Here is a 115,343-nt window from a genome sequence, read left to right on the forward strand (position 1 = left end):
TGCTGTGGAGGGGGCTCCAAGTGTTTCGCAACGTCTTGGATACGTATCGATTCTTACTGTAAATTTCCGGAAACGTTGTGGGGCAAGCTTAGACTGCGGTGACCATTAGCGCACATGTTACCCTCGCCGATATGAAAAAAGCTATGACAAGTACCGGGCCGCTATCAAGCTGGCATTTTCGTAGCATTTAACCGCCATCGAATGTTAGCTTGACTGTCAAGCACTGATTATTAGGTTGAGCCTGATTTATGGTCACATTTTAACCGTGAAAAGGTTGCTTTCATTCAAGCTCGTTTAGTTCAGATAATGAGCTAAAGCGCATATATATGGGAATAAAGAAATTTGTGGGTTTGGGTACATCCATTTAATCAACATTTGCCTATGTCCTGCATACACTTGTAATGAATGATTGTATGGAGGAGGTTGAAAGGATGTCAATAGATAAGGATTTGCAATGCAGAGAGATTATTACCAAGGCTGTCTGCGGCAAAGGGCGTAAATTTTCGCATGTGAGCCATAATGTCACTCCACCCTTTTCTCCGACCAGTATTTTGGGCGCTTGGATTATTAACAATCAATACGAAGCAGTCCAATCCGGAGATGGCGTGGAGGTAATGGGTACTTACGATATCAACATTTGGTATTCACATGACCGCAACACGAAGACAGAGGTCGCAAAAGAAACAGTATCCTATGTAGAACTCATTCCACTAACGTACCTGGACAAAAAACATAAGACCGCTACCGCCGAGGTATCTGCCGCTGCTACTCAGGAGCCAAACTGTGTAGAAGCAAGTATTTCTTCTAGCGGCGATAGCGTGTTGATCCGGGTGGAACGTGAGTTTCAGGTAGAAATGATTGCAGAAACCAAGGTCTGCATTCTTATCTGTAATCACGGTTGTGACGATTTCGGCGATAAGCACGTCGATTTCGACGAAAGTGTGGATAATGATTTTGAAGATTTGGATGCTGAGCTGCTTGATGATGAAATCATTTAATCGAATCTTTACACCACTATATGCAGCATTGTAGATTCGGTAGAGGGCTATTGCCCTCTTTTTTGTTTCTTTTTGAGAAAATAGGCAGACGTCTAACATAATTTGAACTCGTATTCCGGAAGGGGGAGCCTTGTGCAAACTTTTTTGCTGCATTCGCAGGAGGAGGATGCCATCAAACTAACAGAGGGGCTTGCAGTCCCGAGCGGTTCTCAGCTTCCAACTGACTGGAAGGGGACGGCAGTCGTGAACTGGGGGGCCTATCTACAGGAGCAAACTCGTCAAGACTTGTTAACCCTACAGCCAGTAAAGGCAATCATAAGGGCTCAGCAGGTTAAAAAAAGAGAAGAGATATTAGAGCTGCATGGGATTAAGACAGCCGGGTCACATGTGCTCCAAAAGCAGAATCCCTATTTTCCTTTTAAATATAAGGTTGCTGTTTTTCACCTGCAAGCGCTTGCCATCTATGAGAAAAAAGAAAGCATGTGGGTTTCTGCCACTGGACCTGGGACAAAGAACTCTCAAGGTGCCGTTTCCACTGGCACTGGCATTGGCAGGGATTCGAGCTATAAGGAAGTTACTTACTCGCAGGCGACTTTTCATATGCGCAGAGCAGCGCGTGAGGCGATCAAAGCCATTTACGCCTTAGGCCTCGATTATGGGATTGTTACGATAGGCATTCTCTCCAGCGGTCATACGCTTGTGTTGAATGCTGATCCGGTTCCGAAGCTGAATCGCCGCCTGACGGAGCTGTTCGCGCGAGCTATCGAGCGCTATGATGCGGAGCTGACAAGTGAGCTTGCGCGCAGCGAGAGAGCGATGCTTGGAAGCGACCCCGAGTTCCTTCTGCTCAGCAAGCAGGGGAAGGTCGTTTCCGCTTCCCGCTTCCTGGAGCGGGAAGGGCCTGTCGGCTGCGATGCCATCGTGCTCAGCGGGCATCGCGTGATCCTGCCGCTGGCCGAGCTGCGCCCGCAGCCCAGCGTGGACCCGCGCCAGCTGGCGAGGAATCTGCATCGGACGATGCAGCTCGCCGCGCGCGCAATCCCAGACGAGAGCCTGGCGTGGCTCTCGGGCGGCATGCCGCTGAGGGGCTTTGCCCTCGGCGGACATATCCATTTCAGCCGCATATGGCTGAATGCGCATCTGCTGCGCGCGCTCGATAATTATCTCGCGCTGCCGCTGATGCAGATCGAAGGCGCGACGACGGCGCAGCGGCGCCCCCGCTATGGCTTCCTCGGCGACTTCCGGAGGCAGTCGCACGGCGGCTTTGAATACCGGACGCTGCCAAGCTGGCTGGTATCTCCGGCTGTGGCCCGCGGCGTATTTGCGCTTGCAGCCATAATTGCCGAGCATTATTTGTCGCTGCCGCGCCGCCCGCTTATGGAGCCGGATGTGCAGTCTTTTTATTACAGCGGGAAAAAAGAGAGCGTGCAGGAAGTCATTCAGCAGCTGTGGAATGACCTGGAGCAGCTGGAGAACTATGCTGAATATGCCGATTGCCTGGACCCGTTAAAAGCGATGATCATAAAAAGGGCACCATGGAACGAGCTGGCTGATTTTCGCAAGACTTGGAAAATCGCTGCCTATCGCTCTGAAAGAAGCTACCCTCTATGAATTCATGCTATAATAGACAAGTATGGGGTTTCCTGATAATAGAACATATACAGAATAATTTGTGATTTGGTTGGAGGAGAATATGGCTCAGTATACGCCGATGATTCAGCAGTACCTGGCCGTAAAGGCACAGGCACCGGATGCTTTTTTGTTTTTTCGTTTAGGAGATTTTTATGAGCTGTTTTTCGAGGATGCTGTAAATGCCTCAAGAGAATTGGAAATTACGCTTACGGGCCGCGGCGGCGGGATGGAGGAGCGCATTCCCATGTGCGGGGTTCCTTATCATGCAGCTGAGGGTTACGTGGCTAAGCTTATTGAAAAGGGCTTTAAAGTGGCTATCTGCGAGCAGGTGGAAGACCCGGCTGAGGCCAAAGGCGTGGTGCGGCGGGAGATTGTAAGAATTGTCACTCCAGGAACCGTGATGGAGAATAAGCTGCTCGGCGAAAAGAGTAACAACTACATAGTTTCTATTGTGTTCAAGGATGATTTATACGGGTTTACTGCTTGCGATATTTCAACGGGAGAGCTGTACACGACTTGGCTCGATAATTCTCTGGAGCTTGTGATCGATGAGCTGAATGTATATAATCCGGCAGAAATTATATCATCCGCTGCGCTTTTGGGAGACATTGGGAAGTTCACTTTAAGCTGGAGTAAGACGACCGTTTTGACAGAGTGGACAGATGTGGATGAGCAGCTGCTCGATGAACATTTCATAGCGGATGCTGCACTTTCCTCGCTGCTCCCAGTGAATCGTCACGGAATCGCCCTGCTGCTCACTTATCTTAGAGAAACTCAAAAAAGAGCGCTCACGCACGTCAAGCATATCCGCGTCTATGAGCATGATCAATATATGACGATGGATCCATTTACACGAAGAAATCTGGAGCTTGTCGAAACCGTCAGAGAGCGGACAAAGAAGGGCTCCTTGCTGTGGCTGCTGGACAAAACGGTAACCGCCATGGGAGCGCGGATGCTGCGCAGATGGATTGAGAAGCCGTTAATGAGCGTTTCACGTATTGAGGAACGGCTGGAGGCTGTTGATACTTTGTATCATCAGCTGATGATCCGCGAGGATTTAAAGCTTGCCCTGAAGGAAGTTTATGATTTGGAGCGTTTGGTGGCGCGTATATCCTACGGTAATGCCAATGCCCGTGATATGAATGCCCTCAAGCATTCATTGAAGCAGGTGCCTGCACTTAAGGAAGTGTGCGCATCCTCTGGATCTGAGACATTGCGCAAACTTGTTGACAATATGGATATGTGCGAAGACGTAATGTTGTGGATTACAGATGCGATTGAGGATGAGCCGCCAGTGTCGGTTCGTGATGGAGGGATCATCCGCGAGGGGTATCACTGCCATCTGGACCAGTTGAAAGAAGCGAGCAAAAATGGCAAGCAGTGGATTGCCGAGCTGGAGCGTAAAGAACGGGAAGCAACAGGCATCAAATCGCTGAAAATCGGCTACAACAAAATTTTTGGCTATTTTATCGAGATTACAAAAGCAAATATGGCTTCACTGCCTGAAGGCCGCTATGAGCGCAAGCAAACGCTGGCTAATGCTGAACGCTATGTAACCCCAGAGCTTAAGGAGAAGGAAGCGCTCATTCTGGAAGCACAGGATAAGATGGTAGACCTTGAATACGGGCTCTTCACAGAGCTGCGTGACCGCATTTCGGGTCATGTATCCCGCTTGCAGCTGCTGGCTGAACGAATCGCGGCCGCGGATGTGTATCAATCTCTTGCCGCCGTTAGTGCGGCGCAGCATTACTGCCGGCCGGAAATTGCCGAAGGCTATGACCTCCTGATTACTGAAGGCCGCCATCCTGTAGTGGAAGCTGTTCTGCAGGAAGGCTCTTTTATCGCCAATGAAACAAAGCTCAAGCAGGAAGAGGGACGCATTCTACTTATTACAGGCCCCAATATGGCAGGTAAAAGCACGTACATGCGGCAGGTGGCTGTTATTAGTGTAATGGCCCAGATCGGCTGCTTCGTACCCGCTGCATCGGCTAAAGTCGCGCTTACGGACCGGATCTTCACAAGAATTGGCGCTGCCGACGATCTGATCGGTGGACAGAGTACGTTCATGGTCGAGATGATGGACATTCAGGTTATGACGGAGAAAGCTACAGAGCGGAGCCTCGTTGTCATTGATGAATTAGGACGCGGCACCTCAACAGGTGAGGGAATGGCCATTGCGCAGGCTGTCATAGAGTTTCTGCATGATAAAGTCGGCTGCAAAACGCTGGTTTCGACACATTTCCACGAGCTGGCGCATCTGGAGGAAAGTCTGGTCTATCTGACGAATCACTGTATGGCTGTGAAGGAAAGCGGAGACCAGGTCACTTTCCTGCGCAAGCTGATTAAGGGAGCAGCGAGCACGAGCTATGGTATTTATTGTGCTGAAATTGCCGGTCTGCCGCAGACCATCATTGAGCGCTCTTATGAGCTGCTTAACGTTTTTACAGCGAGGGCGGAGCTGTTTGAGGCTGAAGCCGCTGCAGCTTTATCGACAGAACAGATCGCTGATGGACAAGCTGTGTACGCTGCGGCATCCAAGAAGGTCTCCGTAGAGGTTGAATCACCAAATACTTTGGCAAAAGGGCCCATAGTGCAGCTCTCTCTCTTTGAAGCGGACAGCGCTGCGCTGGACAAGCAGAAAAAGAAGCTGACACCCAAATATCAGCAGGTTATTGACCAGCTCAAGAGTTTGGATCTTATCAATATGACCCCGCTCCAGGCGCTCAACATGATTCACGACATGAGAAGCAGGCTGCAGGATACAGGCAGCACTGCTCTCAACGAAGAAGGAAGAGGGTAGACTATCATGATCAAGCAGTGGACGCAGTGGACGCAGTGGACGAAATTGAAATGGATGGTAGCGGTGACCGCCGCTATAGTCATGGCATTCCCTTTACTTGCGACAGCGAAGGGAAGCGATTCGGACACCCAGCAGGTGAGGGATATATTGTCACAAGTGCATGTCAGCGGCGTTAGCGAAAGTGCCCTGGCGGGTAAAAGTATTGATGAAATGCTCAAGCTCCTGGATGATCCGTACACGGATTATTTCAGCCCTGAGGAATTAGAGCAGTTCTCTAATATTCTGGAAAATAATTATGTGGGGATGGGCGCACGTGTCGGGTTTGATGAGAACGGCGTGTTTATCGTAGAGGTTTTCGCAGGCTCTCCAGCGGAAAAAGCAGGTATTCAGCGCGATGATTATATCAAGGCTGTTGATGGTGCTCCGACAGATGGCTTGGCCTTAGACGTTGTTGTTAATAAGATTAAAGGGGAAGCTGGAACTTCCGTTGAAGTAACGGTTGAGCGTGATGGAAAATTTATCAAATTTCCGCTTATCCGAGATGCTGTCAATATTCCAGAAGTGTACAGCAAACATTTTGAAGGCAATGTAGGGTATATGCAAATCACCGATTTCTCAAGCGACGCAGAGTTAGAATTTGACCAGCAGCTTAAAGAATTGCAAGTCAAGGGGCTTGATGCACTTATTATTGATCTTCGTAATGATCCCGGTGGACTTTTATCGACGGCATTAAATATCTCAAAACATTTTATTCAAGAAGGTACTCTTATTTATATGAAAGACCGCAATGACAACAGCACACCGTTGAAGATAACAGGCGGCTCCAAGCTGGGTGTTCCTGTTCATATCCTGCTCAACGAATATAGCGCAAGTGCTTCCGAGGTTTTGGCCGGTGCGCTTCAGGACTATGGCATTGCCAAGGTTATCGGTATGCAAAGCTATGGGAAAGGCAGTGTTCAGCGGCTTTATGGGCTGGAAGAAGGCGGAGCTCTCAAAGTTACGGTTGAAGAATATTTGACGCCTAACAAGCATGAAGTGAACCATGTAGGTATTACTCCTGATCTGAAGGTCGACGGGAGTGCTGCTCAAATGATAACCGCTCTGCGTAAATCGGGGATAACCGATATTAAGGTTCAAGTAAGCAAGCACAAAGTTCTTTTTAATGGTGTTGAGGTGATCGACTCCTTTAATCTTGTTCGTGAAAATGGCAAGCTTTTCGCACCAACCCGAGCACTAGCTGCTCTCATTAATGCTGAAATTTCCTGGAACGATAAGCTAAGAACGATTGATATTGCTTTTCAAGGTGGGAATCATTCTTTTTCCGCTGCTTCCAGCGATATCTTGATTGAGAATGGCACCAGCTATGTGAATGTAGAGCATTTCAGGAAGTTCTTTCCTCAGCTTGTAGTTGAAGACCAGGGGGAACAGCTAACTACTCTGACAGCAAGGGGGAATTAGCATATGGGCAAAATTCAACTGCTGAGCGAGCAAATCGCCAACCAAATAGCAGCTGGTGAAGTGGTGGAACGTCCATCGTCTGTGGTGAAGGAGCTTGTGGAAAATGCTATTGATGCAGGCAGCACACGGATTGATATTTCCATCGAAGAAGGAGGGCTTCAGCTCATTCGGGTAACTGACAACGGCTCAGGCATGGAAGCTGAGGACTCTGAAGTGGCCTTCCAGCGGCATGCAACTAGTAAAATCTCAACAAACAAGGATTTATTCTCGATCCGTACCTTGGGGTTCCGCGGTGAGGCGCTTCCGAGTATTGCCTCGGTTTCACGTCTGGAATGTGTTACAAGTGCAGAGAGCACAGGCTTAGGCCGCAAAATGGTGATGGAGGGCGGTACGATCCGCCTTGTGGAAGAAACAGCTGCGCCGCGGGGGACGGAAGTTACGGTCAGAGATTTATTCTTTAATACACCCGCACGCCTGAAGTATATGAAAACGATCCAAACTGAGCTTGGACATGTCTCAGATTTCATTTATCGCCTTGCCCTGGCTCATCCCAATGTTGCTTTTTCGCTCAAGCATAATGGCAATCTCCTGCTCCAAACGCTGGGAAAAGGGGATTTGCTGCAGGTGATCGCTGCTATTTATGGTTCTGCTGTCGGGAAGCAGATGCTGCCGCTGGAAGCGGAAAGCCTGGATTATCAAATATCCGGCTACATCGCGAAGCCAGAAATGACCCGGGCGAACCGCGGTGGCATCTCGACTATTGTGAACGGCCGCTATGTGCGCAATTTCGCACTCAATCAGGCGCTGCTGCAGGGCTATCACACCTTGCTGCCGATTCATCGTTATCCGATAGTTGTTTTGCAGATCAATATGGATCCGGAGCTTGTTGATGTCAACGTTCATCCTGCGAAGCTGGAAGTAAGATTCAGTAAGGAAGCAGAGCTCACAGCCTTGATTACTGCGGAAGTGAGGCGTGTCTTGGGTAAGCAGGTCTTAATCCCTCAGGGGAACAAGCAAAGTGCTCCGAAGGGCGTTTACATTCAAGAGCAGTTTGAATTGATTCGCAGGGCTGATCCTGAAGAGGCAGGCACTAACGAAGCAGCAGATGCAGAAGCGACTGCTGACAAACAATCGGCTTTAGAACCGCAATCGCAACCGCAATCGCAACCGCTGCCTGGAGATAAATTGCCTGAGGAGAATTTGCCGGAAGAAGGATTGCCTAAAAAAGAATGGACTAAACAAGAAATAGTTAAAGAAGAAGCTCCAATAGATGTGCCACACTCCAATACACTTCAGGCAAAACCATTACAAGTGGATCAGTTGCAAACGAATCAGTCACAGCAGCGGCAGCAGTCGCAATCGAATCAGTCACAGCAGCGGCAGCAGTCGCAATCGAATCAGTCGCAGCAGGTGAAGGAGTCATTGTCAGCCTACCCGGATGGGACATTTGCTTCTAGTACAGTTAGCTCAAATCGGCAGCAGACGACGCGCCAGCAATCAACACAAACATCATCACAATCATACGATTCAGGCAGGCCTAAGCCAACCTTCCAACAGCAGCGGCAGATAGCCGGGAACTTTATGGAGACGCTGCCTCATTCTACAAGTGCTGAGACTCAGGGCCTTCCTTCTTTTCCGAGTCTAACGCCGATTGGCCAAATGCATGGCACCTATTTGATTGCACAGAACAATGAGGGTCTGTTTTTGATTGATCAGCATGCAGCGCATGAGCGGATTCATTATGAATATTACTATGAGCGTTTCGGCAATCCGGTTGAAGCGAGTCAAGAGCTGCTAGTTCCCATCACTTTGGAATTTACGCCTTCCGAGGCTTTGGCCATTCGTGAGAGGTTTGCCCTGTTTGAGCAAGCTGGCGTTTATTTGGAGGCGTTTGGCGGCAATACCTTTTTGGTAAGAGCTCATCCGCATTGGTTTCCTGATGGTGAAGAAAAACAAATTATTGAAGAAATGTGTGATTGGATTCTTAGTGAGAGGAAGGCAGTGGATATTGCCAAGCTCCGCGAGAAATCCGCAATTCTATGTTCCTGTAAAGCTTCTATAAAAGCGAATCAAAGTCTGGGCATTCAGGAGATGGAGACGCTGCTTGACCGGCTTGCTGCCTGCCGGAATCCGTATACCTGTCCGCATGGAAGACCTATTGTCATTAGTTTTTCCACATATGAGCTCGAAAAAATGTTTAAGCGGGTGATGTAACCTAGTGTTAGTAACGACATCTTACGATCCAACCCAGGAGCTTCTTGATAAAGCGTGTAAGCTATCTGAAGCTTGGGGAGGATTTTATGTACCAAGACATAAGCTTTCGATTGAACAGCTAAGGCTGCGAAACGGGGATCAGGCGGTCCTGCTTGTTACCAAAGAAGAGATCAGGTACTATGGAGAAGGAAGGCCAGCGTTTTTTTTTCATCCAAGTATGGCCGCTATTCGAGTGAAACGTCTGTTACGCGGGGAGAAAGACCCGCTTCTGGAGGCTTCCGGCGTAGTGGAGCGGGATCATGTACTCGATTGTACAGCCGGCCTGGCGTCCGATTCGATCCTTTTTTCATTTGCAGCCGGAGAACATGGGGTAGTGACTGCGATCGAGAGTGAGAGGGTTCCGGCGTTATTGATTATGGAAGGGCTGCAAGGCTATCATTCGGATATCCCCGGGCTGAATGAAGCGATGAGGAGAATTCAGGTTAAGCATACGGATCACCTGGCCTATTTACGAACGCTGGAGCCTCAAAGCGTGGATACGATTTATTTTGACCCGATGTTTCGCAGTCCACTTGAGCAGTCTAACTCGATCTCTCCGCTTAGGGATGTTGCCAATGGAGAGGCGATAACGCTGGAAACGATCCTTCAGGCGAGAAGAGTGGCGAGGAAAAGCATCGTGCTTAAGGAAAGTAAGGACAGCCTGGAATTTGCGCGTCTTGGCTTTGACAGTGTGGCGCGATCAAGCACCAAAACAACGTATGGAGTGATTCGACTGTGATTGAAGGAGCAGCAAAGCCGCGTCTTTTAGTATTGATTGGCCCGACAGCGGTCGGGAAGACAAAGCTTAGTATGGAGATTAGCAAGCAATATCACTGTGAGATAATTTCCGGTGATTCTATGCAGGTGTACCGGGGTATGGATATAGGGACGGCAAAAGCGAGTGATGAAGAGCGCCGCCTGTTTCCTCATCACCTGATCGATATTCATGATCCGCAGGATCCCTTTTCCGCGGCTGAGTTCCAGGAACTTGTGCGGGATTTGATTCCGCAAATTAATGAGCGGGGTAAGCTGCCTTTTATAGTAGGAGGGACAGGGCTTTACATTGAATCAGTCTGTTATGATTTTCGGTTTACAAAGGTCGGATCAGACGAGGAATTTCGTAAAGAACAGGACGCTTTTGCGGATCTGCATGGTGAAGAAGCACTTCATCACAAGCTGCAACTGGTTGATCCAGAGTCTGCAGAGAGGCTTCATTATAATGACAGAAGGCGGGTTATTCGCGCCCTGGAAATTGCTCACTTGTCGGGGACCCCGCTATCCAAGCATCTGGAGGATCAAACGAAGGAATCTCCCTACGAGCTTTGCATCATTGGTCTGACTATGGACAGGGCTATGCTCTACAAAAGAATAGAAGCCCGGGTTGATGAGATGCTGGAAGCGGGTCTTGTGGAAGAGGTAAGAAGCTTGCTTGCTTCCGGCTGTCCGAAAGATGCGATTTCCATGCAGGGTCTTGGATACAAGGAAATAGCTGCTTATCTGGAGGGCGAGCTTACTCTGGAAGATGCGACAGTGCTGTTGAAAAGGAACACAAGACGCTATGCAAAGCGTCAATTGTCCTGGTTTCGTCATATGAAACAAATAAATTGGGTGGATTTAACGGATCAAACAAATTTTTCTGTCCATTTGAAAAAAATTAATGATATAATAACAGGAAAGTTCGTACAAGAAATTGAATATAATCAACAACCATTACTATAGAAATAGTGCCATAGGCAAATTAGTGCCGAGGGAGAACGTTTCGATTCCATTGAGGGGGACTTTACTGATGAACAAATCCATTAACATCCAAGACAATTTTCTTAATCAGCTGCGCAAAGAAAGCATTCCCGTAACCGTGTATTTGACTAATGGGTTTCAAATCAGAGGGGTTATCCGCGCTTTTGATAATTTCACAATTGTCATTGACAGCGAAGGTCGCCAGCAAATGGTTTACAAGCATGCCATCTCTACCTTCACTCCGCAAAGAGCTGTCTCTTTAATGACACCTGAAGCGTCTGAGTGATACGCAACTTTTTATTTTAGTCGTACGTCTAATCAAATAGGAACCAAATGGAGCAACCTTACATTCTGGGTTGTTCTTTTATTGAAAGAGAGAGAAACAGGAGAGGGAGTCGGTGGAATGGCATCTGCAAAAGATCCGAAAAAAGTTTCGAAGCCGCCGCAAAAAAAGCGTATCAAGAAAAAGTTCAGCTATAAAAAATTGCTTGTAGGCATGATTATTGCTGTTATTCTTGCTATCATTTGCGCACTTGGCGTGTACATCCTGATTATGTTGAATGGGTCTAAAATCATGAAGGAGAACATCGATAAGCTAGACCCGCCGGAAGCGACGATCATCTTTGATGTCGATGATAATGAGGTAGCCAGATTATCCCGTGAGAACCGCGAAAGTGTCAAAATTAAGGACGTGCCCAAGCTGCTGCAGGATGCCTTTATTGCCACTGAGGACCGCCGCTTTGAGTCACATTCGGGAATCGACTTGTGGGCGATTGGCAGAGCTCTTGTCACTGACGTTATGCATCTCAGCGCAGTAGAAGGCGGAAGCACCATTACTCAGCAATTGGCCAAAAATCTGTACCTGAGCTCGGAAAAAACTGCATTCCGTAAAGCTTCCGAGGTATCAATTGCGATAGAATTGGAAAGAAGATATGAGAAGGAAGAAATATTAGAGAGATATTTAAACCGTATTTTTTTCGGCAGCCGTGCTTATGGCATTAAAGCGGCGGCGCAAGTGTATTTTAATGAACCAAATTTGAATAACCTTGATCTTTGGGAAATGGCTACCTTGGCTGCATTGCCGAAGGCGCCGTCACGCTATTCGCCAATCGCGAATCCAGATAAGTCCAAGGAGCGCAGGGCAGTTGTGCTTAGACTTATGGCAGATCAAGGCTATATCACAGAAGCGCAAAGAGCAGAAGCGGCAGCTGTGGATTACGTAGCGCCAGTAACTACTAAGGGCAATACGGATTATGAAAGCTTTCTTGATTACGTAGTTAAAGAAGCAGAGGATGTCTATGGTATTGAGGAAGATGAACTGCTTACCAAGGGCTACCGTATCTACACAACGATGGTTGCCAAAACGCAACAAATTATCGAGCAAACCTATGCGGATCCGAAGTTTTTTCAAAAGGATGCTGTAGATGGAGAAAAAATTCAGAGTTCTATGGTCATTATTAATCATCAGGATGGTGGTATCGTCGGGATGATCGGCGGCCGGGATTACCAGCGCAAGGGATTGAATCGTGCCCTTAGCTTAAGGCAGCCTGGATCTTCTTTCAAGCCAATCACTGTCTACGCTCCCGCATTGGAAAGCGGCGATTACAATCCGTACTCCATTCTTCAAGATAAGACTCAAACGTATGGAAAGGGCAGCAGTGCATATACACCGCGCAACTATGATCGTCAGCAGCATGGAGAAGTCACGATGATGGAGGCTGTCAGGAAATCTTACAATTTATCGGCTGTATGGCTGCTGAATGAAATGGGTGCCAGCAAAGGTTATAAATTTGCCGAGAAATTGGGTTTGAAGCTGGATAGCGCCAAGGATACTAATCTTGCGATAGCTCTTGGGGGATTGACCCACGGTGTATCGACGCTGAATATGGCTTCGGCCTATAGCGCTTTTGCCAATGAAGGTATCCAGCATACATCGCATGCTATTAAATCTATCAAAAAAAGCAGCGGTCAGGAAATAGCCGTATTTAAATCAGACCCTCAAAAGGTCATGTCACAAAAGACCGCTTATTATATGACCCTCATGCTGCGTGGGGCAGTTGAAAGCGGAACGGGTGTAAAAGCGAAGTTTGACCGGCCAGTTGCTGGTAAGACGGGATCAACGGGACTTGATATCAAGGGCATTGAGAAATATGACCGGGATGTCTGGTTCGTTGGCTATACACCTGAGTGGACAGCGGCTGTGTGGGAAGGCTTTGATAAAACGGATTCGAAGCATTATGTGACTGTCGGCAGCGGGAACACCGCAGCTATTTTCAAGGAGGTTATGTCGAAGGCGTTAGATGGAAAACCGATTGCTGACTTTAAAAAGCCAAGTGGCGTTGATGAGCCGGTTAAGACTGAGCCTCCGAAGGGAATTGCCGATTTATCCGCTGTATATGTAACGGAGAACAGGTCAGTCAAGCTTAGCTGGACCCCATTGGATGAGAGTGCCATCTATCAAGTGTTCCGTATGGATTCTTCACAGCAAGAAGCACAGATGCTGGTTCAATCCTCGAATCCAGTAGTTAACGACACAACAGTGGAGCCAGGTAAGGTTTATCAGTATTATATTGTTCCTTTAAATGCGGAAACTTCAGATGCCGGCGAAAAATCAAATATAGCAAGCGTCGAGATTCCTGAGGATGAATCGAGTGTAGATCCATTGGATCCTTCCACTTCTCCGTCACCTTCCCCGGATGGTGAAAATGGAGAAGGGAATGAAGGGGAGAATGGGAACGGTAATGGTAATGGTAATGGTAATGGTAATGGTAATGGTAATGGCAACGGCAATGGAAACGGAAACGGAAACGGTAATGGCAATGGCAATGGCAACGGAAATGGCAATGGAAGCCCATCCCCAGAACCGAGTAACTCACCAGATCCATCTCCAGGTGATGGAGGTGGTGAGACCTTGGGAGGGACAGCAAGCCCGTCTCCCACTCCTTCTCCCAGCCCGAGCCCTAGTCCCACCCCTGCCGAATAAGGCAGGGTGGGGTTATCACACATATTCAGGAGGAAAGTTAACCAATGAAAATCAGAAGATCCAGATTAGTTCTATTAACCATGCTTGCTCTACTCGTTATGATCGTATCGGCTTGCGCCAATTCTAATGGCGATAAAGAAGGTTCCGGCTCAAGTGCATCTCCTAATCCGTCTGCTTCTCCTTCACCGGAGGTAAAAGAGCCTAAGCAGTGGAGTAAAGCTCCTGATATGGCTATCGATCCAGACAAATCATATGAGGCGGAGTTTGACACATCCAAGGGCAAGTTTACAGTTCAGCTTTTTGCCAAAGAAGCTCCGAAGACGGTCAATAACTTTGTTTTTCTTTCGAAAGAAGGCTTTTATGATGATGTGATTTTCCACCGCATTGTGAAAACATTTATGATTCAAACAGGAGATCCATTAGGAAACGGAATGGGTGGTCCAGGGTACAAAATTGAGGATGAGCTTAATTCTCCATACAAATATGACCCAGGAATTGTAGCAATGGCTAAAACGAGAGAGCCTAATTCTGGTGGAAGTCAATTCTTTATTTGTACGGGTGACGATTGTGGACGTAACTTGAATTCGAACCCAAATTACACCATTTTCGGAAAAATAATTGAAGGCATGGATAATGTTCAGAAAATTGCTGAAATTCCAGTGACTATGAACCCAAACAGTGGGGAGTCTAGTCTTCCTACAGAAGAAGTGAAAATTAATACGATTACGATTAAGGAAAAATAACTCACACATCAAGCAGGCAACGAAGGAGGCTGACTCTTTTGTCTATTGAACCATCTCAGAAGCTGCCGTGTTTATTGCTTCACGGTTTTACGGGAGGACCGTTCGAGCTGCAGCCGCTGGCCGATTATTTGCGAAGCTCAGGGAGGTCTTGTGAAGTGCCCAGACTGCCTTGGCACGGAGAAGATCTAGCTCAGCTAAAAACGGGGCACTGGACGAAATGGATTCAATCTGCAGAGTGGTATGCGGAGCGCATGAGTGCAGCCTATGGAAGCTTTGATATCATTGGATTTTCCATGGGCGGCTTGCTCGCAGCTTACATAGCAGCTCGCTACCCGGTGAGGAAGCTGATCCTTCTTAATGCCTCTGTTGTATACATAAGCCCCTCAAGGCTGCTTAAAGTGATCCATGAGAGATGGAAGCATCGTGACGTACAGGACCTGGACAAGGTGAAATCGACGCCGATTCGCGCTACTTGGCAATTTACCCGTATTGTCAGGCATCTACGGCCTGAGCTAACGAAAGTAAGAGTACCTACCTTTATTGCGCAAAGTGAACAGGATCATGTGATCCATCCGCTGAGTGCGCGTTACATTTATAACAAACTTGGCGGCTATCGCGAACTTAGCTGGTTTCCTAAATCAAGGCATTTAATATGTCTTAGTGATGAGTCTGTGCGATTATTCCATGAGGTTGATGTTTTTTTGGAGAAAGAATGCGGGGGTGAGAATGATGAGAAGGACAAAGCCCCATTCTGAGATTACACGTGGAGCGGGAGTCGTATCAATACATAAAGCATCATCTGTGCGAACCCTTCGCTTTTGGTTGAGAGGCCTGTTGATTCTCCTGCTAGCAGGTATCATATGGGTCGTTTTTATACAATGGAAAATACAAAGTGTTCCACACTATAAGCTTCCCGCGGCTGCAGATGTTGGCATTGTGCTTGGCGCATCTCTCTGGAATGATACTCCAAGCCCGGGACTTAGAGAACGCTTGGATCTGGCAGTAAAGCTTTATCATGAGGGAAAGTTTAAGCAAATTATCGTTTCAGGCGGGCTTGATCATAACGGATCGCGGTTAACTGAAGCTGAGGGCATGAGGAATTATTTAGTTATGCAGGACATTCCGGAGGCAGATATTTGGTTGGAGCCTGAAGCTACCAGCACTTATGAGAATCTGTTATTCAGTAAGCGGATTATGGATGCGGAAGGTTTTGTTACAACGATTATTATGACACATGAGTATCACGGAGCACGTTCCTTGGATATTGCGCAAACGATCGGGTTAAAGCAACCTGCTGTTGCTACAACGGCCTCCAAAGTCATGTACATGCCTTATCATGAAGCGCGCGAAACATTAGCATTCAGCAAGTGGTATTGGACGAAGCTAATGCTTAAAAGCGGTCTGATGGCAAACTAGCAAAAAAAATGACTGTCTAGAAGAAAACGCCTAAATTCCTCTGTAATTACTCGGAAATGAGTTAGAACTGTGCTTTTGTGGGACATAACTCTATTTGCATAATTATTTAGTATGATGTATGATTCGTTGTGTAGATTGAAACTTGACAATTGAAAATGTGGAAATAGGTGCTTTAGCTTTTTGTATGCTAGAGCTTAAAAGGGAAGTCCGGTGTAAAACCGGCGCGGTCCCGCCACTGTAACAGAGGAGTCGTTTGCGCATAAGCCACTGGTCTTAGGACTGGGAAGGTTGCAAACAAGACGGAGATTCTGGAGCCAGGAGACCTGCCTATTTTGACAGCACTGATTTACCTACGGGAGATAGGAGGGTGTTAAAGATGGTCACAGCCGCACATATATTGGGCATCTTTACCCTTTTTTAGAAACAGGGTAAGGATGTCTTTTTTGCGTTGTTAGGTTCTATTGAAATCAGAAGTTAACAAAAATAGAAGCTGGGAGGCACAATATGAGCTTGTTGAAGAGCAGTAACTTAGGATATCCGCGAATTGGTGTTAATAGGGAATGGAAAAAAACACTTGAGGCTTTTTGGGCTGGCAAGCTGAGTGATTCAGATCTGATTCTGCAGCTGGAAGCTATTAGATTGGGACATTTAAAGGTTCAAAAAGAGAAGGGAATCGATATCATTCCCGTGAACGATTTCTCTTTATATGACCATATGCTGGATACAGCAACGATGTTTGGGCTTGTACCGAAACGCTTCGCCTATGAAGGCGGTAAAGTCCCTGTTTCTACTTATTATGCGATGGCAAGAGGAGACAAGGGTGCAACGGCTTGTGAAATGACCAAATGGTTTAATACAAATTATCACTATATTGTGCCTGAGTTCAATGAAACTGAACCCGTGTTAACCGAAAACCGGCCGCTGCAAGCTTACCAGGAAGCTAAAGATAAGCTGGGCATAGAAGGTAAACCGGTACTGATCGGACTCTATACATTCTTGAAGCTTTCCAAAGGATACAAACAGGACCAAATTGAAGAGCTTGTTCAGAAGCTGATTCCTTTATACAGTCAAATCCTGGTCGAGCTGGAGCAAGCAGGTGCGAAATGGGTGCAAATTGATGAGCCTATTCTAGTAACTTCACTAACAGAAGTGGAAATCAAGCTGGTTCAGGCTATTTATGCCGAGCTGAATGAAGCTGCTCCCGGACTGAAAATTATGCTACAAACTTACTTTGAGAGTGTCGAGCATTATCAGGAAATTGTTTCATTGCCAGTTCAAGGAATTGGACTTGATTTCGTGCATGGCTTTACCTCCAATCTACAAGCTATTGAAGCTCATGGTTTCCCGGAAGATAAAGTGCTGGGAGTAGGCCTTATTGACGGTCGTGGCATTTGGCGTGCGGATTTCCCGTCTAAACTGGGTCTGCTGGAGAAAGTGTCAGCAATTGTTCCATACGAAAGGCTAATTGTTCAGCCTTCCTGCAGCTTGCTTCATGTTCCGGTTACAACAAAGCCAGAAACTAAGTTGGAAGCTGTTCTAAAGAATGCATTGGCGTTCGCAGATGAAAAGCTTGATGAAATCGTACTGTTGGCACAAGCTGTCTCCACAGGGCTTGATTCAGTTTCTGCTAAACTGGAAGAGAACCAGCGTGCACTGAAAGCATTGGATGAAGATCCATCCAGAAACAAGAAGAGTGTGCAGGCTGCTGTAAAAGAAATCTATGAAAAGCAATCAACAAGAAACAATGGCTTTGCAGAGCGGAGAGTGGTTCAGCAAGAGAAATGGCAGCTTCCATTTCTGCCGACTACTACGATCGGGAGCTTTCCACAATCTGCCGAAATCAGACAAGCGAGACAAAAATGGAGAAAGTCCGAATGGACAAACGAGCAGTATGAGAAGTTTGTACAAGAGCAAATCAAAGCTTGGATAGAGCTTCAAGAGCAAATTGGCTTGGATGTACTGGTTCATGGTGAGTTTGAACGTACCGATATGGTAGAGTTTTTCGGTGAAAAACTGGATGGTTTTGCTTTCACACTGAATGGCTGGGTCCAATCTTACGGCTCCCGCTGCGTGAAGCCGCCTATTATTTTCGGCGATGTTCAATTTACAGATACTATGACCGTTGCGGAAAGTGTATATGCGCAATCCTTGACTAGCAAACCGGTTAAGGGCATGTTAACAGGACCTATTACTATTCTTAACTGGTCTTTCGTCCGTGATGATATGACTAGAGAGCAAGTTTCCTATCAAATCGCTCTAGCATTGCGTGAAGAAGTAGAATCGCTTGAGCGTGCTGGAATTGAAATGATCCAAGTAGATGAGCCTGCACTGCGTGAAGGTCTTCCACTCAAGAGAGCTGATTGGGAGCATTACCTGAATTGGGCAGTTCTTGCCTTCCGGGTTGCTACTTCTACTGTTAAAGATACTACTCAAATTCATACCCATATGTGCTATTGCGAGTTTCATGACATTATCGATTCCATACGTGCCCTGGATGCTGATGTTATTTCCATTGAGACTTCGCGCAGCCATGGTGAGCTCATTCATAGCTTTGAAGAATACACCTATGACAAAGGAATTGGACTTGGAGTTTACGATATTCATAGCCCGAGGGTTCCTTCAGAAGAAGAAATGGTAAGCATGATTGATCGTGCTCTGAAGGTGCTTGATCCTGCATTATTCTGGATCAACCCGGATTGTGGCTTAAAGACACGGGGGATGGAAGAAACAGTCGCTTCACTGCGCGTAATGGTTCAAGCTACTGAAGCAGTCAGAGAGCGGAGACTTGCAGCGAAATAGGAAGTGGATGATTGAAATAAGCTTGAATTTCCTTGATATTAAAGGGATTCAAGCTTATTTTATTTGGGGGTAATAAACTGACAGCTTATCCCTCTTTTGGCTTCACATAAAGATGTTTTCATAAAATGTCTGGACGGATAATAACTATGAAGGAAGAGTAATGGATTGTGGAAAGCTGCAGAATGGGAATAGTGTGAACTATTTGAATTATGTGAACTATTTGAACTATGGGGAGTATAAGAGAGAACTAAAAATTGGGCTCCTGCGAGCAAAATAAACACTAAACACCTAGACAAAGAGGTGATATCGATGAGTGGCCGTGTTATTACCAAAGAGCAGAAAACGAATACCATCCCGTCGCGGCAAATCAACATAGTACTGCGAAATGCAGAAGTGCAGCCGGCTATGGAAGCAGAAGCTCAGATCAACAGCAGCAAAAGAACCCCGATGGAAGGGCCATTATCCGATATTTTTAAAGAATTGAACCAAATGGTTGGCCTTGATCATGTCAAAGAGCTAGTTCACGAAATCTATGCGCTTATTCAGGTTAGCCAATTTCGAATAGAAGCTGGTCTGCTTAGCAACTCACATGTTTATCATATGATTTTTAGAGGGAATCCGGGTACTGGAAAAACTACGGTAGCCCGTTTGTTAGGTCGAATGTTTCATGCTATGGGCGTGCTGAGCAAAGGTCATTTTATCGAAGTGGAGCGGGCTGATCTGGTTGGTGAATACATTGGCCACACAGCTCTGAAGACGCGTGATTTGATGAAGAAAGCTATGGGAGGCATCCTGTTTATTGATGAAGCCTATAGTCTGGCCCGCGGCGGCGATAAAGATTTTGGAAAAGAAGCGATCGACTGTCTGGTGAAAGGAATGGAAGATAAGAAAAATGATTTTATTCTTATTCTCGCTGGATATCCGGAAGAGATGGAGCTGTTTCTGTCGACAAATCCCGGACTCCCTTCGCGTTTTCCGATCCAGGTTGATTTTGAAGATTACCATATCGATCATTTAATTCAGATTTCCGAGCTGATGGTGAAGGAACGGGAATATGTGCTGCTGCCGCAAGCTATTGTTAAGCTTAGACAGCATTTGAATGAAGAGAAGTCAGCGAGCTGGAGAACCTTCAGTAATGCCAGGTATGTGAGGAATTTGCTGGAGAAGTCGATTCGCCATCAAGCGGTAAGGCTGCTAAATCAATATACGACTGTTCCGTCCAAACAAGAGTTAATGTCCATACGCCCAGAGGATTTAAAGATCAAAACCAAATAACTGTGTGCTTGTTCAAATCACTTCGTTTCAGCACCCTTTAAGAGCTAAGTCGTTTGACTTTCCGGTCATATTGATTCAGAATATTGATGATACGTACCGGACACGGATGTTAGCCATCCGAATAAAAGGAGACTTGGCATGAAACCTACCTCACATACAGTAACAGGCGAATTATTGGACCGCGCCGTTCTTGTCAGCTTGATTACCCAAAAGCAAAAGAAAAATGAAGATTTAGCAGAGCAATCTCTCCAAGAGCTTGTGCAGCTTGCGGAGACGGCTGGCGTAGAAGTTCTGGAGACAATGACGCAAAATAAGGAATCCGCTGATTCCAAATGGTTTATTGGTAAGGGAAAGGTAGAGGAGCTCAGATTACGTCTAGAGGCATTGGATGCCAATACAGCGATCTTCGATCAGGAGCTGTCCGGGGCCCAGGTACGCAACCTGGAAGCGAGTCTGGACGTGAAAATTATCGATCGGACGCAGCTGATCCTGGATATTTTTGCTCAACGCGCCAAGACGCGGGAAGGTATTATTCAAGTTGAGCTCGCTCAGCTTAGTTATTTGCTGCCAAGACTGTCCGGCCAGGGGAAGAACTTGTCTAGGCTGGGAGGCGGGATAGGAACGAGGGGTCCCGGTGAGTCGAAGCTGGAAACAGACCGCAGACACATACGTGGAAGAATCGACGAGCTGAAGGCGCAGCTGCATGAGGTGGTGAAGCACCGGACGCTGCATCGTGAGCGCAGAAAGAAGGCCGGGGTTTATCAAGTTGCCTTGGTAGGTTACACGAATGCAGGAAAGTCCACACTACTTAAGCAGCTTACAGATGCGGATGTATTTATTGAGAACCAGTTATTCGCCACGCTGGATCCGACATCAAGGTCGATGGAGCTGCCAAGTGGTAAAGAAATTGTTATCACAGATACAGTTGGTTTTATCCAAAACTTGCCGCATGATCTGGTTGCTTCATTTCGCGCAACTTTGGAAGAAGCGAATGAGGCTGATCTGATTCTCCATGTGGTTGACAGCTCATCCGAAATGCGGGAAGAGCAAATGAGGGTAGTCGCTCAGGTGCTGCAGGAGCTGGGCGCACACAAGCAGGAGCAGCTTACTGTTTTCAATAAAATTGATCTTTGTTCCCAGCAGGAGCTTGAATTGCTTTCGACAGAAGGGGCTTTTCTGAAAATTTCCGCTTATTCGGAGGAAGACCTGGGCCGGCTTCGTGATGCTATTCAAGACAAGCTGATGGGTGAGACGAAAAGATTCCGTATTCCTGCGGAAAAAGGGGATTTAATCTCACTTGTTTACAGGATAGGGGATGTACTGGATAATGAGATGGATGGCGAAGAAATGCTTTTTCAGGTACTTGTCAACAAAGATGACTATGAAAAGTCAGGCTATTTACTAGCTGCTTATGATCAGGATGCTGCTTTACAGGAACAAAGTGGGGAAGAGGGAGAGAATCAATAATTATGCAGTTCGATGATAAGCTCTTACATCAAATGGAACGTGCGGAACAGCAGGTTGAGGGAGTCTTTAAGCAAATTGAGAAAACCATCGATGCGAATCAATGGAAGGTGATCCAGGCTTTTCAGAAACATCGGGTCAGTGACTATCACTTTGCTTCCTCCACTGGCTACGGGTATAATGACCGCGGAAGAGAAGTGCTTGATTTAGTGTATGCTGATGCATTTGGTGCGGAGTCAGCTTTGGTCCGGCCGCATTTTGTTTCGGGTACCCATACAATTGGTACTGCGTTATTTGGAGTTTTAAGGCAAGGCGACCATCTGCTCTACATAACAGGCAAGCCTTATGATACGCTGCACAAAATTATCGGCAAGCCGGGAGACGGTTTGGGATCCCTGCAGGACTGGGGGGTCGAATATGGCGAAGTAGCACTGCTGGAACAGGGGACACCGGATTGGCAGGGAATTGAGAGAGCTATGCAGACAAATACGAAAGTAATTGGCATCCAGCGCTCTCGCGGCTATGATTGGCGACCTTCCTTTACCGTGCAGCAAATCGCGGAAATGGTCCGCTTTGTCAAAGAAATCAATCCGGAAGTTATTGTATTTGTCGATAATTGCTATGGTGAGTTCACTGAGGTGCTGGAGCCGACTGAGGTTGGTGTAGACTTGATGGCGGGCTCGCTGATCAAGAATCCTGGCGGCGGAATTGCTCCGACCGGAGGTTACATTGCTGGGCGCAGCTCGCTTGTAGAGCTTGCCGCCTACAGGCTTACAGCGCCAGGTATTGGTGGTGAGGTCGGAGCGATGCTTGGGGCGACGAGAGCTATGTTTCAGGGGCTCTTCCTTGCTCCTCATCTTGTTGGACAAGCGATCAAGGGCTCGACCTTGGCAGCTGCTGTATTTGAAGATTTGGGCTATCAAACGTCTCCGAGCTGGAAAGAGCAGCGAACGGATCTGATCCAGGCGATACGTTTCACCTCTGCGGAGCATCTTATTACTTTCGTCCAAGGAATTCAGAAAGCATCCGCTGTAGACGCTCATGTCGTACCTGAACCTTGGGAAATGCCGGGCTATCAACACCCCGTGATTATGGCAGCTGGAACCTTTATTCAAGGCGGGAGCCTTGAGCTGTCGGCTGACGCGCCTATTAGAGAACCCTATATCGCCTACATGCAGGGGGGGCTTACCTATTCCCACTGCAAATTAGGGATATTAACCGTGTTAGATTATATGACGAAAAAAAATCTCCTGTAGTCTTGTGAATAAAGCTAACACAACTTGACAGATTATTGTTAGCCAGTTACAATTAGTTGTAGGTAGAACCTGCACAGGAGTGATGTTAACATGACCGATGATATTCGCAGAAACATGGCATTGTTCCCCATTGGGATTGTCATGAAGCTGACCGATTTGACGGCAAGGCAAATCCGTTATTATGAGCAGCATGAGCTTATTATTCCCGCCAGAACTTCGGGCAACCAAAGATTGTATTCTTTCAATGACGTCGAGAGACTATTGGAAATTAAAGACCTCATCGAAAAAGGCGTTAACATCGCAGGTATCAAGCAGGTGCTTCTCCCTGTCTCCAAAGATTCAGAAGAGGCAACGGTTCTTAATGAGCATTCCGAAGTAAAGCGCAAGGAGATGACGGAGTCCCAACTTCACAAAATGCTCAAGCAGCAATTATTCGGCGGCGGGAATCGTCCTGGACAGGTATCACTCATACAAGGTGAGCTTTCCCGATTTTATCAATAATTCATAGCTTTTTACTTTGAAAGGAGAAACTGACATGGGCTACAAAAATTACACTAAAGAGGACATCCTGGCAATCGCCAAGGACCAAAATGTGAGGTTTATCCGTTTGCAATTTACGGATTTGTTAGGTTCTATCAAAAACGTGGAAATTCCACTCAGCCAGCTGGAAAAAGCGCTTGATAACAAAATGATGTTTGACGGTTCATCCATTGAAGGTTATGTGAGAATCGAAGAATCCGATATGTATTTATATCCTGATCTTAGCACTTGGGTTATTTTCCCTTGGGTAACTGAAAATAAAGTAGCTCGTCTTATTTGTGACATTTACCTTCCGGATGGCAGCCCCTTTTCTGGAGATCCGCGCGGCATCTTGAAGAATGCGTTGAAAGAAGCGGAGGAAATGGGTTATACAGCGATGAATGTTGGACCAGAGCCGGAATTCTTCCTTTTCAAAACGGATGAGAAAGGCAACCCAACCCTGGAGCTTAATGACCAAGGCGGATATTTTGACCTTGCTCCTACCGATCTTGGGGAGAACTGCCGCCGCGAGATCGTGCTTACACTTGAAGAGATGGGCTTTGAAATCGAAGCTTCTCACCATGAAGTAGCACCTGGACAGCATGAAATTGATTTTAAATATGCCGATGCCATTAAAGCTGCCGATCAAATTCAAACGTTTAAGCTTGTAGTTAAAACGATTGCCAGACAGCATGGCTTGCACGCGACATTTATGCCTAAGCCTTTATTCGGTGTTAATGGCTCAGGGATGCACTGTCATCAATCGCTATTTAAAGGCAACGAGAACGTATTCTATGATGAGAGCGATAAGCTTGGACTAAGCGTTGTTGCCCGTCAGTATATGGCTGGAGTTCTCAAGCATGCTCGTTCTTTCGCAGCTATTACGAATCCAACCGTAAATTCTTACAAACGTCTGGTTCCAGGCTACGAAGCTCCTTGTTACGTAGCATGGTCTGCAAGCAACCGCAGCCCGATGATTCGTATCCCGGCTTCCCGCGGATTAAGCACCCGTGTTGAAGTGAGAAATCCGGATCCGGCTGCTAACCCATACCTGGCACTGGCTGTGATGCTCGCTGCAGGCCTTGACGGTATTAAGAACAAGATGCAGCTTCCTCCTCCAACCGATCGTAACATTTATGTGATGACCGAAGAAGAGAGAATCGAAGAGGGCATTCCAAGTTTGCCGGTTAACCTGAAATCGGCACTGGATGAACTTATCCGCGATGAAATTATGTGTAACGCCCTCGGCGAACATGCCCTGGCTCATTTCTATGAGCTAAAGGAAATTGAATGGGATATGTATCGCACTCAAGTTCACGCTTGGGAACGGGATCAGTATTTGACTCTTTACTAAAATGTGGAACCCTTGGCGCTCTAGGCGTCGGGGGTTTTTCTTTGTGGGGGCAGTTCGAAATATTTGAGAGGTGAGATAGGGTTGCCCCCATAATGCCCCCAAATTTTTTGACTATTTGAGGATGTTCCTATTTGTCGAATAATGACGAAGAATTGGTTTAATGATTTGATTTTTAGCTGCTGGAGAAAGACTAACAAAAATTATTCACAACAAAAAGCCCTCTGTCCATTGAGGATTGAGGTTTTTTTGTTTTGGGTCTATTTAATTTTGCCTAAAGATTTCTTCGTTAGATCTTCGTTCGACTAGAGTAACGCCCGGCTGAGTTTATGTGAGCTTGATATAGCTGCTTTAGTGGTATAAGCAAAAGTCCTCTTCAAAATGGATTACTAGGCTACTAGGGGCCGATTGCCTGCTATCGGTAGCTTGGGAATCCTTGTATCTTAATCTACGTACTTCTTGAAGCCTAATAAAGCAGCTTGTGCTTTCTCTTCTTGGCTGAATATTTTATCCGTATCAATAAAGGATTTAGCTTCTGATTCTATTCCTAAACTTTCATCCTTTTTCGCCACAGCATGCAAAGCCTTTGCTTGAACGGTACCAACAACATAAACACTATGATCAAATAACAAGTCGCCTATACTGTAACAAACTTCACAAGCTTCTGCATCTCTGAAATATCTTGTTATTTCTCCAGACCACGTACTAAGTTCCTTCTCTAAATCGGTTATTTCAACCGAGTCAAAAGCAGTTTTCTGGAACTGCACAGCTGCCTCTAAGTAACTCATCAACTCCATAGCTTGGTCTCTATTTAGAACACTTGAGTAGTCGGCTTTCATTTTATACTTAAAACTAATATCGTCATTAGAGCATGCTGACATAAAAATACAAACCAAAGAAATTACAATAAACTTGCTGATGTATCGTTTAATGATAAACTCCCCTTTGAATTAATAGCACTTTTCCATTGTGGAATAAAGGCAACTTTGTTTAATGCATGGATGGTAAGCGTATAAAGTAATTTCTCTGGACAATAATTTAAAAATCTATCAAAATCCAGAGGTGGCCATTTCAAGATAAATCTTATCAGCTTCTGATATAGAAATATTAAAATGTTCACTGGCTCTTTTTAAAACTTGCAAGTCATGGATTTCAGGATCGTAATTATCTCCATAATTTGTGATTTGATCAAATTCATCCATCATATATTTATATATGGTGGAAATGCTAGCTGAGGTACTGCTACTGGTACTGGTTGTATTATCGGCCCTTACCTCAGATTGAGGCGTAGACTTCAGTAATTCTGAATGATTTTCTTCTATTTTTGTTACAGTTTTTCTAGCATTTTTTCCGTTGTAATCATCATCGAAAATTACGAAAGCTATCACTACAGTCACGGACACGAACAACAATATTAAGGGAACTCTACTGCGAGTTTTAATGCAATCAACCCCTTTTCTTTATTTATCCTAAATGGGAGTATTTTCAACAAAATCTAGTGTAACAAATATAGGTATATTTTACCACAAAAAAGAAAAAATATTATGAATTGAATGAGTATACATTGAAGTATTAATGCAGTATGGATCCTCTTTCTGTCATCACAGAGAGAAAAGGAACTGGCGAAATTAAGATTCTATAATTAGGTATTAAGAACTGCTAAAAGTAATGAAATTATAATATGATGTAAAAATATGCTATAAATGAACTATGAAAGGAAGCAATCAATGGCTAGAAGAAAGAGTAAGGCTAAGCAAGAAGAAGAATTTTTAAAAGCTTTATTTGGTTTTGTGATGTTCATATCGTTTTTTGGTACATACTATTTCACTAAGTCAATGTCCATATCTATCGGTGTATCCGTTGTTGCTTTTGCTGTATTAATATCAGTTATGATTATTCAATATATGAACCGAATGGAAAGGCTAAGGAAATCCGGAATCGCTGATATCGATAAAATGGATGGAAGACAGTTTGAAATATACCTGGGAGGGCTTTTTAAGAATAGAGGTTATGATGTTAGGGTAACTCGTTCGGCTGGTGATTACGGAGCAGACCTTGTTATTTCAAAGCAAGGAAAGAAGATAGTAGTCCAAGCAAAGCGATATAGCAAGAATGTAAGAATAGAAGCAGTACAGCAGGTTCAAGGATCTATTCGGCATTACGGAGCAAATGAAGGTTGGGTGGTCTCTAATCAGAATTATACGGAAGCTGCCAATGATATTACGTAAAAGCACTAAAGGTGAGTTTTTAGGTTGCAGTACATATCCAAAATGCAGGCATATGCAAATGATTTAGAGATCTGTGAATAACTACGGGATTGCCAAATATCAAAACCCTCTTTCCATTGCGGACTGAGGTTTTTTTATTATAAATTTCGAGAAATAATGATGCTTATGGGAATATCGTTGATCCCAGTTATTGTCTTATGATGTTTGATTAACAATAAAAAGATTCATACAAAAGTAGGTCCTATATAAATTAGAACTACCCAAGTAGAATTAGCTGGAATAGAATGGTGTTATCGGCAGCTATATACTTAAAATCGAAATTTGTTTCATTAAGGTGGTTCTGCATTTGAAGATAATAATCGGAGTGAGTCTAATCATTTTAGGTCTCATGATTTCTCTAGCTACATTTGACCCTCTGTATGTAATGTACAAAGAGAAGCAAATATCTAAAACATTACAAAAAAAATACTTCATTAATGAACCAGATTATAATACAAACCACTTTGAGATAAATGGAAATAGTATTGAAATTAACGAGATCCCTAAAGGAGAAAATGTAGCAAATATCCAAGTTTTATTAAACGGAAAAGTACTTTTCGAACCTATGGATGTACCTGTCTTAGAAGACGAAAAAAGACGATTATGGGTAAACATTTATAGTATTCACAACAGAAAAGAGACAAGTCACCAGAACGATCTAACAGCTATTGTACAATCAATGCCACCGAACGCAAAGAGCTGGAATCTTTATTTAATTAATAATCAAAAGAAATTGGAGACTAAACATATAACCAATGAAGACCGTTTTAACAATGAGAATATTTCAGATGATTACCTAGATATACATTTAATAAAAATAACCACTTCTGCAATGATTGGGTATAAGTCTGATATTAATTATGCTTCGATTAATCCTCTCGCTTATGTTATTCCCAGGGTTATTTTTATTTTCGGAATTGTCCTCATTGTAGTAGGAATCTTGTTTTTCTTGAGCGCACGTAAATTGAAAAAGGAAATTAAATGAATAGCTGATAAAAGTGAATTTTATTCTTTTTGAGTTGAAGTACCGAAAGTGCTTGCTGAACTAACGAGAGATTTAAGTTAACAAGAAACGCGGGACAGAACGGAAATTTTATGGTAATGTATTGACTGCTTGGTGAAATAATCGATGGCTAAGTACAGAAAAATGTCAGGAGGTATATAGTGTCCAGAAGATTGTTTATTTTTACATTGTTTTTATCCCTATTGATTACTCTGTCAGCATGTGGAACGAATAAATCAGATATTTTGAAAGAACTAACAAGTAATGAGAATGGTAAGTTGTCGATGCCCCTCTTTTCTAGTTCAGCGGATTATGAATATCAAGTTCTCGAAGTCATAAATTCGGAACCTAAATTACTTGAGCAAGTTGAAAAAAGCCAAATATATAGAACAAAGGATGAGCATAAGTGGTTAAAAAGGTTAGGAGTAGAATCTAAGTATCCAGATAATCTCGTTCTTATCTTTGATGATAAAGAACTTCTATTCCAAACCCACAATCCAGAAGAATTACGAGAATTTGCAAAAAAACTTAAATGAAACGAAAAGTGAATAATTTATTGCCTCATTTCTGAAAATGGAATGAGGTTTTTTATTATGAAAGGACAAAAATAATATCAATCTCTGCAATCGTTACAGCCTATGTTGGTGTGTTTAAGAGACTAGGGATTTTACCAAGTAAGTATCTTCCTTTTGTTGCTGTGGACATAGCTTTTCTTTTTGTAATAACACCTGTATTATTACAGGATAAATTTATTAAGATCGTCCATCGGACTAGGAGCTACAGGTGTTTATACTCTCTCAAAAAGTAAGCAGATGACATTGAAGGTAATAAATAAATTATATTTTTTTCATCTGACTATTTATAAAATTAGTTTACTTAAATACATGAACAAGTACGAGTACACCGTACTACTTACGGAACTAACTGGGAGTTATACCTAATAAGATTATTATTTACATGCGAACAAATGTACGGTATAATTACTGGGTAAATATGGTATTAAGGAGGAAGAAAATCAAATGAGTGAGTCAGTAGAAGAGGTAACCACAGAACAGCGGAGAGGGAAATTCGGAGGAACATTTCCAGTCCGTTTAGTGTCAGACTTTAAGAAATCTCAAGAATATTATCGTGATGTACTTGGTTTTCAAGAAATTAGTGTTTGGGGACACGTAACACGTGACGAGATGACAGTTATTTTGCAACAGGCGGTTTCATCTGCTGATGTGCGACCTAACGCTGTATCAAAAAAGCGTCAAATTGGTGAATTCGAAGGTCCTGATCAATCATGGGACTCGTTTGTACATGTTGAATGGGACGATTTAGATCTCATAGTGGAAGAAGTACGTAGTAAAGGTGGAATAATTGCAGTAGAACCATTTTTTAAAGCACACAATGGATGGGAGTTTAGGAACGCAATCCTACAAGATCTTGACGGATATAACATTGTACTAGGCGGGATGCGTAAGCCTGCTCAGGGTTGAGATCTGACAAAAATAGGAAACGATCCACTGCGACCTGCTATCTTATATGGGAAAACAATACTATATAGTGGGAGAGGATTATTATTGTTAATGAGGTAAAGAAGGTACTACTGAATTGGGATGAGCTACAGTCTAAACCGCTTTCTACACCAATATTGAAACGTATATCATGCCTTTATGTGCCAGCAACAGACCCAGTAAAGACGGAAGCTTGGTTCGCACAGCATTTTGGTTTGGTCAAGGGAGGATGGCCGTGGATTACACTTCAAAATGGGATGGAAATCATGTTTGTAAAGGCGGAAAAGGGTCAGTTAATGAATTTTCAAACCGATGAATGGGGAGCAGGTCCTGGACATCAAATGAATATGCTGGCCTTTGAAGTAATCGATATTAACGAGGTGTATCACTCCTTGAAAGATGGTGGTGTGGAGGTAGGTAATTTAGTTGATAATGGGGGCTGTGGAATAGGCTTCGATTTCTTTGATCCGGATGGTAACAAATTTGTCGCTTGGGAGCTGCAGACGATAGTAAGGCGAAATCCTGCAGGAGCGAATAGCCTGTCATGGAAAGAACGATTAAAGGTAGACAATTGTTATTTTGATTCAAACGTAGATTCATTTTTAACGATGGTTACCAGTGGCTCTCTTGGAGCTTCGCGACGCATACTTATCCCAGAGTACAACAGTCTGCTTGAATCCGAAGGAATATATCTGAAAGAGCTCCTAGATGCATTAGTTCAGTTTAGCAAACAGAATCCTGAACATGCGTTTCGGATTTTTTTTCGGGAAGAATTTGTTTAAGAAATATTAATTCCGAAGGGGGACGAGAACTTTGTCCTTCCTTTTCATATCAGCAACTAAAATTTAAGAGAGATTGAAACATCGTTAAAGTTAATAAAGGTAGCATCAAATCCTCTCAGGTCTTCATTTGCAAGATAGGAAATCTCCTCCAACCAAGAGAAAAACCCTTGCAGGCTATCCATATTAGATTGTTGTTCGTACGATTGAAATTGAGAAGAGGGAAGGGGGTGGAAGAGCGTTAGCGCCCCGCCTTTAAAGATTGGTTCAAACCTCCACATCCATGCCACTCAAGGGAACAATTCTTTAACAGCGGATGGAACCCACAGCCACTCCCTGCATGCACCATACGTCACGAACATGCACATCAAAGGCCACAGCAAGGCGTTTTGCTTATGTGGGGCAGATTTGTTCTATCAAAATCCAGGGTCTCGATATTATTCTTATTGGGATTGAGGGCTCTATATTTCTTCTCTGATCATATCTCTATCTGCCAGGAGGTAGTAAACTTCACCAGTAACCCCATAAACGACTATACGGCCAGTGTCGTCGTAGTCCATGTCATTGATATCCTCATGGGTGATAGTTAGCAGCTTGTTAGTCTCTTTATGAATCACTTGGTATTCCATAATCAACCTCCTCATTTCATATCACAAAATCGTCAACCGCGGCGTGACTACCAGTTCTATTACCCAACAAGATTGCATGCTTCCATTATCTGAAGACACTGAAGTGAACCATCCGCAGTCATTCTTCCGCTAGCCTTTAATATTATCATCAGCATAAGTCCGGTTGATAATCTTTTGCCAGGCATTCGATTTGCCGCTTACATACACGCTATTTTTTCGTTTGGCAATAATACCCTCCATGTTTTTATCACAAATTGTTTTGTATAGATCGTTTCCATGCTCCTCAACGTATGTTACATCTGAATACCTAGGGCTTGATGTAAATACCGACTCTAAAATGGATTTTCGTTTGATAAGCGGAAGGCCTCTCAGATCTCGGTTGTTATATCGCAAAATATCAAAACAAAAGAATGTTACAGGCTGATGCACCATAGCGGCTTTGATACGTGCTTTTTTGGTTATCTTTGATCTCTCCTGCATGTGCTCAGAATTAATGTCACCTGTCTCCGGATCTATAACGGTACCTTCTCCATCAAGGATTACATCCCCATCAATCGGAACATTCCATAGTTCTGGATATAACCTTGTAACTTCATTGCCATGACGTGTGAAAATGCGGGTTTCTCTATTGTTCTTGAATATTAAGAGCCTTCGTCCATCTATCTTTGGTTCGTATATGTATTCGACGGAATCGAAAGGTTCTTTCGTTGTTTCAAGCAACATTGGTGAAATAAGTAACATAGTTATACACCTCTATGCCAATTATAACGTGAGAAGCTGCATTTAGAATCCGGAAAGTATTACCGCTTGACAGGACGATGTTGACAGAAAATGTGATGGTACATGATAGATTGTTCGATATTTTGCCGCTTTGGAACAAAGTTTGCCCCACTAGCAAGAGCTAGTGGGGTGCTGTGAATTTACGGCTTGGGTATAACCTACAGTGCAGGATAACCTACAGTATTACCAGCAAAGCGTGCAAGCGATGATAACTAGGAGGATGAAGAGGACCAGAATTTCTGCGGTGTTTGTGCGACGGTGAAGAATCTCCTCTGACATATTCGCCACCCCTTTCAAGGAAAATGTGATTACTCCATCAATATACGCAGATTCTACAATATTGATTGGACATGTAAACAGGAAAGGGATAATTTTATTAATTAATTAGCATGGGTGACCGAATGTACCTCATTACAAGTATGAATAAATTTTTTGGGTGAAAATTACCAGGATCTTTCATATTGCATGTTCGTGTTTTGTTCGTATATAATGAGGTATGCAAACAAATGTTTGGGGGTTGGCCAAAATGCAGAAATATATAGGTCAAGTAATGGAAATCATATATCTGGACCATTATGGCAAGTTATCACAACGAAAAATAGAAATCCGGACTGTTCGTGGTAGTATGGTGTTCGCGTTTTGTTTGGAGAAGCGAAAAATGCGCACGTTCCGTGTAGAAATATATTAGCAATACAGAAGTTAAAGCAATCTGTTGGATGATGTCTCCCCGGTAATCGATGCTGTGGTTAAGTTTTTACTAATAAAATAAAACAATTTAAGCCCGTCGGCATGGAGGTGATAGTCCTCAGCCGACGGGCTCTATTTGTCATGAATGTGGATTGCTTGATTTCAATAAATATCACGGAAAAGACCGATTACTCTCCCTAGAATGGAAACTTGTTTTAGTAAAATAGGTTCCAGGGCGGCATTCTCAGGCTGAAGCCTGATATGATCCTTTTCTTTAAAGAAGCGTTTGACGGTTGCCTCATCTTCTTCAGTCATGGCTACAACGATATCTCCATTGTCAGCTGTCTGTTGTTGTCGGACGATTACATAGTCTCCGTTATGAATGCCTGCATCTATCATGCTGTCGCCTACAACGCTTAACATAAATACGTTGTAATCCCCGACATAGTGGGAGGGAAGTGGGAAATAATCCTCTATATTCTCGGCAGCCGTAATCGGCACACCTGCAGTGACTTTACCGATAAGAGGAACTTTGGCTACAGTATTTGCAAAATTAGAGGAACCGTCTTCCAAGCCTAAAATTTCGATTGCTCTCGGTTTGGTAGGATCCCGGCGGATCATGCCTTTCTTTTCGAGCCGCTCCAGATGGCCGTGTACGGTAGAACTGGAAGCCAGCCCAACTGCTTCGCCAATTTCTCTAACGGAGGGCGGATACCCCTTATCCTTAACCTCTGTTTTAATAAATTGTAATATAGCTTGTTGACGTTGTGAGATTTTGTTCAAAGGTTATCACTCCAATCTATGGGAATCTTTACAGAGAGTATAACATAGAACCGGAGTTCGTACAAACGTTAGTTCTAACTTTTTGTTGACACAAACGTTTGTTCTTGTTATTCTGTGATTAGAACAAAATAGAACAAACGTTTGGGAGATGAATTATATGTATATTGCTTATTCCAATGGCATTAATAATGAAGTGCCTTGCAAATCTTCGTCAGATCGCACAACAACCTCTTATGTTTCCAAGAAGGTGCTTCGTTTTGTAACTACCGTTGTTCTCTTATCGATTTTCTTTTCATTTATAGCTTTTGTTCATGTTTTTGCGGGAAATAATGTTTCGGCTCACGATAACTCTTCATATGGTTCTGCTGCCAATGCTAATACTGCATCAACCACTAGCCCGGTGGTTCAACCGAAAACCCAAGTTGTGGTTAGTCCAGGGGAAACTTTATGGAGCATTGCATCGGAACGAATTTCCAAGAAGCAGAGCATACGTTCATATATTGCTAAGATAAAGAGCTTGAACGGACTTGCTTCCAGCGAGATTCATGAAGGTGATGTTCTGATTCTTCCTTAATAGTAAGGAGTGCTTGAAGCTATTTCTCATCATCGATTTTTAACAACTACTTTATAATGAGTTGAGCTATCAGAAGGTCCCTGTGTGCATGTCTGGGATCTTTTTTCTTTTTTCTATCCCTTCCAGCATCACAACTACCCTTGACAATCGTTGACGGGGATGGCAAAGTAAATAATCATAGGCAATAAGGCAAGGGGGAACGAGCATGAGCGAATCGATGGATCAAAGGATTGCACGCATAAATGAGCTTGCGCACAAGGCGAAGACCGTTGGTCTTTCCGATGAAGAAATTGACGAACGCAATTTGCTTAGAAAAGAATATATTGAAGCATTTCGGAGTTCGCTGAAGGTACAATTGGATTCCATTAAATTTACGGATGAAGAGAAATAGCATGACGTTGTTTAAGAGCTGAGAATGAAGAAGGAGATATGCAGAGTGACGATTAAAGCGATCTTGTTTGATTTGGATGATACTTTATTATGGGATGAAAGAAGTGTACAAGAGGCCTTTAAGGCTACCTGTGAGGAAGCTGCTAAGCATGTTTCAGTGGATCCTGAAGCCTTGGAAGCAGCTGTTCGTAAGGAAGCTAGGCAGCTCTACGAGTCTTATGAAACATTTCCCTTTACGAAGAGAATAGGCATTAATCCTTTTGAGGGCTTGTGGGCTAATTTCAGTAATGGTAATAATGAACATTTCCAAAAGTTGGAGCTGCTGGCACCAGAATACAGAACGGCTTCCTGGACAAAAGGTTTACAAGCGCTAGGTATAGAGGATAAGGAACTGGGTCGTAAGCTGGGAGAGCAATTTCCAGCCGAACGCCGTGCGAGACCTTTGATTTATGAGGAAACCTTTGAAGTTTTGGATCAGCTTAAACATAAATACAAATTGCTGCTGCTAACGAACGGAGCTGTCGATCTGCAAAGTGAGAAGCTTGCAGGTGTTCCTGAACTTGCCGGATACTTCGAGCATATTATTATTTCAGGTGAATTTGGGGAAGGGAAACCTTCATTAGCGATTTTTGAGCATGCCCTACGCTTGTTGAATATAGAACCTGCTGAAGGAATCATGATAGGGGATAAGCTTACGACAGATATTCTTGGTTCAGGTGGAGCAGGCCTTTCCAACATTTGGATCAATTATCATAATGTAAAGCGCAATGATGACATTATTCCTAAACATGAGGTTTCCCGTTTACGCGATATATTGCCCATTATAGAGGGATTGTAATCAGACAAAAAGCCCGATCATTTTATCAGGAGATGACCTGATGGAAGGATCGGGCTTTTATAACACTGCTTGTTTATTAAGCTTTTGTGAAATTAGGATCATCTACATTATAAGCTACCCAGCCGTCTTTCTCGATGAAAAGGCGAACGGCGACAATTTGGCGATTTTCCATCAGCGTAAAGAAATGATTAACATTCTCAGGTACCGAGATGACATCACCAGCTTCGAGTTCCACATCGAAATAGCCAATTTCACCTTCCGCTTTAATAATGAAGATGCCTTGACCGGAAACGATTGCCCGTATTTCATCCTCAGTATGAGTGTGAACCTGTTCGAATTTTTTCAGTAGTTCCTCAATATTAGGTGTAGAGTCGGACAAAGAGATTACATCCCAGATTTCATAACCGCGTCTGCCTGCAAGGTCGCGTATTTCTGCATCATAGGTTTCAAGAATTTGTGCTTTCTCCTCATCGCTAAGAATGTATTTCTCGCGCAGAGGGTCTGCCAGTTTATTGATGTCCCAGTGCTCATAGACAACATTTTGTTTATCCAAGAAGGCCTTTACTTCAGCCTCATCTGAAATGCGCTCATTTGTATTACGAATGCGAATTTGTGCCATGTTTATCCCTCTTTCTTATCATTCGATACTTTGAATTCCTGATATACTTTGTATTATAGTGCATATCATTCCGGATGTCGATGGATTCTGATAAGAAAAACCAAGAGAACCTATAGGAAATATTGATATTTTAAATTCTTCCCTTACTGACGTGATTCTGATAGACTAAATGGTATCAAATTGATCGTTCTTCATTATGATACAGTTAGAAGCAGCTAGGATAATTTGAAAGGAAGAAGAACATGAATAAAGCAACAATAGAAGAGCAGTTAAAGAAGAAAATATTAATTCTGGACGGTGCAATGGGCACGATGATCCAGCAGGAGAATTTGACTGCGGATGACTTTGGCAGTGACGATTTGGACGGCTGCAATGAAATTCTTGTTCTTACACGACCTGACGTTATATTGAAAATACATGAAGATTATTTTGCCGCTGGGGCAGATATTATTGAAACGAATACATTCGGCGCAACAAGCGTTGTACTGGCAGAGTATGATCTTCAAGACAAAGCCCGGGAGATTAATATAGCTGCAGCTCAATTGGCTGTTCAGGCGGCAAATAAATATTCTACACCGGAATGGCCGCGGTATGTAGCTGGCGCACTGGGACCCACAACAAAAACCTTATCAGTCACTGGTGGAGTGACCTTTGACGAGCTTGAGGAAAGCTACTATGAGCAGACATATGCTTTGGTAGAATGTGGTGTGGATGCTATATTAATTGAGACTTCTCAAGATACACTTAATGTGAAGGCGGCAAGCATCGGCGTTCGAAGAGCTTTCGAAGAGCTGGGTGTGAAGCTTCCTATTATGATATCGGGAACCATTGAGCCAATGGGGACCACCCTGGCGGGGCAAAATATTGAATCCTTCTATATATCACTTGAACATCTGAAGCCTATTTCCATTGGGCTGAACTGTGCCACGGGTCCTGAATTTATGCGTGATCATATTCGGACACTTTCGCAAATTGCGGAGTCGGCAATCAGTTGTTATCCGAATGCTGGTTTGCCTGATGAGAACGGGCATTATCATGAATCTCCAGAATCGCTTGCCAAGAAAATGGCGGGCTTTGCTGAGCAGGGCTGGTTGAACATCGCTGGTGGCTGCTGCGGTACTACACCTGAGCATATCCGGGCCATGGCCGAAACACTGGCTAATTACAAGCCAAGGGCTGAATTAGGGATTCATCCTCCCGCTGTATCAGGGATCGAGACTGTATATATAGAACCAGAAAACCGGCCTATTATGATTGGAGAGCGCACGAACATTTCTGGCTCCAGAAAGTTTAAAAGGCTGATCAAAGAAGAGAAATTCGATGAGGCTTCAGAAATAGCACGTGCCCAAGTTAAGAATGGAGCTCACGTCATCGATGTTAACTTGCAGGATACCGATATTGATGAAGCTTTTGCTATTCATCATTTTCTTCCGGAGGTAGTTAAGAAGATCAAGGCTCCTTTGATGCTGGATTCTACTTATGATCATATTATTGAGCTGGGCTTGAAATATTCCCAAGGTAAAGCCATTATTAACTCGATAAATCTCGAAGACGGTGAGGTCAAATTCCAAGGGATCGTCCCGCTGATTCATCGTTACGGCGCTTCTGTCGTTGTAATCTTAATTGATGAAAGAGGGCAGGCCGTTACCCGGCAAGCGAAAATGGAAGTAGCGAAACGTTCCTACGATCTGCTCGTCCAAAAATATAAGATAAACCCAGAGGATATCATTTTTGACCCTAATATGTTTCCGGTCGGTTCAGGAGATCCTCAATATATCGGCTCGGCAGTGGAAACAATTGAAGGCATTCGCTTAATTAAAGAAGCATATCCAGAAACCAAGACGATTCTTGGACTCAGCAACATCTCCTTTGGATTACCCGATGCGGGAAGAGAGGTTCTGAACTCAGTTTATTTGTACCACTGCACCAAAGCCGGCCTGGATTATGCCATAGTCAACACGGAAAAGCTCGAAAGATATGCCTCAATACCAGAAGAAGAACGCCGCCTGGCGGAAAATTTAATTTATAACACAAATGATGACACATTAGCAGAGTTTGTCGCCCATTTTCGGGTGAAGAAGGTAGAGAAAAAAGAAAAACTTTCGACTTTATCTCTTGAGGAACGCTTAGGCTCTTACGTAGTTGAAGGAACTAAAGAGGGATTGATTCCTGATCTGCAGGAAGCCTTGAATAAATACTCTCCTTTACAGGTAATCAACGGACCTCTTATGCGTGGTATGGAACAGGTAGGGAAGCTGTTTAATAATAATGAGCTGATTGTAGCAGAGGTGCTGCAAAGTGCAGAAGTTATGAAGGCGTCTGTCAATTATCTGGAGCCTTTTATGGAGAAATCGGAAACTTCTGTGAAAGGTAAAATCATCCTTGCCACGGTCAAGGGCGATGTTCATGATATTGGAAAAAATTTGGTGGAAATCATTCTTTCGAACAATGGCTACAAGATTGTAAATTTGGGGATCAAGGTACCACCTGAGCAACTAATTGAAGCCTTCAAAAGAGAACAGCCTGATGCCATTGGGCTATCCGGTCTTCTGGTGAAATCGGCCCAGCAAATGGTTATTACTGCACAGGATTTACGGAGCGCAGGGGTTGATGTACCGATTCTGGTCGGCGGCGCGGCGCTTACCCGTAAATTTACCAAAACAAGAATTGCTCCCGAATACGATGGCGTGGTTCTGTACGCGAAGGATGCTATGGATGGCCTCGATATCGCTAACAAGCTAAGTGATCCGGAGCAGCGTAAAAAATTGATCCAGGAGCTTAGAGAGAGCAAGGATTCCGATGTGATGGATGCTGGCAAAAAAGAAGATCTTATGCCAAAGCTTACCCGGGTTACCAGTTCGGCCATTTCCAAAGACGTACCTGTTCATGTGCCACCAGATTTGGAACGTCATATTCTTCGTGACTATCCCATCGGGCATATTATGCCATATGTAAACATGCAGATGCTGCTTGGCCATCACCTGGGCTTGAAAGGCAAAGTGGAGCGATTGCTTGGTGACAAGGATGCCAAAGCGCTGCAGTTGAAGGAAACGGTCGATTCGATCTTTCAGGACGCGCAGAGAAAAGGTATCATTCAAGCGCATGGCATGTATCGATTCTTTCCTGCACAATCCAGCGGGGACGATGTTCTTGTCTATGATCCAGAAGATCACACAAAGCTGCTGCAAAAGTTTACTTTCCCGAGACAGGATAAAGCGCCCCATTTCTGTTTAGCCGATTATCTGAGATCAGTGGACAGCAATGAAATGGATTATGTTGGATTCTTGTTGGTTACCGCGGGGCATGGAATTAATGAACTCGCTAAAATATGGAGGGATAACGGAGAGTACCTGAAGTCTCATGCTTTGCAAGCTTCGGCGTTGGAAGTCGCAGAGGGCTTTGCTGAGAGAATCCACCATATTATGCGTGATGTATGGGGCATTCAGGATCCGCCGCAAATGACTATGCAGGAGCGTTTCGGTGCGAAATATACGGGACAGCGGTTCTCCTTTGGTTACCCTGCTTGTCCAAACCTGGAAGATCAGGCGCAGCTTTTCGCTTTGCTTAAGCCTGAGGACATGGGCGTTGAGCTTACTGAATCCTTTATGATGGAGCCGGAAGCTTCCGTTTCCGCCATTGTCTTCGCACATCCGGAAGCACGCTACTTTAACGTTGATAAGGCTTGATTAAAAAAAAAGGCGAATGGCACTACCAAACCTCATAAGGAATGGAGGCCTTCGCCTTTATGTATTTCATGCATCATAACGGTGTCCACTTAAACGCATGTAGATCATGCTCTTATGGGAATGATAGGGAAAATTGCGTAATCGATATTAATTAAGAATGGGGTAGGCTTCAGTGGAATTATATTTTCTGGGGACAGGAGCAGGCATGCCTTCCAGGCAGCGTAATGTCACTTCAATTGCGCTTAATCTGCTTTCAGAACGAGGCGTTTATTGGCTGTTTGACTGTGGTGAGGGTACGCAGCAGCAAATTCTGCGTTCACATGTTAAGCTGGGGCGGACGGAGAAGCTGTTTATTACCCATTTACATGGCGATCACATTTATGGATTACCGGGTCTTTTGACCAGTCGTGCTTATTTAGGTGGGGAAACCCCATTGACTTTATATGGCCCAAAAGGGCTCAAAAGCTTTGTGGAGCATTCTCTGGCGATTAGTCAAGCTCATTTAAGTTATTCCTTGAAGATCGTTGAAATTGAAAACGAGGGCTTATTGTTTGAGGATGCAGGCTTTATAGTCGAAACTTCAAGACTAGAGCACCGGATAGAGAGCATAGGCTATAGAATAGTTGAAAAGGATCAGCCAGGAAAGCTGCAGCACGAAAAGCTGGCAGCCATGGGCGTAGCATCGGGTCCCATATATGGGCAGTTAAAGCAGGGTAAATCCGTAGTGCTGGAGGATGGCCGTATCTTAAACGGCGCTGACTTTGTCGGGCCTCCATTGAAAGGCCGGAAGGTTGTTATATTGGGGGATACGAAATACTGCCGCGGCGCTGTGCATTTGGCTAGAGGAGCAGATATATTGGTTCATGAGGCGACTTTTGCTAAAGACCGTCAAGAACTGGCAGAAGCATATGCACATGCTACAACTACGGATGCGGCTCGAACAGCTAAAGAAGCGGGTGCAGCCGTTCTAATCATGACACATATCAGTTCCCGCTATCAGATCGATGATGAGGAGCAGCTTCTGGAAGAGGCAAGAAGTGTACATCTGCAAAGCTATGTGGCTAAAGATTTTTGGAGTATGGAGATCGAGAGGGCATAAGATAGAAGGATAAACAGCCTCTCCCGAAAAGGAGGGGCTGAATAGAAATTTTACATTTGAATCTACTGCTGTGATTCGTCTTTTTTTTCCTCAATAAAAGCTTGTATACTTTTTTCGCGACGCTCATTTTTAGCTTGAATGGACTGCTTTTCACCTTCACTGATTTCATCAGCATGTTCATCCAGATAGTCTTCTGCTTCTTGCAGGTTTGCTTCGGTATGATCAATATGCTCTTGCAGATGAACTTCGTTGTCTTCTCGGTTATCAGGCTTTGCCATTTAAAAACCTCCACATATTTCTTAGTAATCAGACAAACCTTACGATTTACTAAAAGTGGGGAATTTATTCAAAATAGCACCTTAACTTTACATTCATTTCAGGTTTAAAGGAGAAATCATGCTGGGATTTGCAATATTGCTAGGCTTTAATCTCGTAGGTAATTGGATTCAATGGAGTCTACATGTACCTTTGCCTGGAAATGTTATTGGCCTTATTTTATTTACCGCGGCACTTTTTCTTAAGATCATCAAACTTAAATGGGTAGATGTAACAGCATCCTGGCTAACGGGTCATATGCTGCTTTTCTTTATTCCCTATGTGGTAGGAACAATCGTATTTTTTCCGCTTATCGGAGCGAACTGGATTTCAATAGGTGTTGGGCTTGTGGGGAGCACGATAGGTGTATTGGTGGTAACGGGGTTCATTACTTCAAAAATACAAGTGAAAGTGCGTGAAGGCGATGCATAAATGACGGGGCCAGAATGGATGTATCATCCGTTGTTTGGTGTTTCTCTTAGTGTGATCACGTATGCTGCAGCGCAATTGCTGCATGCCAGGTGGAGATGGCTTCATCCTTTATTTGTTTGCTCAGGCTTCATTATTGTTATTTTACTAGGCTTTCAAATTCCATATGAGGCTTTTAAGGTAGGTGGTGACATTCTCACCCTGCTGCTTGGGCCGGCAACAGTTGCGCTCGGTGTGCCGCTCTATAAAAACTTCAGCTTGATCAAAAAGCATATGGCCGGAATTCTGACTGCTGTAACTGTCGGGTCCATGGCGGGTATCGCAGGAGTGGCTGTGCTTGTTGGATTATTAGGAGGCAGCCGCGAGATTCTGCTCAGTATGCTGCCCAAAACGGTGAGCTCGCCTATAGCAATTGAAATATCGCGTCATCTGGCCGGGATCCCTGAGCTAACTGCTGTACTTACCGTATTGACAGGGCTTTTCGGAAGTATGTTTGGCACGAGCATCTTAAAATGGTTAGGTATTAAAAGTGACCTTTCCATTGGAATAGCCATAGGTACTGCGGCTCACGGCATTGGTACGGCAAGACTGATTAAGGATAATGAGGTTCAGGGAGGCGTCGCAGGTTTCGCGATGGGTGCAGCCGGGATCATAACTTCCTTATTGTTTGTCCCGATTTATCTTTGGCTGATCTAAAACAAACAGGACTTCTGCTGAGAAGTCCTGTTTGTTTATTATAGCTAAAGTTGTTTGCCAAATCCACCTTCGAAACAGGATTCTTCGACTGAACGGCGGTTGGAAGGAATTTCGCGTTCTTGGAGCTTTTCAGGAAGATCCAATTTGGAGCCCCTGTAACCAATTGCAATAACAGCGTAAATTTCATAATCCTCAGGCACTTCCAGAGCGGTACGGGCGGCATCAGGATTGAAACCAGCCATGGCGTGGGTGATCAGACCTTGATTAGAAGCTTCTAGAGCAAGATAACCCCAGGATGTCCCGGCATCAAAAGCATGTGTGCGAATGGTATCCCCTTGTGCATTTTTTGATTGCGAAGCAACCACAACGAGTACAGGCGCTTTGTCACACCAAACTAAATTAGACGGGTTGATGAAGGAGTGGAATTTCGCCCGGTCCTCTGCATTTCTGGCGATGATGAAGCGCCATGGTTGGGAGTTACCGCTCGAAGGAGCCCATCTTGCCGCTTCAAATAGGCTAAGCAGGACATCGTTAGGTACCTCCTGATTAGAAAAAGCACGTGGTGACCAGCGCGTTAGAAATTGTGGGTGAATTTCATGGTCAGGCTGTCTGTGTTCTTCTATTTCAGGTGTTATTTCAGAACTCATGATCATACCTCCTTTGATGCTTTTATAAGCCATTGTAACTGATGTCCGTGCCATAGACAAGTTGACTATAACTCATATGGTAATACTATTGTCATCCCTGGTTAATTGATTTGTATGCAACACTGTTCTATGGGATATAATAGCTTCTAGCAAGTATACATAGGAAAAAAGAGATGAGGTGTGAAGAGAATGAAATTTACTAGCCATGATATTACAATTATTGAGAGAGCTTTGAGAATTGCTATGAAAAGTGAGAAGATCGGGCACCGGAAAGATGATTACCACGAAGTGCTGCTGAAGCTTCAGGAAAGTGCAAAGCAGGTTATCGAACGGGAACGCGATGCTGAAAGTAATGAAGGAAAAGTACAGGATGGCATTCGCTATGACTATGATGACTCATCGGATCTTATTTAGCAGCTGAATTCAATTTTTACGATCTTCTAGAGCGTTCTGGAAGTTTTTTTTGCGTTCTTCAGTTCATGGTCAGTGTATTATTTTACTTAGTTGTGGAAGAAAGTTAAAAAACATTTGCCATACGAACGTATATTCTGTAAAATAAAAGAAACAAACACGGAAGGAGATTCACCTAATGAATCCTTTAACCGGCAAAGCTTCTTCCATTACCGAAATGATAGATTGGATTCGTCAGTCACCGGAAATTATGTCTCAGGTTACTTACTGGCATACGATACCGCCGCGTGAACCTCAGCTGGTTGATTTTCCAGAGGGGTTGCACGAGGGTATTCGCGCTGCTCTTCATCATAAGATGATACATAACATATATACGCATCAGGCTGAGTCTTTCCGCCAGGTTGTGGGCGGTAATCATGTAGTGACGGTAACGCCAACAGCATCCGGAAAGACGTTGTGCTACAACCTTCCTGTCCTGCAGAAGATTTTGGAGAACGATAGTGCCCGGGCGCTCTATTTATTCCCTACTAAGGCGCTGGCACAAGATCAGGTTGCTGAGCTTCAGGAAATGGTTAATTTCATGGAAGTTGATATTAAGACGCATACATACGACGGGGATACTCCGCCCACTGTCCGTCAATCCATTCGTAATGCCGGTCATATTGTCGTAACAAATCCGGACATGCTTCACTCCGCGATTTTGCCGCATCATACGAAATGGGTGAAGCTGTTTGAGAATTTAAGCTATATTGTCATTGATGAGGTGCATTCCTACCGTGGTGTATTCGGAAGCCATGTAGCTAATGTGATTCGCAGACTCAAACGAATTTGCCGGTTTTACGGCTCGAATCCGCTTTTCATCTGCGCTTCGGCTACGATCGATAATCCTAAAGAGCATACGGAACGCTTGATCGGCGAACAGGTAGCACTTGTTAACAATAATGGAGCTCCCGCGGGAGAGAAACATTTTGTTTTCTATAACCCGCCAGTTGTCAATCAACAATTGGGTATTCGTAAGAGTTCCGTGCTGGAAACCCGCAAGCTGGCAGGAACGCTGCTTCGCAGCGGCATCCAGACGATTGTGTTTGCGCGAAGCCGTGTGCGAGTTGAAATTCTGCTGACCTACCTGCAGGATCTTGTCCAGAATGAGCTGGGGAGCAAATCAATCCGCGGCTACCGCGGGGGTTATCTTCCCAAGCTGCGTCGGGAGATTGAGTCCGGGCTGCGCAGCGGACAAATCCGTGGCGTTGTAAGCACAAATGCATTGGAGCTTGGCATAGATATAGGCCAGCTCCAGGCATGTGTGCTAAATGGTTATCCAGGCACGATAGCCAGTACTTGGCAGCAGTCTGGGCGTGCAGGCAGGCGGCAGGAGAGCTCTCTGACAATTCTTGTGGCAAGCAGTAATCCGCTCGATCAATATTTGATCCAGAATCCGCGTTATTTCTTTGAGCGTCCACCGGAGCAGGCGCGCATTCATCCCGACAATCTGATTATTCTTGTAGATCATGTGAAATGTGCTGCTTATGAGCTTCCTTTTGAAGCGGGAGAACAATTCGGCGGGGAATCCTTAAAGGATATTCTTGAGTTTCTGACAGAGGAGCAGGTGCTCCATAGGGTCAAGGAGCGGTGGTATTGGATGGAGCAGTCATTTCCTGCCCATACGATATCTTTGCGTTCCGCAGCTCAGGAGAATTTTGTGATTATTGATATTACGAATGCCCTCAACCGTGTAATTGGGGAAGTCGACCGCTTCAGCGCGCCGACAATAATTCACGAGGAAGCTATTTATATCCACGAAGGCATTCAATTCCAGGTCGAGAAGCTGGATTATGAAGAGAAGAAGGCTTTCGTCCGCCAGGTAGATGTCGATTATTTCACGGATGCGAGCATGGCGGTGCAGCTAAAGGTGCTTCATGTGAACCGCACGGCCAGGAGTGGGGGGCTTTTGCGAGAACTGGGAGAAGTAACAGTAAATGCTAAACCAACCATTTTTAAGAAAATTCGTTTGAGGACACACGAGAACGTAGGTTCTGGTCCCATACATTTACCTGAGGAAGAGCTGCATACGAGCTCGTATTGGTTCACCCTCGACGAAACGCTGACAGCTGGGAGAACAACGAATGATATGCAGTACGCATTGCTGGGCATTGCTAATGTGCTCGTTCATATCGCCCCCTTATACCTGATGTGTGACCCCATGGATATTCGTGTCGTGGCGCAGGTTAAAGCTGTGCATAGCAAGCTGCCCACCGTCTTCATCTACGACCGTTATCCTGGCGGCGTTGGCTTGAGTGAACGACTTTATGAAGTTCATGGGCAGTTGATGGCTCAAGCAGGGAGTCTTATCGCGGCTTGTGGATGTCTTGGTGGTTGTCCGGCTTGCGTGGGACCTATCGAAGAGGTTGGTCTGCTTGGCAAGCAATTGGCTATGGAACTGCTTGAACAGCTCGAAGGCGGCAGCTTATGAGCAGCATGCGGGATAGATTGAATCGGCTTAAGAAACCTGAAGCCGCAAAGGCCCCTGTGTTGGCAGCATTCAATGATGATGACTGGACGATGCTCGATGCACATCTGGAGTCGAATGAGCATGGTTCCTTCATCCTGAGACGCCGCTCATACAGCTTGGATAGCTGTCACGGCAAATATCGGCTTGGAGAGCTCGCAGATCATGTGTATGAGCTTTCATGCTTCCATAATTCTGCTGCGGTTCAGCTTGATGAATTATTATTTTTTGATACGGAGACGACTGGACTTGGTGTAGGCGCTGGCAATGTGCCGTTTATGGTTGGTATCGGTTATTACTGCGTAGGGCAATTCATTATAGAGCAATTGTTTATGCGAAACCCAAGTGAAGAGCTGGCCATGCTTCTATACTTGCAAGAAAAGCTAGAGAGGTATACGCATATCGTTTCGTACAATGGCCGCACATTTGACTGGCCTATTCTAAAGAATCGTTATGTGCTGAACCGCCTTGCGTTAGACGACTCATCTTTGCGGCATTTGGACTTACTGTACCCATCTAGAAGCCTTTGGCGAAATTCTTTGCCTTCTTGCCGACTAAGCATGGTGGAAGAAGAAAGGCTTGGTTTTACGAGGCATAATGATGTTCCAGGATCTCTGGCACCCACACTTTATTTTCAGTATTTGGCTGAGAAGAATGCGAGTGTGCTTAGTGGCTTATTTGTGCACAATGAACACGATATTGTTAGTTTAGCTGCACTTTCAATCCATTTTGCCAAGCTGCTAAGTGGAGAGTGTTCGCAATGCAACCTTTCGGATACTCTTAGTGACACAGAATGGACGTCAAGTGAAGAAGAATATCGTACGGCAGTATGGCTGGAGAAGATGGGTCGCTTAGAACTTTCTTCTACAGTTTTTGATCGTTTAAGGACCGCATTACTGGAAAACCAATTGCTTAATGAACGTAACGCGGAAGTATTGCTTTTGCTTGCCGCTTATTATAAAAAGAAGGGGATGTACCAGCATTCCGTTAAACTATGGTCGCGTCATATCGAACTAAAAAGCAACGGTATAGCTCTTAATATTGAGCCCTTGATTGAGCTGGCTATGTATTATGAACACCATGAGAAAAATATACATCAAGCGCTTGTTTATACGGAAGAGGCCTGGGAGAAGCTGCGATTAAGAAGAACTTTATCCAGGGTTGAAAGAAAGCAATCTGACATTGAGCATGCGATCACCCGGCGTATGGATCGGCTAAAGCTGAAAATGCTCTTGAAGGAGCAAAAGTTAATGTACGCGGCGGAAGCTGAGGCTGCGACGGTTTCCCATACTAGCGCTCATTATAGAGAAACGCCTGTCAAAGTCCGCGGTCATCATACATCACCTAAGCGTTCAGGCAAGCCTCGGCGCAGCAAGCCGGTTTATGTGATGGAAAGTCTGATATAAACGATAAATTGTTAGCCCTTTAATGCACAGGTGCGTTTAACTTACTTGGCGAATGGAAATACCAAGAAGAAAAACGATCGGAGTGAAATCCTATGCCTGAACTTCCGGAAATGGAAAACTACCGGAGGCTGCTGATTCCGTTAATCTGTCAAAAACAAATCTCGGACGTAGAAATCACAAGGACTAAATCGATAAACGTTGACCCGGAAGTCTTTCGTGAGCAGCTTGTGGGTACTTATATTGTCAGCATAGAGAGAAGAGCGAAGCATTTGCTTTTTCACTTGTCTACAGACCATGTGCTGGTGCTTCATTTGATGCTGGGAGGCTGGATATTTTTTGGGAATGAAGAGCAAAAGCCAGATCGGACAACACAAGTAGTCATTCATTTCGGAACGATGAAACTATATTTTATCGGTCTGCGACTAGGTTATTTACATCTATTCACACGCAGTCAAGTGCCAAAGTTGCTTGCAAAACTGGGCCCGGAGCCCTCGGAACCTTCGTTGACTCCCACAGATTTTCAAAGGCTCATCAAGTCTAGAAAATCAAATCTTAAAGTCACTTTGGTAGATCAGAGCTTTTTATCCGGTATTGGTAATTGTTACTCTGATGAAATCTGCTTTTATGCAGGTATATTGCCTGCCAGAAAAGCTAACGCTCTCAGCCTAGAGGAAGAAAGGCGCCTATACGAAGCTATTCATAGTGTTCTGAATGAAGCCACGCGATATGGCGGATATATGGAATCACCTTTATTTGTGGGTGATCAGCTAACAGGACAATTTGATTCTATGTGCCGGGTCTATGATCGCGAAGGTGAGCCATGCTTTCGCTGCGGCAGCAAAATAATTAAGGATGAGATATCCTCGAAAAAATGCTTTTACTGCAGTAACTGCCAATCTTAAACACAAGAAGAAATAAAGGAGGCATGAATGATGTATATCGGCTCCCATGTGAGCATTTCCAAAGGCGGTTATGCAGCCGCGGCTAAAACGGCATATGGGATCGGTGGTACTGCCTTCCAATATTTCCCCAAAAATCCTAGAAGCCTAGTGACTAAACCTTTATGGAACCATCAGGATACTGAAGCATGTGCTCGTTTCAGCAAAGAGAATGGTCTTTTATCGATCGCGCATGCACCTTATCCATTAAATCTTGCTGCCGATCAGCCTCAGCAAAGGATCATGCTGGATGCCTTAATTAATGCGCTTGAAATCACTGAAGCTTGCGGCTCTGTAGGTCTTGTGGTACATTTCGGTAAGTATCGTGGAAAAGACTCGTTACAAGGCTACAAAAATATTATACAATTAATAAATGAAGCACTGCGGCACTGGAAGGGTAAATCACTGCTTCTTTTGGAGAACCAGGCGGGAGAAGGTTCTGTAATGGGAACGACGATGGAAGAGCTCGTGCAGGTACGTTCATTATGCGAAACCCCTGACAAGATTGGATTTTGCCTCGATACTTGTCATGCTTTTGCCAGTGGAATTTGGAAAGGGGCCGATTGGCAGCGTTTTGAGGAAACCGGAGTGAAGCTGGGTTATTTTCAACAGCTCAAAGCTGTTCATCTGAATGACTCGCTTTATCCGTCAGGCTCCAGGCGTGATCGTCATGCTAATATTGGCCAAGGGCAAATCGGAACGGATGCGATCAAGCAGTTGCTCGCTTCCTACTATTTGAAGGAAATACCCGTTGTGTTGGAAACGGGAGCTGCTAGAGATGGAACTCATAGAATTGAAATTGCCCTTGTCCGTAAACTTGCGGAGAATCCTTAGGAAGGTGGCATCGAATGTGATTCACGTTTATTTGGACGATATGCGACCTTGCCCAAAAGGCTTTATTCCTGCTCACAATGCCGATGAATGTATGATATTATTAGAGGATTGTGATGTGAACATTTTATCGCTCGATCATGATTTGGGCTGGAATCAGAAAAATGGCTCCGATGTAGTCAATTGGATGATTGAAAAGAAGCGTTTCCCCAAAGAGATATATTTACATTCTTCAAGCCTTCCAGCAAGAAAACAGATGTATGAAAGACTATATATGGCTAAGCCTGAAGAGGTCCTTCTTTATCAGATTCCAATTCCCGAAGCAAAACTTTATCAAATTGCAACAGAAATACGTACATAGCGCAAAGCATAAAGGCGCTTAAGAGAGGAATATCGTACATCATGATTCAATTAAAAGATATTGCATACATCCGCGACAACAGAAACATTTTGCAAGATGTAAACCTTCATATCAAGGAAGGCGAACATTGGGTCATTCTTGGAAAGAACGGTTCTGGAAAAACTACGTTGCTAGAGCTGATGAACGGCTATGAATTTCCAACTGCAGGAAAAGTGCAAGTGCTTGGGAATTTATATGGACAATGTGACGTGAGAGAGGTGCGTAAAAGCATCGGCTATATTAGCCAATCCTTGTTTGAAAAGATGAATCTCGCTGATCCGGTGTGGGAGATTGTTGCCACTGGTGAATATGCCTTCCTCCGTTTTTATCAGGATATACCTGAGGAAGTCATTGAAAAAGCGGTTCGCATGCTGGAGAGCGTCAGGCTTGGGCATCTCAAGGACCAACTGCTAGGGACACTTTCGCAGGGAGAACGTAAGAAAGTGATGCTGGCACGAGCGCTGATGATGAATCCGACTATTTTAATAATGGATGAACCTGCGTCAGGCCTGGATTTATATGAGAGAGAGCGCTTGCTTCTTGACATCAATGAACTTAGTAAGCAGCAAATCACTGTCGTCTATGTTACCCATCATATTGAAGAAATTATTCCACTCTTTACCCATGTTGCATTAATCGATGAAGGCAAGCTTATCGCAGCGGGTCCTAAGCATGAGGTGCTCCATGCGGAAAATCTTTATAAAGCTTTCGATGTCCGGGTTGAACTGGAATGGTTTCAGGAACGGCCTTGGATCAAGGTACTTCCAGAATGACCAGTACAACCACACCCAGTACTGGTTCCAGATTTATTGGAACTTCTAATCATGGCTATTGTCAGCATGCGCAGGAAGAACTAAAACGTCTGTTTCCGGAAATCCGGTATACACTATTAATTCCGACTGAGGTTTTTTTGTTTGAGGTTCCGGTTTCTGCTCAAGAGGCTGTTGAGTTGATAAAGCAGAAGGAGCCTATGTTTCTAAGGCATATACAACCTGTAGATTTTGCGTGGGAAGGTTCCCGTTCTGATACAGACCTAGATAATTTGGTCCAATGGTTACAACAAAATGTTAATTTCAGCGCGGGTGAGAAAATCGCTGTTCAAGTACGTAAAGAAGAGCGATCTCAGGCAGCATACACACCTTTTTCAGTAAAACAAGCTATTGATGGATTGTTGACCTCTGTGTATGGGGCAGAGCCTGTTGTTAAAGAAGCAGAGCGAATCATTTCTGTATATGTTACTGCTACAAAATTTTATGCGGGCATATCACGTCCTAAGGACAATCTTTCCGATTGGGCTGGCGGAGCGATCCGCTTTCATAAGAATGAAGAGCAAATATCACGTGCGCAGTTTAAACTGCTGGAAGCAGAGCAGCGTTTTGAACTCGATTTCAGCTCCTACCATTTGGCTCTAGACATTGGCGCAGCACCTGGTGGTTGGACGTCTTTACTGCTCGAAAGAGGGCTCAGGGTAACAGCGATTGATCCTGCCAATATGCACCCAACGTTGATCCAGCACCCGCGGCTTACATTTCTAAAGAAAAATGCGGGCGACGTTAAGTTAAAGAAGGATGAATTTGACCTGCTAGTCTGTGATATGAGCTGGGATCCTAAACAGATGGCCAGGCTAGTGAGCGACCTGCTCTATGCGGTAAAAAGCGGTGGAACGTTAATCATAACGGTTAAACTGATGCATAAAAAGCCATTTCAAACAGTCAGGGAGCTTCTGCATATGTTTGGATCTGAACTTCTTTTGGTCAAAGCGAAACAATTGTTTCACAATCGCGAGGAATTAACACTTTACATGCTTAAACAAACAGATTTATAAATAAGATTGCAGAAACATATGGATTTTTATAGTTCGCCCCCTTATAATCAAGGTAATTCTTACCTATTAAGGGGGCGATTGGTTTATTGTGAAAAACAAAAAGTTAAAAGTTGGAGATACGTTAGGAGGAAGATATCGGATTGAAGGGTTGTTAGGCGAAGGTGGAATGAGCCATGTATATCTCGCCGAGGATTTAAAGTTAAAAGGGAAAAAATGGGCTGTCAAGGAATGTTACTCAATCGGCACAGACGCCCAGACCTTTCTAGACGAAGCGGAAATGCTGGCTCAACTGCAGCACCCTCAGCTTCCGCAATTAATTGATTATTTCATAACTGAAACGGATGAAATTGCTTATTTGGTTATGGATTACATTCAAGGTCCTACGCTGCATGATGTATTTGAGCGTAATGGTAGAGTGCTATCCGTAGAGTCTATCATTCGCTATGCGCTTCAGTTATGCGATTTGTTCCATTATCTGCATTCGTTTCGCCCAAGGGCAATTATTTTTCGTGACTTGAAGCCTGGTAACGTGATGATTAATGAGCATGATCAAGTAAGATTGATCGATTTTGGTGTAGCCAGGCATTTTACTGCAGGTAAACATGCGGATACGCTTCAACTGGGAACAATAGGCTTCGCCTCGCCCGAGCAATTGAATGCCACGCAGACTGATCCGCGATCTGATCTGTACACATTAGGTGCCATGATGTTCTACTTGCTATCTGGAGGGAAGTATCCTTATTTGACTCAGACTCCTCTTGCTGAGTTATTTCCTGATCTACCCAAAGGTCTCACGGATACGGTACAAATGCTGCTTCAAGAAAATCCCCAGAATCGCTGTCAGTCTGCTGCAGAAGTTAAACAGAGATTGAATGGGCTGCAGCCTCCTACTACAAACTCAAAACATAAATGGGCCCTTAACAAACAGCGGAATGAAAGTGCATTAGTTACAAATAAATTGATCGTAGTTGGAGGCTTGTATGCTGGTGTAGGAGCAACTTTTACAGCTGTTTCATTAGCTCGAGTGCTAAATGCTAGTGGTATTCCTCAAGCGTTGGTGGAACAACCAACCAATGAACCGGATTTATATATGCTTCTTTTTGGAGATAGCAAGGCCCCTGAGGCATATAAGTTTGCTTCCGATATGACTGATTCTATAATAAAGCCTGCTCATGGGCTGCAATGGGAGAACGGTCTGACTACATGGGTCCCCACAAATCCACTAGGTTTATCGAATCAAGCTGGCTGGACAGGCTCTGATTCTTTGAAGCTGCTGTATGCCATTAAAAAGCCGGTTGTCATTTGGGACATTTCAGCGAACTGGGAAGAGGCATCCGTGCAAGAGCTGTGTCGCAGTGCAGATGAAATACTGGTGGTTGTTGATGCCTCTCCTGGAAAGCTTAACCGTTCCAGCTCACGTGCCCATATGGATAGGCTCATGGGGTACCGCACACATGGCAAATCAGTGAGATTCATCGCTAACCGCAAAATACCTGCGGGCATTCGCCGTGAATGGCTTGATTCCCTGTCCCACGATTTATTGTGTATGCTGCCAGAGATCCCCTATGACCAGGTGATGAAGGCCATATGGAGAGGGGATTGCATACAAGATCAGCCGCTGATTATGGATAAATTAAAGTCTGCTTTCCAACCTCTAATAAGCGAAATGTTTTCAGTGGGAATGCGGACTGCTTCAACCTCAAAGTCAAAATCGTTGTTCTCTGTACTGAAGATGTTTTCTGAGAAAAAACTATAAATGTAAAATTGCAACGGTCGATTTCTTGTATGGTCTACTTTCTCAGCTCTAACTTGTTTGGCTGGAGAAGGTTTCTTAGCTCTGATTTTATGTTACAATCTATATCATATTGTTGAGAGTGTTGCTATAAATTAAAAAGACTCGGAGGCTTACCAATGAAACATGAAATCTTATACCAGGGTGCATTTCCTCTTGTTAAGGTGCTGCTGGATTCCGGAGAAACTGTAAAAGCTGAAGCAGGTGCTATGGTTTCAATGTCACCTAATATTGAGCTTAAAGGAACAGTAGATGGTGGATTAATGAGAGGTCTTGGGAGAATGCTTAGCGGCGAGAAATTCTTTTTTCAAGAACTTACTGCCAGCAAAGGACAAGGGGAGGTGCTTCTGGCACCATCCGCAATAGGGGATATTCAGTCTATTGAATTAGATGGTTCCTATAAGCTATATGTGCAAAAGGATGGGTTTCTTGCTGGAACTAGCGGAATTGAAGTCAACACAAAGATGCAAAATCTGATGAAGGGATTTTTGTCGGGTGAAGGTTTCTTTATCGTTGAAATCAGCGGCAGAGGTACTGTGTTCTTGTCCTCGTACGGAGCTATTCACGCGATTAATCTCGGACCCGGAGAAGAGGTTGTCATTGACAATGGGCATTTGGTTGCTTGGCCTGATTATATGCAGTACAAAATTGAAAAAGCTGCCAAGGGCTGGTTATCGAGTGTGACGAGTGGTGAAGGTGTTGTCTGCAGATTCCGCGGAGAAGGTGTCGTGCTTATCCAAACTAGAAATCCCGCCAGCTTTGGCGGATGGATTAAGCAGTTTATTCCGGGGGGCAGATAATTAAAAAAAGATTGTAATTTAACCGTAATATGGTATAATTTGTTCTATATCAAATTTGTGAAGCAGAAGCACTGCTGATCTCAGAGAATCTCTGGATCAGTGAGTGCTTTTTTTGTGTTTCGAGGAGGGTGATCATGGAAAGAAAACAAAAAGTTCGTTTGGCCATTATGCTTGCCATTATGGGGGTTTTTCTGGTGCTATGCGGGCTTTACCAGCTTACTTTACATTAGAACAGGAGGCTTGTATGGGAAAACTTCAACTGTTACTTCTTGACGAAGACTCGCATTATGCGGAAAGATTTGCCGCTTTTGTACGGACATCAGAATACGGCGATAAGCTGCAAATCAAGCTGTTTACGAAATGTGAGTATGTGTACAACCAACTTGAAACAGCAGTTACTCCGAGTATTCTTCTTGTTTCAGACCATTTTAAAAATGATTTTTTGTCAGTAAAAGATAACGTTTTTGTGATTTCGCTCAGCAGTTCTCTCTCAGGGGGGCAGGGACTAGTTACAACTGATGTTCCCAGAGTGTACCGGTATCAACCTTTGCAGCAACTGCTATCTTTAATGCTTGCTTTTTACAAAGAAAGGAATGACGCATTTCAAGCTTACTCCAATAAAGGGACAAAGGTTCTTTCCTTGTATTCTGCTCTGGGCAATAGTGGAAAGACGGTATCTGCCATCCATTTGGCGAAGGAGTTGGCGTTTCGTGGTAAGAGGGTGTTTTATCTGAGTCTGGAATCACCGAGCTCGGTATCACAGGTGTTAAGAGGGACTGATCCCCAGCATTTTTCTCAAATTTTATATTATACGAAAAGTGCGCCTGCTCTCCTTGAAGCTAAGCTGGAGCTGATAAAGAAAAATGACCCGCGGCTGGGTTTCGATTTTCTATCGCCCTGCCATCATCCACGTGAAGCACTGGAAATGAAGGCCGATCATATACAGCTTCTTATTGAAGCTTTGATAGAGCTGAACAGCTATGATTATATTGTGCTGGATTTGGAAGCTTCTCTGCATGCTCGAATATTGAGAGCTTTAGCTTTATGTGATCATATATTTTGGATTGTTCTTGATGATTTGAACTGTCTGTACAAGACAACAGAAATAAGGAAAGCACTTGGATTGTCAAATAAAGTGCATTATATCCTGAATAAATATACAGGCAGTGCTTACAATGATTTTCAGTCAGCGGACATTATATTCAAAGGATTCCTCCCTTATATCCCAGTATGGAAAACTGTACATTCCGCAGAGCAGATTTTATCAGCTTCCATTTTTTCCGAGCAAGTGTATGGGATATTTGAATCTGCTGTGTTATCCAGTCAGGAAGGAACTATTGCTTGATGAGTCAAGATCTCATGCTTAAATTGAAAGAGAAAATAAAAGAGCAGGTCGATTTATCGAGCTTCACATCCGATACCCAATTAAAGGAACTAATTGAAGAGGTCGTGTTCAATTGCTCAAGTGAGCAAGATTGGACTTCTGCTGATATGTTAGTGTGGGTGCAACGTCTCTTTCACTCATTTCGAGGATTGGATGTTTTGCAGCCGCTTATGGACGATCCGACTGTTACTGAAGTTATGGTAAATGGACCTGATCATATTTTTGTAGAACGGCAGGGTGGAGTTTACAGGCATCAGGCCTGCTTCGAAAGTGAAGAGAAGCTGGAGGATATTATCCAGACAATCGTTGCGAAGGTTAATCGGATCGTTAACCAAGGTACGCCTATTGTTGATGCTAGACTACCAGATGGCTCAAGAGTCCATATTGTACTGCCTCCAGTATCGCTCAATGGTCCGACGGTCACCATTCGTAAGTTTCCAGAACGACCGATGTCTATGCAGGATTTGATTGGAATGGGGAGTTTGACATCAGAGACAGCTGAGTTATTACAAAGCTTAGTTTCATGTGGCTACAATTTGTTTATAGGAGGAGGAACTGGCTCAGGGAAAACGACATTTCTGAATGCCTTAGCGGCTTCGATTCCTGCTGATGAGCGCATCATTACAATTGAAGACTCAGCAGAATTGCAAATCTGCAATGTGCCAAATCTGGTGCGAATGGAAACCCGGAATGCGAACACGGAAGGAAAAGGCGAAATCACGATTCGTGACTTAATACGAGCCTCACTGCGAATGAGACCCAATCGGATTATAGTCGGTGAAGTGCGCGGCGCGGAAGCTTTAGATATGCTGCAAGCAATGAATACTGGCCACGATGGATCTTTATCTACGGGTCACGCTAACTCTTCGGCCGATATGTTGAATCGACTGGAGACTATGGTTTTGAGCGGAGCTTCTCTTCCTATCGAGGTTATCCGCAAGCAGATTAGCTCTGCTATTGATATTATTGTTCATCTGAGCCGTATACGTGATCGGACTCGTAAGGTAACAGAAATTCATGAAGTGATGGAAGTGAGTGGAGGTAAAATTATATTGAATCCATTGTTTATTTTTAAAGAGACGGGAGAGACAGAGGAGCGCAAAGTTATCGGACAATTGGCATATACCGGAAATCATTTGCACAATGCATACAAGCTGCAAATGGCTGGTAAAGAGCTTCCAGATTGGTTTAATCGGGGAGGAGAGGAGAAGCTGTGTACTTAATGCTAGCTGCGTTGCTAACTGGGGCTGTTAGCTGGGTTATTCTACTTTGGAATGATCGGAGAAAGAGGCTGGTTAAGGAAGGTTCGACCTCTATGAGGTCTGTAAAGCTTCCTGCAGAAGAAAGCAGTTCAACTTCTTTGATTGATTATGAGTTCTATGAACTTTCGATTAAGGAAAAGTGGATATCCGTTTTCATGATTGCAATGCCCGCATTTATGATTGGTTATGTATTTTACAAAAATGTAGCACTAGCACTACTTTTTTCGGCAGTTGGTCTTATGTATCCAAAAGTTCGTAAAAAACAGTTGATCCAGAGCCGAAAAGGCAAACTAAATGTTCAATTCAAGCAGGCATTAAGCTGCCTTTCCTCTTCCTTATCTGCAGGGAAATCGATTGAAACAGCGTTTCGTGAAGCCTTGGAGGATCTTCGTATACTTTACCCCGGCCCCACATGCTTAATCGTGAATGAGTTCGGGATCATATGTAGAAGACTTGAAAATGGGGAACCAATTGAAGCTGCAGTACTGGACTTTGCAAAAAGATCCAACATTGAAGACGCCACCAGCTTTGCTGATGTATTCGTCACATGCAAACGGACAGGAGGGAACTTAGTAGAAGTTATGAAGCATACGTCGGAAATGATTGGAGAGAAGCTAGAAATTAAACAGGATATCTCTGTTATGATCGCGCAAAAAAAGTTTGAATCAAGGGTTCTCTTATTCGCTCCAATTCTGATTGTAGCAGTACTAAGCTTCAGTTCGCCTGAATATATGGAGCCTTTATACAAGGGGATTGGATTTGTAATTATGACTTTTTGTCTCATTGTATTAGGGGCTTGCTTTTGGCTAACTCAAAAAATTATGAATATTAAAGTATGAAAATGTTCACATGGATAGTGCTGTGTATAGAAATAATACCGCTTCTTATGTACTTATGGATAGGGAAAAAGAGATACAAGCATTTTATGGCAGAAAATGTGTATCCATTTAAGCTTACTTTCCTGCATCCCGCTGGATTACTGCTGCTGGATCAAACAAATCTGATGGAAAAATTGCCTGATTTTACACTACGTGTCCACCACAAGCTGATTGTATTATATGGAAGAACCAACATGTTGAATCGCTGCAAATTGTTTGTTGCCGAACAAATAACTGCAGGCTACCTTTGCTTGTTATTATTTAGCCTTTTTGGGGTTTTGGCCGATGGTGATGTAACGTTTATCGGTCTAGGTCTGCTTGGAGCTCTGGCTACACCCTTTCTGTTAATTAAAGAGCTTGAAGCTCAAATTCGCAGAAAGCAGCGGTTAATGATTATGGAGCTTCCTGAGGTATTAAATACGATTATTTTACTTGTTAATGCTGGTGAAACTGTCAATAGATCATGGATTCGTTGTATGGACGCCAAGCGGGGTGAGGAGCTTTCACCTCTATTCAAGGAACTGGATATCGCGGTGCATGAACTGGAAATGAACATTTCATTTGCCAAGGTGATGGAGGATTTCAATAAGCGCTGTGCGCTGCATGAGGTTTCTCTTTTCACATCCTCGCTCATGCTAAATTACAAGAGAGGCGGCAAGGATTTCGTACTTGCTTTGCAAAACTTATCCCAAGAACTTTGGCAGCGGCGCAAATCGGTTTCCAGAACGTTGGGGGAAGAGGCATCCTCCAAGCTGGTTTTTCCGATGGTACTTATATTTGCAGTGGTCATGATCATTGTGGGTGCACCCGCTTTATTAATGATGAATCAATAAGCATATGAGGGAGCGATAAGGATGAACAAATTGAAATCATGGTTACAAACGTTTTGGCGCGAGGAAGATGGACTTGGAACTTTAGAAATTTTACTTATTGTTGCTGTGCTTGTAGCAATTGCAATCATTTTTCGAAAGTGGATCGTCCATTGGTTTAACCAGCTCATAGGAAATGCCAATACAGATTTGAAAGACAGTTCAGTGATTCCCTGCAATCCTGCAAGTGGAGCAAATTGTGCGCAATAAGCTGCTTTTACAAATATTCAAAAAGGAAGAGGGGAACTTCACTATGGAGGCCTCTCTTGTGTTTCCCCTTATCCTCCTATTAACGATTGTATTATTGTTTCTTGGGTTGTACATGTATCAATATGTGTACGTTCAGCAAACAGCTCGAGTAGCCGCCGAAAGAACAGCGTACAATTGGGATAACAGCCATAAAAACCTGTATACAGGAAATTACTATTTGAATGAGCATGACGGCTTATATTGGAGACTTTCCAGCGATAGTATTTCGGATGTGTTCGGCTTCATTGTAACCAATGCACCTACCTCAGTTTCTTTACCACAAACAGTAGGACAGCGGATGAATACGACTGAACGAAAGCTTGCTCAAGCATCTGTAACGCTCCCTGCAGGAATTTCAGGCATTGCAACCTACACAAACCATTTGGTAGATCGCAAAGTGACTTTTAAGCTGCAATCATTTTTCAAAGCGCCATTTAGGTACTTTAAGGTATTTGGCTCTGAAATGGTGCATGGGCAAGCGTCCTCACGTGTAGTAGAACCTGTAGAGATGATCCGATTAACAGACATGACACGCACCTATATAAAGACGATAAAAGAGAGGATCTCACCAAAGGCAGCGAAAGCACTATTAGTTGAACCACAAAATTCCTCCGGGGCAAAAGTTGCAATCACCTCTGAAAAAGAAGCGGCAGCCTATTTGCGATCATTGGTAAACGGTACTTTAATTAATATGCAAACTCCAACAGGAAAAAATAGAACGATTGATGCGTTGGATGCAAATGGTGTAGCACATATTGCGTTTTATACGTTTACGGAAAATCAGTTAAGAACTGTACAACTGCCTAAAGATATTGAACTATTAAAGCAAGGGACGCAATTAAAGGGAGTTGTGTGGCATTTTTTCAAAAAAAATGCTTCAGGTATTCAGGGGCCTTCTGAAAAACTGCGAAAGGAGCTGGAGGATCAAGGAATTGTAGTTGTAATTCATAATTAAAGGGGGAAGCTATTGAAATATTTGTGGAATTCGGAGGATGGTGCTGTATCGATTTATTTGATTTTGATAATTGTTCCGATTTTTTTCTTCCAAGCGGTACTGATTGATTTTGCCAGAATAAAGCTTGCTGAGAAGGAAACAGAGTCAGCCGTGAGAGCGGCGGTGAGGTCCTCATTATCTGCTTTTGATCAGAAATTGCAAGCGACGGGCCTGTACGGACTTGGTATTTCTGGAGAAGAAGGGTTAAACATTTTTCGTGAGGTATTCCGCCAAAATTTATCGGGCAGTCTGATTTCAGACCGGTTTCAATTTGTGGATACGTCTCCTGTTGAGGATCACTCACGGTTAACTCCTATTTACACGTTAGCGAGTCATGAAGTGCTTCAACGGCAAATTTTAGAAGATATGAAGCTAAAGGCGCCTATAGAGTTTGCTTTGGAAATTACCGATAAGTTCAAAAAAAGCGGTGCTTCTGCTCCATTCAAAATAGGAGCCCAGTATGCCAAGGAAGCCGAAGCATTGGAAAAGCTGCTAGAGAAAAGAGAGGAAGCGTTGAATCAAGCTTGGGATCGAGCGAAAGCTTTACAAAAGAAAACGAACGACGCCCATTCTTACTACGGAAAGAAAATTGAGGAGTTAGCATCAATGGCTGAACAAATAGGCGTTCATTCTGTGGAGGATATACAAAGTTCTTTGCAAAATATTAAAAATCAGATCCAATCGATCCAGACGTCTATTCAAGCTCTTGATGGTACTTTAGCTTCATTACTGGCCGCTGTTGAAAAAGATGTAGAAAGCATTGCATCGATTAAAGCGTCTCAACAGTCGCTGCGGGAAGAATCTCAGGTACTCTTATCTAAGCAAAGTGAGCTTGAGAAGGTGCTTGCCATACTTTTGAAATATGCTGACTTGTTAATGGCTGTAAAATTACGGGCTGAAGCAGATAGCAGCATGATTGCTGCTTACAAGAGCGATATCGAGCCTTTGCTGCTTGTTGCCAAACAAATGAACAATGAAATAAGGATCGAGCTGCAGCGAATTGTAGGCGGGGAGCAAGGAAATGAGGAAATCTTTGCCTCCTTCAAAGGTATTCATGTATGGGAAGACAGTTTTTTTGACCAGTATTCAGCTTCTATTGGCGCTATTATAGCTTTATTCAATGGATTTCATGGAGCGGTTTCGACGATCAACTTATATACAATGGCCAATATATCGCGAGTGAACTCAGCAAATAATGCTTATTTTAATTCGGCTAATGATTTTTTTACTAAACAAGGCCAAAAAGAAACCGACCGGGTGGCAAAAAGCAATCAGTCAGAAGCCGGAAAAAGAGAACAGAAAAATAAAATTCAAACTATCCTAGATGAAGCCCGAAAAGCTATAAACAGCTGCAGCGCTAATTCGGAAACCTATTATCAAAAGCTGCAAAATTCACAGAAATCAGGAGAAAAGGGACTCTATCAAAAATACAGAGATATAAATAGCCAAAGCGCCGAAATAGGAAGCGGTGTTACGTATGATCTGGAGAAAGCGGAGAAAGTAAGCATAAAAGCAATGGATATTCTTGGTGCCTTTAGTGGAATCGCAGAGGGTATTAGAAATGAGCTTTTTGTCAATGAATTCGCTTTAACAAAGTTTAATTACCGGACTTATGGTTTGGAAAAAGATATCCAAGGCCAGCCGAAAACAGCAAACGAGCTTTCAGATCCCAAGACACATATGCTCAGCAATCAGGAGGTTGAATACATACTTTATGGTTTTTCATCCTGCTTAGCAAATATCAGCTCTGCGTATGCGGAGATGTTTTCCTTTAGGCTAGCCATCAGAACTTTGGAGGCATTAATGGATACAAAAAAAGGAGTTTTAAATGTCGGTTCTCCTTTACTTGTTTTGTTAACGGCAGCTGCAGAGGGAGCGGTAAAAGCTTTATATGATATGAATGAGTTAATCAAAGGAAATCAAGTGCAATTGACTGCGAAGCTAGCTTCACCTGCTATATCGCTTACTTACAAAGATTATTTGCGTATATTCTTATTGTTGCACAGTAATGATACGAAACAAATGGCAAGAATGCAGGCGTTGATTGAGTTAAATACACATGTAAACTTGCTTGATGCAAGTACTTATGTTCAGGGATATGCGACAAGTGATATTCGTTTGTGGTTTATACCAGGAATTATGAAGCTATTGAATGGAACTGAACTGCTTGGATGTAAAGTCAAGGGGAAACGTTGTGAAATTACAAGAACGACAGCCATATCTTATTAAAGATTTCGAGGTGAACCCCATAATGCCGCTGCAGCTGATGAAACGAGAAGAAGGCGGTATAGCTCTGGAGGCAGCATTGCTGTTACCACTCTTTTTAGCATTTGTCGTTTCGCTTATTATGTTTATTCAAATTTCAATGGCTGAAATGGCCTTGCAATCAGCGGTATCTGAAACGACCAAGTCGATTTCAACGCAGATCTATCCTGTCAAACTGCTAGTTCAGGAAGCCAAATCGAAATATGATCAAAGTGATATAGCGAAAACCATTCAGTCCGTATTGAACCATATTCAAACAGCTCGCAGCAAAGTTATAGGTGCAGAGGAATTTGTGGATGATTATGCCTTTTTTATCCCTGATGCGTTCAAAGAGATGCTTACTTTCGAAAAGAAAAAGCGTGAGCTGTTTGAAGCAGCGGCCCAATCTGAATATGAGGGTCTGATCGAAAGGGAGATCATGCCGCAAGTTTATGCCGCTTTTACTACTATCGTTTACGCCTATTCGGACAGCCCATTTATTCACCGTGATAAACTGAAAGTAACTTCAGTGATACTGCCGAATTTGCTTGCGAATGGATCCTCATATTTCGGTGTGGAAGCTCAGCTAGAATTCAAGCTTATAGCACCATTTTTTAGCCGGACTCTGATCTTGAAAAAGAAAGCATATGAGCGTACTTGGCTTGGGGCATGAATAAAAGATTTCAGGCATGAAGGAGGACTTTGTAATTGGTGTTGTTACTATTCATTTTTATTTTGCTAGCCTTTATTTCTGATGTCAAACGTTCGTTAATTCCAAACGTACTTACGGGAAGCGCGGCAGCGGCGGGGGTGGTATATCACTCCGTCTTTGACAGATGGGACGGCTTTCTCTATTCCATGATTGGACTGATTGCTGGCTTTCTCCTGCTCTTGATATTATATCTTTTTAGAGCAATAGGAGCTGGCGATGTTAAGCTTTTTGCTGCCGTTGGCGCAATGATGGGGGCTGGCTTCGTTTGGCAAAGCATGATGTATTCTTTGGTATACGCAGGTCTGATAGGCTTCTTACTCCTAATCTTTCGAAAGAAGGTGTCAGAAACGGTAGGAAAAATGGCCGGTTGGCTGTTTTCAATTATAGCTTTGAAGAGCTTTTCAATGATAAAGAACGCAAAGGAACAGGAGCTGATGCAATTCCCCTTCATGTATGCTGTTGCTCCCGGCATTATGACGGCATGGTACTATTCTCTACTGTAGGAGGAACGGAGGAGGGCAAATGGATGTGACCCAGGAAATTTATGGTATGCGTTATGAGTTTGTTCATCGTCGCGGAATCACTATGAAGCTTTACCGGGAAGCGGGAATTACTGCAAATGAGCTGTCAAGTCATCAATTGCGGATGTTGGAATCGAACGCCATACCGAAGCTTTTGCCGCTAGAGATTGAAGAGGCCGATCTTCGTATTACTTTTCTGTACAATCTTCAAGCTGCCAGGATGCTGTCACACGTAATTAAAACCGAAGGCTTAAGCAGGGTGCAGGCTCTAAAGCTACTATATACGATTATATGTGCGGTACATAGCAGTGATAATTATATGTTAAATGAAACCCAATATTTACTTGATAGTAACTTTATTTTTGTAGGCAGTGAATGGACTGACATCTATTTAACTTATTTGCCATTCCAGCTACTAGTTGGAGAAATTCCTTTGCATAATCAAATCGCTAAACTGATAGAAGAGCTTGTTGAAAAGGTGGATATGGATGAGCGAGGAGGGCTGGAGAATCTGTTGAGCGCTTGTGACGAAGTTTTTAGCTTATCTGGCTTTAAACAGCAGCTCCTGGAGTTAATGGGGGACTATGTAGGAAAGTCTGCAAAGAGTCCAGAACCTGTAGTCTCTTCGGAGATCGCTGGAGTATTGACGCCTAACTCGAAAAATTTGAATCAAACTGACAGGATCACATTTCCTTCAATGCCCAGACCTCTGTTCGAGGGGAACGATGGGCACAAGGAACCGTTGAACAGTAGCACTGGATCCCAGCCCCAGTCTCCAACACAGATACAACCTCAACCCCAGGCTCCAACCCAAGTACAGCCACAGCCAAAATCAAAATTAAAATTAAAATCCCAATCCGAGGCTCAGCTTCGCACCCAAACACTAATAATACCACAGAGATTCAAAACTTATATTCTATTAGGCCTGGTTATTTTATTAGCATTTGTGTGGAACAGTTACTTCGAACAGCAGCAAGATGCATATTTTTACACAATTAGCGGAGTTTCCATACTACTAATCGATGCTTGGTTTGTTTTTAGTTTTATTGGCGTATCTTTGCCGTGGCTTAACCGGGAAGCAGATTCTGATAGCTTGCCCAAGCTTATGGGAGACTGGTCTACACAAACACAACAACGCAAAGAAAAAGAAGAGAGTCTGAGCGAACAAGCAGATATACAGAGCTACTATCGGGATTTGCACCAACATACCACCTTATTAACCAGCGAGCCGTCCAATGCTACAGTTTTTTTAGGAGCTCAGGGAGGAGACATAAAACCTAATGAAGCTACCTGTGTTATTGTTGAGGTATGCAAGCAAGGAAGCAAGCAGCAGTTTCCCTTAAAAGGAGACAGCTTTCTTATCGGAAGAGGGGAAGCTGCGGTAGATTATGCAGAAGATGAAGTAGGCGTTTCCAGGCAGCATGCAGAGATCTTCAATTCTATCGAAGGTTATGGTGTGAAGGATCTTGGCTCCAAAAACGGAACTTTTCTAAATGAAGAACAATTGGTCCCCTATCAGTCTTATTGCTTGAACGAAGGCGATACTATTCGTATTGTACGAACGGAATTCAGGTTAAGAAAAGCGCCTTGTGGTGTCCTTTGAGGAGCGTTAGTGACAATGGTGCATGGAGGGGAGGGAATGGCTGTGGGCTCCAGCCGCTGTTAAAGATTTGTTCCCTGAATGGAATCGATGAGGAGGTAGGAACAAATCTTTAAAGGCGGACGCTATCGCTCTTCCACCCACAGCCATTCCCTCTCCTTAGCTACAATCGCACTAATCACACGAACACCAAGCTCAAACGGACTGCCAACAAGGGTTTTTCTTTGGATCGGAGGGGATTTCCCAGCGGCCCGCTGGCCAAGCCGCTGGGACTGAAGAACGGTCCCGCCAGCGCTCACAACCGAGAGGATCTGCTGCTTTAACGATGTTTTTCATGTTTTTCATCGTTAAAAGCACCAGGTCGTCTCCTCATCCTTACTTTAACGATGAAAAACATCGCTGAGTGAAACTCACACACAAACCCCATGCCCGGACTGCCAATAGAGGATGATTTTCTGAGGTTGCGGGAAACGGGTGATAAGGAAAACTGCGCGTCCTTTCTGATTTCCTTAGCATATTAATTGTCTCAACTATTTGAGGAGCATGTTTGAAACTTGAGTGCTTTACGGAAGGGAATGGATGGACTCCTGACGCTGTTTAGTATAGGTTACCTTGATGCCGGTGACATCTCAAGCATCCTTCCCAGTAAGTTCATAAAAAAGCCGAGCGCTAACCAGCGCCGGCTTTTCAATAATATTATGTACGATAAGTTTAATTCAAATAGGTATAATTTATCTTAAGGAAGGAATTACCTTAATTTGCTTGTTCATATTTAAAAGCATAATAAAATTGCTATTAAAAGTGAAAATACGCGTTGTATGATAAGTAGCCATGACGATCGCTGTTAATGCTTCACTGAGCGAAAACTCCAGCTCCGGCCGTTCCATAAGCAGACGCCGCGCGTCTTTTTCAAATTCAGTATCTCCGGCAATTACTGCAAGTTTTCCTTTGCTGACTGCTTTATCCATAACATTCAAGAAAAACTCTGCCTTCGTATAACCATACTCATTACGGAGCCAATCGTGAACATCAAAAATGATAGAATTAGTTGTCATAAAGTTTCGCTCAAGATCATGAAGGTCCAGAAATAAGGAGCGGGCTTTTGTGTAACGGGGGTCCTCAGGATTCATAAAAGCTATTAAAGCCGTCTCATCTACAAACACAGCGTGCTGATAGTCCCAGTCTTGGTGGTTTATCATAATTACAGAAACTCTCCTTAATCTTCAAATTTACAAATAGCGTCTAGATATAGAAGTGGATTTTCTTCCTTTTGATCTACCGTAATAGGCACGGATTGAACCGAAGCAGTTACCATATGATCGTCAATAATCCGGTTTACTAACACTTGAACAGAAATACCTTGCTGGTCTGCTATTTCGCTCAGCTCGTTGAAAGTATGAGGCTCTAGCTCAACTAGCTCTTTCTCTTCACTGCGTGAGGAGATTAAATCGGAGGCAGTTGATTTGACCTTGTCGAATTGGTTTTGGATGAAGCGTCTATATTCTCCCACTTAATGATCACCACTTTCACAAAGATTATTATAGCTTTCGTACGACGTCCGGATTTTGAGGGTGTCCAAATGAAATTCTTTTTTTATTCGCTTTGAACTTTGCAGCCAGCTCATTATCCAACGTAATCCGACATAATCCATTATATTTCATTTTTTTTCATTTGCCTATTTCCTGTATCTGCTTGGAAGTGGTATAATAAGAAGTCGCCGCCATATGGCGGGTATCTTTAAATAGATGGGAGTTTGTGTCAGGGTTATGAGTCTTTTGACTGTTGAGGATCTAAGCCACAGCTTTGGGGATCGATTGTTGTTTAAAAATGTATCGTTTCGCTTGCTGGCTGGAGACAGAGTAGGATTAGTTGGAGCTAATGGGGTGGGGAAATCCACCATGATGAATATATTGACAGGACAACTGCTGAAAGATTCGGGTAAGGTTGAATGGACACCTAAGGTTAATTATGGGTATTTGGATCAACATACGAAGCTGACGCCTGGGAAGACAATGCGCGATATTTTAAGAGATGCTTTCCTTCCTCTTTATGAGCAAGAGAAAGAAATGATGGCGATCACGGAAAAGATGGCAGATGCCACGCCTGAGGAGCTTGAAACTCTTCTTGAGGAAATGGGCGAGATTCAGGATCGTCTCGAATCAAGCGGATTTTACTTGTTGGACGTTAAGGTTGAGGAGATGGCTAATGGACTCGGTCTCAGTGCGATTGGGCTGGATCGTGATGTTGCTTCTTTAAGCGGCGGACAGCGGACGAAAGTTTTGCTGGCTAAGCTGCTGCTCGAGAAACCTACCGTTCTACTGCTCGATGAGCCTACGAACTATTTGGACGTTGAGCACATCGATTGGCTAAAAACATATTTAAAGGAATACCCTTATGCTTTCTTATTGATTTCACATGATACGGATTTCATGAACGAGGTCGTTAATGTTATTTACCATTTGGAATTCACGAAGCTGACTCGTTATACAGCAAACTATGAGAAGTTCCTCTCCATGGCGGAGATGAACAAGAATCAGCACATAGATGCGTATGAGAAACAGAAGGAATATATCAAGCAGCAGGAAGATTTCATTCAGCGTAACAAAGCGCGGTATTCCACTTCAGGACGGGCAAAAAGCCGGGAGAAGCAGCTAGAGCGGATTGAACGGATTGATCGGCCTGAGACTGCTATGAAGCCAACATTTACCTTCAAGGAGTCGAGAGCGAGCGGGAGAATCGTTTTTGAAGCGCAAAATATGGAGATAGGCTACAGCTCTGCATTGCTGCCTACCATGAACGTTATGATTGAGCGCGGAGAAAAAATTGCCATTGTTGGCTGCAACGGTGTGGGTAAGTCCACTTTGCTCAAAACCATTCTTGGCAAGATTGACCCTTACAGCGGGAAAGCTTATCGTGGGGACTTCCTATTCCCAGCTTACTTTGAGCAGGAAGCTAAGGCTGCGAACATCACTCCAATTGATGACGTATGGAATGAATACTCGCATATGACACAAAACGAAGTCAGGGGGGCTCTTGCCCGCTGTGGACTGAAAAATGATCACATCACTCGGCCGTTAAACAAGCTGAGCGGAGGTGAGCAGGCGAAAGTGCGTCTATGCAAGCTGCTTATGAGAGAAAGCAATTGGATTCTCTTTGATGAGCCTACGAACCATTTGGATGTGGCCGCCAAGGAAGAACTGCAGCGAGCGCTTCAGGAGTATAAGGGTACAATCCTGCTTGTGTGTCATGAGCCAGAATTCTATGAAGGCTGGGTCACAAAGGTTTGGAACGTGGAAGAATGGTCCAACCAAGCTATAAAACAATAATAAAGAGGAGATTATGCCATGATTACACACGTAGTATTTTTTAAGTTGAAGGATCGCAGCCCAGAATCTATACAAGTGACTAAACAGGTATTAACGAATCTTGAGGGCAAAATTGATGAATTGCGCCATATTGAAGTTGGAACAGATATTTTGCATCAGGATCGTTCCTATGACATTGCTTTAATTACTAAATTTGATTCACTGGATGACTTGAAGGCATACGATGTACATCCCCTGCATGAAGAAGTTAAAAAGCATATGAAGACAGTGCTTGACGGAACTTCGGTCTGTGTCGATTTTGAAAGCTAATTCAATTTGAAAACGATCTTGAAACAGTGTAGTATCCTTTGCAGAGGCTGCACTGTTTTTTGCATGTAAAGGTTCATAGGTCCATTTGCTGAAATTGAAGCTGTTGTCACGCTCTGTTTATCTGATTTTGATATGTTAAATAATTGGCCGCTAGCCTGGGCATATGCTGCAAGCGGCGGATTGTGGATAAGAAGCACAAAGCTTCATCACTCAGGCAAGGAGAGAAAAGAAGCATGAACATTCTTAGTGCAGTTGGAATAGTAAAGAGCTATGGGGAGAAAACACTCTTCGATGAGATTTCATTCACGCTGAACGAGAAGCAGCGCATTGGCCTTATCGGCGTGAACGGAACGGGCAAGTCAACACTGCTCAAGGTGCTGGCGGGCCTGGAAACCGCAGATCACGGGAAGCTGCTGCATGCGAATCATTTTCGTGTGGAATATTTGCCGCAGAATCCTGAATTTGAAGATAACTCAACGGTATTGGAGCAGGTATTTTATGGTGAATCGGCGCTTATGCAGGCGCTTCGTGATCATGAGCGCTCCCTTGCCGAGCTGGAGCTTGATCCTACCAATGAGCAAAAGCAGTCACGGCTGTTCAGTGCGCAGCAGCGAATGAATGAGCTGGATGCGTGGGATGCTGCGACAATCGCGAAAACGGTGTTAACAAGACTTGGTATTACGGACTTCGACAAGCCCGTAGGGCAGCTTTCAGGCGGGCAGCGCAAGCGTGTCGCTATGGCCCGCGTGCTGATCCAGCCAGCCGATTTGCTCATTCTTGATGAGCCCACGAACCATATTGACAACGAGACAGCAATGTGGCTGGAGGAGTTTCTCAGCAAATGGAAGGGAGCTCTCCTGCTTGTAACTCATGACCGGTACTTTCTGGAGCGTGTAACGAATCGAATTCTTGAATTGGACCGCGGCAAGATTTACAGCTATGAGGGCAACTACGAAGCTTATCTGGAACAAAGGGCAGATCGGATGGAATCCGAGGCTTCCAGTGAAGATAAGCGCCAAAACCTGCTGCGCCGCGAGCTCGCTTGGCTGCGCCGCGGCGCAAAAGCGAGAACGACGAAGCAGAAGGCTCGTGTTGAGCGTGCCGAGGAGCTGCGCGATCGAAAGGTCGATGGCCCGGCTGATAAGCTGGACATTGCCCTGGCTGGAAGCCGTTTGGGTCGAAAGGTGCTTGAGCTGGAGCATGTAAGCAAGGCATACGATGACGAGAAGCCGCTGATCCGTGACTTTAGCTATATTGTAATGCCAGGCGACAGGCTTGGCATCATTGGACCTAATGGCAGCGGCAAATCGACGCTGCTGAATATGCTGGCAGGCCGAATACAGCCTAGCAGCGGTAACATTGAGACGGGCCAGACTGTAAAGCTGGCTTACTATACCCAGGAAAACTTAGAGATGAATGAGAAGCAGCGGGTCATTGAATACATCAAAGAAGCTGCCGAGGTTATCCGCACAGCTGATGGCGAGAGCATTTCTGCGGGACAGATGCTGGAGCGTTTTCTCTTTTCTCCGAATTTGCAATGGTCGCCTATTGGCAAGCTGTCCGGTGGAGAGCGGCGCAGACTTTATTTGCTTCGTACTTTAATGGGAGAGCCGAACGTACTGCTGTTAGATGAGCCTACGAATGATTTGGATATCCAGACCCTTTCGATTCTTGAGGATTATCTGGAGTATTTCTCAGGTGCGGTTATCACAGTATCCCATGATCGTTACTTTTTGGACCGGACGTCTACCCAGATGCTGGCTTTTGAAGGGGACGGGAAAATTGAGCCTTTTGTAGGCAATTATTCGGAATACCTGGACTCGCTGAAACAACGGGCTGAACAACGGACTGAATTGGAACAAAGCGAGAAAGGAACTTCCAGGGCTTCATCGGTCTTGAAGAAAAATGTTTCAGACCAAGGAGATGCAGCGACTGCTAAAGGGCAACAAGATGTGATTTCTAAGGACCTGCAGCAAGACAGCTCATCCGGTAATACTACTGTCACAAACGTAATTCCCAAGAAGCTCAGCTTTAAGGATCAGAAGGATTGGAATGAAATAGAAGCACGTATTGAGGGGCTCGAGGAAAGAGGAGAGCAGCTGAAACGTGAGATTGAGGCAGCTGGCAGCGATTTTGATAGGGTACGCGAGCTTTATGAAGAAGAGCAGAAAAACTCGGCTCAATTGAATGAAGCGTTGGAAAGATGGACATATTTATCGGAATTAGTGGAAGCGATAGCAAGTAATAAGGTATGATAGGATAAGAGAGCAGAAAACTAATACGAAGGCAGGGTTTAAAACTCATGATTACAGTGAACAATGTGACACTTCGATACGGCAAAAGAGCTTTATTCGAGGACGTCAATATCAAATTTACTCCAGGCAATTGCTACGGGCTTATCGGCGCCAACGGTGCCGGGAAATCAACTTTTTTGAAAATATTATCCGGTGAGATTGAACCCCATAAGGGAGATGTCCACATTACTCCAGGAGAGCGGCTTGCGGTCCTGAAACAGAATCACTTTGAATTTGATGAATTTGAAGTAATCAAGACCGTAGTCATGGGTCATTCCCGCTTATTTAAAATTATGGAAGAGAAGGATGCGCTTTATGCCAAAGCGGATTTTTCCGAAGAAGACGGAATGAAAGCCGCAGAGCTGGAAGGCGAATTCCAGGATCTTGACGGCTGGCAGGCAGAATCAGATGCAGCAGAGCTGCTTATCGGACTTGGTATTCCTACAAGCTTGCATGATCTGAAAATGAAAGAACTCGAAGGAAACGATAAAGTACGGGTGCTGCTCGCCCAAGCGTTATTCGGAAACCCGCAGATCTTGCTGTTGGATGAGCCGACCAACCATTTGAATTTGGAATCGATCCGCTGGCTGGAATACTTCCTTGCCCGCTATGAAGGTACTGTCATTGTAGTTTCTCATGATAGGCATTTTTTGAATCAGGTATGTACGCACATTGCCGATATTGATTTTGGTAAAATTCAAATGTATGTGGGCAACTACGACTTCTGGTATGAATCCAGTCAATTGGCACTTAGACTTTCGCGGGATGCCAATAAGAAAACAGATGAGAAGCGCAAGGAGCTTGAAGCATTTATCGCCCGATTTAGTGCAAATGCGTCCAAGTCCAAGCAAGCAACCTCTCGTAAAAAGCAGCTGGAAAAGCTTACTCTTGAAGATATTCGTCCTTCTAACCGCAAATATCCGTTTATTCATTTCAAAGGTGAGCGCGAAGCTGGTAAACAACTGCTCGCTGTTGAGAATCTGAGCAAAACGATTGACGGTGTAAAGGTTCTGGATAATCTGACTTTTACGCTCAACAAAGGGGATAAGGTTGCTTTTGTAGGTCCTGAGGGTCTTCCCAAAACAACGCTGTTCCAAATTCTTATGGGAGAGCTGGAAGCGGATGAGGGCACGTTCTCATGGGGTGTAACGACTTCACAGGCTTATTTCCCCAAAGATAGTCAGGACTACTTTGATGTTGATTTGAATCTGGTAGATTGGCTGCGTCAATATTCTAAGGATCAGGATGAATCTTTCCTGCGTGGTTTCCTGGGACGGATGCTGTTCTCGGGAGAAGAGGCTTTGAAGAAAGCCAACGTGCTCTCTGGAGGCGAGAAGGTACGCTGTATGTTTTCAAGAATGATGCTCGGCGGAGCCAATGTACTGCTGCTTGATGAGCCGACGAACCATCTGGATTTGGAGTCGATTACGGCGCTAAATAACGGACTCGTTGATTTTGATGGAACGATCTTGTTCGTATCTCATGACCATCAATTTATTAATACCATTGCTACACGGGTAATGGAAATTACACCAAATGGCTTGATCGATAAAATGATGTCTTATGATGAATACCTCGATAACGATGATGTGAAAAAACAGCGCGAGCTTCTATACGTGTAAAACCGATGCTTGTCGGACAATTGGAAAGCCGCCCGGTGTGAGTTCACCCGGGCGGCTTTTGTTGGTTGTGATTTAGCTAGCTTCCGCCTGTGCGGCGGCGTTGATTATTTACTTTCTTCGTCATTTGGCTTTTAACGGTTTGGCCGCTGCCGCTTGCGTGCTGTGGATTGGCTTTTTGTGCGGCTTGATCCGCTTTTTTCTGAGCCAGCTTTTGTTTCATTGCTTCAGCGAGACTAATTTTCTTCGGGCCTTCGCTTGCAGCTTGATCTTCGTGCTGATCTGGCATAGGAAACACCTTCTTTACTTGATATACTTGTAGTGTACCACATTTATCAGCATGAAAGAAGGGACGTCTATTGTTTGATCCTACTATCTATGAGAACTTAAAGGTAGTGCTTGAAGGTGCAGTTTACGATATGGACCTCGAGGGAGCAATTCTCGTAACTAAACGTACAGATCGTATTGAGCTGTCCTCGATGTCACGTTATTATGCGATCGAGTTCACCCAGCCCTCTTGTGCTGCGAATAAAGCACAAATCAGTCTGGAGGTTCATTTGCGGGATTTAGCTGCGGAAATTTTGGAGAACGCGAACGAGAAGCCAGGCTGCACGATGGAAGTGATTTTGTCCACGGTAGTCGACGATCCTATCCTGGAATGCGCTCTGATCGAAAAGGAAATTGAGGTTATTTGGCAGAAGCGGCCGATCATTACACAAACCTTATCCTTTGATTTTAACGAACAGCCCGTACGTTATTTCAACCAGATCAAGCTTCATTTTGGACGCAAGGTTGATGAGGGGCAAATCGACGACTTTCCCGAACTAATCCGCTATGCGATGAAAAGCTTAATTTGGCTGAATCAACGAAAACGTTGAAAGGAGGGGAGCTTATGCAGGAATGGTCACAAGCCGAGCTGCTTTTGCAGGCAGAAGCAGCCGCTTCCCCTTTTGCCGTATTTCTCTATACACCTTTCTGCGGTACATGCAAGCTGACAGAACGCATGCTCACAATTATTACAACAATGGAGCCGCAGCTGCCTATATATAAGAGTAATATCAATTTTCTTCCACAAATAAGCCGTGATTGGCAAATCACAAGCGTTCCATGTATAGTTATCGTAGGAGAGAATCAGAACATGGAGTTTGTTTACAGAATGAAAGCGGTTGACGATTTATATAAATTATTGAGAACTAGGCTTTTATCTTGTTAAGTAGAATAAGGAGGACGAACTAGTGACAGCTGGAAAATTGGCTATCGGAGATAAAGTTACTGCCGTTTATAAGACTGGGAGCTATATTGGAGAGGTTGTAGATGTATCAGGTGTGGCTAAAGCAGCCGTGCGTATTCTTGCGGTTATAGAGCACCCTACCCAAGGGAATTTACATCAGCCTATGGACCCTAATGTATCCTTCTTTCACCAGCGTAGAGCGCTTGCATTTCAAGAAATTGCTTTAATGCCGCTGTCTACCATTGAACCTTATGGAGGAAACGTACCGGATTATCAAGAATCCTTGAAGAGAGCGCTCAAGTCAGAAATGCTCAAGATGTCGGATTTGGAAGCTTGGGCTAAACGCTCTCTACAGGAATTGGAGCAGCTGCAGCTGGAGTATTTTCCAAATTAGGAGACTTCCAGGTACAATTTTGTGCCGTCATGGTACTTGAAAATGGCAACATCGCCTATGATCTCAATGATGGAAATCATTTTCAGTTTTTTGCGAAATTCAAAATTCATTTCATTTTCTTTAAGCTTGTTAGACAGGAATTCCATATGGGAAACTTTATGTGTGTAGTTGAGTACCGGGATGACTTTATTTTTATAACGGATTGATATAGCTTGCATATAAGTCCCTCCTTCTTCTTACTCTTATATCATACAACTGAAATGTTAGATTATTATGGGTCAAATATTAGGAAAGTATAAGTTATTCATTCTTAGTATCACAGTTCGACTGGAGGTTATTCATTTATGTTAATTAAACCAATCAACCTTGGCGTCATTGGAGCCGGAAATATTGGAAATGTGCACCTTTCTGCTTTTAAGCAGGTGCCGGATGTGCATATTGCTGCCATTACTGATGTATATTTACCTATAGCGGCAGAACGGGCTGCCCAGTACCAGATAGAGAAAGTATACCCTGATGCACAGAAGCTTCTCGAAGACGACGAGATTGATGCTGTAGTGATTGCCGTCTCTAATGAATGGCATGCACCTATTGCGGTACAAGCGCTTGAAGCCGGTAAACATGTTTTATTAGAGAAACCTATGGCTTTAAACGTACAATCTGCTAAGCAAATTGTTGAGGCAGAACGCAAGTCAGGGAAAGTTGTGATGATTGCCCATCAGCGGCGCTGGGAATCGGTCGCTTTGCAGGTGAAGGATCAGATAGATAAAGGCGCCTTGGGCCACATTTATCACGCTAAGGCTGCATGGATGAGACGTAAAGGCATTCCAGGCTGGGGGACCTGGTTTACCCAGATGGAGAGGTCTGGAGGAGGCCCACTGATTGACATCGGTGTTCATATGCTGGACCTTACTTTGTATTTAATGGGAAATTCGCGGCCGGTTTCTGTTTTCGGTGCGACGTATGCCGAGTTTGGCCCGCATAAACGGGGGATTGGCACTTGGGGCAAGCCGGATTGGAACGGTCATTACGATGTAGAGGATTTGGCAACGGCGCTTATCAAGCTTGAGAATGGCGCAACATTATCCTTGGACGTAAGCTGGGCAGCATTGACGGATACAGATAATCGGCCTAGCATCCAGCTTTTGGGCTCACAGGGAGGGGCATCGCTGCGCGGACAAGAAGGCAAGCTATTGGCTGAGCTGTTTGACTCCGAAGTGGATATTCCCCTAAATGATTTAGATGAACCGGAAGCTTCCAGGTTAAGAATGAACCAACATTTTATAGCGTGTGTCCGCGATGGCAAAGAACCGATTACCTCAGTGATGAGTGGCTATACGAACAACTTGATATTGGATGCTATTTATAGATCTTCCCAAAGCGGACATGAAGTTATTATTGACTGGAACATTTAAATGGGGAGATGCGGGAAGTGAATTGGGAGTTATTAAGCATCATTGGCACGATTGCATTTGCTGTAAGTGGAGCTATTGTGGCCATGGAAGAAGAGTATGATATTCTTGGCGTTTATGTTCTTGGATTGATCACTGCTTTTGGCGGTGGTGTTGTGCGAAATATTTTGATTGGCAAGCCGGTTACTTTAATCTGGGAGCAAGGTCTCTTATTTCAAGTTGCCTTGTTTGCTATGACCATTGTGTTTTTGATGCCTGTTGGTTGGATTCGTGTTTGGAAAAACTGGTATGCTTTTTTTGATGCAATCGGGCTAGCTTCGTTCTCAATACAGGGCGCATTATACGCAACGAACATGGGTCATCCTCTAAGCGCAATCATTGTTGCAGCTGTCCTGACAGGAATTGGGGGAGGCATGATTCGAGATGTGCTGGCAGGCAGAAAGCCGCTCGTTCTTAAGGATGAAATCTACGCTGTTTGGGGCATCCTGGCCGGGGCTTGCATCGGCTTGGGGTGGTCTCAGGAGATGCTGCCCTTAAGTCTTTTATTCATCATTATTGTAGGTCTAAGAATGCTCTCTGTTTTTTATAAATGGAAGCTGCCCAAACGTTCGTTAAACAGCTCAACAAGCGGCTTTAATAATCAAGTCTAATTATAGACTTATTACCTAATTACTGTCTAATTACTTTAATCAGCGTATGCTTGCTAAGTAAGTTTTGCTAATGCAAAACTCATAGGAGGAATCATTTATGCATGAGGCATCGTTTCACCTCATGAAAAAAGTGCCCATAGAGTGGCTTCAGGAACGAATTAGTTCGGTTAAGGAGCTGCGGCAAAATGAACTGGAAATGTATGAGGTTGCAAAAGATAACGTAACTGGGGAGCATTACCTTCATTATTCATATTTGCATCGTAATGTGGCGGGTACATTGGAGCCTGAAGTGTATCATCAGCTTTTGCCTTTGAAAAGCGATGATGTGCTAGGCCTTATTTTCGGAGAACAAGCTTATCTGTATCCAGAAAGCTGGAACGAACCTTTTCTTCGCGATGGTCCTGAGGGCTTTTTCATATGGTTCGATCCTGATAATGATGAGGAGAGACTGCAGAACGAAGCGTTTGGAGCTAGTCTCACTGAAAAATTGTTGAAATTCAAGGCGGCAGGTTCTCTGGATGAAGCCGCAGTCAGAAAGCTGTTAGAGGAACTTGATCATAACGATAACTAAAAAACAACCTGCGTTCGAATAGAATCTTGATTCGGCTGCAGGTTGTTTTTTGCATACCCCTGTAATGCATGGATCACGATTTCAGAGTTCAGCTATATGGTTTAAAAGTCAATATACAAGGCATACTAAGTTGCGGTAATTAATCAATTTTCAGGAGGAGTTACTAAGAAATGATTAAACAATATTTTGCTGAGGTAAAGCTTCAAGAAAATGATTCTTTGAGTGAAGTACTTGAAGATCTGGTAGATGAAGCAGAAAATCAATACAGCACACCTTTTGTCGAGGTTTCCCAAGTGATCCAGCGAAGCGCTGATTTATACACTGTTATATTAAATTTAGACTTTTCCGGGGAATAGTAAAGAAAGTAGGAAAAATTCGATATCCGTAAGGCTGATCGTATAGTATCGGTCAGTCCTTTTGAGCGTGACAGCTGGTTCTCTTAACGATGATTTTCATCGTTAAAGTAAGGAGGTGGGGAGGACCCGGTGCTTTTAACGATGAAAAACATCGTTAAAGTAGCAGGTCCTTCTCAGCTGCGTGCTCTTCATTCCTAGCGCTGCGCCCGCTAGGAAATCTCCTCTAACCAAGAGAAAAACCCTTGCGGGCAGTCCGTTTGAGCCTGTTGTTCGTATTCGTGCGATTGAAGCTAAAGGGAATGGCTGTGGGAGGAAGAGCGGAAGCGTCCGCCTTTAAAGATTTGTTCCTACCTCTTCATCGATACCATTCAAGGGAACAAATCTTTAACAGCGGCTGGAGCCCACAGCCATTACCTCCGCAACGCACCCAAGTCCCGAACACGCAAAAATCAATGGACGCCGCAAGGCGTTTTTCGTATGATCAGTTGTAATCTATCTTTTAAACGGGAAATCATTTAAAATAGTACAAGTAAAATATTGCTTATCTTAGCTTTACTTTGATGTTCGACTTTTAAGGAGGAACTTTAAACATGTACGGACCACCCCTCTCACCAAATGCAAAAAAAATAATGCTGCTTGGTTCTGGTGAATTAGGCAAAGAGGTTATACTGGAGGCTCAGAGACTGGGAATCGAAACGATTGCAGTTGATCGCTATGATAATGCGCCAGCGATGCAGGTCGCCCATCATTCCTATTTTATCGATATGCTTGATGCGGAGCAGCTGAAAAGCTTGATTTTGCAGGTGAAACCGGATCTGATTGTTCCGGAAATCGAAGCGATTGCCACGCAGGCTTTAGTCGAGCTGGAAGAAGAAGGGTTCAGGGTCATTCCTACTGCCAGGGCTTCCAGGCTGACTATGGATAGAGAAGGGATAAGGCGGCTGGCTTCGGAGACATTAAAGCTAAGAACAGCTGCCTACGCTTTTGCGGATAGCTTGGAAGAGTTGAAGCAAGCTGTGGCGGGCATTGGCACTCCTTGTGTAATCAAACCAATTATGAGCTCCTCTGGTAAGGGACAGAGCGTTTGCCGAACTCCGGATGATGTCGAGCAATGCTGGACCACCGCTATGGAAGGTGGCCGCGCCAAACGTGCACGTGTGATCGTAGAAGAGTTTATCCGCTTTGAATCAGAGATTACGCTACTTACTATTCGTTCCGTATCCGGCACGAGCTATTGTGAACCGATAGGGCATATTCAAAAGGATGGCGATTACATAGAGTCCTGGCAGCCGCATGGAATGAGCGAAGGACAAATAGAAGAAGCACAGCATATTGCAAGGACGATTACAGAGGCGTTAGGTGGCTATGGCATTTATGGTGTCGAGCTGTTTCTTACGCAGGAAGGCGTATATTTCAGTGAAGTTTCACCACGCCCTCATGATACGGGAATGGTAACGATGGTTACCCAGGATTTATCTGAATTTGCCCTGCATGCAAGGGCTATACTAGGATTGCCAATTCCTGCGATACGTTTGCTGACTCCTGGTGCAAGCTATACGTTAAAAGCGACGGAAGACCGGGACAATTATACAATTGGGGGACTTGAAGAAGCCTTGGCTGTGCCATTTACTCAAGTACGTGTTTTCGGTAAACCTGTAACGAAGAAAGGCCGCAGAATGGCCGTAGCCCTCAGCAGCGCAGATACGGTTGAAGAAGCCAGACAGCGGGCTAAACAAGCGGCAGAGGCATTAACATTAAGTTATGACAACGAACAGTGAGGGAAGAAACATTGGACGCCAAACCAGCACGACTTTCCAGAACCATTTTAACGGAAATTATATTTCCATCGGATACTAATTATCACGGTACTTTGTTCGGCGGCAGAGTGATGCAATTCATTGATAAGGTTGCGACTATTGCCAGTATGCGTCATTCCCGTAAAGCCGTAGTAACGGCTTCTAGCGATAGCTTGGATTTCCTGGCACCGGTGAAGCTCGGCGAGGCGATTCAGCTTGAGGCCTTTGTCACGTGGACGCATCGAAGCTCCATGGAGGTATTCGTCAAAGTAGAATCAGAAAATTTATTTACGGGTGAAAAGAAAATGACAGCTACATCCTATTTAACCTTCGTTGCTCTTGATGAGCACGGGCAGCCGTCGCCAGTACCGCTGGTTATTCCGGAGACGGAAGAGGAACGGAGATTATTTGAAACGGCTGAGGCAAGGTACGAAGCCAGAAAACAGCGGAAGGCGGATCGCAAGCTTTAGCGGTCCGAGTATTCTGCTCATAAAAGAAAGAAAGCCGCTTTTCCTTTAAGGAATCAGCGGTTTTTCTTTGTGAAAATGATGTTTAACAAAATTTTGAAATTCTCATTGACACTAAGTAAGAGCGGTGCTAATATAATGTTTATAAATAATTCTTAGTAATCTTATCGGAATTATTTATACATTCTCCACCGGACCACCGGCGATGAATAAAGAATCCATTAATATACTGTATGCGTAAAAGATGAGAGGGGTTATTTTTATGTTGAAAAGAACTAGTCTATTAGTATTGATCGTCATTACTTCATTAACTATTTTAACAGCCTGCGGATCGAAAAAGGAAGCAGCACAAAACATCGAATTTCTAAACGTATCCTATGATCCAACTCGCGAACTTTATGATAATTATAATAAAGCATTCGCTAAATATTGGCTAGACAAAACCAAAGAAAATGTGACTTTCAAGCAATCCCACGGGGGTTCAGGCAAACAAGCAAGATCCGTTATTGACGGAATAGAAGCAGACGTTGTAACCTTGGCGCTGGCTTATGATATCGACTCCATTTCGGAGAAAGGGTTCTTAGGTGCTGATTGGCAGAAACAATTTAAAGATAACAGCACGCCTTATACGTCTACAATCGTCTTTCTGGTTCGCAAAGGTAATGAAAAGGGCATCAAGGATTGGGATGACTTGGTTAAACCAGGCGTGCAAGTAATTACCCCTAATCCTAAAACCTCAGGAGGAGCACGTTGGAACTATGTTGCAGCTTGGGGATATGCACTTAAGAAAAACAATAACGATGAGGCCAAAGCTCAGGAATTTGTAGAAAAGCTTTTCAAGAACGTACCTGTTCTAGATTCTGGTGCTCGTGATGCAACTAATACTTTTGTACAGCGCGGCATTGGTGATGTGCTATTGGCTTGGGAGAATGAAGCTTACCTGTCAATTAAGGAATTTGGTGAAGACAAATACGAGATCGTATCTCCTTCCATAAGTGTCCTTGCAGAGCCTCCTGTTGCTGTAGTTGATAAAATAGTGGATAAGAAAGGCACAAGAAAAATAGCTGAAGCGTATCTTGAATATCTCTACTCTGAAGAAGGTCAGACCATTGCAGCAGAAAACTTCTACCGGCCGCGTCTGGAGTCAGTAGCGGAGAAATTTAAAGATAGATTCCAAAAAATTGAATTGTTTACGATCGATGATCCTGCCTTTGGCGGTTGGAAAAAAACACAGGAAACTCATTTTGCGGATAAAGGCATTTTTGATCAAATCTACAAGCCATCCAAATAATAAGCAAGTGGTTCATCTCGTAGCAAAGATGCTGAGGCGTCAAAAGTCCGGCATCTTTGGTGCAACAACTTTATAAATCAAGGAGTCGTGTCCCTATGGCAAAAGTTTGGAAAGAGCGCAGCATACTACCCGGCTTCGGGATCTCGCTTGGCTTTACGCTCTTATATCTGAGTATCCTGGTGTTGATTCCGATTATCGCCTTATTTGCCAAGACACTCGATTTGACATGGGCTCAGTTTTGGGAAATTGCAACAGACGAACGTGTTGTAGCATCCTTGAAATTAAGCTTTGGTGCTTCCTTCATGGCTGCACTTGTCAATGCAGTATTTGGTTTTATTGTTGCTTGGGTGTTGGTGCGGTACAGGTTCCCAGGTAAAAAAATTCTGGACGCCTTAGTGGATATGCCATTTGCATTACCTACGGCTGTAGCAGGTATTGCTCTAACGACACTTTATTCGGAAAATGGCTGGATGGGAAAAATATTGACTTCATGGGGCATCAAAGCAGCTTACTCGCCGCTAGGCATTGTTATCGCGCTGACTTTTATCGGAATCCCTTTTGTAGTGAGGACCATTCAACCTGTTCTCGAGGAACTGGACAAAGAATATGAAGAAGCTGCCGTAAGTCTTGGAGCACACCGTTTCAAAACATTCATAAAAATTATTTTTCCTGAAGTGCTGCCAGCATTAATAACCGGTGCTACGCTGGCATTTGCCAGGGCTGTTGGTGAATATGGATCCGTTGTTTTTATATCCGGAAATATGCCTATGAAGACAGAAATTGCTCCGCTCTTGATTATGACTAAACTGGAACAATTCGATTACGCTGGCGCCACAGCGATCGCTGTAATTATGCTCGTTATATCCTTTGTTTTGCTTCTGCTTACCAATTATCTGCAATGGCGGATGAACCGCCGTCTGCAAGCAGAGTAGGGGGGAATATAAATGGCTGGTTATGTATCGACTAAGTTTGGCGCAAAGACAACTGAAAGACCTCAGCATATTTCGGAACCAAAAGCGGTGAAATGGGTGTTAATCACTGCTGCTGTATTATTTATGACACTTATTCTTATATTACCTATAATTCTTGTATTTGTTGAAGCGTTCCGTAAAGGAGCAGAGCTTTATTTGGCTTCCTTGAGAGAACCAGATGCCGTTTCGGCAATATGGCTGACTCTCAAAACTGCTGCTATTGCCGTTCCGCTCAATGTAATTTTTGGTCTTACAGCTGCTTGGGCCATTACAAAATTCAAGTTTCGCGGCAAAAATTTTCTAATTACACTGGTGGATCTGCCTTTTGCGATTTCTCCTGTAATTGCCGGATTGGTGTTCGTGCTCTTGTTTGGCGCTCAGGGCTGGTTCCCTTGGCTGCAAGAGAATGGCATAAAAATTATTTTTTCTCTGCCTGGCATTGTACTGGCAACGATATTTGTTACATTCCCCTTTGTAGCCAGAGAGCTCATTCCTCTCATGCAGGCTCAGGGTACACAAGAAGAAGAAGCCGCGGCGACTTTAGGTGCCAGGGGTTGGCGTATATTTTGGAAGGTAACCCTGCCTAACATTAAATGGGGCTTGCTCTATGGTGTTATTCTCTGTAATGCGCGAGCGATGGGGGAGTTCGGTGCTGTATCCGTCGTATCCGGACATATTCGTGGATCTACGAATACCATTCCGCTGCATATCCAGATCTTGTATAACGAATATCAATTTTCAGCGGCGTTTGCGGTTGCTTCCTTACTGGTTCTACTTGCCGTGGTGACATTGATTGTCAAAACACTTGTCGAATGGAAGTTTAAACAGCATGGAAATCCAGCTCAAGTCGAAAGCGGGGAATAAGAATATGCATATTTCAGTAGAAAAATTAAGAAAAAGCTTTGGCTCATTTGAAGCGGCGAAGGATGTTAGCTTTGAGATCGAGAAGGGAAAACTGATTGGGTTTCTTGGACCGAGCGGCGGAGGTAAAACAACCATTTTGCGCATGTTGGCGGGATTGGAACAGCCGGATTCCGGAGATATATTTTTTCATGGAAAAAAAGTAAACGACCTAACACCTCAAGATCGGCATATCGGCTTTGTATTTCAGAATTATGCACTTTTTAGGCATATGACCGTATATGAGAATATTGCTTTCGGTCTTAAAGTGAAAAAAAAGAGCAAGCAGGAAATTAAAAACCGTGTATCGGAGCTGTTGGAGCTGACAGGCTTGAAAGGGCTGGACAACCGCCTTCCCAATCAATTGTCAGGAGGACAACGCCAGCGTGTTGCTTTCGCCAGAGCTTTGGCACCAGAGCCCCAGCTGCTGCTGCTCGATGAGCCGTTTGCCGCTATCGATGCCAAGGTTCGCAAGGAATTGCGCAGCTGGCTTCGGGAGATGATTAATCGCGTTGGTATTACGACGATCTTTGTTACCCACGATCAGGAGGAAGCCGTAGAAGTAGCCGATGAAATTATGATCATCAATCAAGGACGCTTGGAGCAGAAAGGCTCCCCGTTTAATATTTATAAAAACCCGGAAACCCCTTTTGTTGCAGGATTTATTGGTGAATCCAACCGTCTTGACGATATCAAAGGCTTAAAGGGCTTTACCGACGGCTTGCAGAATGCCAAGGCTATTATTCGTCCAGAGTTTATCGATATTGGGCTTGAGAAAGAAATTTCTTATCGTTCTGCTGCTGAAGAGGGCACGGTTCGCAACGTCTTCTTCAGGGGAACCAACTGGCAAATTGAAGTTCAGGTGGGACCTTACAAATTATTCGGATACCGCTCCTTGGAACAAGAGACGCTCAAGCCGGGAGACCGTGTATGTATATTGATTCATCGAATTTATGAATATAATGGGGAGAATGCGCTAATATTGGAGAATAAACTCAAATATGATCCCTTGCCTGTGCATATTTAATTAAGAAAGGAAGACTGTCCTATGGAGCATCACATCACGATTCCAAGCGAGGAAGCTGAATTGGCGGCAACCCTCCACTATCCTACTAACAATAAAGCGGGTGCTCCTGGATGTGAGCGCTGGCCGCTAATTCTCATCTGTCATGGCTTTATCGGCTCCAGAGTTGGAGTAGATCGCCTGTTTGTCAAAGCCGCCAGGGAATTCAGCGCTCAGGGCTTCCTGGTCCTTAGATTCGATTATGGCGGCTGCGGCGAGAGCACGGGGGATTATGGTGCTGGCGGAATAGATATTATGATCGAACAGACCAGAAGGGTTATCGATTATGCATTAAGTATGGACTGTGTAGACCTGAGTAGGGTGATATTGCTGGGGCACAGCCTGGGAGGCGCAACGGCCCTCCTGACTGCTGCGAAGGACCATCGTGTAAAGACACTTGTTCTATGGTCTGCGGTAGCCTATCCGCATAATGATATCGTAAGAATAGTGGGAAAAAGCGAATATGAGAAGCTTGAGCCTGGTGGAGCAATCGACCACTTTGGCTACTCACTTACTACCCGCTTCTTCGAATCTATGTCTTTGAATCAGCCTTATGAACAGCTCCGCAAATTTAAAGGCGATGTATTCATTGCACACGGAACAGCGGATGAGATCGTTCCCGTCGACTATGCACCCTTGTATCAGAAGTTGTTTTGGCTGCGCCAAGAGGGACAATGTGACCTGGAGCTTATATTTAAGGCGGATCATACCTTTTCTTCTCAATCAACACAAGAGGAGCTATTTACTAAAACACACGAATGGTTATCGTTTATCCATAAACGCAAAAAAGACTGGAATGACTGGACCATATAAATGTAAGTTAAAACAGGATCATATGGAGGGATGACAATGGCTAAGCCGCTAGAGCTTGATGATGTGTGGGTGGAACGAATTAAATACATTTTAAACGGGCTGGAATATGGGACCGTACAAATCGTCGTCCATGATGGGAAAATAGCCCAAATCGACCGTACGGAAAGAAAAAGGTTTGACAGCACGGCACAGCCGGTTAAAGCAGCGCAAAAAACACCAAAGCATGATCCAAATGCTTTACTGACTTTGCCCAAAAAAAATCAAGGATAGACGTAATTTTGAGTTAGAGGCCAAAAAGTTAAAAACTGTTTTTCCATGCTGAATTTGCGGTTTGGGGAAACGGTTTTTTTTCTTGAACTTACTGGAGAGCATAAGCTTTTTGGTGGAAACCAGGAGTGAGTAGGCTCATTGATGTGGTGCAGTTTAACAGAGGTAAAGGGTGGAGAAAATCCAGATTTTCATTGGCATCACGATCCCTCCATTCAGGAACCAAACCCTCATTGTCTGTTGGTGCTGAACGTTATACAATTAAGGCAAAGGAGGCGCGAATGAAAACCAAACACTTTACTTTGAAAGTTGACGACGGCACCGAAATATTCGTCTATGTTTGGCTGCCGGAGGTTGAAGGCGGTGTCAAGGCCGTTGTGCAGATTGCGCATGGGATGGCAGAAACAGCAGCACGTTATGAGAGGCTGGCCAGGAGACTGACCGAAGCAGGCTATGCTGTGTATGCCAATGATCATAGAGGGCATGGGAAGACAGCAGGGACGCCTGAGAAGGTTGGTATTCTGGGGCCCGATGGTTTTAACCTTATGACAGAAGAGATGGCCAAACTCACTGATCGGATTCACTCCTTTCATAAAGAGGTTCCGGTAATCCTGTTTGGGCACAGCATGGGTTCATTTTTGACTCAGCAATATATGTACCGCTTCCCGGACAAGGTCAATGGAATCATACTGTCTGGTTCTAATGGTCCCCAAGCTTCTACACTTACTGCTGCTGTTTGGATAGCTAAGCTGGAAGCGAGACTTAGAGGTGAGCAGCATCGCAGCAAGCTGTTGGACCGTCTTTCGTTTGGTGCTTATAATCAAAATTTCCGACCAAACCGCAGTGCATTTGACTGGCTCAGCAGAGATACCTCCGAGGTAGATGCTTACATGCAGGACCCATTCTGCGGGGTTGTTTTTACATCCAGCTTCTTTCGTGATTTCTTTAAAGGACTCCTTGAAATTCATCTTCCTGAAAATATGAAGCTTATTCCTAAAGAGCTCCCTGTTTATGTGTTCTCTGGCGATGAAGATCCAGTTGGTGGTAGGGGGAAAGGGATTAGAAAGCTGCTAGCGATTTATACCCAGCTAGGACTACAGCATGTAAGTAGTAAGTTATATTCTGGCGGCCGGCATGAAATGTTGAATGAGCTGAATCGTGATGAGGTTACGGAAGATATTATAGAATGGCTTGGAAGCATTGTCCGTTTATAGTCTAGTCTATTGTCTTGTCAATAATCGGGTAGGGCGGAGGATCCTCCATCATACGGGTGTATGAATAGGGGAGTCCGCAAGCTCTTCCGCAAACACTAATAGAAAGCTTCATGAAAGGCTGCTGTTCAGTGTTAGCACGGTAATTTCCGGCCGGCAGAGAAAGCGCAGAGGAAAGATTGTGGTGCCAATGCCCCGGGTCGTATAAATTTGCAGCTTGGAATTATCTGCTTGATAATGACCCATCGCATATTTGTTGCCATGAGGGGGAAGCACTAAAGCTCCTATCAGCGGCAAGCGGATTTGTCCACCATGACTGTGGCCTGATAATTGCAGATCTAAAGAATAGGGAGCAGCGGCATCGGCATAATTGGATGAATGAGAGAGTAATAAGGAAAATGCGTCAGGATCGGTATCCTTCATCGCTCGTTTGATATCCGGCCTGCCGACAGACATATCATCGACGCCAACTATTTGTATGGCCTGATCGCCTTTGCTGATATACTGATGCTCATTCAGTAGTGTAGTGAAGCCACCGGCCTGCAAGACAGAGATCGTTTCTTGATATCCGCTATAATAATCATGATTGCCTAAACATGCCCATTTGCCAAGAGGTGCTTTCAATTGTGCAAGCAGCTCACTGACCTTCGAAGGATTCTCGCCTACCTCCTGATCGAATAAATCGCCAGTAAAGCAAATAAGGTCAGGCTTCTCTTTCATAATTCTATCAATGAGTGTGCGTAAATTAGAGTTATCGAAGTGATATCCAAGATGAACATCGCTGAAATGAACGATACGGACACCACGGAAAGCTGCGGGCAAACGATCAAAAACAAGGCGTGTGTATGTAGTCTCATACCATCTAGGTTCTATTAAAGTCGAGTAGCCTCCAGTAAGTCCTCCTGCGATAAGAAGTCCTGCCGCGGCATATATGCTTTTTTGAAGAAAAGATCGTCTCGTCGTAAGATTTTTTTGTTTCATTAAAATGGGCACCTTCTGTTCGTTTTTCTTATTTAAGCTCCAATTTATTTGCAACCTGACTCTGCTAGACTTATAATAATGTTTATCTGTTCAGAAAGGGAGTTGTAGACATGGCAAAATGGAAGGAACTAACGTCCTTAGAAGAATGGCAGCAAATATACAATGAATCCACAGCTAAACCAGCTGTTGTATTAAAGCATAGCACGACATGCCCGGTCAGTGCGAGCGCTCTTGAAGAGTTCGATGAATATTTGGCGGCAACGCCAAATGAGGGTGTGGATTATTACATGGTGAAGGTCATTGAAACCAGACCGGTATCCAATCAAATCGCTGAAGATTTGGGAATCAAGCACGCTTCTCCGCAAATTCTTTATTTCAAGAACAAAGAGTCCGTCTGGAATACCTCACATTGGTCAGTAACGGCAAAGCATATCGCCGCGGTGCTGGATTGAGATGATGGAACTTCTTTAATGCCAAGGCCCCGGGGATATTCTCTGGGGCCTTGAGCGTGTGCTTCACTTAACGATGTTTTTGATCGTTAAAATAAGTTCTCCAAGTCAACCAGTCACGTTAATGATGATTTTCATCGTTAAAAGAGGACGGATGGCGACACTGAGTGGTAAAAAGGGATTTTAACGATGTTTTTCATTGTTAAAGTATAGTTGTGGAGGCGACTGGTGCTTTTTAACGATGAAAAACATCGTTAAAGCAGCAGAACCCCTTGGTTGTGCCCGCTGGCGGGGTCGAACTTCAGTCGCAGCGGCTTGGCCCGCGGGGAAATCTCGTTCCATCCAGAGAAAAAACCTTGCTGGTAGTCCGTTTGAGCTTGGTGTTCGTGCGATCGTAGCTAAAGAGAGGGAATGGCTGTGGGCGGAAGAGCGGAAGCGTCCGCCTTTAAAGATTTGTTCCTACCTCCTCATGTATACCATTCAAGGGAACAAATCTTTAACAGCGGCTGGAGCCCACAGCCATTCCCTCCGTCATGCACCAACGCCATGAACACGCTCATCAAAGGACGCAGCAAGACGTTTTTCTCACCTAACTGTTGTTCTTAAACTCGTTTTTAATTTCAAGAAGTAACTCAGGATTTGCTATAACCGTATATGCGGTCAGTGCAAGTGCTTTGGCTGTAAAAACCATTGCATCCAGTGCACTATCCAGCATAGCTAGATCTCTGAACTCTTTGGTATGCAGCGAAAACCTTTGATCCACAACCTTTACAAAGGGGTGAATTGTTGGGCAATGAGTCGAGACATTCCCTAAATCCAAAGAACCATGGTCTTTACCAGTTTCAATATCATCCTTATTAATTCCTAGAGCAGCTAAATTATCAGTAAATATACGCGACAAAGCAGCATTAGTCCTTAGCTCATCATATGAATACTCATAATTGGAGGTTTGCAGGGAACAGCCGGTTTGCAGCGCGGCGCCTTCAGCGCAGCGGAGAACTTTCCTGACAAGCTCATCAGTGTAAGTACGGGAAGCAGAGCGGACATAGAACTTGGCAGCTGCATAGTCAGGAATAATGTTAGGAGCTTTCCCTCCATCGCTAATAATCCCATGTATTCTGGCATCGCTTGAAAGCTGCTGACGCATAGCGTTAATCGAATTAAACAATTGCAGAACAGCGTCTAGGGCATTTATTCCCTCGTAAGGATTAGCAGCAGCATGCGCTGCTTTGCCGAAATATTTGAACTGAATGGCGTCCATTGCAAGGGATTCTCCGGAATGTTCATAGGCATAATAAGGATGAGCCATCAGCGCGAAATCGACATCATCGAATAAGCCCGCTGCAGACATAGGAACCTTTGCCCCTTTGGTTTCTTCGGCTGGTGTGCCGTATACGCGGATCGTACCTCCGAGTTCATCTATAACGGATTTCAGACCGATAGCTGCACCGATACTCATCATGCAGATCAGGTGATGCCCACATGCATGCCCAAGGTCTGGGAGTGCATCATACTCTGCCAGAAAAGCCACAATAGGTCCTGGTTTACCCGTATCGTAAGTCGCCAGAAATGATGTGGGAATATCGAGCACTGCCTTTTCCACCATAAAGCCATGCTCTTCCAAAACTTCAATCAGCCGGGAGGATGCCATAAATTCCTGATGTCCAAGCTCCGGATTGGCGCCAATAAAAGCGGATATTTCTTTAAATTGTGCTGCATGTAAATCAATGGTTTCCCGGATGGTTTGCTCCATAGCTGAGATCTCCTTATGTTCAACTTCTTGTTATTAGTTATATCATAGTATATACAGCGTTTAACTACCACTTTGCTGACAGATGCGTTACAATATTTTCATACATATTATTAAAAAGAAGCATGGAGGTGAGCCAGCAATGATGAAATATGGCGCGGACCCGATCGAGCATAAGTTTATTCTTCATTGTACAGAAATTGAACATAGAGGGCAGTGGGTGGATGTTTTTTTATCGCTGCAGCTCGCAGCAGATGAGAAGCTACCTGAAGGCTTATTGTCGCCAAGTGTACTGGTAATATGCAGCCAAGATGGCAATATCGTTCAAACGGTGCTGCATGATGAAGGCTGCGATAGTGAGTTTCAATTCACGTACACGGAGAAAGAAAAAGTGGAGCGTTTTATTCAAGATCAGATAGTCGGTCTCCTTATTAATAAAAGATGAAAAAACAAAGATGCTGCTGCAGTTCCTTTACATAGGGTAGGGGGCTATGGTTAAATGGAAGTATACAAGAATAAAGGGGTGAGTACTTTGGAAAATATAACGAATGAGCCTTCAACACATGAGTCCTGTGGTGCTTCGGATGAAAGAAAAAGTCACCATTCAGATAAAATTAAGTCGAATTTGATTAGCCGTTTAAATCGGATTGAGGGGCAAATACGGGGTGTCAAGGGACTTATTGAAAAGGATACTTATTGCGATGATGTGCTAAACCAGATTTCCTCTATCCAATCAGCGCTAAACGGGGTAGGAAAGCTGCTTCTGGAGAATCATATGAAGAGCTGTGTCATTGAACGTATTCAAGATGGTGATAGTGAAGTTATAGATGAGCTGCTTACAACGATTCACAAGTTAATGAAATAAATGAAAAATCTAGATAAAAAAATAGCAAATAACCATCGTGGGGGTTCTGCGGAACCCTTGGTTGCAATACGAATTGCAAGAAAAGTTGGAATTTCGCTTGACTAAATATACTATAGGGGGGTATACTAAAAACAGATTCACAAACCATTTTATAAAAGGAGAAATAAACTATGAAAAATGTAACTTTGCAAGTTGAAGGCATGTCCTGCAATCACTGTGTCAATTCTGTTGAAAGTGCCTTGAAAGCATTAGGCGCAGTTGGAAAAGTCGATTTATCAAGCAAGACGGTTGCCATTCAATATGAGGAAGCCAAGTTAGAGCTGGACACTATTAAGGAAGCAATTGAAGAGCAAGGCTATGAGGTTGTGAAGTAATAAAGCTTGAAAAATGGAAGAGTCAAATCAATTGAGTCAAATCAATAGCTATAAGAACTGAGGTGACCGTGCGTGGCAGAAGCAAACAGTAAACCAGCAGAGCACACTTCTCTGCAAATAACAGGCATGACGTGTGCAGCGTGCGCGAATCGGATTGAAAAAGGTTTAAATAAACTTGACGGGATCAAGGAAGCAAATGTGAACTTCGCCATGGAAAAGGCAACGGTCACCTTTGATCCCTTAGTTACAAATGTTGTGAAAATGGAACAAAGCATTCAGAAGCTTGGGTATGGAACGGTTAAAGAACAGGTCGATCTACAGCTTATCGGTATGTATTGTGCAGCATGTGCGGCAAAAATTGAGAAATCATTGAACAAATTACCCGGGGTAACAACCGCTACTGTTAATTATGCAATGGAATCTGCCCGAGTAGCTTACAATCCAGCTGTTATATCGGTAATTGACATTCAGCAAAGAGTGGAAAAGCTGGGCTATAAGGCGGTTCTGAAGGAAGAGCAAAGCGACCCGGCGGAGCATCGCAAACAAGCAATCTCGAAGCAAAAGCAGAAGCTATTGCTTTCCATCATATTATCTTTTCCTTTACTGTGGTCGATGGTCAGTCACTTTTCATTCTTGTCCTGGATCTGGATGCCGGAACTGTTCATGAATCCATGGTTTCAATTGGCGCTGGCTACCCCCGTGCAGTTTTATATCGGCAGGCAATTTTATGTGGGTGCTTACAAGGCACTTCGCAATAAAAGCGCCAATATGGACGTATTAATATCGCTGGGCACTTCAGCAGCTTACTTTTACAGCTTATATTTAACGCTTGATTGGGCCGCTGGAGCAGCTGAAGCTCATCACGGTCCGGAAATGTATTATGAAACGAGTGCGGTTCTAATTACACTTGTTATCCTTGGCAAGCTATTCGAGTCTTTAGCCAAAGGGCGGACGTCTGAAGCTATCAAAACATTGATGGGCCTGCAGGCCAAAACAGCGCTCGTAATCCGGGACGGACAGGAGCTAACAATCCCTACTGAAGAAGTACAGACAGGTGACGTGGTGCTTGTGAAGCCAGGGGAAAAGATTCCTGTCGATGGAGAAGTGATCGAAGGCAGCTCCGTTGTGGATGAATCGATGCTGACAGGTGAAAGCATTCCCGTAGAGAAGAAGGCAGGAGATCAGGTTAGCGGAGCAACTTTGAATAAGAACGGCCGGCTGATGGTGAAGGCGACTAAGGTTGGCAGAGAAACAGCACTTGCGCAAATTATTAAAATTGTGGAAGAAGCTCAGGGATCAAAAGCACCTATTCAACGGGTGGCGGATGTGATTTCAGGTATTTTTGTACCTATTGTTGTTGGTATTGCTGTCTTGGGCTTTGTTATATGGTATTTATGGATCACTCCTGGCGATTTCGCCCATGCGCTGGAAATAGCCATAGCCATACTTGTTATAGCTTGTCCATGTGCGCTGGGGCTTGCCACCCCAACCTCGATTATGGCTGGCTCAGGACGCGCCGCGGAGCTGGGTGTATTGTTCAAGGGCGGAGAGCATCTGGAATCCACACACAAAATCGATACAATTATTCTGGATAAAACGGGTACTGTAACAAAAGGAAAGCCGGAGCTGACCGATATTATCGTCGATTCCCTGGACGAAGCTTTATTCCTGCAATGGATCGGAGCCGCGGAAAAAAATTCAGAGCATCCTCTGGCAGAAGCGATTGTGTCCGGCATTGTGGCAAAAGGAATCAAGCTTCCGCAGACGGATGAGTTTGAAGCGATACCCGGATTTGGAATCCGCGCGATTATTGAAGGTAAAGAAATTCTTGCTGGAACCCGGAAGCTGATGGGCCGTTATGAGGTTTCGGCAGAGCATGCTTATGACACCATGTCCAAGCTTGAGTCAGAAGGAAAAACAGCGATGTTGATCGCGGTGGATCGGCAATATGCCGGATTGATAGCAGTAGCTGATACGATCAAGGAAACTTCCAAAGAAGCGATCGCAAGGCTTAAGCAAATGGGTATTCAGGTCATTATGATTACCGGGGATAATGAACGTACAGCTCAGGCGATAGCCAAGCAAGTCGGGATTGAGCAGGTAAGAGCAGAGGTACTTCCTGAAGGCAAGGCAGAGGAAGTTAAGAAGCTGCAAAATCAGGGCAAGAAAGTAGCAATGGTGGGTGACGGGATCAACGATGCGCCAGCATTAGCCATGGCTGATATCGGAATGGCAATCGGTACGGGTACCGATGTGGCGATGGAGGCAGCAGATGTAACACTGATGCGCGGCGATCTGAACAGCATCCCGGATGCGATTTATATGAGCCGCAAAACGATGAGTAATATTCGCCAGAACCTCTTCTGGGCTCTCGGTTATAATACGCTCGGCATTCCAATAGCGGCTTTGGGCTTACTGGCACCATGGGTAGCTGGAGCAGCAATGGCATTAAGCTCCGTTTCAGTTGTCCTGAACGCACTTCGTTTACAGCGAATGAAATTATAAAAAGGACAGAGAGCTTCACTGATGATGAGAAGCTCTCTGCTGCCGCGTAGTGGCAGCATCATGCTTTTAGATCACATAGAGAATTACGCAAATAAAGTGGCAGAAGCTTCCGGCTAAAACAAAAATATGCCAAATGGCATGATGGTAGGGCACGCGCCTCCAAACATAGAAGATACTACCGAATGTATACAGCAGACCACCGGTGACCAGCCAAACGATGCCTGGAAAAGGTATATTCTCATAGAGCGGTTTGATGGCAAAAACAATTAACCAGCCCATCAGGATATAACATAGCGTAGAAGCCAGTATGAATCTTTTCACATAAAATATTTTGAGAATAATTCCTAGGATTGCAAGCCCCCATACGATTCCGAACATAGACCAGCCGAGAGTGCCGCGCAGGGTCACAAGCAGAAAAGGTGTGTACGATCCAGCTATTAACAGGTAAATCGCAGCGTGATCGAGAATTTCAAAAATATCCTTCGCTTTGCGTTGTTGAATACTATGCAGTAAAGTTGAGCAGGTGTAAAGGACGATGAGAGATACGCCGTAGATGCTAAAGCTTACAATATGCCAAGAATCTCCATAATGTGCCGCCTGAATAATCAACAATACAAGAGCTGCAATACTAAGCAGCACACCTATGCCATGACTGATAGCATTGGCAATTTCCTCACGAATAGAATAACTCATCTAGCTCCACCTCATTTGTCCGCAGTTTTTGTGTTGTATATAGGACGTTGCATCTGCAATTTTCCCTTCATTATTGTGGTCGAGTGAAAGTGCTAAGATGGGAAAAACCCCAAAGTATACTTCAATGGTGAAGTCACTTGGGGTTTTTTGGCCTGAAGCTACCTTTATGAAAGCGGAAACTGAGTAGTTACAATTTCGGGATCTTGTGTATCGATCAGTGGAGAAAGCTCGTTTTGGTAAATCAGCCAAAGCTCATGGAGAGAGCGTGTGCAGCCCACATACAGCAGCTTGGCATCCAACATGTCCCTTGAATAATGATCTGTGTCCACATCCATCAAAATGACAGCGTCAAATTCCAGGCCTTTGGCCAAATATACGGGCAGAACGGAAATACCGCCTTTATATTCCCTTTGCTTAGCCGTAATTAGATTGCAAGCAAAGCCGGCTTGCTGGAGAGCCTGGTCAAGTTCTTCGGCATGCTTTTCGGTGCGTCCAATAATAGCAATTGTCGAGGAAGAACCTTCACGAATGCGGTTCAACGTCTTCACCAGTAAAGGAAGTCTGTCTGTCTCTGTTGTTTGAAGGACTCTGACTTTATCCCCGCTGCGGAATACGGGAACAGCCAGGAGGTCAGTTGAAACTCCTCGTGATAATACACCGTTGGCAAACTGGATAATCTCAAATGTGGATCGATAGCTTCGTTCAAGCTCGAAATATCCCGTTTGTTCATCTGGAAAAAGGGTGAGAAGCTCATCCCAGCTCCAGATTCCCTGATATGCATGAATACCTTGCGATAAATCTCCAAGTATAGTAAAAGAGTTGTTGCGTGTGTATTGATTCAGAATAGCCACTTGAAAAGGGGAAAAGTCCTGTGCTTCGTCAATAACAACATGGTCAAATATTGCAGCGGATCGAATCCCATGAAGCCTGATATGAATGAATAAAAGCGGAGCAAGGTCCTCTAGTTGAACTTCTTTCCGCTTAAACAGCTTAATAGTAGCTTCTACAATGGGTTCTGGTATTGGACGAAGCAGTTGTAAGGACAAGGTTCCAGGCTTGGCAGCTGTCTGGTAGAGCATTTGATACAAGCTGAAGGAAGTATACTCAGGCCATGATTTTAAGAAGGTTCGAAGACGCTGTGCAGAGCTTTTCTTCAATTCCTTCCTGCGGCTCGTTTCCCAAACTCGCTCCAGCTCCATTTCCAGCCAGCGCTTGATTCTAGCGACTACACGCTCTCGGCGTTTAGCTAAAGAATAATGCTTGTTTTCTACAAAAAACCAAGCTCGAATGGTTTGTAGGGGCAGCAGAAGGCCTTCCCATGGCTGAAAATCGGAAGTGGGGATATAAGAAGCTTCGAAGCGCACGAGCCACTCATCCAAATCCTGCATAAAAGCGATAGACCCTTTGTAGCGGCCAGGGGTAAATTCGTCGATTACTGGACGCTTCGGACCTGTTGCGAACCAGGTGGTCAAAGACTTGCTGGCATCAACGAGCTTCACATCCTGCTCCAATAAATCCAAAGCCCAGTCCGTAAAGGTGCTTTGCTGAATATTTCCTACGCCGAGTTCTGGCAGAACACCTGAGATATAATCCAAAAACATCCGGTTGGGTGCTAAAATAACCATCTTTTCCGCGTGAATTTGATCCCGGTACTGATAGAGCAGGAAGGCAAGCCGATGCAGAGCTACGGTTGTTTTACCGCTTCCTGCTACACCTTGAATCATTAATGCAGTATTTCTCGCTGAGCGAATAATACGATCTTGCTCCGCTTGAATCGTAGAAACGATATCCCGCAGCTTATTATCTTTGTTCTCACCTAGCCGGTAGAGCAGAAATTCATCGTGGGCTGCCAAAGTGCTATTTTCCCGGTCGTACGTATCGACAACTCTTTGCAAAATCTTTTCCCGTATGACCAGGTTGCGCTTGAGATAAACCAGTCCTTCAATAAGTCCGTCAGGTGAATCATAGGAAGCGCCGGAGAGTCCACCTGTAAAAGAATAAAAAAGGCTGGCCACAGGAGCACGCCAATCAATGACCAGGAGATCGCCTGTATTCTCTTCATGCACTCCGGTTTTCCCGATGTACAGGGGTATCGGCTGCTGTATGCCAGATTCTTGAAAATCCAGTCTCCCAAAATAAGGTTCGATGACAGCCTTGCTCAAATTTCGCCTCATATGCTCGCGTTGACTCTCAAGCACTTGCTCGTTAGCATCCGTACCGAAGTACACCGGAATTGAACGCAAACGCGCGAGCTGCTCGTCAATTCCCTTATTCGTTTGTTCAAGCCTATTCAGCTCTTCTTGATAGGCACTTTGAGTCTTTTCTTCCAAGATCAGTTACCTCCTAAGTGGATATTCTCATAAAATGGAAGATCAACTATACCATAGTGCAAGGACGCAGGCAAGGTCAGGTCAGCAGAGATAGGGGAATAAAACCAATTATGATATACTACAGAAGTATTCCAAAAAAGGAGGCGTGGAAATTGAGTTCTATTTATGATATCAAGGTGACAACAGCTCAGGATGAATCAAAGGCATTGGATGCTTACAAAGGCTCTGCGCTGCTCATCGTCAATTTAGCTTCTAAATGCGGTTTTACTCCACAGTACAAAGGGCTGCAAGAGCTCTATGAAGCCTATACAGATAAGGGGCTGACGGTTCTCGGATTTCCTTGTAATGATTTTGGAGGACAAGAACCTGGATCTATAGAAGAAATTCAGCAGTTTTGCTCCTTGAACTTTGGGGTTACCTTCCCGTTATTCGAGAAAGTAAAGATTGTCGGTGAGGACAAGCATCCACTTTATCAGTGGCTCACTGAACATTCAGAGCCGCAGGGTGATGTGAAGTGGAATTTCGAAAAATTCCTAATAGGCAAGGATGGACAACTGCTGGGACGTTATTCCAGTCAGGTAACTCCAGAAGATGATGGACTTCTAGCAGATATCGAGCAGGCGTTGAAATAATAGCAATAGTAGAAAATAAGCGGCTGTCCATGAGTAGTTATTTTACTTAGGGCAGCCAGTTTTTATGAACACGATCATCAAATAGATGCCAGAAGGTGGAATAAAAGAAAACACTGCACAATGGTAAGTGCAGTGCCAGTTAAGTCATTTAATAATTAAAACCGGGACCTTGGAGTTTTGTGTGACATGATGACTAACGCTACCCAGGAAAAATTCTCTAATATTGCCTAATCCACGACTCCCCATTACAATTAAATCACAGTTGTTTTTTTCAGCGTATTTCAAAATAGTTGATGCGGGCTGCCCCCTGTAAGAAGCATAGTTTATATTTATTGTTGGCGGAATGGATTGCTTTGCTTCCTCATAAAGTGACTTTATTGCATCTGTTTCATCGACATTTCCTACATAATAGGGGTAAGCAAAAGCATAGGTGGGATCATGTCTGACATGGATTACCATGATATCTGGCGATAATCCGTTTTCATGATTTTCCAGAGCAATAGCCACTGCTTTATACAGTGCTTTCTTCGAAAGATTGGAACCATCATATGCGACAAGGATTTTAGAAAATAACATGATAATCACCTCTCCGCAATTATTTGTTAGTTACAATTTTATTATATCATGAAATATATCTGAATAGTCTGACAAATTGAAAATTGGGCGCCCATTATTATAGTAGGAAACACAGGAGTGGGGATGCTTATATGGGAAGGAGGTACAGCTATGAAAATAGGTGTAATATCGGATACTCATTTGACGGATAAAGTGATTAAGCTTCCGGATGCTTTAGTAGAAGGACTAACGGGTGTGGATCTGATCTTGCATGCAGGGGATTGGATGAGTCCTCGTGTGATAGATCTGCTTGAGCGGATAGCACCTTGCAGCGGGGTCGCGGGAAATAATGACGGACAGGAGATTATCGAGCGTTTTGGGCGCAAAAGGCTGCTTACCTTGGATGGCTACCGCATCGGTATTGTTCACGGAGACGGCTATCGCCAAACTACAGAAGAGAGAGCCAGGGCCTCCTTTCTGGAGGAACGTCCTGATGTGGTTATTTTTGGACATTCACATATCCCTTATGTACAGCTGGTAGACGGCATTTTAATGTTCAACCCGGGATCTCCGACGGACAAGCGTAAACAACCGCGATTTTCATATGGTATTCTTGAGCTGAACGAACAAATCCATGCACAGCATGTGTTCTATGACAATAAGGCATAACTAGTGCGGCCCAGCCGGGGCGTCCTGGTTATATCAAGTCGTCTCATAAGAAAAGGTTAACCCCATTAATTAATGAAGTTAACCTTTTCTTTAGCAGATAAGCCAGTTTATGTGCTTTACAGTGATGAAGTGTGTTCGGTATGACCGTTCATTCTGCAGGGGAATCAGAAAGGGAATCACAAAGGGAATCACAAAGAAAGCGCTGATTTTCTTATTGCCACTATCCCCTTGCCTCGGGAAGCAGGAAGAAACCTCTCCTGGTAGTCCTTTTGAGCGTGAGCGTGTGGTCTTTGTATGCTGTGTGCTTCACATAACGATGTTTTTCATCGTTAAAGTGAGTGTTCAAAGTCAATCCGTCAAGTTAATGATGTTTTTCATCGCTAAATGATGGGAAATGGCCCCACTGGAGGGTTAAAAGGGATTTTAACGATGTTTTTCATCGTTAAAGTGAGGATGTGGAAGGGACCCGGTGCTTTTAACAATGAAAAACATCGTTAAAGCAGCAGATCCTTCTCAGCAGCGCGCGCTCTTCATTCCCAGCGCCTCGTCCGCGGGGAAATCTTCACTAATCAAAAGAAAAACCCTTGCTGGCTGTCCGTTTGAGCTTGGTGTTCGTGTGATTCGTGCGAATGTAGCTAAAGAGAGGGAATGGCTGTGGGCGGAAGAGCGGTAGCGTCCGCCTTTAAAATCTTTAACAGCGGCTGGAGCCCACAGCCATTCCCTCCGCAATGCACCCAATTTTCGAACACACTCCTCAAAGGACGCCGCAAAACGTTGTTCTCAACCGCCAGATACTGCTTGAAATACGACCAGCCTGTCGCCTTCCCGCAGAGGCAGATCGAGATTGTCGAGCCAAGCCAAATTGTCGTCATTGTAAAAGAGCAGCACATGCTGGCGAAGCTGACCGGACTCCGTATACAAATGAACTCGCAGCAAGGGATACATAACCGGTAACAGCTCTACAGCTTCACGCAGCGTTTGAGCTTCAAGCTCAAAGACTACTTTTCCTGAGGTGCAATCACGAAGTAAAGATGGGATACTAACGCTGATACGCATCTCATTCCTCCACGATCCAAGGTTTTACCGTTAAAATTCGGGAAAATTGGCCAGGTAAGCGTTCCCAGCTTGAGCCGCGATTCAAGGAAAGATAAACTTCACCTGAAGTGGTGCCGAAATAAAGCCCATAAGGATCTAGCGTATCAACCGACATGGCATCGCGAAGAACGCTTACATGACGCTGCTCTTCCGGTAGTACATCACCGATAGGCGCCCAGCTTTCGTCATTTACTAATTTGCCGTATACAAGCAGCTTGCCATCTCTCATAGAGCGTTGTTCACTGCTTTCAAGCGGAAGCAGAAATAAATCACCTGTCGGAGATACAGCGATCGGAAAGCCGAATGGCGCATCTTCACCACGCAATGTGAGCCCTTCTTCAATTGGAAACCAGCTGTCACCAGCATTGTTGGATTGGAATACGCCACCATGCTCCTGCATGTAAAGAATAGCCGGGTTTTGAGGGTCCAGCACCATCTTGTGAACACAGTAGCCAACCTCCGGAAATGGCATGCCTGTAGGAACACGGGAGAGCCCTTCGTTGCAGGTTTTCCACGTTTCTCCTCCATCATCACTGCGGAATACACCTACGGCAGACATGGCGACCCATATACGCTTGGCATTGTTCGGATCAATAAGAATAGTATGCAAACACATCCCCCCTGCGCCTGGATACCATCCGGGTCTCGTTGGGTGCTTGGTCAATCCATCCAGTTCTCTCCATGTCCGTCCTTGATCGCGGCTGATGAATAAGCCTGATTCTTCAACGCCTGCATACAGAGTTTGAGAATCTGAGGCCAGTCCAGCAGCAAGCTGCCATATGCGGTTTAAAGAAAAGCCGCTTTGTTCGGAATAAGACGGGCCTGTCTCAACTTGCTGCCAGCTTTGTCCCAAATCTGCAGAAATGCGAATAGTTGCGCCATAAGCTGCATGCGAGGTGCCCGCATAAATGCGGTTGCTTCCGTCACGACTATCACCAAGAACACTATAAACCTCCCATCCTGATAAGTAGGGTCCGTTCAGCGTCCAATTGCTCCGTTCTAAATTTGAGGAATAAACAAATAAGCCTTTATTCGTGCCGACGAGCAAATAAATGCGTTGTCCCATAAAGAAACCTCCTCTAAACGTATATGTAAATGAATTCTACACCATGAAAAATAATCCTTTTATCTATACCAAAGATGTATGTAAATGATAGTGAAGCATGCCGGATAACTGGAATTGGATCGATGTTTTTGTTAAAAAAAGAGGGTTTTTGAGAGTAAAGCTCGAATATAGGTTAGTTGAGCTAGCCTTAATAACATGCAAAAATCGACAAGAGGTATCCATGTGAAAATATTAGTTATAGCGGAAAAGCCTGATATGGGCCGTAATATCGCCGCGGCTATTGAGCCAAAGGCTGTTAATAAACGTTCTTATCTGGAAGGTGAATCCTACATCATCACTTGGGCGATTGGCCATTTGATCGAGCTGGCAGAGCCTAATCATTATGACGACAAGTATAAAAAATGGAGCATAGAGCATCTGCCTATTATTCCTGAGGAATTTAAGCTTATACCGAATCCGAGAACGCTGGATCAGCTCAAAGTAATTGCCGAGCTTGCCAAGCGATGTGACCGGCTTGTCAACGCATGCGATGCAGGACGTGAGGGACAGCATATTTTTTCATTGATTCAAAGGCATCTGGGTCTTGTTCAACCAGTCAAACGGCTGTGGATATCAGATCTTACAACGGAAACGATTCGCAGCGGCTTTGAGACGTTGAAGGAGGGGGCGGAATACGAGAACCTGACTCGTGCAGCCAGATCGCGAAGCGAAGCAGATTGGCTTATCGGTATGAACGGCACTCGTGCGTTTACTTCCAAGCATAATGTACTGCTCTCAGTGGGCAGAGTACAAACCCCGGTGCTGGCGCTTATTTTTGATCGGCAAAAGCAAATTGAGGCTTTTTCCTCCTTGAAATTTTTCGAGCTGGAAGGCCATTTCACTCAAGCTGAGGTCAGCTATAAGGGCATGTGGCAGGGGGAACGGATGACCGATAAGGAAAAGGTCGAGGCGTTAGCTGCTAAAGTGAAAGGTAAACCTGGGCGTATCACCTCCTATGAGGTTAAGGATACCAAAGAGTATCCGTTCAAGCTGTACGATCTGACCCTTTTGCAGCGTGAAGCCAATGGTAAATATGCTTTTTCAGCCAAAAAAACGCTGGATACCGCACAATCCCTTTATGAGAAGCATAAGGTGATTTCTTATCCAAGAACGAACTCCAACTATGTAACCGAGCAAAATATTCCGGAAATGCACAAAGCGCTGAACGCTTTGCAAGGAACGGCTTACGACGAGCTGGTGAAAGGTGCAAACCGGGGGCTGGTTCATAAAGGCAACAAGTTTATATGCAACCCTTCCAAGGTAGAGGATCATCATGCGATACTGCCGACCAACCGCAAAGCCACAGGGCTGAACCCTGATGAACAGAAGCTGTACGATCTGATTGTGCGCCGTTTTCTTTCGCAGTTTTATCCCGCTGCCGAGTATAAGGTTCATACCGTCATGACTGAGGTGGAAGCTGAGCTGTTCAAAACAACGGTCAAGGAGCTGCTGAGCCTGGGGTGGAAGGTCATTTATGCCGACCAGAAGAAGGAAAAGGTAAAGGCGCCTAAAGGAAAAGATAAGGAAGAAGAAGAGGAAGAAGAGATTGAAGTCAGTGAGCCCTTCTCTGTCAGGCAGGATGAGGGAATCCATTGCTCCGATGCGATAGTTAAGGAGAAAGATACGCAGCCGCCCAAAAATTTCACGGAAGGCACATTACTTAAAGCAATGGAAAGCGCCGGTAAGCAGATTGAGGATGAAGAGCTTCGTGATGCGATGAAAGATTCCGGACTTGGCACACCAGCAACAAGGGCTGCGACCATAGAGCGGTTGAAGAACGTTGGCTATGTAGACATGCAGGGGAAAAAAATCCAGATTACGCAAAAAGGACGAACCGTCATTGAGCTGATCCGCGGCGCAGGCATTGAACTGCTGACATCACCAGAAATGACGGGGCAATGGGAGCGTCGCCTTAATGAAATATCCCGCGGCACAGCCTCCGATAGTCAGTTTATGGAGAATGTAAAGAAATTTGCCACGCTTATAGTCGGGAAGGTTCGCGTACAAGCCAGAGCAGCCAAAACCTCCTTTGAAGGAGACACCAAGACAGTCGCTGCTGCAGCCAAAGGAAAGAAAACGGCTCCCAAGGCGAGGAGCAGTCAAACCCGCTCCAGTAAGGCGAGCTCAATAGCGGGTACAGCAAGTTCTCGGGCGGCAAGTCCCGGCACAGCGAGTCAGGCAAATGATGGGAACAGCACAAGTACACCAGTAGTTCTTGCAGGCTGCCCAAGACCCGGCTGTGGCGGTTCGATTTTTATGGGGCGCAAGGGCTATGGCTGTTCGCATTACAAAGAAGGCTGCAAGTTCGTTATCTGGAAGGAAAGCTATGGGCGCATGCTGACAGATGCTCAGGTCAAAGCACTGATCGAGAAGGGCAAGACTGGCAAGCTGAAGCTAAAGCTGGAGGATGAATCGGTGATGGACGGACGTCTTATATTGAAAAATACCGCAACTGGAGAAATTGGCACAGAGCAATAACATAAACAATTGAAAAAGGAGAGTCGCTTCCATGACTATCTTGAATAATGACTGGGCTCCTATATTGGAGCCGGAATTTCAAAAACCGTATTACTTGTCCTTACGTGAATTTTTGGTGGAAGAATACAATACAAAGGTCATATATCCGGATAAAAATGATGTTTTTTCAGCACTTCATTTGACTTCCTACTCGAATACTAAAGTCGTGATTTTGGGCCAGGACCCGTATCATGGCCCAGGGCAGGCACATGGACTCAGCTTTTCAGTTAAGCCTGGTGTGAAAGCTCCGCCTTCGTTGAAAAACATGTTTCAGGAGCTGCAATCAGATCTTGGCTGCTATATTCCCAATAATGGGTTCCTGATGAAATGGGCAGAGCAGGGGGTGCTTTTGCTGAACACGGTTCTTACTGTCAGACAGGATACGCCAAATTCCCACAAAGGGAAAGGCTGGGAAATATTTACCGACCGGGTTATACAGGCCTTGAGTGAACGTGAGCAGCCCGTAGTTTTTATTTTGTGGGGGAGTCACGCTCAGGCGAAGGGCAGCTTGATTGATGCCAGGAAGCATCGCATTATCCGCGGCCCTCATCCAAGTCCATTATCGGCTTATCGTGGTTTTTTTGGCAGCAAGCCTTTCTCACAAACAAATCAGTATTTGCTTGAGCTTGGCGAGAAGGAAATTGATTGGCAGATAGAGAATCTGTAAAATTTCAAGCTCATTATTCCAAGACCATGATTCCACTTTACATTATAGAATTCACATATAAGATTTCCAGACCGCTATCGCAGGGCTTGCCAGTCTCGTAGGAGATGTTGCCGAGCAGCTCTGCAAGCTTCTGTTCTTCGCTACTTTCAGATTGTGGGCCGCTTTGCAGTGTTTGCAAGGCGGTTTGCAATACCTTGAGACCATCGGCTTCCGCTTCCTCCCACAAATCCCACACACTTTTCGTATAGATTTCCTCCTGTGCAGTAGGGCTGTTCCACTGGCCGCGGGCTTCGTTTAAATAATCGAGTGGTGCCAGGCGTTTGGCGTAGACGAACGGACTAATTTGTCCGAAGGTCAGCAGTCGTTTGATCCCTTTGGGATCGTGGAACAAGCGCTGCGCCTTAATCATATCGCGATAAGCATCATTCCAATCTTGACCGGTAACATGAGTAGTCAACTCGGGATAATGTTTGGCTGCGGCTTCAGCAAGTGCGGGCTCGATGCCAAGCGGAAAAGAGTCCCCGGCATAAATCTCTTTCCACAAGGGTGTTTCCCAGGTTTCCAAGCCAAGCATTTTCCGGACAATAAGAGTATCCATAATAATTTCAAAGCGCTGATGATTCCATTTTTTGAATCCAGATTTATAAAAGACATAAGGATGCATGTGCCGGTCCAAAATATGATGGGTAATAAAGCCAAGTACATAAAGCACTGCCGGATTATAAATACCTCTGCCCTGAACATGGCGTACAAGATCCATAAGAAAAGGCCCGCATTGCTTGGTGTGCATAGCTTTTCCGAGCTTAGCCATTTTGTCATCGCGTTTCCACGGCAGATAGTTGTGATAAAACAAGAAATCAGGTCCCTGGCAGCCCAGGTTAAACACATTTTTTAACTGCTTGTCATTCCATAGGGCTTCGTGACCAAGCTTGCTTAACAGCTGTTGGCCAAAAAGAAGATGTGTCCAAGTATTAGGCATTGTTCCCCCTCGATTCTTCTGTTTGTTCATTGAAACATATTCTAACATAAAGCACAAAAAAAAGAACGCCAGAAAGTGTGCCTCTCTGTGTTCCTTTTTCTGCTTATTTTCATCCTAGAATTGAATGCTGAATTCACAAGTTTCACGCGGATATAAAAGAGATTTTTTCGAATCCGTGCTGCTTCGCACTTTGACATGATCTGGGGTATATCTCTCAACGATTCCACATTCTACTTGAAAGTATACACCATGCTGGTCCAATGACCACACATAAACATTTGATTGAGTTAGAGCAGCTGTGAAAAGCTCAATATCAGATTCCAGCAATTTTGTCCCATAGATCATTATGTACACCCCTATAATTAAGTTAAGGTTCGTTTTTTAAAGTCATTAAAGTAGACAACATTAGGATGGAAGATATCACGAAAAAATAATCATAATTCTGAAAATAATAAAAAAACTTGTCGAATGTTACGATTGGTATCGTTATGATCAAAAATCACTATGTTTCGAGGAGGTACTTGTCAAATAAAACGAATAATGATACATTATGTATCTAGTGATTAAAGCTTGTAAAAACCATTTTACGAGGGGGATCCGGTATGAATCGCAAAGGCGCGAGATTTAAAAATCATTTGGATGAAAAAATCGTACACCTCCATAAAAATCTGTATATTAGTCCGGCTGATCCGCTATATTACGAGAAGGTCATCCGTTATTTGGATCCCCACTCCCCGGAAGCACATTACAAGCTGGGCGAAATGAGCCAAAAGGATGGAAAGCTGAAAAAGGCTTTATTTCATTATCAGGAAGCTTTGCGTGTCTACCCGTCCCCTTATTATTCTGCAGCAAATCGGGCAGTGAAAGAAATCGTAAAGCAAACTGTTAATGGCCAAGGCCAGGGTGCTGCAGAGACCGCAGTAGCTTTAGAGCGGCCGGCGCGTGCCAGACTTCCTTTTATTAAAACAATGATCATAGCACTGCTGCTATTGAATATGATTCTTTTGAGCTTATACTTTAGTGCAGATTCGATTTCTAAAATAGTGTCCAAGGTGATGCCGTGGGGAATAGGGAAGGATGTTACATACGAAGCGGTTGATATCCCATACGTGATGTACTTTCCAAATGGGACTGCAACAAATAAGATTGAATCTGCCTTGCATGAAAAAGCAATCAAGCTTGGTGCGGATCAGCCTAAGAGCAACATTCTGATTTATGGAGTCGCCGCTGCGATGCCGGAATTACAAGATAAGACGCTGCCACTTACGGATAATAGTCTCAAAACGAAAGCGTTTGTAATAGCTGAATATAATTCTTTTATCGATAACGCTGTGAAAATCCGTTTTTTACATGTGGATTTCCCAAAAGAGAGGCCCTTATCAGCATTTAGTACAAATTTGGTGCGTACAGCTCTCCAGACTTACATGGAGGATCATGGTGAGCCGCCTGAATCCATTAGCCTGCTTTTGCAGGATTATCCGAATAATTATTTAAGTTTCCTGCCTCTGGAATCGCGTTCTCATTCGAATGCAGTTAGAGCTGACTATGATGGGAAAGGCGGTTGGGTGTACAATGACACCTCTAGTGAGCTAAGTTCAATGTTTTATCCGAATGTTGAATTAGAGGCTGGGCTTCCCTATGAACCTGTTCAGATTCAGATCGTAAAAAGTGATCATAGCTTGAGACTTATGAGCGGTACTAGCCTAATCATGGAAAAAAAGGTTGGTCTGGGTGCTGGGGATCAAACCCCTGAGGCAGATTTCGTTGTGGAGGAGCGTGTTTTGAAGCCGCTCGGAAGTAAGCCGGGGATTTTTGGTGCAGCAGGCTTAGGACTTGGGAATATAGCGATTCACGGTACTAATAATGAAGGTTCCATTGGCAAAAATCTATCCTTGGGCTGTGTTCGGCTTCTGGATCAGGATATGGATGAGTTATATACTTGGGTGCCGATGGGAGCTAAGGTTCATATCGTAGATGAAGATAAAAACAGGGGTAGCATACACAGCTTGCCAGGTGGAAGCCATAGTATTAGTGAAATTATTCCTAATAAGCTTGCTTTAATAGAAGAAAGCGCCGGGACTAAAGTATTTGAATGGCTTGGTTGATTGGAGATATATTGGGTGTATTCCAAATAAAAATTTGTTATCCTTGAGCTCGAAATCCCATTTCAGTGAAAGGTTTTTTTTGCATGTTTGGGCAAAAGTATAATCAGGCAAATCCCATATATTTGCAAAAAAAGAAACCTGCCGTGGCTAATGCCAGAACAGATTCCTTTTTGCTGGAAGATTATTTTAAATTCTCAGGGTTGAGCTGTTCCAATTCCGGAATAACGAAGCGGCCATTCTTACGAATCAGAATTTCGTCAAAAAAGATGTCGCCCCCCCCATATTCGGGTCTTTGAATCAGCACCATGTCCCAGTGGACAGAGGAACGGTTGGTATTGTCGGCCCTCTCATAGGCCTGTCCAGGAGTGAAGTGGATGCTGCCATCGATCTTTTCGTCAAACAATATATCTTTCATGGGATGTTTGATATAAGGATTTAATCCTATGGCAAATTCACCAATATATCTTGCGCCTTCATCGGTATCCAGAATTTCGTTAAGACGTTCAGAGTTATTGCTAGTAGCTTTAGTGATTTTGCCGTTCTCAAAGTGCAGGATCACATTCTCAAAGGAGGTTCCGGAATAAATGGTCGGTGTGTTATAGCTGATTACCCCATTGACTGAATTTCTAACGGGGGCGGTAAATACTTCACCATCCGGGATGTTTCTAAGTCCAGCACATTTGACAGCAGGTATATCCTTAATAGAAAATGAGATATCTGTTCCTGGTGATACTAGTCTCACACGATCGGTGCGATTCATAAGATTGACAAGCCCATCCATGGCTTGCGACATTTTAGCATAATCCAGATTACATACCTGAAAATAGAAATCCTCAAAGGCTTCCGTGCTTTTACCTGCCAGTTGTGCCATAGAAGCATTCGGGTATCGCATGATACACCATTTGGTGTTGTTCACTCTTTCATTCAAAATTGGCCGCTGATAGGTGGTCAAATAGTGCTTCATCTTCGCATCAGGAACATCAGAGGTCTCGGTAATATTATCTCCACTGCGAACTCCAAGATAAGCATCCATCGCACGCATTCGAACGAGCTCGAATTCTGACCACTTAGCAAAATGCTCTTCCGTTGCCCCTAGCTGCAGGCTTCGGGTAATAACGGGATCGCGAAGCTCGATGAAAGGGTTGCCGCCTGCCGCGTACACCTCTTCAATCAAACATTTGGCCAGCTCGGGATCTTTGACACCAATCATTTCAATCAGAATGTTTTCCCCGGGCTGTAAATGCACGGAATAACGGATCAAATTTTTGGCAAAAGCAGCAATTCGAGGATCTCTCATATACGTATTCTCCCTTTAGTGGTATCGTCATTGTATAATGAATTATACCTTTATTTCCTGGGCAAGCGCAAAAAACGATAAGTCTTAGCTTATTTCGACAGCAAATGTTTGAGGTGAACAATGTAGATGAGAACGAAAGAAAACTTGGATGGAGTCGGATTGGTACTGGAAGGCGGTGGTATGAGAGGCGTTTATACGGCTGGAGTGCTTGACTATTTCTTGGATCAGGAATGGCATTTTCCATATGTGGTTGGTGTTTCTGCTGGCGCTTTAAGTGCGACTTCTTATATTTCCCGGCAGAGGGGCCGGAATAAAAAAATAACGATTGATTATGTGAGAGATGCCAGATATTTAAGCTACCGCAATTGGATTTGGCAAAAAAGTATGTTCGGTATGGATTTTATTTTTAATCAGCTTCCTAATGTTTTGGAGCCATTTGATTTCCAGGCTTTTTACAAGTCTCCGCAAAAATTTGCAATCGGCACAATGGATGCTTACACGGGAGAACCAATCTATTTTATGAAGCACGATTGGCTTGAAGGGATCATGCCTATTTTACAAGCTTCAAGCAGTCTTCCCTTCGTGGCACAGCCTGTACAATTCCAAGGACGAACTTTATTTGATGGAGGACTGGTGGACCCTATTCCCATAAACAAATCTTTATTGGACGGAAATAAACGGCATGTCATTATTTTGACGAAAGAATTAGGCTACCGTAAAACGCCCTTTAAGCAGAAATGGTTTGTTCAAAGTGTCTATCCGAAATTTAAAGGGCTTGCCGAAGTGCTCATGAACCGGAGTGTGATTTATAACAACACATTGGAAACGATCGAACGCTTGGAAAAGGAGGGGAAAGCCTTCGTGATCCGCCCCTCAAATGCTCTGAAGATAAGCCGCGTAGAGAAAAATGTAAGCAAGCTGCAGCTCCTGTATGATCTTGGTTTTAAGGATGCGGAGCGTGAAGGTCAAAGACTAAGAGAGTGGCTGATTGAAAATAATTAATGATTTTTAATGATGATTAATGATGTGAATAATTAACTGCATTAACAATTTGAGATCTATGTAGAATAAGGGAGTCTGCAATATTTTTATACTTGCATAAGTAGAAAGCATAGTGTATATTTCTGTTACAACCAAATACCTTAATCGGGGGCTTGATGAAGTCAGGCTGAGAGTGCGGACGTATACCGCTGACCGTTAGAATCTGATCTGGATAATGCCAGCGCAGAGAATGATGAAGATGTGCATGAGTTACATGTGTGCTTATGGTATACGATAGAAGACCGCCCGGGATTTGAACCCATGGCGGTCTTTGTTTGCTTACGGCTTTGGTAACAAAAAAGGGAGAGATTATCATGAAGTGGAAAAGAAATGCACTGCTGCTGCTGGTAAGCCTGATGGTGGTTTTGTCAGCATGCGCCAAAAAAGAAACAGAAGCTCCGGCTAAAGGCACCGAGACACCTAAGCAAACGCTGACGGATGTTAAAGTAGTTTTGGACTGGACTCCGAATACGAATCACACAGGCTTGTATGTTGCTTTAGACCAAGGTTATTTTGAACAAGAAGGCCTTAACGTAGAAATCATTCAACCAGGCACAAATGGCTCGGATGCTATGGTTGCTGCGGATAGCGCAGAGTTTGGTGTAGGTGTGCAGGAAGGGATTACGCTGGCCCGGATTCAAGGGCTTCCTATTGTATCTATTGCAGCTATTATACAGCATAATACTTCTGGGTTTGCATCGCCGCTGGCCAAGAACATCAAATCACCAAAGGATTTCGAGGGGAAAACGTATGGTGGATATGGTGCGCCTGCCGAGAATGCGGTGATTGATTCCTTAATGCAAATTGAAAATGCGGATGTTAATAAAGTGAAGTTTGTTAATATCGGAGAAGCTGATTACTTCACAGCAGTTAAGCGGGACATTGATTTTGCCTGGATCTACTACGCTTGGACGGGTGTCGATGCCGAGCTTAGAAATGAACCATTAAATATGGTCTATCTGACCGATTATACGGACAAGCTGGATTATTATACACCAGTTCTGACTACAAGCGAGAAGATGGTGAAAGAAAAACCAGAAATTGTCAAAGCCTTCATTGCCGCAGCGGCGAAAGGATACAATTATGCCATTGAGAAACCGGAAGATGCAGCAAACCTGCTCCTCAAGGCAGTACCAGACCTCGATAAAGAGCTTGTGATAGCCAGTCAGAAATGGCTAAGTCCTAAGTATAAGGACGATGCAGCTCAATGGGGCATACAAAAAAGAGAAGTTTGGGATAACTACGCAACCTGGATGCTCGATCACAAGCTGTTAGAGAAGGCACTTGATGTTGATGCTGCGTTTACAAATGATTTTCTGCCTGAATCCAAATAAATCAATCATAATCAAGGGGATAGTGAATATGGCTAATGCATTAGTAAGTATTCAAATTATGCCGAAAACGAACAATAACGAGGATGTCATTCCTTATGTGGACAGAGCTATTGAGGTCATTGCGAATTCAGGAGTGAAATATTTCGTTAGTCCGCTTGAAACGACCATGGAGGGGCAGCTTGATCACTTGCTCGATATTATCAAGCAAATGAATACGGCTATGATTGAGATGGGCAGTCCGAACGTCCTGTCTCAAATCAAAGTATATTATAACCCTGCTGGAGCATCTATGGATAAATTGACGGAGAAATACCGTTAATGAGTAAGCAAAGCTGGCTAAAAGCAGCATGGCCGCCCGTTGTGGTGGTTATGGTGCTTTTGCTTGTATGGCAGCTTGCAGCGATGTGGTGGCATGTTCCGGGCTGGCTGCTGCCGACGCCGCTGCAAATCATACATGAGGGAATCAATGCTTATTCCCGTTTATGGATGCATACCGCCTCAACGATCCAAATAACTTTAATAGGTTTTAGTATAGGCGTTGGTGTGGGGCTGGTGATGGCTTGCATGCTGCATATGGTTCCGGGGTTTAAGTCCGGATTTTATCCGCTATTGATATTATCACAAAACATTCCGACAATCGCTCTGGCACCGCTGCTTATCATATGGTTTGGATTTGGTCTATTACCTAAAATTATTGTGATTACATTAGTATGTTTTTTTCCAATTACGATAGCGACGTTGGATGGCTTTATGCAAACTGACAGACATATGTACAGCTATATGAAGCTGATTGGAGCATCACGGAAACAAATATTTTTCAAGCTTGAGCTGCCTAATGCTTTGCCCTTTGTTTTTTCAGGCCTGAAAATTTCAGCCACATACAGTGTTATGGGGGCTGTCATTGCCGAATGGCTTGGAAGCGGTGAAGGGATCGGGACTTATATGATGCTGCAAAAAGCTTCCTACCGGGCAGACCGTGAATTTGTTGCTATTTTTATTATCATTTGCTTGAGTTTATTATTTTTCGGGCTGATTACTTTATTGGAAAAGTTGATCATCCGTTGGAATACGAAGGCTTGAGGAAGGGGGCGGGATAGTGATGAAAAGCAAGCTGGAGCTGCGTAATATTAAGCATTCTTTTGAAAGCAAAAATAAAAAGGTGGAAGTGTTCTCTAATTTATCGCTACAAGTTGGCGCTGGTGAGTTTGTGTCCATTGTCGGTCCTTCCGGGAGTGGAAAAACGACCCTTTTTCAAATCATAGGCGGATTGATCCGGCCTGCTTCTGGCGAAATATGGCTGGAGGGCGAAGAAATAAGCGGGAAAAAAGGTCTGATCAGCTATATGCCGCAGCAGCCTGCCTTATTTCCATGGCGTTCTATTGAATCGAATGTTGTGCTGGCTCAAGAAATCACGGGTACTAGCCGGAGCCAAGCCTTGGAAGAGGCCAGAGAATGGCTGGGAAGAGTGGGGCTGTCAGGTTATGAGAAGGAGTATCCGCATGTTTTGTCAGGGGGTATGCAGCAGAGGGTCTCATTCCTCCGTGCACTGTTAAGTCCACGTGAGTTGATGTGTTTGGATGAGCCTTTTGGCTCACTAGATTCGCTAACCCGTCAGGAAATGCAGGCTTGGCTGCTCAGTATTTGGGAAAAAAATAAACGCTCCGTATTATTTGTTACACATAGTATCGAAGAAGCGCTCTATTTATCCGATCGGATTTATGTGCTGTCAGATAAACCAACGACCGTTCTAAAAGAACTTACCATTCCATTTCCGCGCCCCCGTCTTGAATCCGTAATGCTTGAGCTGGCCTTTCAACAATTGCGGCAGGAGATTTACGGAATTATGAGAAAAGAGCATACTGTGGAGAAAGTCATTCGAAAATAGGGAGGTAAACGATGATCTATGGTATCGATGCTCATATTCATTTAGACATGTATGAAATAAGCAGGGCCGTCCATATCGTCGAAGAGGCTTCCTGCGAGCATTCAAGGACTTGTAGCGGTATCCCGGCACTGGGATTCCAGCCGCTTAACGATAGGGCTAAAACGCCGTTTTCCGAAGCAGGTATTCGCTGCTTGCGGCTATCATCCTGAGCAGGATCCACCTACAAATGAGGAACGAGACGGACTTATTAGTTGGATCCTGGTACACCGGGCAGAGATTGCGGCCATCGGGGAAGTAGGGCTTCCTTATTACAAGCGGCAGGAAGCCGAAGAGCAGGGATTGTCATTTGATCTCGCACCCTATCTTGATTTACTGGAACGATTTATAGTACTGAGCAAAGAGATGAATAAACCATTAGTCCTTCATGCTGTATATGAAGACGCGGATTTGGCCTGTGACCTGTTACACAAGTATGGAGTAAGCAAAGCGCATTTCCACTGGTTTAAGGGGAATGCTCAGACGATCCAGCGAATGATATCTGCAGGTTATTATATCTCTATTACTCCAGATGTGCTCTACGAAGAGGAAATTCAATCTCTCGCGTCGATCTACCCTTTGGAGCTTATGATGGTAGAAACCGACGGTCCATGGCCATTTGAAGGTCCATTTGCTGGGAAAGAAACACTTCCTATAATGATTATGGACGTGATTGAACAAATCGCCTATATAAAGCAGCTCTCGGTTGAAAAAACCGCAGCAAAGCTTCTGAGTAATACACGACAGTTTTATGGTGTAGACATTTAATACATGAAATGAGAACCATACATTTTCGCAATGTAATGATTATAAGACCTTAGCGTTTTCCTGCCGAAAGGAAATGCTAAGGTCTTTTTTCTTTTTTCCTATTCGTCCCTTTTTTTGATTGCCCAAACCTTTCCTGCAACTTGGACATAGTATAATTCATTACTTGTCAAATGGAGATGAGAATAGGCCATGCCACTAAAGAGCCAAATAAGCAGCCGTGCAAAAATTGATGTCTTAATTCCTGCTATTGAGAAGGATTTAGGCACACTCCCTTTTGTAATTGATGCTGTGAAAAAAAATGTGATGCACCCTATAGGTGATATCCTGATCGTTAGCCCAAGAAGTGAAAAAATTATAGAACTTTGCAAAAGAAAAGGATGCAAATTTGTTGATGAAAATACGGTCCTCCCTATTACAAAAAAACATATTCATTATCGTTCAAAGAAATGGGATCGCTCTGGCTGGCTGTTTCAACAATTATTGAAGATGAGCGGGGATTCCTTATGTCGTTCCAATTATTATTTAGTCATCGATGCAGATACAGTGCTTATTAGGCCGCATATTTTTAGAACGAATGAAAAGACTTTGTTTTATTGCAGAAATTGGAGCCAGCCAGAATATTTTAAAACTTATAAAAAGCTGCTCGGAAAAAAAGCCAAGTCGTCATCATCCTTCGTTACCCATTATATGCTATTTGAGAGATCAAAGCTTGTGAAGCTGAAAAAGGCGATTGAAGCTAAACATCATAAGAGCTGGTATTCAGCAATACTAAAGAGTATTAACAAATCGAAGCAGTTTACTTTCTCGGAATTTGAAACGTATGGAAACTTTTTCTACTCCAAATACCCAGGCGGACTTATTCTAAAGAAAGCTTTGAACAAAAGCTTCAATATGAACGCTGGACAATTATCAAAATCAAAGATAAAGGTCTTATCTAAAAAATATAGATCTGTCTCTTTTCATAAACGTAAATGGTATGTAAGAAAAGCAAAGGTGATATAGTCATGGTCCCCAAATATCAAGTCACATGGAAGGGGCCAGTCAAAAAAGTTAGCGGTCTTGGCATAGCGAGCAGATCGTATGTTCGCGCATTAGAAAGGCATGGTGTGGAAGTTAGGACAGAAGGTTCCAGGAAAAAGCAAAGACAAGTCAAGGGCCAAAGCATGAAAAGGGTTTTAATTTATCATTATTTGCCTAGTAGCATGAACTTGAAACAGGAAAGGAAATACTTTGATCATATCATGATCAATACTGTATGGGAGACAACAAAAATACCAAAGCGTTGGCTCTCCAATTTGAACAGGGTGGATTCCGTCTTTGTACCTTCGACTCAAAATAAGCAAGCTCTTAGAAATAGCGGCGTTAGTGTACCCATCTTCATAGTTCCTCATGGCGTTGATACAGTAAGGTATATTCCTAGCAATAAGAAGCTGCGATTGCCAAATTCAAATGGCAGATTTGTATTCGTATCTGTTTTTGGCTTCCAGCATCGAAAAAATCCTGAAGCTTTACTAAGGGCTTATTGGGAAGAGTTTTCCGCCTCAGACAAAGTGCTGTTAGTGATCAAAACAAACGGATATGCCAAGTATGAAAACGAAAAATGGATCAAGATGCAAATCGAACGCTATAAAAGAAAACTCGGCATACGTAAGAAAACGGCTCCTGTTTCGGTTATAGGCAGACATCTGCACACGGAACAACATAAAGGCATCTATACGATGGGCCAAGCTTTTGTGCTTCCGACCAGGGGAGAGGGCGTCGGATTGCCTTTTCTAGAATCGCTGGCAAGCGGCGTTCCAGTTATTGCTACCGGGTGGGGCGGCCATATGGATTTCTTAACAAGCAAAAATTCATTTTTTGTCAAATACAAACTAAAAAGTCCAGCGATAAGTATGAACAGTAAACACGCCATAGCACGAAGATTTCGCGGATTGTTTGTACAAAAAGGGCAGCGCTGGGCAGAACCGGAGATTAGCAGCCTTAAAAAACAAATGAGATTTGCTTATAAAAATCCTGATTTATGCAAGAGTAAAGGGCGCCAGGGCAGACAAGATATGCTTCAGTATTCGTGGGACCGTGCTGGTCTTCTAATGAAACAGGCTGTAGAAAAGGTGATATCTAAACAATAAAGATAAATAGAATAGGTATTTACGAAGGGAGGAATAAATGTTGCATGTTGTTCTCCTATCAGGTGGTTCTGGTAAAAGACTTTGGCCGCTTTCCAATGAAATCAGGTCAAAAATATTTTTAAAACTCTTAGCAGCTGAGGATGGTCAAAAAGAGTCTATGATTCAAAGAATTTGTAGACAACTAGATTCAGTTGGACTGCTTCATTCCACCTTTATCGTTACACATCAAATCCAAGCTGAAATTACACAAAAGCATGTAGGTGACTCGATCCCAATTATCAGCGAACCCTATAAGAGGGGAACGTTCTCAGCTATTGCATTAGCTGCAAGCTACTTTCATTCCAAATTGAATGTGAGCTTAGATGAGCCGATATGCATCCTTCCAGTTGATTCATTCGTTGATGCTTCTTTCTTTCAAATCCTGCATAAGTTTCCAGAGATGCTCTCGCAATCCCATGCAGATTTAGCTCTTCTAGGAACTGTTCCCAGATACCCATCCAACCAATTTGGTTATATTGTACCACGATTTAATAATGCTACAGACTACTATTCTATTGCTAGTTTCGTAGAAAAACCTGATGTAAAAAAAGCTAGCCGCTTGATAAAGAAGCAGGCTTTGTGGAATTGTGGAGTATTCGCGTTTTCATTAAAATTCATGCTTTCTTATTTACAAACGAAGGGGCTGCCTGTTGATTATGAAGATCTGCTTAACTGTTATGAAAATCTTCCAGAGCAAAGCTTCGATCATGAGGTTGCAGAAAAAACAAGCCATTCTATCGTCGTTCCCTATCATGGAGCTTGGAAAGACTTAGGGAGTTGGGACACACTTACTAATCATTTAGACAATAATGTGATCGGATATGGGCAAGTTTCAGAGGATTGCTTAAATACCCATCTAGTAAATGAGCTTCCTTATCCCATACAGGTCATCGACGTATCTCATGTTATCGTTGCAGCAAGCCCGGATGGAATTCTTGTTGCAAGTAAAAATAAATCCAATCAGATCAAAGAAAAGCTGAATTTCTTTAAGCAAAAGCCTATGTTTGAAGAAAAAGGCTGGGGAACATACCGGGTATTGGATTATTCAAAGTCAGGTACTGAAACAGAGCCGGAAATGGAAACTTTAACAAAGAAAATGGAACTGCTTCCGGGGAAACATATTCATTACCATATGCATCTGAAAAGAAATAAAACTTGGACGATTATCTCCGGTTCTGGAGAGTTTATATTTGAGGATACAATTTCCGCTGTCAAACCTGGAGATGTGTTTCAAATTCCTAGTGGTGCCAAGCACGGGGTGAGGGCTGTTACAGCACTTGAATTTATCGAAGTTCAAATAGGCAGTCAGCTTTTTGAAGATGATAGTGTATCGATAGACAGAGCATGGTAAAACTTGATTCTTTATGCGGGCAAGCAGCCAGATTAAAGGCAGATGACAAACAGACCATTGTTGATGTGCACATAGCCATCCAGTGGTCTGTTTGTACATGTATGTCAGTAGAAGCTGGCGATTATGCGTATTGAAGCTGCTTTTCCTGTAGATTAACTTTAATGAGATGAATTCTCTTGCGGATGTAAAAGTCCAGTACAGCACCGGTTAATTCTTTCGGATTGA

117 protein-coding genes, 1 pseudogene and 2 riboswitches (1 of these 120 running past the window's edge) are annotated in these 115,343 nt (G+C 44.1%); of the genes and pseudogenes, 95 read left to right on the forward strand and 23 right to left on the reverse strand.

The annotated features are described in order from the left end of the window. Positions 1 to 431: 431 nt before the first annotated feature. The 18 genes from J2Z66_RS32840 (at position 432) to glnA (ending at position 24,687) form a co-directional block, all read left to right on the forward strand. Positions 432 to 998 carry an outer spore coat protein CotE gene (locus J2Z66_RS32840; RefSeq protein WP_209977007.1) on the forward strand — a complete coding sequence of 189 codons (567 nt, stop codon included), beginning with the start codon at positions 432 to 434 and terminating at the stop codon, positions 996 to 998. A gap of 132 nt (positions 999 to 1,130) precedes the next feature. Next, entirely contained in the window at positions 1,131 to 2,609 is a 1,479-nt protein-coding gene (locus tag J2Z66_RS32845; RefSeq protein ID WP_209977008.1) for a putative amidoligase domain-containing protein, read from the forward strand. 82 nt (positions 2,610 to 2,691) lie between these two features. Continuing rightward, positions 2,692 to 5,430 (forward strand): DNA mismatch repair protein MutS, encoded by a 2,739-nt coding sequence (mutS, locus tag J2Z66_RS32850; RefSeq protein ID WP_209977009.1) that lies wholly within the window; start codon positions 2,692 to 2,694, stop codon positions 5,428 to 5,430. A 6-nt stretch (positions 5,431 to 5,436) separates the two neighbouring features. Further along, positions 5,437 to 6,888, forward strand: coding sequence for a S41 family peptidase (locus J2Z66_RS32855; RefSeq protein ID WP_209977010.1), 1,452 nt, complete (start codon positions 5,437 to 5,439; stop codon positions 6,886 to 6,888). A 3-nt stretch (positions 6,889 to 6,891) separates the two neighbouring features. Further along, positions 6,892 to 9,102 carry a DNA mismatch repair endonuclease MutL gene (gene mutL, locus J2Z66_RS32860; protein ID WP_209977011.1) on the forward strand — a complete coding sequence of 737 codons (2,211 nt, stop codon included), beginning with the start codon at positions 6,892 to 6,894 and terminating at the stop codon, positions 9,100 to 9,102. Between the two features lie 4 nt (positions 9,103 to 9,106). Then, positions 9,107 to 9,880 (forward strand): class I SAM-dependent methyltransferase, encoded by a 774-nt coding sequence (locus J2Z66_RS32865; RefSeq protein WP_209977012.1) that lies wholly within the window; start codon positions 9,107 to 9,109, stop codon positions 9,878 to 9,880. Continuing rightward, on the forward strand, positions 9,880 to 10,860 hold the full coding sequence (gene miaA / locus J2Z66_RS32870; RefSeq protein ID WP_209977114.1) for a tRNA (adenosine(37)-N6)-dimethylallyltransferase MiaA: 981 nt from the start codon (positions 9,880 to 9,882) through the stop codon (positions 10,858 to 10,860). Before J2Z66_RS32865 ends, miaA begins: the two co-directional genes overlap by 1 nt. Before the next feature lie 67 nt (positions 10,861 to 10,927). Further along, on the forward strand, positions 10,928 to 11,164 hold the full coding sequence (hfq, locus tag J2Z66_RS32875) for an RNA chaperone Hfq (protein WP_209977013.1): 237 nt from the start codon (positions 10,928 to 10,930) through the stop codon (positions 11,162 to 11,164). 117 nt (positions 11,165 to 11,281) lie between these two features. Next, on the forward strand, positions 11,282 to 13,861 hold the full coding sequence (locus tag J2Z66_RS32880) for a transglycosylase domain-containing protein (RefSeq protein WP_209977014.1): 2,580 nt from the start codon (positions 11,282 to 11,284) through the stop codon (positions 13,859 to 13,861). Positions 13,862 to 13,905: 44 nt separating this feature from the next. Then, entirely contained in the window at positions 13,906 to 14,604 is a 699-nt protein-coding gene (locus J2Z66_RS32885) for a peptidylprolyl isomerase (RefSeq protein WP_209977015.1), read from the forward strand. A 38-nt stretch (positions 14,605 to 14,642) separates the two neighbouring features. Further along, positions 14,643 to 15,359 (forward strand): alpha/beta hydrolase, encoded by a 717-nt coding sequence (locus tag J2Z66_RS32890; protein WP_245376026.1) that lies wholly within the window; start codon positions 14,643 to 14,645, stop codon positions 15,357 to 15,359. After that, positions 15,331 to 16,020 (forward strand): YdcF family protein, encoded by a 690-nt coding sequence (locus J2Z66_RS32895; protein WP_245376027.1) that lies wholly within the window; start codon positions 15,331 to 15,333, stop codon positions 16,018 to 16,020. The genes J2Z66_RS32890 and J2Z66_RS32895 overlap by 29 nt, the downstream gene beginning before the upstream one ends. Before the next feature lie 148 nt (positions 16,021 to 16,168). After that, positions 16,169 to 16,365: riboswitch (cobalamin riboswitch) on the forward strand. A gap of 159 nt (positions 16,366 to 16,524) precedes the next feature. Then, positions 16,525 to 18,819 (forward strand): 5-methyltetrahydropteroyltriglutamate--homocysteine S-methyltransferase, encoded by a 2,295-nt coding sequence (metE, locus tag J2Z66_RS32900; RefSeq protein ID WP_209977016.1) that lies wholly within the window; start codon positions 16,525 to 16,527, stop codon positions 18,817 to 18,819. A gap of 309 nt (positions 18,820 to 19,128) precedes the next feature. Further along, positions 19,129 to 20,094 carry an AAA family ATPase gene (locus tag J2Z66_RS32905; RefSeq protein ID WP_209977017.1) on the forward strand — a complete coding sequence of 322 codons (966 nt, stop codon included), beginning with the start codon at positions 19,129 to 19,131 and terminating at the stop codon, positions 20,092 to 20,094. A 138-nt stretch (positions 20,095 to 20,232) separates the two neighbouring features. Next, complete coding sequence (hflX, locus tag J2Z66_RS32910; RefSeq protein WP_209977018.1) at positions 20,233 to 21,561, forward strand: GTPase HflX; 1,329 nt, start codon at positions 20,233 to 20,235, stop codon at positions 21,559 to 21,561. A 2-nt stretch (positions 21,562 to 21,563) separates the two neighbouring features. After that, positions 21,564 to 22,814, forward strand: coding sequence for a methionine gamma-lyase family protein (locus tag J2Z66_RS32915; protein ID WP_209977019.1), 1,251 nt, complete (start codon positions 21,564 to 21,566; stop codon positions 22,812 to 22,814). 90 nt (positions 22,815 to 22,904) lie between these two features. Next, positions 22,905 to 23,315 (forward strand): MerR family transcriptional regulator, encoded by a 411-nt coding sequence (locus J2Z66_RS32920; RefSeq protein WP_209977020.1) that lies wholly within the window; start codon positions 22,905 to 22,907, stop codon positions 23,313 to 23,315. 34 nt (positions 23,316 to 23,349) lie between these two features. Further along, on the forward strand, positions 23,350 to 24,687 hold the full coding sequence (gene glnA, locus J2Z66_RS32925) for a type I glutamate--ammonia ligase (RefSeq protein WP_209977021.1): 1,338 nt from the start codon (positions 23,350 to 23,352) through the stop codon (positions 24,685 to 24,687). Between the two features lie 440 nt (positions 24,688 to 25,127). Here glnA and J2Z66_RS32930 read toward each other — a convergent pair whose 3' ends face one another. Together J2Z66_RS32930 and J2Z66_RS32935 are read right to left on the reverse strand one after the other, a co-directional pair. Continuing rightward, complete coding sequence (locus J2Z66_RS32930; RefSeq protein ID WP_209977022.1) at positions 25,128 to 25,481, reverse strand: hypothetical protein; 354 nt, start codon at positions 25,479 to 25,481, stop codon at positions 25,128 to 25,130. Positions 25,482 to 25,733: 252 nt separating this feature from the next. Then, the gene (locus tag J2Z66_RS32935; protein ID WP_209977023.1) at positions 25,734 to 26,081 is read right to left on the reverse strand and encodes a hypothetical protein; all 348 of its coding nucleotides are present in this window, start codon (positions 26,079 to 26,081) and stop codon (positions 25,734 to 25,736) included. A 330-nt stretch (positions 26,082 to 26,411) separates the two neighbouring features. Between J2Z66_RS32935 and J2Z66_RS32940 the strand changes: the two genes are divergently transcribed. The 6 genes from J2Z66_RS32940 (at position 26,412) to J2Z66_RS32960 (ending at position 30,235) form a co-directional block, all read left to right on the forward strand. After that, complete coding sequence (locus tag J2Z66_RS32940; protein WP_245376028.1) at positions 26,412 to 26,912, forward strand: restriction endonuclease; 501 nt, start codon at positions 26,412 to 26,414, stop codon at positions 26,910 to 26,912. Beyond that, positions 26,899 to 26,979: a topoisomerase DNA-binding C4 zinc finger domain-containing protein gene (locus J2Z66_RS43100; RefSeq protein ID WP_245376037.1), complete on the forward strand. Its 81-nt coding sequence runs from the start codon at positions 26,899 to 26,901 to the stop codon at positions 26,977 to 26,979. Before J2Z66_RS32940 ends, J2Z66_RS43100 begins: the two co-directional genes overlap by 14 nt. A gap of 279 nt (positions 26,980 to 27,258) precedes the next feature. Continuing rightward, positions 27,259 to 27,936: a hypothetical protein gene (locus tag J2Z66_RS32945; RefSeq protein WP_209977024.1), complete on the forward strand. Its 678-nt coding sequence runs from the start codon at positions 27,259 to 27,261 to the stop codon at positions 27,934 to 27,936. Positions 27,937 to 28,115: 179 nt separating this feature from the next. Further along, a complete protein-coding gene (locus J2Z66_RS32950; RefSeq protein WP_209977025.1) occupies positions 28,116 to 28,490 on the forward strand; it encodes a hypothetical protein in 375 nt (124 codons plus the stop codon). 483 nt (positions 28,491 to 28,973) lie between these two features. Further along, positions 28,974 to 29,435 (forward strand): VOC family protein, encoded by a 462-nt coding sequence (locus J2Z66_RS32955; RefSeq protein ID WP_209977026.1) that lies wholly within the window; start codon positions 28,974 to 28,976, stop codon positions 29,433 to 29,435. A 284-nt stretch (positions 29,436 to 29,719) separates the two neighbouring features. After that, entirely contained in the window at positions 29,720 to 30,235 is a 516-nt protein-coding gene (locus J2Z66_RS32960; protein ID WP_209977027.1) for a VOC family protein, read from the forward strand. A 458-nt stretch (positions 30,236 to 30,693) separates the two neighbouring features. Here J2Z66_RS32960 and J2Z66_RS32965 read toward each other — a convergent pair whose 3' ends face one another. Both J2Z66_RS32965 and J2Z66_RS32970 read right to left on the reverse strand, forming a co-directional pair. Further along, the gene (locus J2Z66_RS32965; RefSeq protein WP_209977028.1) at positions 30,694 to 30,861 is read right to left on the reverse strand and encodes a hypothetical protein; all 168 of its coding nucleotides are present in this window, start codon (positions 30,859 to 30,861) and stop codon (positions 30,694 to 30,696) included. A gap of 129 nt (positions 30,862 to 30,990) precedes the next feature. Then, complete coding sequence (locus J2Z66_RS32970; RefSeq protein ID WP_209977029.1) at positions 30,991 to 31,602, reverse strand: ATP-dependent DNA ligase; 612 nt, start codon at positions 31,600 to 31,602, stop codon at positions 30,991 to 30,993. A 565-nt stretch (positions 31,603 to 32,167) separates the two neighbouring features. On the opposite strand from J2Z66_RS32970, the gene J2Z66_RS32975 reads away from it, so the two are divergent. Beyond that, positions 32,168 to 32,329, forward strand: a complete 162-nt coding sequence (locus J2Z66_RS32975) for a hypothetical protein (protein ID WP_209977030.1) — start codon at positions 32,168 to 32,170, stop codon at positions 32,327 to 32,329. A gap of 161 nt (positions 32,330 to 32,490) precedes the next feature. On the opposite strand, the gene lexA is transcribed toward J2Z66_RS32975, so the two are convergent. Further along, a complete protein-coding gene (gene lexA, locus J2Z66_RS32980) occupies positions 32,491 to 33,111 on the reverse strand; it encodes a transcriptional repressor LexA (RefSeq protein ID WP_209977031.1) in 621 nt (206 codons plus the stop codon). A 157-nt stretch (positions 33,112 to 33,268) separates the two neighbouring features. On the opposite strand from lexA, the gene J2Z66_RS32985 reads away from it, so the two are divergent. The 3 genes from J2Z66_RS32985 to J2Z66_RS32995 all read left to right on the forward strand — a co-directional run bounded on the left by J2Z66_RS32985 (position 33,269) and on the right by J2Z66_RS32995 (position 34,913). Then, a complete protein-coding gene (locus tag J2Z66_RS32985) occupies positions 33,269 to 33,685 on the forward strand; it encodes a LysM peptidoglycan-binding domain-containing protein (protein ID WP_209977032.1) in 417 nt (138 codons plus the stop codon). Positions 33,686 to 33,890: 205 nt separating this feature from the next. Next, entirely contained in the window at positions 33,891 to 34,076 is a 186-nt protein-coding gene (locus J2Z66_RS32990) for a DUF896 domain-containing protein (protein ID WP_209977033.1), read from the forward strand. Between the two features lie 45 nt (positions 34,077 to 34,121). Beyond that, positions 34,122 to 34,913, forward strand: a complete 792-nt coding sequence (locus tag J2Z66_RS32995; RefSeq protein WP_209977034.1) for an HAD family hydrolase — start codon at positions 34,122 to 34,124, stop codon at positions 34,911 to 34,913. Between the two features lie 76 nt (positions 34,914 to 34,989). Here the strand turns inward: J2Z66_RS32995 and mtnD are convergent, their stop codons facing one another. Beyond that, on the reverse strand, positions 34,990 to 35,532 hold the full coding sequence (gene mtnD, locus J2Z66_RS33000) for an acireductone dioxygenase (RefSeq protein WP_209977035.1): 543 nt from the start codon (positions 35,530 to 35,532) through the stop codon (positions 34,990 to 34,992). Positions 35,533 to 35,774: 242 nt separating this feature from the next. On the opposite strand from mtnD, the gene metH reads away from it, so the two are divergent. Together metH and rnz are read left to right on the forward strand one after the other, a co-directional pair. Continuing rightward, positions 35,775 to 39,218: a methionine synthase gene (gene metH / locus J2Z66_RS33005; RefSeq protein ID WP_209977036.1), complete on the forward strand. Its 3,444-nt coding sequence runs from the start codon at positions 35,775 to 35,777 to the stop codon at positions 39,216 to 39,218. A gap of 172 nt (positions 39,219 to 39,390) precedes the next feature. Then, a complete protein-coding gene (rnz, locus tag J2Z66_RS33010; RefSeq protein WP_209977037.1) occupies positions 39,391 to 40,317 on the forward strand; it encodes a ribonuclease Z in 927 nt (308 codons plus the stop codon). A gap of 62 nt (positions 40,318 to 40,379) precedes the next feature. On the opposite strand, the gene tlp is transcribed toward rnz, so the two are convergent. After that, positions 40,380 to 40,595, reverse strand: coding sequence for a small acid-soluble spore protein Tlp (gene tlp, locus J2Z66_RS33015; protein ID WP_209977038.1), 216 nt, complete (start codon positions 40,593 to 40,595; stop codon positions 40,380 to 40,382). A gap of 118 nt (positions 40,596 to 40,713) precedes the next feature. On the opposite strand from tlp, the gene J2Z66_RS33020 reads away from it, so the two are divergent. Both J2Z66_RS33020 and J2Z66_RS33025 read left to right on the forward strand, forming a co-directional pair. Next, positions 40,714 to 41,064 (forward strand): CidA/LrgA family protein, encoded by a 351-nt coding sequence (locus J2Z66_RS33020; RefSeq protein WP_209977039.1) that lies wholly within the window; start codon positions 40,714 to 40,716, stop codon positions 41,062 to 41,064. Then, positions 41,065 to 41,757: an LrgB family protein gene (locus tag J2Z66_RS33025; RefSeq protein WP_209977040.1), complete on the forward strand. Its 693-nt coding sequence runs from the start codon at positions 41,065 to 41,067 to the stop codon at positions 41,755 to 41,757. Positions 41,758 to 41,801: 44 nt separating this feature from the next. Here J2Z66_RS33025 and J2Z66_RS33030 read toward each other — a convergent pair whose 3' ends face one another. Next, on the reverse strand, positions 41,802 to 42,404 hold the full coding sequence (locus J2Z66_RS33030) for a nitroreductase family protein (RefSeq protein WP_209977041.1): 603 nt from the start codon (positions 42,402 to 42,404) through the stop codon (positions 41,802 to 41,804). A gap of 189 nt (positions 42,405 to 42,593) precedes the next feature. Between J2Z66_RS33030 and J2Z66_RS33035 the strand changes: the two genes are divergently transcribed. The 21 genes and pseudogenes from J2Z66_RS33035 (at position 42,594) to J2Z66_RS33130 (ending at position 64,029) form a co-directional block, all read left to right on the forward strand. Further along, positions 42,594 to 42,818: a hypothetical protein gene (locus J2Z66_RS33035; RefSeq protein WP_209977042.1), complete on the forward strand. Its 225-nt coding sequence runs from the start codon at positions 42,594 to 42,596 to the stop codon at positions 42,816 to 42,818. Positions 42,819 to 42,993: 175 nt separating this feature from the next. Beyond that, positions 42,994 to 45,285: a DEAD/DEAH box helicase gene (locus J2Z66_RS33040; RefSeq protein ID WP_209977043.1), complete on the forward strand. Its 2,292-nt coding sequence runs from the start codon at positions 42,994 to 42,996 to the stop codon at positions 45,283 to 45,285. Next, the gene (locus tag J2Z66_RS33045) at positions 45,282 to 46,727 is read left to right on the forward strand and encodes a ribonuclease H-like domain-containing protein (protein ID WP_209977044.1); all 1,446 of its coding nucleotides are present in this window, start codon (positions 45,282 to 45,284) and stop codon (positions 46,725 to 46,727) included. The genes J2Z66_RS33040 and J2Z66_RS33045 overlap by 4 nt, the downstream gene beginning before the upstream one ends. 92 nt (positions 46,728 to 46,819) lie before the next feature. After that, a complete protein-coding gene (locus tag J2Z66_RS33050) occupies positions 46,820 to 47,629 on the forward strand; it encodes an Fpg/Nei family DNA glycosylase (RefSeq protein WP_209977045.1) in 810 nt (269 codons plus the stop codon). Between the two features lie 30 nt (positions 47,630 to 47,659). Then, positions 47,660 to 48,499, forward strand: a complete 840-nt coding sequence (locus J2Z66_RS33055; RefSeq protein ID WP_209977117.1) for a deoxyribonuclease IV — start codon at positions 47,660 to 47,662, stop codon at positions 48,497 to 48,499. Positions 48,500 to 48,515: 16 nt separating this feature from the next. After that, a complete protein-coding gene (locus J2Z66_RS33060; RefSeq protein WP_209977046.1) occupies positions 48,516 to 48,857 on the forward strand; it encodes a cyclic-phosphate processing receiver domain-containing protein in 342 nt (113 codons plus the stop codon). Positions 48,858 to 48,898: 41 nt separating this feature from the next. Next, positions 48,899 to 49,669 (forward strand): ABC transporter ATP-binding protein, encoded by a 771-nt coding sequence (locus J2Z66_RS33065; protein ID WP_209977047.1) that lies wholly within the window; start codon positions 48,899 to 48,901, stop codon positions 49,667 to 49,669. Next, entirely contained in the window at positions 49,627 to 50,721 is a 1,095-nt protein-coding gene (locus J2Z66_RS33070; protein WP_312894890.1) for an SAM-dependent methyltransferase, read from the forward strand. Before J2Z66_RS33065 ends, J2Z66_RS33070 begins: the two co-directional genes overlap by 43 nt. A gap of 88 nt (positions 50,722 to 50,809) precedes the next feature. Then, positions 50,810 to 52,477, forward strand: coding sequence for a serine/threonine protein kinase (locus J2Z66_RS33075; RefSeq protein ID WP_209977048.1), 1,668 nt, complete (start codon positions 50,810 to 50,812; stop codon positions 52,475 to 52,477). Positions 52,478 to 52,632: 155 nt separating this feature from the next. Further along, a complete protein-coding gene (locus J2Z66_RS33080; RefSeq protein ID WP_209977049.1) occupies positions 52,633 to 53,313 on the forward strand; it encodes a TIGR00266 family protein in 681 nt (226 codons plus the stop codon). Between the two features lie 244 nt (positions 53,314 to 53,557). Beyond that, positions 53,558 to 54,658, forward strand: coding sequence for a P-loop NTPase family protein (locus J2Z66_RS33085; protein ID WP_209977050.1), 1,101 nt, complete (start codon positions 53,558 to 53,560; stop codon positions 54,656 to 54,658). After that, a complete protein-coding gene (locus J2Z66_RS33090) occupies positions 54,658 to 55,920 on the forward strand; it encodes a TadA family conjugal transfer-associated ATPase (protein ID WP_209977119.1) in 1,263 nt (420 codons plus the stop codon). Before J2Z66_RS33085 ends, J2Z66_RS33090 begins: the two co-directional genes overlap by 1 nt. Continuing rightward, entirely contained in the window at positions 55,920 to 56,798 is an 879-nt protein-coding gene (locus tag J2Z66_RS33095) for a type II secretion system F family protein (protein ID WP_245376041.1), read from the forward strand. Before J2Z66_RS33090 ends, J2Z66_RS33095 begins: the two co-directional genes overlap by 1 nt. 86 nt (positions 56,799 to 56,884) lie before the next feature. Beyond that, the gene (locus tag J2Z66_RS33100; RefSeq protein ID WP_209977052.1) at positions 56,885 to 57,670 is read left to right on the forward strand and encodes a type II secretion system F family protein; all 786 of its coding nucleotides are present in this window, start codon (positions 56,885 to 56,887) and stop codon (positions 57,668 to 57,670) included. Positions 57,671 to 57,691: 21 nt separating this feature from the next. Continuing rightward, entirely contained in the window at positions 57,692 to 57,916 is a 225-nt protein-coding gene (locus J2Z66_RS33105; protein WP_209977053.1) for a Flp1 family type IVb pilin, read from the forward strand. 43 nt (positions 57,917 to 57,959) lie between these two features. Beyond that, positions 57,960 to 58,061 (forward strand): annotated as a pseudogene (locus tag J2Z66_RS43590) (pilus assembly protein); the annotation flags it as partial. Between the two features lie 72 nt (positions 58,062 to 58,133). Next, a complete protein-coding gene (locus J2Z66_RS33110) occupies positions 58,134 to 58,910 on the forward strand; it encodes a hypothetical protein (protein WP_245376044.1) in 777 nt (258 codons plus the stop codon). A gap of 12 nt (positions 58,911 to 58,922) precedes the next feature. Continuing rightward, positions 58,923 to 61,178 carry a hypothetical protein gene (locus J2Z66_RS33115; protein WP_209977055.1) on the forward strand — a complete coding sequence of 752 codons (2,256 nt, stop codon included), beginning with the start codon at positions 58,923 to 58,925 and terminating at the stop codon, positions 61,176 to 61,178. Further along, positions 61,144 to 61,866, forward strand: coding sequence for a TadE/TadG family type IV pilus assembly protein (locus J2Z66_RS33120; protein ID WP_209977056.1), 723 nt, complete (start codon positions 61,144 to 61,146; stop codon positions 61,864 to 61,866). The genes J2Z66_RS33115 and J2Z66_RS33120 overlap by 35 nt, the downstream gene beginning before the upstream one ends. 38 nt (positions 61,867 to 61,904) lie before the next feature. Next, the gene (locus J2Z66_RS33125) at positions 61,905 to 62,408 is read left to right on the forward strand and encodes an A24 family peptidase (RefSeq protein ID WP_312894901.1); all 504 of its coding nucleotides are present in this window, start codon (positions 61,905 to 61,907) and stop codon (positions 62,406 to 62,408) included. Between the two features lie 19 nt (positions 62,409 to 62,427). Continuing rightward, complete coding sequence (locus tag J2Z66_RS33130; protein ID WP_209977058.1) at positions 62,428 to 64,029, forward strand: DUF6382 domain-containing protein; 1,602 nt, start codon at positions 62,428 to 62,430, stop codon at positions 64,027 to 64,029. A 122-nt stretch (positions 64,030 to 64,151) separates the two neighbouring features. On the opposite strand, the gene J2Z66_RS33135 is transcribed toward J2Z66_RS33130, so the two are convergent. The 3 genes from J2Z66_RS33135 to J2Z66_RS33145 form a co-directional block, all read right to left on the reverse strand. Continuing rightward, on the reverse strand, positions 64,152 to 64,325 hold the full coding sequence (locus tag J2Z66_RS33135) for a hypothetical protein (protein WP_209977059.1): 174 nt from the start codon (positions 64,323 to 64,325) through the stop codon (positions 64,152 to 64,154). A gap of 432 nt (positions 64,326 to 64,757) precedes the next feature. Next, positions 64,758 to 65,225, reverse strand: coding sequence for a type II toxin-antitoxin system VapC family toxin (locus J2Z66_RS33140; RefSeq protein WP_209977060.1), 468 nt, complete (start codon positions 65,223 to 65,225; stop codon positions 64,758 to 64,760). Between the two features lie 17 nt (positions 65,226 to 65,242). Beyond that, on the reverse strand, positions 65,243 to 65,536 hold the full coding sequence (locus tag J2Z66_RS33145) for a hypothetical protein (protein ID WP_209977061.1): 294 nt from the start codon (positions 65,534 to 65,536) through the stop codon (positions 65,243 to 65,245). A 256-nt stretch (positions 65,537 to 65,792) separates the two neighbouring features. Between J2Z66_RS33145 and J2Z66_RS33150 the strand changes: the two genes are divergently transcribed. The 4 genes from J2Z66_RS33150 to J2Z66_RS33165 all read left to right on the forward strand — a co-directional run bounded on the left by J2Z66_RS33150 (position 65,793) and on the right by J2Z66_RS33165 (position 71,577). Beyond that, on the forward strand, positions 65,793 to 67,352 hold the full coding sequence (locus J2Z66_RS33150) for an ABC-F family ATP-binding cassette domain-containing protein (RefSeq protein ID WP_209977062.1): 1,560 nt from the start codon (positions 65,793 to 65,795) through the stop codon (positions 67,350 to 67,352). 18 nt (positions 67,353 to 67,370) lie between these two features. After that, complete coding sequence (locus J2Z66_RS33155; protein WP_209977063.1) at positions 67,371 to 67,661, forward strand: Dabb family protein; 291 nt, start codon at positions 67,371 to 67,373, stop codon at positions 67,659 to 67,661. Positions 67,662 to 67,894: 233 nt separating this feature from the next. Then, positions 67,895 to 69,916, forward strand: a complete 2,022-nt coding sequence (locus tag J2Z66_RS33160) for an ABC-F family ATP-binding cassette domain-containing protein (protein WP_209977064.1) — start codon at positions 67,895 to 67,897, stop codon at positions 69,914 to 69,916. A gap of 47 nt (positions 69,917 to 69,963) precedes the next feature. Continuing rightward, a complete protein-coding gene (locus J2Z66_RS33165) occupies positions 69,964 to 71,577 on the forward strand; it encodes an ABC-F family ATP-binding cassette domain-containing protein (protein ID WP_209977065.1) in 1,614 nt (537 codons plus the stop codon). Between the two features lie 76 nt (positions 71,578 to 71,653). Here J2Z66_RS33165 and J2Z66_RS33170 read toward each other — a convergent pair whose 3' ends face one another. Next, the gene (locus J2Z66_RS33170) at positions 71,654 to 71,863 is read right to left on the reverse strand and encodes a hypothetical protein (protein WP_209977066.1); all 210 of its coding nucleotides are present in this window, start codon (positions 71,861 to 71,863) and stop codon (positions 71,654 to 71,656) included. A 70-nt stretch (positions 71,864 to 71,933) separates the two neighbouring features. Between J2Z66_RS33170 and J2Z66_RS33175 the strand changes: the two genes are divergently transcribed. The 3 genes from J2Z66_RS33175 to kapB are packed head-to-tail and all read left to right on the forward strand — an operon-like array spanning position 71,934 to position 73,199. Further along, a complete protein-coding gene (locus J2Z66_RS33175; RefSeq protein WP_209977067.1) occupies positions 71,934 to 72,452 on the forward strand; it encodes a hypothetical protein in 519 nt (172 codons plus the stop codon). Positions 72,453 to 72,466: 14 nt separating this feature from the next. Further along, positions 72,467 to 72,787 carry a thioredoxin family protein gene (locus J2Z66_RS33180; protein ID WP_209977068.1) on the forward strand — a complete coding sequence of 107 codons (321 nt, stop codon included), beginning with the start codon at positions 72,467 to 72,469 and terminating at the stop codon, positions 72,785 to 72,787. A gap of 22 nt (positions 72,788 to 72,809) precedes the next feature. Continuing rightward, the gene (kapB, locus tag J2Z66_RS33185) at positions 72,810 to 73,199 is read left to right on the forward strand and encodes a kinase-associated lipoprotein KapB (RefSeq protein WP_209977069.1); all 390 of its coding nucleotides are present in this window, start codon (positions 72,810 to 72,812) and stop codon (positions 73,197 to 73,199) included. On the opposite strand, the gene J2Z66_RS33190 is transcribed toward kapB, so the two are convergent. After that, positions 73,196 to 73,417: a hypothetical protein gene (locus tag J2Z66_RS33190; protein ID WP_209977070.1), complete on the reverse strand. Its 222-nt coding sequence runs from the start codon at positions 73,415 to 73,417 to the stop codon at positions 73,196 to 73,198. The genes kapB and J2Z66_RS33190 overlap by 4 nt on opposite strands. A gap of 126 nt (positions 73,418 to 73,543) precedes the next feature. On the opposite strand from J2Z66_RS33190, the gene J2Z66_RS33195 reads away from it, so the two are divergent. From J2Z66_RS33195 to J2Z66_RS33255, 13 genes are all read left to right on the forward strand, one after another. Then, the gene (locus tag J2Z66_RS33195) at positions 73,544 to 74,614 is read left to right on the forward strand and encodes a Gfo/Idh/MocA family protein (protein WP_209977071.1); all 1,071 of its coding nucleotides are present in this window, start codon (positions 73,544 to 73,546) and stop codon (positions 74,612 to 74,614) included. Between the two features lie 8 nt (positions 74,615 to 74,622). Beyond that, complete coding sequence (locus tag J2Z66_RS33200) at positions 74,623 to 75,261, forward strand: trimeric intracellular cation channel family protein (protein WP_209977072.1); 639 nt, start codon at positions 74,623 to 74,625, stop codon at positions 75,259 to 75,261. Between the two features lie 97 nt (positions 75,262 to 75,358). Beyond that, positions 75,359 to 75,832 (forward strand): hypothetical protein, encoded by a 474-nt coding sequence (locus tag J2Z66_RS33205; protein ID WP_209977073.1) that lies wholly within the window; start codon positions 75,359 to 75,361, stop codon positions 75,830 to 75,832. Between the two features lie 170 nt (positions 75,833 to 76,002). Beyond that, positions 76,003 to 76,188 (forward strand): hypothetical protein, encoded by a 186-nt coding sequence (locus tag J2Z66_RS33210; RefSeq protein ID WP_209977074.1) that lies wholly within the window; start codon positions 76,003 to 76,005, stop codon positions 76,186 to 76,188. A 590-nt stretch (positions 76,189 to 76,778) separates the two neighbouring features. Then, positions 76,779 to 77,966 carry a formate-dependent phosphoribosylglycinamide formyltransferase gene (purT, locus tag J2Z66_RS33215; protein ID WP_209977075.1) on the forward strand — a complete coding sequence of 396 codons (1,188 nt, stop codon included), beginning with the start codon at positions 76,779 to 76,781 and terminating at the stop codon, positions 77,964 to 77,966. A gap of 11 nt (positions 77,967 to 77,977) precedes the next feature. Then, entirely contained in the window at positions 77,978 to 78,454 is a 477-nt protein-coding gene (locus J2Z66_RS33220; RefSeq protein ID WP_209977076.1) for an acyl-CoA thioesterase, read from the forward strand. Positions 78,455 to 78,713: 259 nt separating this feature from the next. Beyond that, the gene (locus tag J2Z66_RS33225) at positions 78,714 to 79,742 is read left to right on the forward strand and encodes a sulfate ABC transporter substrate-binding protein (RefSeq protein WP_209977077.1); all 1,029 of its coding nucleotides are present in this window, start codon (positions 78,714 to 78,716) and stop codon (positions 79,740 to 79,742) included. A gap of 95 nt (positions 79,743 to 79,837) precedes the next feature. Further along, positions 79,838 to 80,674 carry a sulfate ABC transporter permease subunit CysT gene (gene cysT, locus J2Z66_RS33230; protein ID WP_209977078.1) on the forward strand — a complete coding sequence of 279 codons (837 nt, stop codon included), beginning with the start codon at positions 79,838 to 79,840 and terminating at the stop codon, positions 80,672 to 80,674. Positions 80,675 to 80,686: 12 nt separating this feature from the next. Continuing rightward, positions 80,687 to 81,577 carry a sulfate ABC transporter permease subunit CysW gene (gene cysW, locus J2Z66_RS33235; protein WP_209977079.1) on the forward strand — a complete coding sequence of 297 codons (891 nt, stop codon included), beginning with the start codon at positions 80,687 to 80,689 and terminating at the stop codon, positions 81,575 to 81,577. A gap of 4 nt (positions 81,578 to 81,581) precedes the next feature. Then, entirely contained in the window at positions 81,582 to 82,640 is a 1,059-nt protein-coding gene (locus tag J2Z66_RS33240; protein WP_209977120.1) for a sulfate/molybdate ABC transporter ATP-binding protein, read from the forward strand. 21 nt (positions 82,641 to 82,661) lie between these two features. Next, positions 82,662 to 83,489, forward strand: a complete 828-nt coding sequence (locus J2Z66_RS33245; RefSeq protein ID WP_209977080.1) for an alpha/beta hydrolase family protein — start codon at positions 82,662 to 82,664, stop codon at positions 83,487 to 83,489. 36 nt (positions 83,490 to 83,525) lie between these two features. Next, the gene (locus J2Z66_RS33250) at positions 83,526 to 83,759 is read left to right on the forward strand and encodes a YezD family protein (RefSeq protein WP_209977081.1); all 234 of its coding nucleotides are present in this window, start codon (positions 83,526 to 83,528) and stop codon (positions 83,757 to 83,759) included. Between the two features lie 278 nt (positions 83,760 to 84,037). After that, positions 84,038 to 84,970 carry an alpha/beta hydrolase gene (locus tag J2Z66_RS33255; protein WP_209977082.1) on the forward strand — a complete coding sequence of 311 codons (933 nt, stop codon included), beginning with the start codon at positions 84,038 to 84,040 and terminating at the stop codon, positions 84,968 to 84,970. Positions 84,971 to 85,078: 108 nt separating this feature from the next. On the opposite strand, the gene J2Z66_RS33260 is transcribed toward J2Z66_RS33255, so the two are convergent. After that, positions 85,079 to 85,948: a metallophosphoesterase gene (locus J2Z66_RS33260; RefSeq protein WP_209977083.1), complete on the reverse strand. Its 870-nt coding sequence runs from the start codon at positions 85,946 to 85,948 to the stop codon at positions 85,079 to 85,081. A 110-nt stretch (positions 85,949 to 86,058) separates the two neighbouring features. Here J2Z66_RS33260 and ytxJ point away from each other — a divergent pair, with 110 nt between their 5' ends. Together ytxJ and J2Z66_RS33270 are read left to right on the forward strand one after the other, a co-directional pair. After that, entirely contained in the window at positions 86,059 to 86,400 is a 342-nt protein-coding gene (gene ytxJ / locus J2Z66_RS33265; protein WP_209977084.1) for a bacillithiol system redox-active protein YtxJ, read from the forward strand. Positions 86,401 to 86,638: 238 nt separating this feature from the next. Further along, positions 86,639 to 86,947 (forward strand): hypothetical protein, encoded by a 309-nt coding sequence (locus tag J2Z66_RS33270; protein ID WP_209977085.1) that lies wholly within the window; start codon positions 86,639 to 86,641, stop codon positions 86,945 to 86,947. A 39-nt stretch (positions 86,948 to 86,986) separates the two neighbouring features. Here J2Z66_RS33270 and J2Z66_RS33275 read toward each other — a convergent pair whose 3' ends face one another. Then, positions 86,987 to 88,150 carry a M20 family metallopeptidase gene (locus J2Z66_RS33275; RefSeq protein ID WP_209977086.1) on the reverse strand — a complete coding sequence of 388 codons (1,164 nt, stop codon included), beginning with the start codon at positions 88,148 to 88,150 and terminating at the stop codon, positions 86,987 to 86,989. Positions 88,151 to 88,289: 139 nt separating this feature from the next. Here J2Z66_RS33275 and J2Z66_RS33280 point away from each other — a divergent pair, with 139 nt between their 5' ends. From J2Z66_RS33280 to J2Z66_RS33295, 4 genes are all read left to right on the forward strand, one after another. Beyond that, a complete protein-coding gene (locus J2Z66_RS33280) occupies positions 88,290 to 88,592 on the forward strand; it encodes a hypothetical protein (RefSeq protein WP_209977087.1) in 303 nt (100 codons plus the stop codon). Between the two features lie 54 nt (positions 88,593 to 88,646). After that, positions 88,647 to 89,012 (forward strand): metal-sensitive transcriptional regulator, encoded by a 366-nt coding sequence (locus tag J2Z66_RS33285; RefSeq protein ID WP_209977088.1) that lies wholly within the window; start codon positions 88,647 to 88,649, stop codon positions 89,010 to 89,012. A gap of 170 nt (positions 89,013 to 89,182) precedes the next feature. Beyond that, positions 89,183 to 89,386, forward strand: coding sequence for a copper ion binding protein (locus J2Z66_RS33290; RefSeq protein ID WP_209977089.1), 204 nt, complete (start codon positions 89,183 to 89,185; stop codon positions 89,384 to 89,386). 72 nt (positions 89,387 to 89,458) lie between these two features. Continuing rightward, positions 89,459 to 91,891: a heavy metal translocating P-type ATPase gene (locus J2Z66_RS33295; RefSeq protein WP_312894893.1), complete on the forward strand. Its 2,433-nt coding sequence runs from the start codon at positions 89,459 to 89,461 to the stop codon at positions 91,889 to 91,891. Positions 91,892 to 91,957: 66 nt separating this feature from the next. On the opposite strand, the gene trhA is transcribed toward J2Z66_RS33295, so the two are convergent. Further along, entirely contained in the window at positions 91,958 to 92,584 is a 627-nt protein-coding gene (trhA, locus tag J2Z66_RS33300; protein ID WP_209977090.1) for a PAQR family membrane homeostasis protein TrhA, read from the reverse strand. Between the two features lie 164 nt (positions 92,585 to 92,748). Next, the gene (locus J2Z66_RS33305) at positions 92,749 to 94,914 is read right to left on the reverse strand and encodes a HelD family protein (protein WP_209977091.1); all 2,166 of its coding nucleotides are present in this window, start codon (positions 94,912 to 94,914) and stop codon (positions 92,749 to 92,751) included. Positions 94,915 to 95,024: 110 nt separating this feature from the next. Here J2Z66_RS33305 and J2Z66_RS33310 point away from each other — a divergent pair, with 110 nt between their 5' ends. Next, a complete protein-coding gene (locus J2Z66_RS33310) occupies positions 95,025 to 95,546 on the forward strand; it encodes a glutathione peroxidase (protein ID WP_209977092.1) in 522 nt (173 codons plus the stop codon). A gap of 144 nt (positions 95,547 to 95,690) precedes the next feature. Here J2Z66_RS33310 and J2Z66_RS33315 read toward each other — a convergent pair whose 3' ends face one another. After that, a complete protein-coding gene (locus tag J2Z66_RS33315) occupies positions 95,691 to 96,122 on the reverse strand; it encodes a universal stress protein (protein ID WP_209977093.1) in 432 nt (143 codons plus the stop codon). A gap of 150 nt (positions 96,123 to 96,272) precedes the next feature. On the opposite strand from J2Z66_RS33315, the gene J2Z66_RS33320 reads away from it, so the two are divergent. Together J2Z66_RS33320 and J2Z66_RS33325 are read left to right on the forward strand one after the other, a co-directional pair. Continuing rightward, the gene (locus J2Z66_RS33320) at positions 96,273 to 96,770 is read left to right on the forward strand and encodes a metallophosphoesterase family protein (protein ID WP_209977094.1); all 498 of its coding nucleotides are present in this window, start codon (positions 96,273 to 96,275) and stop codon (positions 96,768 to 96,770) included. Positions 96,771 to 97,251: 481 nt separating this feature from the next. Beyond that, a complete protein-coding gene (locus J2Z66_RS33325) occupies positions 97,252 to 97,443 on the forward strand; it encodes a hypothetical protein (RefSeq protein ID WP_209977095.1) in 192 nt (63 codons plus the stop codon). 107 nt (positions 97,444 to 97,550) lie between these two features. On the opposite strand, the gene J2Z66_RS33330 is transcribed toward J2Z66_RS33325, so the two are convergent. After that, entirely contained in the window at positions 97,551 to 97,826 is a 276-nt protein-coding gene (locus J2Z66_RS33330; protein WP_209977096.1) for a MoaD/ThiS family protein, read from the reverse strand. A gap of 1 nt (position 97,827) precedes the next feature. Beyond that, the gene (locus tag J2Z66_RS33335; protein WP_209977097.1) at positions 97,828 to 98,931 is read right to left on the reverse strand and encodes a WD40/YVTN/BNR-like repeat-containing protein; all 1,104 of its coding nucleotides are present in this window, start codon (positions 98,929 to 98,931) and stop codon (positions 97,828 to 97,830) included. 222 nt (positions 98,932 to 99,153) lie between these two features. Here J2Z66_RS33335 and J2Z66_RS33340 point away from each other — a divergent pair, with 222 nt between their 5' ends. Both J2Z66_RS33340 and J2Z66_RS33345 read left to right on the forward strand, forming a co-directional pair. Beyond that, the gene (locus tag J2Z66_RS33340; RefSeq protein ID WP_209977098.1) at positions 99,154 to 101,448 is read left to right on the forward strand and encodes a DNA topoisomerase 3; all 2,295 of its coding nucleotides are present in this window, start codon (positions 99,154 to 99,156) and stop codon (positions 101,446 to 101,448) included. A 31-nt stretch (positions 101,449 to 101,479) separates the two neighbouring features. Then, positions 101,480 to 102,154 carry a uracil-DNA glycosylase gene (locus J2Z66_RS33345; protein ID WP_209977099.1) on the forward strand — a complete coding sequence of 225 codons (675 nt, stop codon included), beginning with the start codon at positions 101,480 to 101,482 and terminating at the stop codon, positions 102,152 to 102,154. A gap of 37 nt (positions 102,155 to 102,191) precedes the next feature. Here the strand turns inward: J2Z66_RS33345 and J2Z66_RS33350 are convergent, their stop codons facing one another. After that, positions 102,192 to 103,133: a zinc dependent phospholipase C family protein gene (locus J2Z66_RS33350; protein ID WP_209977100.1), complete on the reverse strand. Its 942-nt coding sequence runs from the start codon at positions 103,131 to 103,133 to the stop codon at positions 102,192 to 102,194. Positions 103,134 to 103,735: 602 nt separating this feature from the next. Here J2Z66_RS33350 and J2Z66_RS33355 point away from each other — a divergent pair. Further along, positions 103,736 to 105,238 carry a L,D-transpeptidase family protein gene (locus J2Z66_RS33355; protein WP_209977101.1) on the forward strand — a complete coding sequence of 501 codons (1,503 nt, stop codon included), beginning with the start codon at positions 103,736 to 103,738 and terminating at the stop codon, positions 105,236 to 105,238. 181 nt (positions 105,239 to 105,419) lie between these two features. Here J2Z66_RS33355 and J2Z66_RS33360 read toward each other — a convergent pair whose 3' ends face one another. After that, positions 105,420 to 106,535 (reverse strand): aminopeptidase, encoded by a 1,116-nt coding sequence (locus J2Z66_RS33360; protein WP_209977102.1) that lies wholly within the window; start codon positions 106,533 to 106,535, stop codon positions 105,420 to 105,422. Positions 106,536 to 106,661: 126 nt separating this feature from the next. Between J2Z66_RS33360 and J2Z66_RS33365 the strand changes: the two genes are divergently transcribed. The 10 genes from J2Z66_RS33365 to J2Z66_RS33405 all read left to right on the forward strand — a co-directional run bounded on the left by J2Z66_RS33365 (position 106,662) and on the right by J2Z66_RS33405 (position 115,118). After that, positions 106,662 to 107,537 (forward strand): patatin-like phospholipase family protein, encoded by an 876-nt coding sequence (locus tag J2Z66_RS33365; protein ID WP_245376031.1) that lies wholly within the window; start codon positions 106,662 to 106,664, stop codon positions 107,535 to 107,537. A 134-nt stretch (positions 107,538 to 107,671) separates the two neighbouring features. Next, positions 107,672 to 107,784: riboswitch (TPP riboswitch) on the forward strand. A 106-nt stretch (positions 107,785 to 107,890) separates the two neighbouring features. Beyond that, positions 107,891 to 108,910 (forward strand): ABC transporter substrate-binding protein, encoded by a 1,020-nt coding sequence (locus tag J2Z66_RS33370; RefSeq protein ID WP_209977103.1) that lies wholly within the window; start codon positions 107,891 to 107,893, stop codon positions 108,908 to 108,910. A gap of 28 nt (positions 108,911 to 108,938) precedes the next feature. After that, positions 108,939 to 109,229, forward strand: a complete 291-nt coding sequence (locus J2Z66_RS33375; protein ID WP_209977104.1) for a thiamine-binding protein — start codon at positions 108,939 to 108,941, stop codon at positions 109,227 to 109,229. Next, complete coding sequence (locus J2Z66_RS33380) at positions 109,229 to 109,990, forward strand: ABC transporter permease (protein WP_209977105.1); 762 nt, start codon at positions 109,229 to 109,231, stop codon at positions 109,988 to 109,990. The genes J2Z66_RS33375 and J2Z66_RS33380 overlap by 1 nt, the downstream gene beginning before the upstream one ends. Before the next feature lie 19 nt (positions 109,991 to 110,009). Further along, positions 110,010 to 110,795: an ABC transporter ATP-binding protein gene (locus J2Z66_RS33385; protein WP_209977123.1), complete on the forward strand. Its 786-nt coding sequence runs from the start codon at positions 110,010 to 110,012 to the stop codon at positions 110,793 to 110,795. An 11-nt stretch (positions 110,796 to 110,806) separates the two neighbouring features. Beyond that, entirely contained in the window at positions 110,807 to 111,004 is a 198-nt protein-coding gene (locus J2Z66_RS43905; protein ID WP_312894895.1) for a hypothetical protein, read from the forward strand. After that, complete coding sequence (locus tag J2Z66_RS33390; RefSeq protein WP_312894902.1) at positions 110,946 to 111,599, forward strand: TatD family hydrolase; 654 nt, start codon at positions 110,946 to 110,948, stop codon at positions 111,597 to 111,599. Before J2Z66_RS43905 ends, J2Z66_RS33390 begins: the two co-directional genes overlap by 59 nt. A 189-nt stretch (positions 111,600 to 111,788) precedes the next feature. Next, positions 111,789 to 112,601 carry a DUF6492 family protein gene (locus J2Z66_RS33395; RefSeq protein ID WP_209977106.1) on the forward strand — a complete coding sequence of 271 codons (813 nt, stop codon included), beginning with the start codon at positions 111,789 to 111,791 and terminating at the stop codon, positions 112,599 to 112,601. A 161-nt stretch (positions 112,602 to 112,762) separates the two neighbouring features. Continuing rightward, the gene (locus J2Z66_RS33400; RefSeq protein ID WP_245376032.1) at positions 112,763 to 113,728 is read left to right on the forward strand and encodes a glycosyltransferase; all 966 of its coding nucleotides are present in this window, start codon (positions 112,763 to 112,765) and stop codon (positions 113,726 to 113,728) included. Positions 113,729 to 113,765: 37 nt separating this feature from the next. Then, on the forward strand, positions 113,766 to 115,118 hold the full coding sequence (locus tag J2Z66_RS33405; RefSeq protein WP_312894898.1) for a sugar phosphate nucleotidyltransferase: 1,353 nt from the start codon (positions 113,766 to 113,768) through the stop codon (positions 115,116 to 115,118). Between the two features lie 121 nt (positions 115,119 to 115,239). Here the strand turns inward: J2Z66_RS33405 and J2Z66_RS33410 are convergent, their stop codons facing one another. Next, a protein-coding gene (locus J2Z66_RS33410) for a hypothetical protein (protein ID WP_245376033.1) crosses the window boundary here: on the reverse strand, positions 115,240 to 115,343 show its end. Its footprint extends 199 nt past the window's final position; 104 of the gene's 303 nt are visible here — the last part of the coding sequence; the start codon falls outside the window, past its right edge; its stop codon occupies positions 115,240 to 115,242.

Origin of the sequence: Paenibacillus eucommiae, from assembly GCF_017874215.1 — a bacterium.
GTDB lineage: Bacteria > Bacillota > Bacilli > Paenibacillales > NBRC-103111 > Paenibacillus_AI > Paenibacillus_AI eucommiae.

Bases quoted from the DNA above. Each gene is read 5' to 3' on its own strand.
- J2Z66_RS32840 (WP_209977007.1), top strand. From the start codon at position 432: ATGTCAATAGATAAGGATTTGCAATGCAGAGAGATTATTACCAAGGCT.
- mutS (WP_209977009.1), top strand. From the start codon at position 2,692: ATGGCTCAGTATACGCCGATGATTCAGCAGTACCTGGCCGTAAAGGCA.
- J2Z66_RS32855 (WP_209977010.1), top strand. From the start codon at position 5,437: ATGATCAAGCAGTGGACGCAGTGGACGCAGTGGACGAAATTGAAATGG.
- mutL (WP_209977011.1), top strand. From the start codon at position 6,892: ATGGGCAAAATTCAACTGCTGAGCGAGCAAATCGCCAACCAAATAGCA.
- hfq (WP_209977013.1), top strand. From the start codon at position 10,928: ATGAACAAATCCATTAACATCCAAGACAATTTTCTTAATCAGCTGCGC.
- J2Z66_RS32880 (WP_209977014.1), top strand. From the start codon at position 11,282: ATGGCATCTGCAAAAGATCCGAAAAAAGTTTCGAAGCCGCCGCAAAAA.
- J2Z66_RS32885 (WP_209977015.1), top strand. From the start codon at position 13,906: ATGAAAATCAGAAGATCCAGATTAGTTCTATTAACCATGCTTGCTCTA.
- J2Z66_RS32895 (WP_245376027.1), top strand. From the start codon at position 15,331: ATGATGAGAAGGACAAAGCCCCATTCTGAGATTACACGTGGAGCGGGA.
- metE (WP_209977016.1), top strand. From the start codon at position 16,525: ATGAGCTTGTTGAAGAGCAGTAACTTAGGATATCCGCGAATTGGTGTT.
- J2Z66_RS32905 (WP_209977017.1), top strand. From the start codon at position 19,129: ATGAGTGGCCGTGTTATTACCAAAGAGCAGAAAACGAATACCATCCCG.
- hflX (WP_209977018.1), top strand. From the start codon at position 20,233: ATGAAACCTACCTCACATACAGTAACAGGCGAATTATTGGACCGCGCC.
- J2Z66_RS32915 (WP_209977019.1), top strand. From the start codon at position 21,564: ATGCAGTTCGATGATAAGCTCTTACATCAAATGGAACGTGCGGAACAG.
- J2Z66_RS32920 (WP_209977020.1), top strand. From the start codon at position 22,905: ATGACCGATGATATTCGCAGAAACATGGCATTGTTCCCCATTGGGATT.
- glnA (WP_209977021.1), top strand. From the start codon at position 23,350: ATGGGCTACAAAAATTACACTAAAGAGGACATCCTGGCAATCGCCAAG.
- J2Z66_RS32930 (WP_209977022.1), bottom strand. From the start codon at position 25,481: ATGGAGTTGATGAGTTACTTAGAGGCAGCTGTGCAGTTCCAGAAAACT.
- J2Z66_RS32940 (WP_245376028.1), top strand. From the start codon at position 26,412: ATGGCTAGAAGAAAGAGTAAGGCTAAGCAAGAAGAAGAATTTTTAAAA.
- J2Z66_RS43100 (WP_245376037.1), top strand. From the start codon at position 26,899: ATGATATTACGTAAAAGCACTAAAGGTGAGTTTTTAGGTTGCAGTACA.
- J2Z66_RS32955 (WP_209977026.1), top strand. From the start codon at position 28,974: ATGAGTGAGTCAGTAGAAGAGGTAACCACAGAACAGCGGAGAGGGAAA.
- J2Z66_RS32960 (WP_209977027.1), top strand. From the start codon at position 29,720: ATGTTTGTAAAGGCGGAAAAGGGTCAGTTAATGAATTTTCAAACCGAT.
- J2Z66_RS32965 (WP_209977028.1), bottom strand. From the start codon at position 30,861: ATGGAATACCAAGTGATTCATAAAGAGACTAACAAGCTGCTAACTATC.
- J2Z66_RS32970 (WP_209977029.1), bottom strand. From the start codon at position 31,602: ATGTTACTTATTTCACCAATGTTGCTTGAAACAACGAAAGAACCTTTC.
- J2Z66_RS32975 (WP_209977030.1), top strand. From the start codon at position 32,168: ATGCAGAAATATATAGGTCAAGTAATGGAAATCATATATCTGGACCAT.
- J2Z66_RS32985 (WP_209977032.1), top strand. From the start codon at position 33,269: ATGTATATTGCTTATTCCAATGGCATTAATAATGAAGTGCCTTGCAAA.
- J2Z66_RS32990 (WP_209977033.1), top strand. From the start codon at position 33,891: ATGAGCGAATCGATGGATCAAAGGATTGCACGCATAAATGAGCTTGCG.
- mtnD (WP_209977035.1), bottom strand. From the start codon at position 35,532: ATGGCACAAATTCGCATTCGTAATACAAATGAGCGCATTTCAGATGAG.
- metH (WP_209977036.1), top strand. From the start codon at position 35,775: ATGAATAAAGCAACAATAGAAGAGCAGTTAAAGAAGAAAATATTAATT.
- tlp (WP_209977038.1), bottom strand. From the start codon at position 40,595: ATGGCAAAGCCTGATAACCGAGAAGACAACGAAGTTCATCTGCAAGAG.
- J2Z66_RS33020 (WP_209977039.1), top strand. From the start codon at position 40,714: ATGCTGGGATTTGCAATATTGCTAGGCTTTAATCTCGTAGGTAATTGG.
- J2Z66_RS33025 (WP_209977040.1), top strand. From the start codon at position 41,065: ATGACGGGGCCAGAATGGATGTATCATCCGTTGTTTGGTGTTTCTCTT.
- J2Z66_RS33030 (WP_209977041.1), bottom strand. From the start codon at position 42,404: ATGAGTTCTGAAATAACACCTGAAATAGAAGAACACAGACAGCCTGAC.
- J2Z66_RS33035 (WP_209977042.1), top strand. From the start codon at position 42,594: ATGAAATTTACTAGCCATGATATTACAATTATTGAGAGAGCTTTGAGA.
- J2Z66_RS33040 (WP_209977043.1), top strand. From the start codon at position 42,994: ATGAATCCTTTAACCGGCAAAGCTTCTTCCATTACCGAAATGATAGAT.
- J2Z66_RS33045 (WP_209977044.1), top strand. From the start codon at position 45,282: ATGAGCAGCATGCGGGATAGATTGAATCGGCTTAAGAAACCTGAAGCC.
- J2Z66_RS33050 (WP_209977045.1), top strand. From the start codon at position 46,820: ATGCCTGAACTTCCGGAAATGGAAAACTACCGGAGGCTGCTGATTCCG.
- J2Z66_RS33055 (WP_209977117.1), top strand. From the start codon at position 47,660: ATGTATATCGGCTCCCATGTGAGCATTTCCAAAGGCGGTTATGCAGCC.
- J2Z66_RS33065 (WP_209977047.1), top strand. From the start codon at position 48,899: ATGATTCAATTAAAAGATATTGCATACATCCGCGACAACAGAAACATT.
- J2Z66_RS33070 (WP_312894890.1), top strand. From the start codon at position 49,627: ATGGTTTCAGGAACGGCCTTGGATCAAGGTACTTCCAGAATGACCAGT.
- J2Z66_RS33080 (WP_209977049.1), top strand. From the start codon at position 52,633: ATGAAACATGAAATCTTATACCAGGGTGCATTTCCTCTTGTTAAGGTG.
- J2Z66_RS33085 (WP_209977050.1), top strand. From the start codon at position 53,558: ATGGGAAAACTTCAACTGTTACTTCTTGACGAAGACTCGCATTATGCG.
- J2Z66_RS33090 (WP_209977119.1), top strand. From the start codon at position 54,658: ATGAGTCAAGATCTCATGCTTAAATTGAAAGAGAAAATAAAAGAGCAG.
- J2Z66_RS33095 (WP_245376041.1), top strand. From the start codon at position 55,920: ATGCTAGCTGCGTTGCTAACTGGGGCTGTTAGCTGGGTTATTCTACTT.
- J2Z66_RS33100 (WP_209977052.1), top strand. From the start codon at position 56,885: ATGGCAGAAAATGTGTATCCATTTAAGCTTACTTTCCTGCATCCCGCT.
- J2Z66_RS33105 (WP_209977053.1), top strand. From the start codon at position 57,692: ATGAACAAATTGAAATCATGGTTACAAACGTTTTGGCGCGAGGAAGAT.
- J2Z66_RS33130 (WP_209977058.1), top strand. From the start codon at position 62,428: ATGGATGTGACCCAGGAAATTTATGGTATGCGTTATGAGTTTGTTCAT.
- J2Z66_RS33140 (WP_209977060.1), bottom strand. From the start codon at position 65,225: ATGATAAACCACCAAGACTGGGACTATCAGCACGCTGTGTTTGTAGAT.
- J2Z66_RS33150 (WP_209977062.1), top strand. From the start codon at position 65,793: ATGAGTCTTTTGACTGTTGAGGATCTAAGCCACAGCTTTGGGGATCGA.
- J2Z66_RS33155 (WP_209977063.1), top strand. From the start codon at position 67,371: ATGATTACACACGTAGTATTTTTTAAGTTGAAGGATCGCAGCCCAGAA.
- J2Z66_RS33160 (WP_209977064.1), top strand. From the start codon at position 67,895: ATGAACATTCTTAGTGCAGTTGGAATAGTAAAGAGCTATGGGGAGAAA.
- J2Z66_RS33165 (WP_209977065.1), top strand. From the start codon at position 69,964: ATGATTACAGTGAACAATGTGACACTTCGATACGGCAAAAGAGCTTTA.
- J2Z66_RS33170 (WP_209977066.1), bottom strand. From the start codon at position 71,863: ATGCCAGATCAGCACGAAGATCAAGCTGCAAGCGAAGGCCCGAAGAAA.
- J2Z66_RS33180 (WP_209977068.1), top strand. From the start codon at position 72,467: ATGCAGGAATGGTCACAAGCCGAGCTGCTTTTGCAGGCAGAAGCAGCC.
- J2Z66_RS33190 (WP_209977070.1), bottom strand. From the start codon at position 73,417: ATGCAAGCTATATCAATCCGTTATAAAAATAAAGTCATCCCGGTACTC.
- J2Z66_RS33195 (WP_209977071.1), top strand. From the start codon at position 73,544: ATGTTAATTAAACCAATCAACCTTGGCGTCATTGGAGCCGGAAATATT.
- J2Z66_RS33200 (WP_209977072.1), top strand. From the start codon at position 74,623: ATGCGGGAAGTGAATTGGGAGTTATTAAGCATCATTGGCACGATTGCA.
- J2Z66_RS33205 (WP_209977073.1), top strand. From the start codon at position 75,359: ATGCATGAGGCATCGTTTCACCTCATGAAAAAAGTGCCCATAGAGTGG.
- J2Z66_RS33210 (WP_209977074.1), top strand. From the start codon at position 76,003: ATGATTAAACAATATTTTGCTGAGGTAAAGCTTCAAGAAAATGATTCT.
- purT (WP_209977075.1), top strand. From the start codon at position 76,779: ATGTACGGACCACCCCTCTCACCAAATGCAAAAAAAATAATGCTGCTT.
- J2Z66_RS33225 (WP_209977077.1), top strand. From the start codon at position 78,714: ATGTTGAAAAGAACTAGTCTATTAGTATTGATCGTCATTACTTCATTA.
- cysT (WP_209977078.1), top strand. From the start codon at position 79,838: ATGGCAAAAGTTTGGAAAGAGCGCAGCATACTACCCGGCTTCGGGATC.
- cysW (WP_209977079.1), top strand. From the start codon at position 80,687: ATGGCTGGTTATGTATCGACTAAGTTTGGCGCAAAGACAACTGAAAGA.
- J2Z66_RS33240 (WP_209977120.1), top strand. From the start codon at position 81,582: ATGCATATTTCAGTAGAAAAATTAAGAAAAAGCTTTGGCTCATTTGAA.
- J2Z66_RS33245 (WP_209977080.1), top strand. From the start codon at position 82,662: ATGGAGCATCACATCACGATTCCAAGCGAGGAAGCTGAATTGGCGGCA.
- J2Z66_RS33250 (WP_209977081.1), top strand. From the start codon at position 83,526: ATGGCTAAGCCGCTAGAGCTTGATGATGTGTGGGTGGAACGAATTAAA.
- J2Z66_RS33255 (WP_209977082.1), top strand. From the start codon at position 84,038: ATGAAAACCAAACACTTTACTTTGAAAGTTGACGACGGCACCGAAATA.
- J2Z66_RS33260 (WP_209977083.1), bottom strand. From the start codon at position 85,948: ATGAAACAAAAAAATCTTACGACGAGACGATCTTTTCTTCAAAAAAGC.
- ytxJ (WP_209977084.1), top strand. From the start codon at position 86,059: ATGGCAAAATGGAAGGAACTAACGTCCTTAGAAGAATGGCAGCAAATA.
- J2Z66_RS33270 (WP_209977085.1), top strand. From the start codon at position 86,639: ATGAAAAACATCGTTAAAGCAGCAGAACCCCTTGGTTGTGCCCGCTGG.
- J2Z66_RS33275 (WP_209977086.1), bottom strand. From the start codon at position 88,150: ATGGAGCAAACCATCCGGGAAACCATTGATTTACATGCAGCACAATTT.
- J2Z66_RS33280 (WP_209977087.1), top strand. From the start codon at position 88,290: ATGATGAAATATGGCGCGGACCCGATCGAGCATAAGTTTATTCTTCAT.
- J2Z66_RS33285 (WP_209977088.1), top strand. From the start codon at position 88,647: ATGGAAGTATACAAGAATAAAGGGGTGAGTACTTTGGAAAATATAACG.
- J2Z66_RS33290 (WP_209977089.1), top strand. From the start codon at position 89,183: ATGAAAAATGTAACTTTGCAAGTTGAAGGCATGTCCTGCAATCACTGT.
- trhA (WP_209977090.1), bottom strand. From the start codon at position 92,584: ATGAGTTATTCTATTCGTGAGGAAATTGCCAATGCTATCAGTCATGGC.
- J2Z66_RS33310 (WP_209977092.1), top strand. From the start codon at position 95,025: ATGATATACTACAGAAGTATTCCAAAAAAGGAGGCGTGGAAATTGAGT.
- J2Z66_RS33315 (WP_209977093.1), bottom strand. From the start codon at position 96,122: ATGTTATTTTCTAAAATCCTTGTCGCATATGATGGTTCCAATCTTTCG.
- J2Z66_RS33320 (WP_209977094.1), top strand. From the start codon at position 96,273: ATGAAAATAGGTGTAATATCGGATACTCATTTGACGGATAAAGTGATT.
- J2Z66_RS33325 (WP_209977095.1), top strand. From the start codon at position 97,252: ATGAAAAACATCGTTAAAGCAGCAGATCCTTCTCAGCAGCGCGCGCTC.
- J2Z66_RS33330 (WP_209977096.1), bottom strand. From the start codon at position 97,826: ATGCGTATCAGCGTTAGTATCCCATCTTTACTTCGTGATTGCACCTCA.
- J2Z66_RS33335 (WP_209977097.1), bottom strand. From the start codon at position 98,931: ATGGGACAACGCATTTATTTGCTCGTCGGCACGAATAAAGGCTTATTT.
- J2Z66_RS33345 (WP_209977099.1), top strand. From the start codon at position 101,480: ATGACTATCTTGAATAATGACTGGGCTCCTATATTGGAGCCGGAATTT.
- J2Z66_RS33350 (WP_209977100.1), bottom strand. From the start codon at position 103,133: ATGCCTAATACTTGGACACATCTTCTTTTTGGCCAACAGCTGTTAAGC.
- J2Z66_RS33355 (WP_209977101.1), top strand. From the start codon at position 103,736: ATGAATCGCAAAGGCGCGAGATTTAAAAATCATTTGGATGAAAAAATC.
- J2Z66_RS33360 (WP_209977102.1), bottom strand. From the start codon at position 106,535: ATGAGAGATCCTCGAATTGCTGCTTTTGCCAAAAATTTGATCCGTTAT.
- J2Z66_RS33365 (WP_245376031.1), top strand. From the start codon at position 106,662: ATGAGAACGAAAGAAAACTTGGATGGAGTCGGATTGGTACTGGAAGGC.
- J2Z66_RS33370 (WP_209977103.1), top strand. From the start codon at position 107,891: ATGAAGTGGAAAAGAAATGCACTGCTGCTGCTGGTAAGCCTGATGGTG.
- J2Z66_RS33375 (WP_209977104.1), top strand. From the start codon at position 108,939: ATGGCTAATGCATTAGTAAGTATTCAAATTATGCCGAAAACGAACAAT.
- J2Z66_RS33380 (WP_209977105.1), top strand. From the start codon at position 109,229: ATGAGTAAGCAAAGCTGGCTAAAAGCAGCATGGCCGCCCGTTGTGGTG.
- J2Z66_RS33385 (WP_209977123.1), top strand. From the start codon at position 110,010: ATGAAAAGCAAGCTGGAGCTGCGTAATATTAAGCATTCTTTTGAAAGC.
- J2Z66_RS43905 (WP_312894895.1), top strand. From the start codon at position 110,807: ATGATCTATGGTATCGATGCTCATATTCATTTAGACATGTATGAAATA.
- J2Z66_RS33395 (WP_209977106.1), top strand. From the start codon at position 111,789: ATGCCACTAAAGAGCCAAATAAGCAGCCGTGCAAAAATTGATGTCTTA.
- J2Z66_RS33400 (WP_245376032.1), top strand. From the start codon at position 112,763: ATGAAAAGGGTTTTAATTTATCATTATTTGCCTAGTAGCATGAACTTG.
- J2Z66_RS33405 (WP_312894898.1), top strand. From the start codon at position 113,766: ATGTTGCATGTTGTTCTCCTATCAGGTGGTTCTGGTAAAAGACTTTGG.